The following is a 115343-nucleotide window of genomic DNA, read 5'->3' as shown; positions in this document are numbered from 1 at the left end:
TAAAATTTAATGTGTCAGGTTTAGATTATGGTCGTGATCGGATTAAATCGCTTTATTTGTCATGATTTAAGTAAATCCGTATTAATAACCGATGTTTCTTGTTGTTCGGCATCGCGTTTTTTTCGTTTATCACATTTCTCAACACAGACACACTCTGCATTACCCGCACCTCCACAAGAGCCTTTGATTGCGCGACGACCAAAAATAACCCCAACCGCCATTAAAGCGACAATAATCAGCATAAAGATAAAGGTAACGAGAAAATAAATCATGATTTTTCCTTAAAAAATTCGATAAAAGCAGAGGTGCTTTTTTCTACAAAACCCTCAGCAGTTTTAATAATAAATAATGCAGCAATGTTGTGTTTTTCGGCTAATTTGTAGCCTTCGTTTTCCCCTAAAACCATCATTGCTGTTGCCAGTGAATCCGCTGTCATTGATGAGTCACTTAAAATAGTCACCGATGCTAATTGATGTTTAATCGGTCGCCCTGTGCGCGGGTCAATGGTATGGGAATAACGTACGCCGTCGGATTCAAAAAAGTTACGATAATCCCCCGACGTTGCCATTGCACTGTTCGTTATTGCAATTACTTTTTGAATCATCCGTTTTTCAGGGGTGGGTTTTTCAATCGCAATATGCCACGCACCGCCCGTATTGTTTTGGCCTTTTAAACGAATCTCTCCGCCAATTTCCACCATGTAATCTTGAATGCCTTGGCTTTCTAAGAGTAAAGCAATTTGATCAACCGCATAGCCCTTAGCAATGGCGGATAAATCTAAATAAAGCTCAGGAACTTGTTTTTTTATTTTTAACCCCATGGGGTCTATTGATAAATAATGATACCCTGTTGTGGTTAAAATCTGGTTTAAACGGGTTTCATCAGGCGTTGTAAAGCGCATGGGTTCAACCCCAAATCCCCATAAATTTACAAGCTTCCCAACCGATATATCAAAGGCCCCTGAACTTAATTCGCTAATACGCTGGGCTTCAATGAGTACGGTCAATAACGCGTTAGGTATTGTTTGCCAATTCGTGGTGTCACTTTGATTAAATAAGCTTAAAGCCGATTTTTTTTCATAGGTTGACAGTTGGGAATTCAGTGCATCGAGTTTAGCTTTAATCTGTATTTTTAATGCGTCTGCTTTAATGGTTTCAGGTAAATGGGGGGCTTTGATACTAAAGCTTGTTCCCATAATGCCATCGGAATAATTAAACGCATAAGGGGGGTTAACGGGGGATTCATTACAACCCATTAAGACCCATAATAAAATAAAATAAAAACCGCGAACACGATTAAAGCGAGTAAACATAAAAGCCTTTGTTTAAGAGTGATTTAACCCGTGATATTTGTAGGAATTTTCCAGTTGTTGCGGGCTAGAAATAGAAATATTAAGATCTTTTAAGAGGCCATTTTTAATACTGTAAATCCATCCATGTACGGTAAGATTAACGCCATTACGCCATGACCGCTGGGCGATGGTGGTATGACAAACATTAATTACTTGCTCAATAACATTTTTTTCACATAATAAACGGAAGCGATCATTTTTAATGGGTAAACCATCTATTTCTTCGCGATGCGCCCGATAGACATCTTGAATATGGCGTAACCAGTTATCAATTAATCCATGTTCATGGTTTTCCATCGCCGCCCTGACTCCCCCACAACCATAATGTCCGCAAACAATAATATGTTTAACCTTTAACACTTCAACGGCATATTGAATCACCGATAAACAGTTTAAATCCGTGTGGACAACGACATTGGCGATATTACGATGAACAAAAATTTCACCAGGGTCTAAATCTACAATTTGATTAGCCGATGTACGGCTATCGGAACAGCCAATCCATAAATACTCTGGGGTTTGTTGCTTGTGCAATCGTTTAAAAAAATCTGGATCAGAACGTAGCATTTTTTCAGCCCACATTCTATTTTTTTTAAAAAGTGTATCTCGGATCATTTTTTTCCCTAAAATTTAAGTGTTATTGTGTCGTGGTCTTTGATCCATAATGACTTTCAACATAGCGTTCAACGAGATCATGAAATTCTTCAGCAATTCTATCGCCCTTTAAGGTCACTGTTTTAACGCCATCTTCATAAACAGGCGCAACAGGTGTTTCCCCTGTGCCGGGTAAGCTAATACCAATATTAGCATTTTTACTCTCACCTGGGCCATTAACAACACAGCCCATGACAGCGACATCCATTTCTTCAACGCCTTGGTATTTATTTTTCCAAATAGGCATTTGATCGCGTAAATAGATTTGAATATCTAAAGCAAGCTTTTGAAAGTAATCACTGGTCGTCCGACCGCAACCAGGACAAGCAATGACCATTGGCGTAAAGGCTCTAAACCCCATTGTTTGTAAAATTTCTTGCGCAACAATGACTTCTTTTGTTCGTGTCGCACCAGGTTCAGGTGTTAACGAAATACGAATCGTGTCGCCAATGCCTTGTTGCATCAGTACGGATAAAGCAGCCGATGAGGCAACAATACCTTTTGAACCCATTCCCGCTTCGGTGAGACCTAAATGGAGCGCGTAGTCACAACGTATTGATAGGTCTTGATAAATACGAATAAGATCTTGAACGTTGCTAATTTTGCACGATAAAATAATCTTGTCCTGACCCAAACCGATTTCCTGTGCCTTATCGGCACTTTCTAAGGCGGATAAAACAATCGCTTCACGTGTAATAACCGATAGTTCATCAGGGGTTTGTTTTTGACGATTTTCATCTAATAGGCGAGTTAAAACGGCTTGATCTAAACTCCCGCCATTAACACCGATACGCACAGGTTTATTATAGCGACAGGCAAACTCAATCATTTGTTGAAATTGAGGATCCCGACTTTTCCCGCGCCCTACGTTACCTGGGTTAATACGATACTTATCTAATGCGGCCGCACAATCAGGGTATTTTTCCAATAACTTGTGGCCATTAAAATGAAAATCACCAATAATAGGGACGGAATAACCTTGTTTATCCAGTTGATTGCGAATTTCAGGAATGGCTTTCGCCGCTTCTTCTGAGTTTACGGTGACACGAACGAGTTCAGAACCTGCGGTCGCAAGTTCGATAATTTGTTCAAGCGTAGCCTTTTTATTAACGGTATCTGTATTGGTCATAGACTGCACCACAATAGGGGCATTGCCTCCGACTTTCACATCACCAATTAAGACTTGTTGGGTTTTTTTTCTGATACTTAAGGACATAATAAAATTCTTTGTTGGAAAAAATACGAATATCTGAAAGAATAGCGATACTTAGTGAAATTATACTCCATACAGGATAGGTAATAGAGTTATAAATGGTACGGATAAACTATTTTTCAGATATTCATTTAGAGTTTGGTCGTTTAGAGCGACCTGAAACCGATGCTGATCTTGTCATTGCAGCAGGTGATATAGGTGTAGGAAGACAGGGGGTTAATTGGCTTAAAGGCATTAACAAGCCTGTTATTTATATTGCAGGCAACCATGAATTTTATACCCATGAATACCGAAGAACCCTTAATATGCTGCGGAATAGCTGCACGAATAGTAATGTTCATTTTTTAGAAAAAGATGTACTCATTATGAATGGGGTTCGCTTTTTAGGCTGTACGTTATGGACGGATTTATTAAATCAAGGGGAAAAAAAAGCTAACAAACTAAGCACGCGGCTTAATGATTTTAGAAATATTCGTTTCAAAGATGATTTTTTTAATCCTGCTCTTTTCACTCGACTCCATAGATCCTCACTTTTATGGTTAGAAAATGAACTCGATGAACCTTTTGATGGAAAAACGGTGGTTGTTACGCATCACGCCCCCGTTCCCTTAAGTTGGCATGAAACTAATAATGAATTAAAAAAAATAGCCTATTGCAATTCGTTGCATGAAATTATTAATACTTATGATATTAGTGCTTGGTTTCATGGTCACATTCATAGTCAAAATGATTATCAGGTATTAGGAACGCGTATTTTAAGTAATACACGCGGTTACAAAAATCGCAGTGAAATAAAAGACTTTGATTTAAATAAAGTGGTTGCGATCTAATGACGCCATTTTTTATTCAATGTTTAAGCGTTAATCCTAAAACTTTTTAGTAAATAAATTCAAGGACTCTTCAATTATGGCATTAGTATCCCTGCGGCAACTTTTGGATTATGCGGCCGAACACAGCTTTGCGATTCCCTCCTTTAACGTCAGTAATATGGAGCAGGTTCAAGCGATTATGCAAGCGGCTAATGCGTGTAATAGTCCTGTGATTATTCAAGATTCCGCAGGGGCGAGAACGTATGCAGGCGAGCCTTTTTTACGCCATTTAATTCTTGCGGCCATTGAACAATATCCTCATATTCCCGTGGTGATGCACCGCGATCATGGGCCGTCAGCCGATCTTTGTATACAAGCGATTCAGTCTGGCTTTAGTTCGGTGATGATGGATGGGTCGTTACTTGACGATATGAAAAGGCCGTCCTCCTTTGACTATAATGTCAAGGTGACTCAAACCGTCGTTAAAATGGCTCATGCGTGTGGGGTTTCTGTGGAAGGTGAAATCGGTTGTTTAGGCGCGTTAACCTCGACTACGACAAAAAATAATAAACAGTTATTAACCGATCCAGATGAGGCGGTTGAGTTTGTACAGCAAACCCAAGTGGATGCATTAGCGGTTGCGATAGGTACCAGTCACGGTGCTTATAAATTTAGCAAGCCACCAACGGGGGATGTGTTGGTTATTAGCCTATTAAAAAAATTACAGCAAAAATTACCGAATACCCATTTTGTGATGCACGGTTCAAGCTCTGTTCCTCAAGAGTGGTTAAAAAGCATTAACGATCACGGGGGAAATATTACCCAAACTTATGGGGTGCCTGTATCTGAAATTATTGAGGGAATTAAATACGGAGTTCGCAAAGTAAATATTGATACGGATTTACGAATGGCCTCAACGGGAGCGATTCGTCATTATTTGGCTCAACCTGAAAATGCAGCTGACTTTGATCCGCGTAAAATTTATAATGCCGCGAGAGAAGCCATGCAAGCTATTTGTCAGGCGCGTTATGAAGCCTTTGGAAGCGCGGGACATGCGAGTAAAATTAAAGCGGTTCCTTTAGCTGAAATGAGGCTGCGTTATTAAAATTAGCAATCATTAAAGATTATTTAAACTCACTTTATTACGTTATGACCCATGAATTTTAAATTAATACCTGACTTTTTTTATCCTCTACTTTTGGCAACATTAATAACCCCTAGTATCGGGATTACGGCTGTTTATGCGGATGAGGTTATTCAATCTCCGTTAACATCCCTAGCTCTTCCGCAATTAAAAAATGGATTACGCGGTCAACTGCGTGCAAGACAATTTACGATCATTTCTGCGGGCTTATCAGGAAAACTAATTAGCTTTCCCGTGACTCACGGTCAACGAATCAAAAAAGGTCAAAAAATTGCAACCTTTGATTGTCGCGCCGAAATGGCTGAAAAAGCGGTGATTTTAGCCAGACTGAATGCCGCAGAAAATAAATTAGCCGTCAATACGAAGTTGGCGAGCTATAAAAATATTAGTTTGTTAGAGGTAACCTTAGCAAAATCTGAAGTCGCTATTCAAAAAGCAGAACTCAAAAAAACGGAGGTGATGTTAGCGGATTGTACGATTACCGCGCCCTTTTCAGCGATTATTTCTAATAAAATAGCCCAAGCGCATCAATATATAAAAGAGGGCGACCCCTTATTAGAACTGGTTGATTCGAGTAGTCTTGAAATTGAAATGGTCATTCCATCAAAACGATTGAAAAAAACCCCGAAGGGTACTCAATTTTCAATTCAATTAGATGAAGTAAATACCCCGATTAATGCAAAGATTGATCGCCATGTGGGTATGATTGACCCTGTTAGCCAAACCATCCGTATCATTGGAAAATTAATACGCCCCCCTAAAAATTTATTACCTGGCATGAGTGGCGAAGTAACGTTCACAGCGGTTAAGAGTTCAAGCAATGTCAGCAACAAAGAAAAATAATCTTGTTATAACGGATATTTTACTTCTACAACAGCAGTTGCGAAGTAAACTCACCTTAGCAGAATTAGGTCATTTTTTAGTCAATGATTCTCAAAAAATAGCCCCTTACCAGCTAGCCGTTTTTTATCGTCATTTTCGAGGTCATCGAAACATTGAGGCGATTTCAGGTATTCCCATGCCCGTTAAAGAAGCCCCTTTTTATATTTGGTTAAAACCGATTTGTAAGCAGTTGGTCTCAAAAAACTTAATGGAGCCGTCCATCATCAAAAAAGAAGGTAAGGAATGTTTTTTTTCCGCCGAGGAAATACGTGGTTGGGATGAATTTTTACCCCAAGAAGTCTTATGGTTACCGCTCTTATCCGCTGATGGGGAATGTTTAGGTGGATTATTATTAGCGCGTTCACAAAGCTGGCAAGCGGATGAATTAAGATTACTGCAGTATTGGGGGAATGCCATTGCGTATTCGGTTGAATTATTATCACACAAGAAACACGCGGCCTTTGCCGCTTTAAAAAATGTAAAAACCGTGATTTGGGCTTCTTTAGTGGTCGTTTTAGTGGCTATTTTATTAATACCCATCCCCTTATCGGTATTAGCACAAGCGGAAGTTGTTCCTAAAAATCCCATGGTGGTTCGCGCCCCCCTCAAAGGCGTTATTAAAGAAGTTTTAGCCCTTCCTAACAAAGCAGTGGTAAAAGGTTCACTGTTAGTGCGTTTGGATGATACTGAGTTGCAATCGCGTCTGGATGTTGCCACCCAAGAACTTGAAATTGCAAAGGCCGAATACCGCCGAGCGCAACAAAGTTCGATTTTAGATTCCGAATCATCCGCTGAAATTCCCATGTTGGCGGCTCGTATTGAACAGCGATACACCGAAGTCAATTATGTTAAATCGTTATTAAAGCGAATTAATATTCATGCTGAGCGTTCAGGGGTGGCTATTGTTCCTGATGTTTATGAATTGGAAGGAAAACCTGTTCAACTGGGGGAACGATTATTAACCCTCGCCAATGCCGCATCCGCTGAACTTGAAATGTGGTTAGCGGTAGGGGACAGTATTGAATTACCCAAACAGGCTCAGGTTGAATTGTTTTTAAATGTTTCACCTGAAATTTCACAAGAGGCCCAGTTAAACTATGTTAATTTTCAAGCTGAAATGTCACCCGAAGGTTTATTTGCCTTTAGAGCGCGCGCTGATTTTCCCGTAACGACAACCCCCCCGCGTATTGGATTACGAGGAACCGCAAAAATTTATGGAGCTTCCGTGCCTTTATATTATTATCTCTTTAGACGACCCTTTGCCGCCGCAAGACAATGGCTGGGACTTTAGGAAATAATGTGCCAGAAGCACAAAAATCCCCCCCACCTTGCTTACGTCAAGAACTTAATTTGTATCCTGCTGAGGCGGATTTAGAAGGTGCGCCCTCATGGATGCTGCATGATCCCTTAAGTAATCGCTATTTTCGGATTGGCGAATTAGAAATGAATTTATTACTTTTTTGTGGTCAAGGCGATGAAGAAAAAATTGCTCAGTTAGCGACCTTAAAAATAGGTTATAACGTCACTACGGATGAAGTGGCTCAATTATTTAATTTTTTAAGGGTGAATAATTTAACTCTAGGGGATGACAGCCAAAAAAGTTGGTACGCTCAACAACAGTTAAAAATGCAGAAAAAAGGCTGGCTAACCTATTTAGCGAAAAGCTATTTATTTTTTAGAATTCCCTTTTGGAAATCCGACCGTTTTTTAACAAAAACACTGAATTATGTCGCATGGTTAGGCACGCCGCCCGTCTTTATGGGGTTAGCATTATTAATGTTAATGGGGGGATTTTTAGCCCTTAGACAATTAGACCGTTTTATCAGTACCTTTTTACATTTTTTTAATGCGGAAGGCTTTGGGGTTTATATGTTGACGCTTGGCGTAATTAAGCTTCTTCATGAACTTGGTCATGCTTACACCGCTAAAAAAATGGGCTGTAAAGTCCCCATTATTGGGGTCGCCTTTTTAGTCGCATGGCCCGTGTTATATACCGATACCAGTGATGCGTGGAAACTTAATTCACGTCGTAAACGGATGAATATTGGGATTGCAGGGGTTGCCGTTGAATTAGGGGTGGCCATTATTTGCTTATTTTGTTGGAGTTTAGCCGCTGAAGGAATGCTGAAAAGTGTCTTTTTTTTGTTAGCAACCACAACATGGATCATGAGTATTTTAGTCAATTTTAATCCCTTGATGCGTTTTGATGGCTATTACTTAATGTCGGATTGGTTAAGACTCCCTAATTTAGAATCACGATCCTTTGCAATGGCCAAATGGTGGCTACGTGAAAAAATCTTTAACTTAAATTTTGAGCCACCCGAACCAATACAAAAAAAATTAGTTTATTTTTCCTTCGCGGTTTGGACCTACCGTTTCTTTTTATTTTTGGGTATTGCCACCTTAGTCTATTTATTTTTTTTTAAAGCACTAGGGATCATTTTATTTTTAATTGAAATTGTGTATTTTATTTTGCGTCCTTTATGGAATGAATTAAAACAGTGGCAAACGTTTTGGCCTCAAGTTCACTGGAATTACGCGACTTTACGCAGTAGTTTCTTACTTCTATTTTTAATCGGGTTAGCCTTTATTCCGTGGCGAAGCTCCATTGAAATAGCGGGCTTTGTCAAAGCAAATTATACCGCTGTCTACGCCCCCGTCTCGGGCCAAATTACCAAAATCGCTGTAAAAAATAATGATCTAGTTCAAAAACAGACCGTGTTGATTGAAATGGAAGCCCCTGAATTAGTCCACGAAAAAAATCAAGTGGAACAACGCTATAAAGAATTGAGTTGGCAGCGGGCTTTTTTAGGCTTTAATAAAAAAATGCGTCAAGAAGCCTTAATTGTTAACAGTTCATTAGTGACCCAAAATCAACGGTTACGTAATTTATTAAAAAAATACCAAAAATTAACGGTCACCGCCGTAGAATCAGGAATCGTTGTCGATAAGGCGCAAACTATTAACGCAGGGGATTGGATTGCGGAAGGCACACAACTCTTAGCTATTTTAGATAAAAATGAATATGAAATTGTGGCTTATTTAAAAGAAGCCTATTTATCTCGGGTTCAGCGAGGCTCAAAAGGCTATTTTCACCCAGAACACGGTAACTTTCCCATCACGGCTGTTGAGGTTACTGAAATTGAAAGCATGTCCGTGAGAGCTATGGATGCGTTGTATTCTGCCTCATTATTTGGAGGCGATGTGGCGGTACGCGAAAATAAGGATCACGAATTATTACCCGTAATTAGTGTCTATAAAATCCGTTTAAAATTATTAACGCCGTTGGATAATTTACAGCGCGTAAGACGAGGTACGGTGGTCTTACAAGGCGAACCTGAGAGTTTTATCAAACGGGCTAAAAATAATATTTACAGCCTTTTTAGACGAGAAAGTGGTTTTTAATCGCTAGAAAAAAGCGAGCTTAACGACTATCCTATTTTTAGCCGTTTTTCAAGCACTTTAAGTAAGACTCCGCTTATCCCTTCATTAAGTCTCAATAGCATCATTTAACTAAATTTGCTATAATCATTCAGTTAAACCGTGCTTTATTAGCATTTTTTATCATTCATTAAATATTTCTGGAGAAGCTTACATGGCAATTAAAGTTGCAATCAATGGTTATGGTCGTATTGGACGCAATATCGTTCGCGCCTTATATGAAGCAGGTCGTACCGATGAAATTGAAATTGTAGCCATTAATGACTTAGGTAACCCTGAGACTAATGCACATTTAACAAAATACGATACCGTACACGGTCGTTTCGCAGGTGAAGTTTCTGTTGATGGTGATTACATGATCGTCAATGGTGACAAAATAAAAGTTCTTTCTGAAAGAGATCCTTCAAAATTACCTTGGGCTGAATTAGGGATTGATGTTGTCCATGAGTGTACTGGTTTTTTTGCAAGTAAAGCCAAAGCCTCTGCTCACCTTGAAGCAGGCGCAAAAAAAGTTATTATTTCAGCACCCGGTGGTGCAGATGTTGATGCAACCATCGTTTATGGGGTCAATGACAAAATATTAAAAGCATCGGATACCGTTATTTCTAATGCCTCATGTACCACTAACTGTTTAGCACCTTTAGTTAAACCGTTAATTGATAGTATTGGTGTTGAACATGGTTTGATGACAACGATTCATTCGTATACCAATGATCAAGTATTAACCGATGTTTATCATCCTGATTTATTGCGCGCACGTTCCGCAACTCAATCAATGATTCCTACAAAAACAGGCGCGGCAGTTGCGGTTGGTTTAGTTTTACCTGAAATGGCGGGTAAATTGGACGGCTTTGCCATGCGTGTTCCAACGATTAACGTTTCAATCGTTGATTTATCGTTCCAAGCGTCAAGAAATACCACGAAAGAAGAGATCGACGAAATCTTAACAGCAGCCTCTGAAACTTCATTAAAAGGTATTTTAGAAATTAACAGAGAGCCTTTAGTTTCTATGGATTTTAACCATAACCCAGCCTCGTCTATTTATGAATCTGCGTTAACTAAAGTAACATCAGGCAATTTTGTTAAAGTACTTTCTTGGTACGATAATGAATGGGGTTTCTCTAATCGTATGTTGGATACTACGGTTGCACTTATCAACGCAAAATAAGGTTTACTATGTCATTAAGAAGAACCAAAATTTTAGCGACACTCGGGCCTGCGACAGATAAGCCAGGTGTTTTAGAGGGTTTATTTAATGCCGGTGTTGATGTTGTGCGTTTAAATTTTTCGCATGGCGTTGCCCAAGACCACATTGATCGTGCTAATGCAGTGCGTGCATTGAGTAAAAAAACGGGTCGTCGTGTCGGTATTCTTGCTGACTTACAAGGGCCTAAAATTCGTATTGCACGCTTTACAGAAGGTAAAGTTTTTCTGGAAATGGGGCAAAAGTTCGCACTGGATTTAAATTTAAGTATTCATGACGGCGATAATAGGCAAGTAGGAATTACCTACGAACCGCTAGCAAAAGAAGTTAAACCGGGAAGTCGTTTATTACTGGATGATGGCCGTATTGTTTTAGACGTGGTTAATGTTGATGATGATTTGCGTGTTAACTGTACCGTCATTGTTGGTGGGCCCTTATCGAACAATAAAGGCATTAATCTTTTAGGCGGAGGCTTATCAGCCGCTGCCTTAACAGTGAAAGATAAAGAAGATATTAAACACATCGGAATCATTGATGCTGACTTTGTTGCCGTTTCTTTTCCACGTACAGGGGAAGATCTCCATGAGGCTCGTCGTTTATTAGAAGCGGAAGGGTGTTATGCGGGGATCGTCTCTAAAGTTGAGCGTGCTGAAGCAATGGAAGCGATGGATGAAATTATTCTTGCCTCCGATGTGGTCATGGTAGCGCGAGGGGATTTAGGGGTTGAAATTGGCGATGCGAATTTACCCGCAGCGCAGAAGAAGTTAATTCAACGCTCCAGAGCCTTAAATCGTGCTGTCATTACTGCCACACAAATGATGGAATCAATGATTGAAAGTCCGATTCCAACGCGTGCTGAAGTATTTGATGTCGCGAATGCGGTTTTAGATGGGACGGATGCGATTATGTTATCCGCAGAAACAGCAAGTGGTCAATATCCTGTTCAAGCGATTGAAGCGATGGATCGTGTGTGTCTTGAAACGGAAAAACAACCGACCATTCGTAAATCAGGCCATCGTATTGAATGTCGTTTTGATCGTGTTGATGAAGCTATTGCGATGTCAGCGATGTACATGGCCAATCATTCTGAAATCACAGGCATTGTGTCATTAACAGAATCAGGTTCTACGCCTTTATGGATGTCGCGCATTAGCTCATCCATTCCTATTTATGCGTTTAGTGGTCGTGAAAAAACCTTAGGTAGAATGACTATTTACCGTGGCGTTTTTCCTGTGTTTTATACCCTTGAAAAACAAGATCATGCTCAAGTAAATCGTGAAATTTTGGATGAATTGAAAAAGTTTGGTCAAGCCGCACAGGGTGATAAGTTTATTATTACCAAAGGGGATTTAACAGGACAAGTTGGCGGCACCAATGCGTTAAAAGTGGTTACCGTCGGTGAAGGCTTAACTCCTTAACGAGTGCAATCCTAAAATGCCATGTTTGAACAAAAATAGTCCTTTATTATAATCATTAAAATAGAGACTACGTTATGTTCAGCGACTTAAGCTGTGAGGGTAATTATTTATTCTCACCGCTTTTTTTATGTCTGCCCACTTTTTCTCTGTATCTAACAAAAAATTTTGTAATTTTTCATGGCAAAATCTGTCTTTATTGACCAAAATCAGGATAATCACTGGAAAGATAAATATCTTCTTCAGGCGTATTTTTTCGACCCAATATGTTATTTCGGTGAGGATAGCGACCAAATTTAATAATAATATTCCTGTGAATTTCACTGTATTCCAAGCTTCGTTGAAACTTTGACTTACTTTCTTCGGGTATTTCATCGAATAAGGCTTTGTGACGCGCAACAGAATGATCCTGATCTCTTTTATTCTCAGAGTGTTCTAAGGGAAGATACAAGAAAAGTCGCATGATAAAAGGCAATTTTTTATGTATCTACTTTAAATCTCAGGGTAAAGATAAAATTTCTAAAATAGATTTGACAACATATCATAAAAGAACGAACATTTACATACTTTGAATATCCACGACCGACAGGCTGAAACTAACGCCATTTATCAAGCAATCGCTCAAATGGAAAGTAGCGAAGCGCAGGATATTGTCAAAAAAATATTCAATCTTATTGAACGCTTAGCCAGTGATAAATTGTCTTTAGAAACTGAATTACAGCAACTTCGTGACGAGGTTAATCGCTTGAAAGGTGAGCAGGGAAAGCCTGATATCAAACCCAATAAAAATAATAAGGGTGATGATATTTCATCCGAAGACGAACGTAAAAAAGCACAAGTTGACGCGCAAAAAGAAACTAATAACGACACTGAAAATACGGACTCGGATAAGAAAAACGCCGCCGTAAACCCAAGATCCCACGAGTTAAAATCGACCAAACGCTAAAATGCCTACTCGACAAAACTGGCTTGCCTAGCGACTTAGTATCTAAAGGCTTTTTCGTAGCTTAATTCCCATGCTTAAGTCTCAGGAAAAAGCGAGCTTTATCGCAGCGGTATTCTCAACAGTGATACGGTCATATTGATGATACCAGTGCGCGAGTCAACGGTGATAACCACTATTGTCAGGTGGTCTGCAATGACTTGTTTACCGCTTATTTCACCCCTAAAAACAAAGACCGTTTATCGGTTCTGGACGTGCTGACCGATTATGCGCCACGCCATTATATCTACAATCAACAAGCTCAATCCTTGCTTGACGAGTTCAAGTTAGCTGATAAAGCGCGGGTAAAAGTTGATGCTCAAATACCTGTCAATACAGTGATGAATCAAGAAGACAAGCGCGTGCGCGAGACATAAGCTTCCAGACTCGAAATGAGAAAGGCACGAAAATCAAAGACAGTCTTATGAGTCTTGCTGAAACGGCTAAAAAACTAGCCGTGAGTTTTTATGATTATGTTTATGACCGAGTTAGTGGTGAATTCAAAATGCCGTCTATGGCGAATCTTATCGCTCAAAAAGCGCAAAGTTTGCAGGTCTGATATTTGTTTTACCCTGAAATTTAAAGTAGATACTTTTTTATCATCCCCCAGCTCTAAACCTTTTTTACAAATAAGTTTAGCTTTCTCATCCTGTAAATAGGCGTTAGCTTGGCCACGGTATAGGTTACGGTTTTCTCATAAAAAATAACATTGACATATTTGGTAAAATACAATTATTTAAATTTACCACAACATGCCAATTACAACCTCAAATAATAATGAACCTGAAATTACAATAGAAATAAATGAAAGAAAATTCATTGATGCTTTGAAAGGACTCCCCGATTATCGTGATAATCGCGGCAAGTGGCATTCACTGACCTTTTTTATCGTTACTGTTGTTTTTGCCATGCTGGTTGGACGCTCAAAAGTATTCAGTATTCATCGTTATATGACTCATAAAATTGTCTGGCTGCGTGAAGTAACTGGGATTAAAGATGCCCCTCTGGTTTCTCGCGCGCATTTTCCACGAATGTTGGAAAATTTGGATTGGCAGGACTTAAATCGGTTAATTAATGCCTTTTTTGATGAAAAAACAGTTCATATTATTGCCAATGAATGGGTTGCTATTGATGGCAAAGTCATGCGTGGCACGATTAAGTCAGGTGAAAAACAAGCCATTATTCATGCAGTTTCACACCAAAGCCGTTTTGATGTCGCTCAAGCTCGACAAGTGGGCGATAAGGCAAGCGAAATTCCTGTTACTCGTGAGCTATTAAAGGAAACGAGGTTAAGTTCTAAAAAAATCAGCTTAGATGCGCATCATTGTAACCCTGAAACGATGACCCAAGTTAATCAAGACGGCGGATTTTTTATTATTCAAGTCAAAAAGAATCAACCTAAATTACTTGAAAAATGCCGTGTTTTATCAAAACAAACACCGCTTGCAGAATTTACTCAGCATGATGCAGGACACGGGCGAATCACGAGTCGTCATGCCGTATTACAGCCTTTATCGGTAGCAGAAATTGATGAGCGATGGAAAGCCAGTGGCTTGCAAACATTAGTGGTTATGAATCGAGAAACTTTTGAAAAAGCAACCCAAAAAAAGACCACAGAAACCTCGTATTATTTAAGTAACTGTAAAAATAATAACGCTAAAAATACAGTTAAAACACTTGCTACAGCGATTCGGCAGCATTGGAGCGTAGAATCTAATAATTGGTAATTGGACGTAACTTTAGGCGAAGATAAAGTGCAATCTAAACATGGAAACCAATCTCAAATCATGGGAAAGTTACGCTGTTTTGCGCTAAATTTACTCCGTAACTCAAAAGATAAAGTACATAATTTTCAAGCAAGTATTGAGCAATTTAATGACTCTCCTGAGACATTGATTTTTGCACTTAAGCAAGCTAATTTTTTATGAGAAAGCCGTGTCCTACTCGACAAGCAACAGAAAAATTATCTTTTAATGTTAAATAACTTGCAATTTTTCCTTTTGCTTCATCTCCCCATTGTCCACCGACAATAATGCTCGCACCCATGTGAATACCTCTTTGTTATTATTTATAGTTGATAAGGCGAATAAAATGAAAAATCAGTTGTTTTCTTTAAAGTAAAAGAAGCTAAATTAAATTGATAAATAGTGCCTTCTTTTAATAAACTATCGGTAAGCGTATTATGCGGGGTGCTGGAAAAATAAAAAGTAGTTGAATTTTGGCTTACATAAATAGGGGCCATAACTCTCCATAAATATAAACATTGGGTAGGCTTGTGCCAATACCAACACGCTTGCTGTCCTTCAAAGTGTTCTACGGTTTTTTTAATCGCCGCTGAAACGTCTAAGCCTTCTTTTAAGTAATATTGAACACCACCAATAATTACTTGAGAATCGACTTCAAGATCCGAGTTTATACGCCATGAGGCAAATTGTTTATAATTTAACAGTAAACCATTATGGGCTAGATAGCCATCACGAGTTTTAAAAGGGTGAATTTCTGCAACACTTTTTAATTTTCCAGCCGTCGGCGCGAGAATATGCCCTAGGCTAATTTGAATTTTTTCTTCAGTAAGTAGGTTCTGATCAAAAGCGTGTGGATAACGAAAAACATTGCTTGTTGTCTGATCACTATCAGCACAGACTTTAGCCGTAAAATAGCCAAACGCTAAATTCCCACGTTGTTGGTTACGTTCAGCTAATTGGCAAAATTGCTGACGAATAACACTCGTTTTGGAAATAATGCCAAATATTCCACACATAGTGCTTAGCTCACTTTGGAGTATATACTAAGGGGTCACTGATGTTTAAATCGGCAAAAGCTTTTAAACGTTCTGCGCAGGTAGGACAACGGCCACAAGACAGTTCACCGCCTTTATAACAAGACCACGTTTTACTATAATCGACCTCTAATTCTAATCCTTGTTTTAAAATATCTGTTTTAGAATAATCAATATAAGGGGCTTTAATTTGGATGGGTGTTTTGCGGTTTAAAGCATAAACTTGATTTAAACGCTCCAGAAACTGAGGGGTTGTATCCCAATAACCATAAATATCATGTCGTTGAGCACCATAATAGACATCCGAAACGTCACATGTTTCAGCATAAGCGGCGGCTAACGCTAAAAAAATCATATTGCGATTAGGCACATAAGTGGGCGGCTGCGGATCCCCCATAACCTCAATAGCATCAGGAATATCAATCTCTTCTGCAATCAAGGCTGATTTTGCAAACAACGGTTGTAACAGTAATAAATCCAAGACTAAGTGTTGTGTACATCCTAATAATAATGCCTGCTCTTTCGCATATTCAACTTCTTTATTATGTTTTTGACCGTAAATAAAGGTAATAGGGGCCACGGTTAGTTTTTTATTTTTAACTAAATTATGGAGTAATGTAATACTATCCATCCCCCCACTAATAATAGCAACAGCATCTAAATTCATAGTAATTACCTCATGTCGTTTTTAGTTTTAATTAAAGATAAGTCGCGTTGGAAAACTCAAATTTCATCATTCTATAGTCTATTTTTTAACTCAGCAACACTATCTACAATCCAATTTGGGTTTAAAGCCCGAATTTTTTTGTGAAGCTTTTGACCGTTCCCCGTCATGACCGCTATTGTTTTTAATTTTAGAGCTTGACCCGATTCAATGTCATCAGGTGCATCGCCGACAACTAAAATACTTTCCAACGGAAGGTTAAGATGGTTTATTGCTTGTTTTTGAAGTTGAGTTTTAATAGTGGCACTTCCAGGTTTTTGGTGTGCAAAATGAGATTCCTCCAAATCATCTTGAGTTAAAACACACTCAAAACATTCAAACACACCTAAACGTTTAAGTAATATCTCAGTTGCCTCTGTTCCAACCCGGCCGCTCACAATCGTCATTTTTAAACCCTTGTTATGGAAGTTGTGAATTGTTTGTTCAATGCCTTGATAAAACTTTCCATGTTCAGGTATGTATTTAAGAGGAATCTCATTGAGATGATCACAAACTCTAATCTCACCAATATGTAAATCCTCTGAAATAATTTGATGCCAAAATTCATAACTAAGAATCACCGCATCTGTATCAGGTAAAATATTTTGTTGCGAGTAAATATCATGAATGAAGCACAAAAACATATCTGAAAAATCAACTAAAGTACCATATCTGTCAAAAATAATTGCTTTTATAGCGATGTTTGTTTTTAGCGGTTGATGCTTCATTTTAGGTAAAACCTGAGATTGATAAAATAGGGTAACGGTCAAATAAATTATTTTTAAATAACAAACAGTCCTTCTGCTTCAAGCATTTGAACTAAATGAATTAAAGGCAGCCCTATTAATGTAGTGGGGTCATCGCCTGTCATTTTTTCAAGCAATGCAATGCCTAAACCTTCAGATTTAAGGCTACTTGCACAATCATAAGGTTTTTCTTTAACTAAGTAGTTTTCTATTTGCGATAACGTTAATACGCGATAGTTAACACTAAATTTAACAACATCGACTTGAACCCGCCCTGTTTTTGTATTCAATAGACATAGGGCTGTTAAAGCATTAGCTTGTTGTCCACTTTGAAAGACAAGCTGTTTGATAGCTTCTTCATGGGAATTTGGTTTTCCCAAAACCGTGTTATTAACCACCACCACTTGATCCGAGCCAATAATTAAAGCTTGAGGATAAGCCGCGTGCGCTGTTCGTGCTTTAAGTTCAGCTAAACGAACAACCATTTCTTCAGGTGATTCATTAGCCTTAGCCGTTTCATCAACATTAGGTGCAAAGGTTTCAAAAGGAATGTTTAAACGCGTAAGTATTTTTTTTCGATACGACGACGTTGACGCTAATACTAAAGGGAGTGTCAACGCGGGGACTGAAGACGTTTGTTTCATATTTTTAATTTTTTATGTTCCACGTTTGCTTCCCCATATATTAAGATGCAATCTAGGTGAATAACGATAACCCGCTTCTTTACAAAGTTCTGCCAACCATTTTTGACGTTCATTAACTTCCGCCTCTTCAATGCCTTGTGGCATTAAGACAACCGTTTCTTTTGGAATAGGAACCTGTTCAACCAAATACTGAACTTCTTGAATATCTTCTGAATCCTGAATTACAAATTTAGTTTGGCATTCATAGTTATCTAAGAAGGAATGTATTATTTTTTGTTTAAGTCTATCTCTCTCATGACGTTTTTGCAAACGCTCATCATTTAGGGGGGTTGAGTTGGATAACTTAGGACTCATTGAAATCAAATGAGCCTTTACGGGAACGAAAATAGTTGCATTAGTTTCAATGGTAATATAATGACCTTTAGCAAATAACATCTCACATAACTTGGCCAGTTCTTTTCCTTGAAGAAACGGTTCACCCCCAGTGATAACAACATGTTCTACACCAAACTGAGTTATTTCATCAAATGCTTTGGCGACGGTAATTTCTTTATCTTCGGGAGACCAACTGGTATAAGGGGTATCACACCATGAGCATCTTAGATTACAAGAGCTTGTGCGAAAAAAAACGGAAGGAACGCCAATTAACTTACCTTCCCCTTGCAGTGTATAAAATATTTCGCTATATTTCATAAACTTTTTCCAGCTTTTGTGGCTGATAAGAGGCAAACCCAGTACAGGTTTCTTGAATCGTAACGCAGGTCAACACAACTTCTGGCGGAAGGTCTAAAATACCTGCTTGTTCAAACAGTGTTTTTGCCATGATTTCGGCGGTAGGTTCTTGTGGAAAAGTATAAACTCTCATGCCTTCTGCTCGAAGTGCAGGTAATAAAACATCATTTTCATTGGCTAAATAAGCATGATCCCAATAATCATCTATCCATTGCTTAATCGGTGCTTTAACATCGCCAAAATCCATTACAAAACAATTGCTATTAAGTGAGTTCGATGCTAACTCAATAATAGCTTCCCCACTATGCCCATGTACATGTTGACACTTTCCAGTGTGGTGCAATAAACGATGCGCATATTCGTATTTAATTTTAACTAGGAGTTTATACATTATAAGTTTCAGGCTGTTAATAAATTATAGGGGCAAGTAAGTTATAAATTTTGACAAAACTGTTAAGCTTTATTAATTAGAATGGATTCTCATTCATTCTGAAGTGTCCCGTTTTAAATTGGTAGCCGTAACGAGAATACATACGGGCTACTCGCTGAATTGATGGGACTAGGTAGTTTATAAAGTAGTCGCTGTTATTGCCGTATGAGTCGTAGCTTAATAGGAGGGGGTGTTATGAGTGTTTTATATTGGGGGGAATGGTAGGGAGAGGTTGGCATAACTCACCCTAAGAGGATTAAAAATCCAACTTAGTGTAAGCCAAACAATAGGGGTCTATGTATAGGTTCCATCATTGCTTGGGTGTAGTCAGGGTTATACCCCTACACTGTATAGATTACGATCATTAACACCGCTTTGCACGCTCTATACCCGCTAAATTTTGATGCTGCAAGTTAGGATTTTTTCATCCAAAATACTTACGCTATCCTAAAAAATTAACCACTCATTGCGTCTCGCTTTGCAAAATCCCACAGTAACGAGTTATACTTTACTTATGTTGATTGTGCCTGTCGTCTAACTCCTGCGAAAGAATCTTACCGACACACAATCAACAACATTAACTAAACATTGGTTAATGGGAAAAGCTCCGTTTTGTACACGGGGCTTTTTTTTGCCTTAACATAACATATTTTATAAGATTATGGGGGATTTTTTAGGCGGGTATTAATAAAGCACGGTTGTGCGCGCTCTTAGTTGTTAACGAGGAATTTATTTAACTGAGGTTACGCAGAGGAGTGAAAATCAAGTTTTTCATGTTTACATATAACGACGGAGTCCAATACTTCGATTTTGAAGGTCAGTGAAAAAACTTGTTTTTTCACTCTAAACAACAAAAATGTTTATTGCCTATTCTTTAGCTATTTATAATTTTTTGCGTAACATCCGTTATTTAAAAAGAAATAGGGTAGAAATTACCTACCCTTCTTCTAAGCTGCCTATGCGGCAGTGAACTATGAAGGTAGGCAAGGTAAAAAAGGAGATCACTTCTAAGCTGCCTATGCGGCAGTGAACACAGTTCCCGGAGTCCCATTGACGGGTTCATTCTTCTAAGCTGCCTATGCGGCAGTGAACACGACTAAACTTGCGCCATCGCCCGATAAACTCTTCTAAGCTGCCTATGCGGCAGTGAACTAGAGAGTTATCTTCAAAAAGGTAACTCGAATAATAGTTTAAGCTAATTTTAGCCTTTTTACCAATGTTTTTTTACCTGATTTTAACCATTTGATTATTAACGAGTTTTTAGGAGGCCAAAAAATAAAGGTCAAAAGTAGAAAGTAGCCTGTATGGATTGAAGCGAAATATAGGGTTTCGGTACGATGTTCAATCATACCCATAAATATTATCGTTGACGTGAGGTTTCCCGTATTCCGTAAGCTACATAGGGGCTACTTGCTATTAAACGAATAAACACTCTTCCCGATAAGAAAAAATCGTCTGACCACTATTAGTACTGTAGATTGGAATGAGTTACGAACGCCAAGATTTATTTGCAACCAAACCTAATAAAATCAAGCAAGCACGGATAAGCGATAGTATCATCCATCAAAACACTATCGTTTATACGCGCTAAAAAAATCTAATGTTTAAGAATATGTCATCTCGTTACGGAACAGATAATAAGGTTGATTCTTCTGAAAATCAGCGGCGAGGGATGCGAGTGATAATTTTCGCCGTAATGGGGGTTCTAAAGTTATGGTTGTGGAAAGAGGGAATCGCTAATCAATATGCTCTTTATTTGGGTTTAGCTCTTATTTTTAGTGCCATTATAAGTGGATTAGAATTTTTTAAAATTCGAAAAAATATATAACAAATGACGAGGGGTCAAATGTTAATTTTTAACAGGCTCCAAGTCCCAATGCCACACCAGAGAAACTTTTATTTTCAAATATCGAAATATCATCTTTACGACTGATGTCTATAGGGCCATTTAAAGGAATGGCCAAAGAAACAAAACAACGCTTTTTACCCGCTTTAACTAATGAATGAGCAATATCAAGTAATTCGCTGGATTCATAAAAATATCTAAATTTTTTTTGTCCAAAAATACCTGCTAATATTAATAAGGCACAACACTCAAGAATAGACGTTTTCCCACCTCCATTTTTACTGCCAAAAACTAAAACATCAGTATCACCTTTCATCAGAGGATGCTGAAAATCAATCGCTAATGAATCAATTTTTTTATAATTTTTAATCGTTAATTAATTAAGCCGAATACCTGATCTTTCTTTATTCATAAATATTATTTGTAACGACTCTATTTAATGGAAGTGAGGTATGAATGCCTATATTTATAACAAAATCAAGCAAACCTATCGGCTATTTTTTTGATTCTTCCCTCATGATTAATGGTTTATAAAAAATCGGGAAGATCAATTAACCTAATACGCGACTGCAGACTCGCCTGTTGTTTATCCTCTGCGGTGTTATAGCCCCATGTTGCAAATAATAACGTGACCGCATTAAGCTGAGGATTCGCCAAAACATTCACTAAGGCAGGCAAACGATCTTCGATAAAATGAAATTCATACCGTGGGTAATTCGCCAGTAATTCAGTTAAAATCGCTTCCTTACTCATCTTACGATCTAACCCAAAAATTTTATCAGTCGCTAACTCAACACCCGAAGCTTTTAATATTTGAGCAACAAACCGTTCTTGTTTCGTCGTCACTACAACCCACGGAATCTGTTGTTCATTAAGCGCGTGTAATTTTTTAGCAACATTAGAAAAAAGAGGGTTCATTTGCACCCAATCATCAACATCGTGATGAATCCATTGATCCCGTATTTCACCAAAAAGCTGTTTTAATGCGGCAATATTTTTATTTGATGCCTGATGAGCCTGTTGTATTTTTTCATCATAAGTCAGCAGCAGTGAGTCCACTTCATTGCCTTGATGCAATAAATAAATAATTAATATCGCCTCATAACCTGTTTCCATGAGAGGACGGATGCAACGAAATTGTTCGATGATATTTTCAGAAGGGAGCGGCGTATTAAAGCCATTCCATAGCGTTAACGCCGCTTTCCAGCCTGTAATCGCCGTTTCGACCGCACTGTCACAAATAACCCCGTCAAAATCAAGGGCGTAAAATAGGGGCTGTTTCATAGTTAATCCATTCGATAATTAGGGGCTTCTTTGGTAATCGTGACATCGTGAATATGACTTTCACGCATTCCTGCGCCCGTTACCCGCACAAATTGAGCTTTTTCATGTAACTCTGTAATCGTTCGGTTTCCTGTATAACCCATACTCGAACGAATTCCACCGAGTAATTGATGAATAATCGCATACAAACCGCCTTTGTAAGGAACACGGCCTTCAATTCCTTCGGGGACTAATTTCTCTACGGTATCTGCATCTTGAAAATAACGGTCACTTGATCCTTGTTGTTGTGACATCGCCCCTAAAGAACCCATTCCTCGATACGATTTGTAAGAGCGGCCTTGATAAAGCTCAACTTCCCCAGGCGCTTCTTCTGTTCCTGCAAATAAGCCGCCCAACATGACCGAAGAAGCCCCAGCAGCCAACGCTTTTGCAACATCACCTGAATAACGAATCCCTCCATCGGCTATCAGTGGAATATTTAACGATTTTAACGCATCGGCAACATTACTTACGGCAGTAATTTGAGGAACGCCTACGCCTGCAACAATCCGTGTGGTACAAATTGAACCTGGACCAATACCGACTTTAACGCCATCAGCACCGGCTTCAACCAAAGCCAATGCCGCATCCGCCGTTGCAATATTACCACCAATAACATCTATTTGGGGGTATGTTTGTTTAACCCAGCGAACGCGATCAATGACCCCTTGTGAGTGGCCGTGTGCGGTATCAACAATAATCACATCAACGCCTGCTGCCACTAACGCAGCGACTCTTTTTTCGGTTTCAGCACCCGTTCCTACGGCGGCTCCAACACGTAATCTTTCTTGCTTATCCTTACAAGCTTGGGGATAATCTTTAGCTTTTTGAATATCTTTAACGGTAATCATTCCACGTAAATGAAAATCATCATTAACCACTAAAACCTTTTCAATCCGATGTTTATGTAATAACGTAATGGCATCTGCATAATCTGCGGATTCATGAAGGGTGACCAAATGCTCTTTAGGCGTCATCACTTGGGTAATTAATTCATCAAAACGTGTTTCAAAGCGTAAGTCACGACTGGTCACAATCCCGATTAATGCGCCATTTTCAACTACGGGAACGCCTGAAATTTTTTCAGCGCGGGTTAACTCAATGACTTCACGAACGGTTGCTGTAGGAGAGACCGTAATAGGATCTTTAATAACGCCACTTTCATACTTTTTAACGTGACTTACCTCACGCGCTTGTTGTTCAACGGTCATGTTTTTATGGATAATACCCATACCGCCTTCTTGCGCCATTGCAATGGCTAATCGAGCATCGGTAACCGTATCCATTGCCGCTGAAACCAACGGAATATTAAGGGTAATATTTCGTGTTAATTGTGTTTTTATTTCTACGTCACGCGGTAGCACCACAGAATGCGCGGGGAGTAATAAAACATCATCAAATGTTAGTGCTTCTTGAATAATTTGCATGATTGTCCCAGTAAATAAAAAATAACCGAGTAGTATATCATTAACCGAGTTTTCTTCCCTATAAAATCAGATGAATAAATACGGATTTATTAAGTTAACCTGCGTCTCGCCACAGGTTCATATTGCCAATCCTAAAGCGAATAAAAAAGTCATTCAACACGCGTTGGCCGCGCATTATGATAGCGATATTCTCCTTTTTCCTGAGTTATCGTTAACAGGTTACAGTTGTGCCGATTTATTTAAACATGATGTTTTATTAGATGAGGCGGAATTATCACTCCTTGAACTTGCCGAAAATATTGGCGATCAATTGGTCTTTGTGGGGCTTCCCCTTAGGGTCGATAACGCTCTTTATAATTGTGGGGCGGTTTTGAATCGGGGTAAAGTTATCGGTATTTTTCCCAAACAATTTTTACCCAATTATGGTGAATTTTATGAAGCGCGTTGGTTTAAAGCCGCTAATGGAAATGAGCCGAAAACCATTACGCTGGGGGAACAAACGATTCCATTTGGAATTGATTTATTGTTTAGTTATCAAGGTTCATCAGCCGTTATTGTCAGTGGTTGTTTGTGTGAAGATGATTGGATGCCCGTAACCCCGTCCTCATTTCAAGCCCTTGCAGGCGCAACCATACAATGTAATTTATCGGCGAGCAATGAAACTATTGGTAAACATCATTATCGTCTTAATACCTTAATTATAGGTCAATCTGGACGGCATATTTCAGCCTGTGCTTATGCGAGTGCAGGGGCCAGTGAATCAACAACGGATTTAGTTTTTGGGGGACAATTAGCGATTGCTGAAAATGGGGTTTTACTTGAAAATTCACGCCGAGTCGGTGATGGTTTAGACTATGAAACCAAGGGATATACAATTACGGCGGATATTGATGTTAAAAGTCTAATGACTGAACGTCAACGAATGAATACCTATGCCGATTGCGCGTCTCGTTACTCACAACAGGAAAGCCGTTATTTAACGTTCTCGTTATCTGAGTACAATAATGGACAAAAACTCGCTCATAAAATTAGTGGAACGCCTTTTGTTCCTCAAAATAAAACCGAATTAGAGGCCCGTTGTGCTGAAATTTTTGGCATACAATGCGCAGGACTTAAAAAACGCTTACAACAATTAGGTGATGACCCTCATATATGGATAGGTATTTCAGGGGGACTGGATTCAACACTGGCCGCTTTAGTGGCTTTAAAAACCTTTAAAGCATTGGGTTTGCCGCCGTCAAATATTCATGGGTTAACCATGCCAGGCTTTGGAACATCAACATTAACTAAAAATAATGCGGATGCGTTTATGCGACTCACTTACCTTTCTATTCATGAAGAAGATATTTGTCAATTAGCCTTAGATACCTTTAAAACTCAAAATCATCGTTCATTTGGACTCATTGATCCCGATTGTTCTTTAGCTGAATTTAAACAGGCGTTAACAACATTAACCCCCGAACAATTGGCGAAAGGCGATTTAGTCTTTGAAAATGTTCAGGCACGGCTACGTACCTTTTTGTTAATGTCGCATGGATTTGTTTTAGGGACGGGGGATTTAAGTGAAATGGCTTTGGGATGGTGTACTTATAATGCCGATCACATGAGTATGTATAACGTTAATTGCAGTATTCCTAAAACCTTGGTGTCTTGGTTGGTTCGTCATGTAGCAGAGCATGTTTATCAGGGGCATTTACGTGAAGTCTTAATGTCCATTGCCAACACGCCGATTTCCCCCGAATTATTACCCGTGACGAGTCAGGGTGAAATGTCGCAATTTACCGAAGACAGTCTCGGGGCTTACGAGCTTCATGATTTCTTTTTATATCAGATGATTCGCAAGGGCCATTCGCCTGAAAAGATTTTATATTTAGCCGTACAAGCCGAGTTTAACGAACTGCATAGCCCTAAAAAAATTAAAGAGGCCTTAAAGTTATTTTATCGACGCTTCTTCGCCCAACAATATAAACGTTCGTGTGTTCCTGATGGGCCTAAAGTCGGTTCAGTTTCATTATCGCCGCGAGGGGATTGGCGAATGCCGAGTGATGCTGAAGTTGATTTATGGTTAGAGTTTGATTAAATTCCACCGATTATTTTACACGCCGTTGAACAACCCTATAAAATAAAGTTTATATTCCCTTTTAAAAATTAGTACTTTTTTATATGACCAATAATGATATTTTACGCCGCCTGCGGTACACCTTTGATTTTGATGATGTCAAAATGATTGCCTTATTTGCCTTAGCCGATTATACGGTGACACGCGCCCAAGTTATTAACTGGTTGAAAAAGGATGATGACCCTGATTATAAAAGTTGCCAAGATTTTCAATTGGCCACGTTTTTAAATGGGTTGATTAATGATAAACGGGGCAAACGAGAAGGAAAACAAGCGCCCGCAGAAGATAAATTAACCAATAATATTATTTTCATGAAACTTAAAATTGCGCTTAATTTACAAGCCGATGATGTAGTCGCAACCCTGTTATTAGCGGAATTTAAAATCAGTAAGCCTGAATTAAGTGCTTTTTTTCGGAAGAAAACACATAAGCATTATCGTGAATGTAAAGACCAAATTTTACGAAACTTTCTGAAAGGGGTGCAACTAAAACATCGCCCTGAATCAGCGGCTAAAGAGGACTTTAGCTGGAATTAAACTTTGTAGGAGGGCGATTAACATCTCCCTCCCTACGATTAATCAGGCTGGTTTTAGTGCGCTGGAATCGCTAAGAAAATAGGTTGTTTGATCTTAGCAGGAAACACGCTATAAGGAATCACGGTGGTAAAACTTCCCTCTGCATAAGAGGCGACTTGATAAGGGTCAAAGCTAAACAGTAAGCCTTTAGGGGTTATATTCCAATGGGTAAAGTTTTGAAGATGAGCACTCGCGCCTTCTTCAACCCATTCTGATGAGGCACCGCCCTGTTTTGCTAAAATTTGAGCAATACTTTGTTTGGAAATAATCGGTAAAAAATTCGCGCCCTTCTTGAATAAATCGGGTAACGCCAATACTTTATTATTTTTCAAATCATAGTTTAACGTATAGGTTGAATAGATTCCATGTGCCCCGCCCGTATACGATGAATAATTAAATAACACACTAATTAAGTGCTGATTGATAAATTCAACCTGATAACTAATCGTCAAATAATAAGGGGCTGAGTTTTCGATGATTTCATTTAAAAACATTTTTTTAAAATCCGCCACCGATTCCATCACCTCCTTTTTAGACCGCGCGTTAAACGACTGAGCGGCCTTTTTATTTGAGAACTGAATTTCAGGATAAGCGACATTAATTTCCCACTTATCTTTTTTATTCATCTCCTTATAATCGCGATTAATAACGTTGGGCTTTAAATTATTAGTTTGTGTATACGCTTGAATACTAAAAAATAAAATAACAAATAGACTGCTAAAGAGAGCTAACTTTTTAAGTGACATAACTTTTAATCCAATAAGAGGCTAAATAAACGAATAATAATGGGTGTGTTTTTTAAGAATAGCAGCGATAAATATTTTTTATCTTTCCCATTCCCTAATCTGTCCACGGTATAATAACGTATTTCTTTCACTCTCTCAGTCAATCATTCAGCATGTCAGAACAACTCAGCCAAATGCAGCGGCGTAGAACATTTGCGATTATCTCTCATCCAGATGCAGGTAAAACAACCATCACCGAAAAATTATTATTATTTGGGGGGGCTATTCAATTAGCAGGCTCAGTTAAGGGACGAAAGGCCGCCCGTCATGCCACCTCGGATTGGATGGCGATGGAAAAAGAACGGGGAATTTCAGTCACCACCTCGGTGATGCAATTTGAACACAAATCGTGCATTTTAAATTTATTAGATACTCCAGGTCATGCGGACTTTTCAGAAGATACCTACCGTACGTTAACCGCCGTGGATTCCGCATTGATGGTGATTGATGTTGCGAAAGGAGTGGAACAACGAACCATTAGTTTAATGGAAGTGTGTCGCTTAAGAACCACGCCGATTCTTACCTTTATTAATAAAATGGATCGCGAAGGGCGTGAACCGATTGAATTACTGGATGAAGTCGAAAGTGTTTTAAACATTAAATGCGCTCCGATGACGTGGCCGATTGGAATGGGGAAGCGTTTTAAAGGAGTTTATCATCTCTATAAAGATGAAGTTCAGCTCTTTAGTGCGCAACATGGGGGAAAAATTGCGGAAGCTCAAATAATTAAAGGATTGCATAATCCGCAATTAGATTCATTACTGGGGTTGCAAGCCGATGAATTACGCGATGATATTGAATTAGTCCAAGGCGCGAGTCATGAATTTGATTTAGAGGCTTATTTAACAGGTGAATTAACCCCCGTCTTTTTTGGTTCGGCGATTAATAATTTTGGTATTTCTGAATTATTAGATGCCATTGCCGATTATGCTCCCGCCCCTTTAAAAAGAGCGGCTGATCAACGTGAAGTTTTAGCCACAGAAGCGGATTTCTCAGGATTTGTCTTTAAAATACAGGCCAATATGAACCCCGCTCATCGCGATCGCATCGCATTTTTGAGAGTTTGTTCAGGAAAATTTGATAAAGGCATGAAAATAAATCATGTTCGCTTAGGAAAAAATATTCAAGTCGGTAATGCGATCACCTTTCAAGCCGATAGCCGTAAAAATGTAGAAGAAGCCTTTTCGGGGGATATTATTGGATTACATAATCACGGCACCATTCAAGTGGGCGATACCTTTACCCAAGGCGAAACCCTTAAGTTTGGCGGCATCCCTTATTTTGCCCCTGAATTATTCCGCCGTGTTATTTTAAAAGATCCGTTACGTTCAAAAGCCCTTCAAAAAGGCTTGGTTCAATTAACGGAAGAAGGCGCAACCCAGCTTTTCAGGCCCTTAAAAAATAATGAACTCATTTTAGGCGCGGTAGGGATTTTACAGTTTGATGTCACCGCGTCACGGCTTAAAAGTGAATATAATGTTGAATGTATTTATGATACGGTATCGGTTGCGACGGTTCGCTGGGTTAGTGCGTCTGATTCGGTTATGTTAGAGGAGTTTAAACGGAAAGCGTTTGCCAATTTAGCCGAAGATGGCGGCGGTTATTTAGTTTATCTTGCAGGTACGCGAGTCAACTTACAATTAACCGAAGAACGTTGGCCTGACATTACCTTTAGTGCAACACGCGAACTCTAAATAGATCGAAAAAGCGTCACTGCTTTTTTAACATTTGCCCCTTTCACGGAGTCTGTCATGAAAAAACTACCTTTATTATTGATCTTTTTTTTAACCGCTTGCGTTACGATTAATATCTATTTTCCAGCCGCTGCCGCTGATGAAGCGGCGGATAAATTAATTAAAGACATTCAAAAAGTTACCCCGTCTGCTTCCGAAAAACCGCAAGCGAGTTTGCCTCACTGGAAATTAACGGTTTATCAGTGGGTTGATGAAGGACTTAATATTATTATTAGTCCCGTTCAGGCAGACGAAGCCGATTTGTCCATTGATAGTACAGAAATTAGACGGGTTCAAGCTTCAATGAAAGCCCGTTTTGATACCTTGAAAGACTTTTATGAACAAGGCTATGTTGGAATTACAAAAGAGGGCTTAATTGCGGTCAAAGAAGCCTCATCCATTCCTTTAAAATCACGAAATAAAGTCAGTAAATTAGTCGAGGCCGAAAATACAGACCGTGACACGTTATATCATGCGATTGCCGATGAAAATGGACATCCTGATTGGTATCAACAAATTAAAACAACCTTCGCCAAACGTTGGGTCAGTAATGCTCAAGCAGGATGGTGGTATCAAAATGCTAATGAAAAGTGGACGAAAAAATAAATGGCACGCAGACGTATACGCAAGAAAAAATTATCTGAAACCCCCGTTAAGGTTGTTATTGAGTCCTTAGCCCATGATGGGCGCGGCGTGGCTCATGTCGATGGTAAAGTTGTTTTTATTGATGAAGCCTTACCCGATGAAGAATTAGAATTCATCTACACCGATAGTCGTCGTGATTATGCCGAAGGGAAAGTGGTTAATTTAATCACTCGTTCCGCTATTCGGGTTGAACCTGAATGCCCTCATTTTGGGGTTTGTGGCGGATGTAGTTTTCAACATGTGGCCGCAGAAGAACAAATTCTTCTTAAACAAGCGTTATTAAAAGAACAATTTTCAAGACTGGGTAAGGTTGAAATCGAACACATTTGGGAACCTTTAACAGGTGAACATTGGGGGTATCGGCGTAAAGCGCGTGTGGGGGTCAAATATGTGGCTAAAAAAGGACGGGTTTTAGTCGGATTTCGAGAACGCCGTAATCCATTTTTAGCCGACATGGAAAACTGCAAAGTCATGCACCCTAAAGTGGGAACAAAGCTGGTCGCTTTATCTGAAATGATTGAGAAATTGTCGATTAAAGATAAAATTCCGCAAATTGAAGTCGCGATAGGCGATGAAGACTGTGTGCTTGCGTTTCGAGTTTTAGAGCCTGCTACTGATGAAGATAAGGCGATTATGCGTGAATTTGGCCATCTGCATCAGTTCAGTATGTGTCTACAATCTAAAGGCCCAGATACGATTAAACCGCTAGAAGGCGAGCCTGAGATTTTCCCTGAATATCGCTTACCTGAACAGGATTTAACCTTTAAGTTTAAACCCGCCATGTTTACTCAAGTGAATTATGAAATTAATCGTAAAATGGTCACACGGGCATTAGATGCTTTAGAGCTGACAAAAGACGATATTGTCTTGGATTTATTTTGTGGTTTAGGTAATTTCACTTTACCTTTAGCGACCAAAGCTAAGCATGTGGTTGGTATTGAAGGTGATTTACCTTTAGTGAACCATGCACAAGAAAATGCTCAACTTAATAATATTGAGAATGTTGAATTTCATGTGGCGGATTTAACGAAAGAAATTAATCAATTTCCGTGGGCTAAACAAAAATTCACCAAAGTCTTATTAGACCCCTCACGCGCAGGCGCAAGTGATGTATTACCCCATTTAAAAAAATGGCAGCCCGAATTAATTGTTTATGTCTCGTGTAATCCGTCAACCTTAGCGCGTGATGCAGGCATTTTAGTTAATGACTTAGGCTATCAATTGGTTAAAGCTGGGGTTATGGATATGTTTCCACAAACAGGGCATGTGGAGTCAATCGCCTTATTTAAACGAAAATAAAAAGGCGGTCGCGATGACTATTTATCACCGCGATCTCTTAAATTTTATCGGGATCGCCTTGAATCAATTATGTTAAAAAAATTAGGGCTACTTGCCAGTTTGATCCTGATGATAGGCTGTGTTCATTCCCCGTCTCAATCGGAATCAATCACATATTACCAAGCCAGTACCACCAAGCCTTATGCTGATGTTTTAGCGGAATTAGAAATTGCAATTAGTGAGCATAATTTTAGAATAACAGGGCATAGTCGTGTTGGTAAAGTCATTCGTGATCGGGGGACAAAAAATTTCCCAAATTATGACACCCTTCAATTTTGTAATTTAACCCATGCGAAGACCTTACTTGAAATGTCACCTCATTCCATTCGTCACATGCCTTGTAATATTGTCACTTATGACTATCAGGGGAAAACCATTGTAAATACCGATTTATTACCTGTTGATACCGATAATCAAGCCCTTAATCATTTTTCAGAAAAAATGAATACGAGACTGAAAGCCATTGTTGATTTTGCAGTTGAAGAATAATAAGCGGTATCATGTGTCTCTTTTAATATTTTTACACTTTTTAGCTTACGTTTTATGAAAAAAATATCGACCGCTCTTATGACCCTTGTCGCGATCAGTTTACTTACAAGCTGTGCGGCTATGGATGCAAAAACCGTTAAAAAATCAAGCGTTCAGCCTGTTGAACCGCAAAGTTTCATTAATCAATACCCCACCCGTGATCGTGTTGACTACGTTTTAAAATGTGTGGCACGACATGGCGGGCTTACCTATATTTCTCAATATGCCTGTGGCTGTAAGTTGGATAAAATTGCTGAAAAACTAACGTTTAAAGCCTTTGAAGCGGCGTTAACCTTTGGTTATTTACGCAAAACACCAGGGGAAAAAGGCGCGGCTTTTCGGGATCCTAATCAGTCAAAAAATCTTAAAAAACAGTTACGAGAAGTCGAAACCTATGCTGAAAAAATGTGTTTTGTAAAATAAAAGGTGTAAGAGGCGATAGCCAATATTGGGGAGCGTGACTAAAAAGTCGCGCTCCCTTTTTATTAATTTCTGAATTCAAGTCATTGCGTTATCATTGAAACATATTACCTTCGTTAGCCCCATTCATATCACTCAAGGTCATGGCATCATCGGCATGATTCCCAAACGCATTTAAATTATTAGATGCCAGTTTAATCATCAAACGAACATCATTACGCGAATCCGCTGAATTTAATGCATCCTCATGACTAATTTTACCCGCTTTATAAAGCTGAAATAACGCTTGATCAAAGGTTTGCATTCCATGTTCGCTGCCTTCTTTCATCACTTCTTTCAGACGATGAATTTCACCTTGGCGAATAATATCAGAAACCAACGGCGTATTAATTAAAATTTCGATGGCAGGAAAACGTCCCGTGCCATCCGACCGCTTGATTAATTGCTGCGCGACAATACCGCGTAAATTCAACGATAAATCCATAAATAATTGTTGGTGCATTTCTTCGGGGAAAAAATGTAAAATTCGATCTAAGGCTTGATTGGCATTATTGGCATGTAAGGTGGTTAGACATAAATGCCCAGTTTCTGCAAACGTAATCGCATGTCGCATGGTTTCACGGGTTCGCACTTCACCAATCAAAATAACATCAGGGGCTTGTCGGAGTGTATTTTTTAAGGCCACGTCATACGACTCGGTATCTAACCCGACTTCCCGCTGAGTCACCATACAACCTAAATGGGGATGCTCAAATTCCATTGGATCTTCAATGGTAATGATATGCCCCTTGCTGTTTCGATTTCGATACTGAATTAAGGAGGCTAAGGTGGTTGATTTACCCGTTCCCGTCGCCCCGACAAACACAACCAGTCCCCGTTTTTGCATGATTAAATCTTTTAACGACGGGGGTAAATGTAAATCGTCCATTTCAGGAACTTTATTTTCAATACGACGTAAAACCATTCCAGCGGCATCACGTTGAGTAAACGCACTCACTCGAAAACGCCCTAATTTACCAACACTAATCGCAAATTGACACTCTTTCGTTTGTTTAAATTCTTGTCTTTGCGCATCACTCATAATCCCTAAGACCAACTTAAGTGTTTGCTCTGCGATTAACGGGGTTTTCGTTATTTCAGTCATGACCCCATCTATTTTCATAGAAGGAGGCATTTTAGCGGTAATAAATAAATCAGAGGCTTTTTTTTGAACCATCAAGGCTAATAAGGCCGCAAAATCCATCGCCATCTCCTTTTAAATAAATTTTGCTTTATTAACGGCTTTTCCACGCGCTTCTTCTTTTGAGACTAAGCCTTGTTCCACTTTTTCTTGTAAATCTTGATCTAAGGTTTTCATCCCATCTTTACGTCCTGTTTGAATCGCAGAATACATTTGCGCCACTTTAGCTTCCCTAATTAAGTTTCTAATGGCAGGGGTTCCCACCATAATTTCATGAACCGCGACGCGTCCGCCGCCTATTTTTCGGCATAAATTTTGAGAAACAACTGCTTGTAAGGATTCAGAAAGCATTGAACGAATCATCTCCTTTTCAGCGGCGGGGAATACATCAATAATACGGTCAACTGTTTTAGCCGCAGAGGTGGTATGAAGCGTTCCAAACACTAAATGACCGGTTTCAGCCGCCGACATTGCAAGTTCAATGGTTTCTAAATCTCGCATTTCTCCCACTAAAATAATATCGGGATCTTGTCGAAGTGCGGAACGTAAGGCTTCTTGAAAGCCGAGGGTATCTCGATGCACTTCTCGCTGATTAATTAGTGATTTTTTAGATTTGTGAACAAATTCAATGGGATCTTCAACGGTTAAAATATGTTCATAGCGCGTTCGATTAATATGATCGACCATCGCCGCTAACGTGGTTGATTTTCCTGATCCCGTAGGCCCTGTGACTAAAACCATTCCTCGTTTATGCTGGGTAACATCCCGAAAAAATTGGGGAGCATTCAGTTGATCTAAACTTAAAATTTCAGAAGGGATACAACGAATAACGGCGCCCGCCCCTCTATTTTGATTATACGCATTTACTCGAAATCGGGCTAAACCAGGAAGTTCAAAAGAGAAATCGACCTCTAAAAATTCTTCATACCCCTTGCGTTGCTTATCATTCATAATGTCATAAATGAGCGCGTGAACTTCTTTATGCTCTAAATCGGGAATATTAATACGCCGAATATCACCATCGACACGAATCATTGGGGGAAGTCCCGCGGATAAATGCATATCCGATGATTTGTTTTTAACCATAAACGTTAATAATTCTGTAATATCCATACCATCCCTTTATAAAGTTTTCAGTGTAAAATAGCCGATAATTTAAACGTGATTCCCATTTTTATTCTCGCTATAAGTCATGGTAGCATTATTTTATAAACTCATCTCCTATGAAGACACTTAAACAAAATTTTTATTCGGTACGCTCACAGATACATCAAGCTGAAATGATGGGGGGACGGGCCAATGATTCCGTTAAACTGATCGCAGTCAGTAAGACTAAACCTGCAAAGGATATAGCGACCCTACATCAATTAGGCCAACAGGATTTTGGAGAAAATTACCTTCAAGAAGCCTTGGAAAAACAACAACAATTAGCCACACTGAATCTCATTTGGCATTTTATCGGCCCGATTCAATCCAATAAAACCAAAGCGATTGCCGAAAATTTTAGTTGGGTGCATAGTGTTGAACGTTTAAAAATTGCCCAACGTTTAAGTCATCAACGTCCCGCACACTTACCGCCATTAAATATTTGTTTACAAGTTAATATCAGCAATGAACCGACTAAATCAGGGGTCGATTTACAGGCATTACCGTCATTAATTACCGAGGTTAATGCCTTAGAAAATATTCGTTTACGTGGAGTGATGGCAATTCCTGCCCCAGAAACAGATTATGATTTACAATGCCAACCCTATCGTAAACTTTATCAACAGATCAAAGCCTTAAACTTATCTACATTGGATACGTTTTCATTTGGAATGACAGGTGACTTAAACGCCGCTGTTGCAGAAGGGTCAACGATGATTCGCATTGGAACCGCTTTATTTGGTAAACGGGTTAAACCATAAAAATAAATGAAACAATCTAAATTACATAATAAAAAACCATCAGGCGTGGGTTATTTAATTAATCGCATCCAATCCTTATTTGTAGGGATTTTAAAAATTTGGACAATTCCCATTGTATTAATGTTAAGCCTTGCTTCAGGTTTTACTACCTACTATGGCTTATCACATTTTATTATTAACTGGATTGCCTTAGTTATCACCGTCGCTATTCAATCCATTGTTGTCATTTGCTCACTAGAAATTGCAGGGATTCACTGGAAAGCCAATCGAGTCCGTTATTTTTCAGTGGTCTTATCCTTATTGATTGCCTTATCCGCCTCTATTTCATTTTCATATTTTAAATTTTATGAAATATCGGAACAAGACACCATTCATATTGATCGTTTAAAAGCCATTAGCCAAAATGTCACCACCTATCTTAATGAGGCAATGGCCTTAAAAGCCACCGTATTAAACTTACAACGTCAAGAACTTGAACAGACCTCGAAGGCAGCTTCCAAAGCCTATTTAGGAACGCACCCTGACATGACTAAAAATTATAAAAACCAAGTCGGTGAAGGCCCTATTTGGCAACATTATAATGACCTTTATCAAACTAAAAAACAGCAACAGGTCGCGCTAGTTAAAGAGTTTAAACAACTTGACCAAGCCATTAATCAATTACAACAAAGCTTAGGGGCGTTAGATGTGGCAACGGATGTGGAAGCGGCGTATTACCGCTTTAAAGATAATTTTCAAGGGGTACAACGACAGATCAATCAATTAGCCAGTCAATATGGACAAAGTCTGAGTAACCCACAGTTATTATTAAGTTATAAAGAATTTACTCGTGAGGTCACTCCGACATTAGCCATGTGGCAAAGTTTTTCTTTATTTGCGTTTATTTGTGCGGCAATGGTTGATTTTTTTACCGTCCTCTTATCGTATCGCCTTGAATTTTCAGCCCCTGGGCCTTTGACGGCACAAGAAGAAGAGCTTGTTTTTGAAGGCATTCGACAATTCACTGAATTTCGGATTAATAATAATGACGAGCTGGAAATGGTGATTGAGAAGACTGAACTAGAAAAAGCGCGGCGTTATTCGGATTGGTCACGGATGTTTGTGGTGGGTTTATTATTAAGTCGGGGTTTTTTACGAAAAATAGATCACCGAACCGTTGAGTTTTCCCCTAATATTTACCCTTTAATTGCTGAAAAAATGGCCGATAAAATCCTAAAAATAAAAGAAGCAAGGCAGCGTGATGAAACAAATTGAGGGTGAAAATGAGATTAAAGCGATTTTTTCAGAGGATCTTTTTCAACAAGAAGTCGAGATAGATTCCTCTATTTGGGATGCGGGGTTTGATGTTAACCGACAATTAATTGTGAGTAAATTGGGGTTTTATGAAAAAATATTTTTACGCCCTGAAAAATACGTAAAACGTTTTTATCATAGATGCCATCCTATTTTGATTGAAGATTGGGAAATTAGTGAGCAATTGCAACTGTACGATGGTTTTTGTTCGATGGGGATTAAACTTGAAATACGTTTTCAAGCCACCTTAGATTACATTGAAAAGCACCGTAATTTTATAATTGAAATTAATCAGCAAATTAAAGCCGCGTATGAGGCTCAACTATTAAGCGTTGTCCGCAGTGAATTAAACGCCTTAACCGATGGTTCATGGTTAAAAAATGGACTGGGATCTATTGAGAAAAAAATTGGCCTATTGATTTCTGAAACCTTAATTTTGCATCATATACAAGCCCAAGCCTTGTGTTCATTAAAGCCTCATTTTAAAGAATTTCCACATATTGAACTAACGAAAGAAAATATTAACATTAGTTTGGCTAAAAAAGAATTTGATATGGAGAATCAAAAACAACAGGAAGTGTACCGTCAAGAAATTGAAACAGACACTAAGAAATATCGGCATAATCAACAGCGTTTAAAGCAGTTAGATTATGAGTTAGATATTGAACGACGAAAGTTAGCTTTAGAAGCGGAACATGAGCGATTAATTTTGGTTGAAAAAGAAGGGATGCAGATTGATTATTTTGCCATTGAAGAGCGTTTAAGTACCGATAAAATTGCCCATGAAAATCGGTTAAAAGAAATTATTTTAGAGGCTGATTTTAATCAACAACAAGCTCAACGTAAGGCGGATCATCGAGAGTTAATAGAATCATTAAGCTATCGTCATCAATTAGGTGAAAAACAATTACATGCGGACATTGTTCGTTATGAGCAGCAGCAAAAACAGTGGCTAGAGGCGAAAGAACGGGTTCATTCTAAAAAAATAGAGGCCGTTAAAAAACGTAAAAAATTATAAGGGGGGGTGGGATGATATGCCTGACCCTTTTTTGTTGGTTTTTGTGACAAAATAAAAAGCGTGCTTGGAAAATTTTAAATTTCAACAACCTTTGTAACAGATGCAACTTAAGCATTTAAAAAAGGAGCGTTTTTCCCACTCCCTCTTAAACTGGCTGCCTCCTCTCCATCAAATAACGCTACTTAATTTCATTCAATGAGTGACTGATTTTATAAAGACAATGAATTTAGATTTTATAATAAATAAACAAAAATAACACATGGATTTTTTTGATTTGAAACTAACCTATAAACGTATCTTGTATTATGACCTTAACGATTGAAACCTTAAGAAAACGCGCGACGAAGTTTGTTAAAAATTACGCAAACTCTCATTATGAAATGGGTGAGGCACAAAATTTTATCCGTGATTTATGTGAAATATTTAACTTAAATTATCGCCGTTCGGTTCGTTTTGAAGCACGGGTTAAAAAGTTAAAGGGCAGTGGTCGTATAGATGCTTTTTTTCCTAGCTTATTGTTAGTTGAAATGAAATCAGAGGGGAAAGATTTAGATAAAGCCTACCTTCAAGCAACCGATTATTTTCATGGTTTAAAAAATGAGGAGTTGCCGCGCTGTGTTTTGGTCAGTGATTTTCAAAACCTGCATTTATATAACCAAGAAAATAAAGGCGAAGTCTTAAAAATCAAGTTAGCAGAATTACCGCAATATATTGAGAGTTTTCGTTTTATAACAGGCTATGAAAAGTTATTTAATGAACGTCAAGAGCGGATTAATAAGGATGCGGCGGAAAAAATGGCAGGCTTACATGATGTCATTAAAGCCACAGGTTATAACAGTAAAGATTTAGAAACCTATTTAGTACGTTTGTTATTTTGCTTGTTTGCGGATAATACCAATCTGTTTGGTGAAAACACTGTTTTTTGGATTATTTAAAAAATTATACGCAGGTTGACGGTGAAAATTTACACGAACGCTTACAAACGTTATTTAAGGTACTCAATCAACCGACTAAGAAACGCTTAAAAAACTTGCCCGAACATTTAGCCGCTTTTCCTTATATTAACGGTTCTTTGTTTGAGGGCGCATTGGAGGATTGTTATTTTGATGAGGAAGTGCGGACTATTTTAATTGAGTGTTGTGAACTGGATTGGAGCGAGATTAGCCCCGCGATTTTCGGTTCTTTATTTCAAGCGATTATGCACTTTGATGATGAGAAAGCGGGCGGAAAGACTAAGAAACGTCGTGAATTTGGGGCGCATTACACCAGTGAAGAGAATATTTTAAAAACGATTGATCCTTTATTTATGGATGCTTTACGGGCTGAATTTGAGCATATTAGTCCTAAAGGTAGTCGTGTTGGTAAGGTTAAGACGGCTAAGTTGGCGGTGTTTCATCAAAAGTTAGCGGCTTTGAATTTTTTTGATCCTGCCTGTGGTTGTGGTAACTTTTTGATTGTTGCTTATCGGGAGTTACGGTTATTAGAATTGGACGTTATTCATGCTCAGTTTAGTAAGGCGAAATCGGCACAATTATCGGTTGAAACTTTAATTAAATGTGATGTTGACCAGTTTCATGGGATTGATATTGATGGCAGTGCGGTTAATATTGCGACGGTGGCAATGTGGTTGACAGATCATCAAATGAATTTAAAAGTGCAGGAATTGGGGAATTATTTTAATCGGATCCCGTTGATAAAAAAGGCGAATATTGTTCATGCTAATGCCTTACAGCTTGATTGGGAAACAGTGATTGCACCTGAAAAGTGTAGTTTTATTATGGGGAATCCGCCGTTTGTGGGTTATAGCTATCAAACGAAAGAACAAAAATTAGATTTAGCCTTAGTTTTTAAAGGTATGAAAGGCGCAGGTGTTCTTGATTTGGTCACGGCATGGCATGTTAAAGCGGCGCGTTATATTCAAGAAAATAAAAATATTTCTGTCGCCTTTGTTTCAACGAATAGTTTAACGCAAGGCGAACAAGTAGCAATTTTATGGACAGAATTATTGAGGTTAAATATTCGGCTTTATTTTGCTCATCGTACTTTTCGTTGGAGTAATGAAGGTAAAGGCGTTGCGGCTGTCCATTGTGTGATTATGGGTTTTGGGTTGCAAGAATTAGAGTCTTATCGCTTATTTGATTATGGGGATGATATTAGTGGTGAGCCAATTGAAATAAAAGCACAGCAAATTAACCCTTACTTTGTTGATGCACCTACAGTATTAATTCAAAAACGTCGCAAGCCAATAAAGCACAGTATTCCAGAAATGACAAAAGGAAGTCAACCTACAGATGGAGGTCATTTATTATTGTCAGAGGAAGAGGCAAATATTATTCGAGAGAATGACCTTATTGCTGCTAAATATATTCAGAAAATATTAGGCTCACATGAGTTTATTAATAATATTCCACGTTATTGTTTGTGGTTGGAAAATAGTACTATAAATGATAGAACAAACTCACCTGAAATTAAAACACGTATGGAGCTAGTTAAAAAAATGCGTTTAGCCAGCCCTAAAATACCTACTCAAAAATTAGCAGATACACCTTATCTATTTGGTGAAAATAGGCAGAAAGATAAACCTTATTTACTAATACCAAAGGTTTCCTCTGAAACTCGAAAATTTATACCGATGGGATATGTTAAAGCTTCGACTATTTGTAAGGATTCTGCATTCATGATTCCAGATGCAAGACTTTATGATTTTGGCATCCTAACAAGCCATTTTCATAACGCATGGATGAGAACCGTTTGCGGACGTTTAAAGAGTGATTACAGTTATTCAAATACAGTTGTTTATAATAATTTTCCTTTCCCAGAAAACCTAAAATCGGCACAAATAAAAAAGATAGAAACCGCCGCACAACAAATTTTAGATGCCCGAAAAGCCGAAGAAGATTTATGTGCAAAACAAAATCAAAAATGCTCATTAGCGATGTTATACGCTAAAGAGGGAATGCCCGCCGATTTAGTCAAAGCCCACAACGCTCTAGATAAAGTAGTCGATGCCGCTTATGGATATAAAGGCAAAAAAGACGATGCCGCACGGGTTGCCTTTTTGTTTGAACGTTATCAAGAATTGATTGATGGGTTAGAATGAACAAAACAGATTTTTTTTGTATATTGAGATAAATAAGGATAAAAATGAGTGATTTTTTTAACCAGCAAAGTGAATTAACAGCCGCTAAAATAAAAATATATCGTGAATATAGGCTACCAACTTAAGACGGGACATCCAGTAAAATCAACTACTGCACGATTGTTGATTTTCCTCACTTTGTAAATATTGGGGATTTAAAACTGTCCCGCCTTAAGTTGGTAGCCCTAAAATATTACAAGGTTTTGAAAGTTGTTTAATTGCTGATTTATTTTGTGGTGCAGGAAAAAATGGTAATCAAGACGGCAGTCCACTTGTGTTATTAGACCGAGCTAAATATATTTTAGACAGCCCAATAATTAAACGAACAAATCCAATAATTGAGATATTATTCAATGATAAAGATAAGAAAAACAGTGACAATTTAACATTACAACTTAAAAAATATTCACATCCATCTATAAAAATACACCCCATAAAAAATCTTGATTTTCAATCAATACTTTTCCAAATATTATCTAAATATAAAAATTACAGTACCCCAAAATTCTTTTTTCTTGATCCATTCACCTATTCTGATGTGACTCTTGATAATTTAAGAGATTTAATGTTTTTGCCAAAATCAGAAGTATTTTTATTTATACCTGTTTTTCATAGCTATAGATTTTCGAGTAATAAGGGTTTTCAAAAAGATCATAAAACAAGGCAATTTGTAGAGGAATTTACTACTAAAGGAATGGCAAACTATGATGATATTGATGATTTTATGCAATCTATTAAAGAAAAAATAAAAGAAGAATTAGGTTTAGATTATGTACGTCCTATTTTGTTGGATGATGGAACTTGTAAAAATGCTATTTTTCTTTTAACAAGACATCAAAAAGGGATGTTATTGATGAATCAAATAGCATTAAAAGAATCTAACGATGGAAAGGGAATAAATATTAAATCACAACAAACAAATGATTTATTTGGATACCAAGAAACTCAAGGAACTTTACGATTTGATGTTCTTACCCAAAAACTAGAGCAAGAATTAAAAAATAGAAAAATAATGACTAATAATGAAATAATAGATTTCAGTATCAAGGAAGAATTTTTACCTAAACACGCAAAAAACTCTTTAAAAGATATTTGTAAGAAAAATAAAATAGTTATAGAAGACGAAAATGGAAATAATATTACTGAGAAGCAAGGAAAATGGAATATTGCTGAGAAAATAACCAAAGAAATAAGGTTTACTTATGACAACTAAAAGCCAAATAGAATGGACAGAACAAACGTGGAATCCTACAACAGGTTGCACGAAAGTCTCAGCAGGTTGTAAACATTGCTATGCTGAGATAATGGCAAAACGTTTAAAAGCAATGGGAACAAATGGCTATCAAAATGGGTTTGAGTTAAGTTTGCTACCAGAGCGATTATCACAGCCCATTAAGCGCAAAAAACCGACAACCTATTTTGTTAATTCAATGAGCGACTTATTCCATGAGGACATACCTTTTTCATTTATTGATAAGGTATTTAAGGTAATTAAACAAACGCCACAACACCGTTACCAAATATTAACGAAACGAGAAAATCAGCTTGTAGCCTATTTTAAAGATAGAAATGTTCCTGATAATGTTTGGTTAGGCGTAAGTGTTGAAAATATTAAAGAAGGGTTGCCACGCATAGAAATCCTAAAAAAAATACCTGCAAAAATTCGTTTTTTATCCATTGAACCTTTATTAGAAGACTTAGGAGAAGTTGATTTTTCTAATATTCATTGGGTTATTGTTGGCGGTGAAAGTGGAAGTAAAGCGCGTCCAATGGAAGAACAATGGGTATTAAATATTCAAGAACAATGTGATAGGCAAAATATCGCTTTCTTTTTCAAGCAATGGGGTACTTGGGGTGCTGATGGTGTTAAGCGAAATAAACATAAAAATGGTAAATTACTTAACAATAAAATTTATCATAATTACCCTAAGATTCAACAAGGTAGGCTGGAGAGAGGTATAAATATATGAAAAAACGTGTAGCTATATATATAAGAGTGTCCACCGATGGGCAAACCACCGAAAACCAAAGACGTGAGCTTTTAAACGTTGCTGAACATGCAGGTTGGGAAATTACAGAAATATATGAAAAGGAAATTACAACAAAGCAGGCTTTGACAAAACAAGTTCGTACGCTTTTAAAAATGAACAAAAATGGTTAAAAATTGTTCAAGAAACTTCTACAGACCTTGAAAATCAACGATTGGGAGAAATCTCCCAATCGATGGGGAGAAATCCCCCAACCTATACCAGATAGAAAACACAGATATAAAACCAGATATCATCATCGTTAATGATGATAATTTTGAAAAGATTTTTTCACTTGAAGAACAACCTTCCGCAAAAAAAATTTTATCTCAAATATCAAATCAAAAACAAATCGAAGTATTAGCAGTTTTGCTCGTTAAGATTAAAACTTCAACAATTAAAAATAAAGTCTCTTATTTACGCGCTATGTTGAATAGTGTTAAAAATGATACATTTACCCCACTTTCCCCTAAAAAGCCTAAAGTCAAAGAAATGTGGGACAGACAAGGCTTTAAGTCTCAAAAAGAATATGACGAAGCAATGTTTAAAAAAACATTAGAAAAATACGCTAAAAATACAGGCTTTGACAAAACAAGTTGGTACGCTTTTAAAAATGAACAAAAATGGTTAAAAATTGTTCAAGAAACTTCTACAGACCTTGAAAATCAACGATTGGGAGAAATATCCCAACCTATACCAGATAGAAAACACAGATATAAAACCAGATATCATCATCGTTGATGATGATAATTTTGAAAAGATTTTTTCACTTGAAGAACAACCTTCCGCAAAAAAAATTTTATCTCAAATATAACTAAGCATGGCAGTAGTAGCTCAAAGACAGTTATAGCTTTAGCTGCATTAAATTATAATGGCGAGCATCCTACTGGAATAATTGTTAAGCTTGAGCAATTAGAGGGTTCAGCCAAGGAAAATAAAGAGAGTGCAAAGCGAGCTGTAGAAAGAATGTCAAGAAAAATGTCTACTTAAGCAGGTGAGTATGCTGAAGAATTAACAGATAATTTGGATAGATTTTTAACGAAAATGGAGTATTCATGGTAGTTAATTTATCTGCCGAATCAATTTTTAGGTAGGGTGCAATTTTTTAAAATAACCTAAAAAATAACTAAGTGGATGAGAAAAGGACATAAATATTTTACTTTTTTTATTATGTGCTTATTTTAGAGTTAGGTTTTTACACCTAACTCTAGCTTAGTTTAATTTTTACCAGTTAAGGTGTGATAAAAAAATGTATTATGGTTGAAAAAATAACTGAAAGTAAAATAATGAAAACGCTTGATTGGGCTTATGATAAAGCAATTAATGGTGTTCCTGGATTGGACTCCGCAAGTGAAATGGCTGAAAGCTATTTAAACGCTGAAGGTTCTTTAGGAAAAAAAGTTAATTCTTTAATTCGTTGGCAAAATACTAAAGCAGGGACATCTGGTTTTTTAACTGGTCTAGGTGGGATTATTACAATGCCCATAGCTGTTCCTGCAAATATCACAAGTGTAATGTATGTTCAAATTCGAATGATTGCAACAATTGCACACATGGGCGGTCATGATTTACATGATGATAAAGTTAAGTCTCTTATTTATATATGTTTAACAGGAAATGCAGCTAAAGATATTCTCAAAGATATTGGTATTCATATTGGAAGAAAACTTACTGAAAGTACAGTGAAGAATATTAGCGGGAAAACAATTGTAATAATTAATCAAAAAGTAGGATTTAGGCTATTAACTAAGTTTGGTGAAAAAGGAGCAATTAACCTTGGTAAAGCAGTTCCTTTGTTTGGGGGGATTATTGGAGCAACATTTGATTCTGTGGCTACCAATACAATTGGCAATATAGCGCGAGATACATTTATAGCTTCATCATAAAATATAAAGTGGATAAGGTGGGAGATTTATTATCCCTGAGTTTTTTACGTGTAAATAAAAGAGATTATGGTTTCAGATGAAATAGCTCATAAAATGTTGATAAAATTAGGGTATGTAGTTGAAAAAATCCCAGAATCTGAAAAGGAAGAAGCTGATTTCTTAGTAAAGTATCAAGGTTCTACGGCTTTACTAGAAGCAAAGCTCAAAAAGGATGACCCAAGTATTGTAAAAAAAAGGGAAGCAAGTTTATCTGCTGGAAAAGTATCTGTAGTCGAAGCTAAACTTGGAATAAATAGTAATCTATCTAAAATAATAGACAAAGCAAATAGTCAGCTTCTTTCGTCCTCTGATAAACCGCATGATTTCAAAATAGTTTCATTTATAGCATCTGGGATAAATGAAAAAACAAAAACAGACCAATTTAAAGATACAATTTATGGTAGTACTCTTGTTTCAAATGGAAATAATACAAAAACTTGTTATTTCTTTAGGGATAGTGCATTTTACAAAAGAAATAACATTGATGCTGCAATTGTAGGTTATGTCTTTAATAATGAAATAATTTTGGAGTTATGTCTAAATCCGTACTCTTTAAATTATAACTCTTTAAAAGAATCTGTGTTTTTAGAACCTTTTAAAGGTGCAGTTATTGACCCATTAAAACTTGAAAATAAGGGGCTAGCATACATTCCAGATCATAATATTGATCGTAAGTTAAATGAGTTCCAAAAAAATATTCCATCGCATAATCCTATTCTTATACACCTACAGGAAAAATATAAAACTGGTTTTTTGATTAATATAGACTGGGACTCTCCTGAATTAGCAATTAGAATAAAAACCTAACATATGAAAAACTCTATGAAATTTACAAGGCATAGCTTACAATAACAAATTTTTAAAATGAACTATCAATGAAAAAAATATTAGTAGGTTTTTTCTGTTTATTGTTGAAGTTAAAAGCCACCTTCGCGAAGAAAGCACTTCTCAACTCCAAAAAATAATCAAAAATTTCAGAACGTTTTTCCCAGAACACCGAGATAAAAAAGTCTTTGGAATTATTGCCGCGATTGATATGCCAAAAACCTTAAAAAAACGCGCTCTGGCATTAGGACTTTATACCGCGATCATTCATGAAGAGCTTTTTTCAATTGAAATCCCAAAACAGTTTAAAGCAAAAGCCTATTAATCATGAAAACCCCTGAAAAAGATTTAAATTCCTTAAGAAAAAAAGCCGAATACCAACAATTTTCACCGCTAAAAGAAGCCTGTCTCCTTTTTAAACAACATTTTTCCAGCCCTGCGATTTACCCCCTGTTGGCATTAGCCCATGCTCATCTAGGAGAATTTGAACAAAGCGAGAAAAACCTAGCATTCGCTCTAAAACACCGCGCGGAAATGGATGCCGAGGCTTTAATTGATTTAGCCGCTGTTTATATGCTAAAACAAGATCTTGATTTTACCGTTGAAATTTTACAACACGCCTTAAATCGACAACCCAAACACGCTCTAGGATTAGCGCGGTTAGGGTGGTGTCGGCTTCAACAACAACAGTTAAAAGACGCTCACAAATTATTTAGTCAAGCCGCAGAACTTGCCCCAGAGCGAATTTCTATTTTAACCTACTTGGCACAAACGCATTATCAATTAGCCGATTACCCACAAGCACAGTTAACCATAACCCAAGCGCTGCAAACCTTAGAACACATAAAAAAACAACTTCCCGACGTTCTTTTTCAACGCTATCAGCAACAGATTAATCAACTGCAATTACAGCTCTGGGTCAGTCAACAACACTTTGCTCAGGCAGAACATTGGTTACAACAACAAAAAGAAACGCTTGACGATGAAGACTCCTGTGTTGATGAATATATTCAGTATTCGGTTTTACTGGCAGAACATGATTTACATCAACAAGCCGTTGAAATTTTAAGCGAAGAATTAAAGCATTTTAAGGACAATATCCGCTTATTAACCCAGTTAGCTGAATTATCACAAATACAAGGGCATACCCTGCAAGCGATATGTTTACTTAAACGCGCCATAAGTCAAGATGAAGAAAATAGTGCGCTTTGGGTGCAACTTTCAAGTGTTTGCTTACATAATGCAAGCAATGAGGCGAGACACGCAGCCATAAAAGCGGGTGAATTAACCGATGATTTAAATGTTGATGAAACTCATCCACAACCCTTGATTGATTTATTAAAAAATCAAGCAAAAAATGCTTTGGCAATGGTTGAAAGTCAAGAACAAAACTACAGCATTGCTGAAAATTTATTTAACGAAATCATCCAAGAACAGCCTTATTTTTTACCTGCATTACAAGGTCTAGGGCAACAACAAATGCAGTGCGGCAATATTGATGAAGCGTTAGTATTATTTGAAACCGTTAAAAAAATTGATCCCGTAAAAGGCTATTCATCACTGATTAATGCCCGAAGCTTTCCCGATGATGACAAGGTTTTAGAACAATTAGAAAAAGTGGCTAATTTACCAAGCCTTGAAGGTTCATTGAGAACAGGCATTTTATTTCAATTAATCGCGGTCTGGGAAAAGCGGAAGGATTATAACAAAGCCTTTGAATTTGCAATACAAGCGAATCAAGCAACTAAACGATTACTTTCTTATAATGCTAAAGTGCATCGTCAACAATGCGCTCAAATTCGTAGTAGTTTTTGTAAAGCTCTCTATCAACATCGTCCAAATTATGGGCATAAATCAACCTTGCCTGTTTATATCTTAGGGATGCCACGCTCAGGAACAACACTGGTTGAGCAAATTATTTCAGGGCATAGTAAAATTTTTGGCGCAGGCGAATTAGGCGTTATTCCTAATATTGTTCAAGGATTAAATCGCTGGGAACGTCACGTTGGCTCAGAACGGAGTTACCCTGATTGCATTGACGACCTGACTCAACATGTTAGTCATGAGTTGGCAAATAAGATTCTAAAAGAGCTGCAAGAGTATGACCCCCACGCTCAACATGTTGTGGATAAATTACCGCATAATTTTGAAAATATCGGCCTCATTAAATTTTTATTCCCCAATGCAAAAATTATTTCTGTACGCCGTGATCCCCGTGATATAGCTATTTCTAATTATTTTACCGATTACCAAGCAAAACACGGCGGCATGGGCTTTGCTTATGATTTAACGCATATTGGTGAGCAATTGGCCGATCATAATCAAATGATGCAACACTGGAAAGATGTTTTTCCGAATCAAATTTTAGAAATTAATTATGAAGCGGTGGTGGATGATCTCGAAGGCAGTGCCCATAAACTGTTAGCGCATATTGGGGTTGACTGGGAGCCTGATGTCTTGCGTTTTAATGAGTTAAATCGTCCTGTTAAAACCGCCAGTGTTTGGCAAGTTCGCCAACCTGTTTATAAAAGCTCTAAGGCCCGTTGGTTGCATTATCAAAATTATTTAGAGCCGCTTATTAAAGGGACCAATGCAAAAATATCTTTTGATCCCGTTGAAATGATTACATTGCCAGAAGCGGGTTTTTTAACCCGTGGGGTTGATTTGTTTCGTCAACAAAAATTAGATAAAGCTGAAATAAGCTTTAAAAAAATGTTACACCACAACCCAGAACATGCCGCTTGTCATTATATGTTGGGGTTGGTTTATTTACGCAAAGGCTATTTGAATGAGGGAATTGAAAAGGTTGAGATCGCGTTGGACAAAGTTCCTTGGCAGGATGAATGGCGTGAGACGTTGATAAAAGCTTATGAAATGGCGGGCATGGATGATAAAGTAAAAAAACTCGATGGCACGATTAACCCAGCCAAATAGTCAACATTAAAACGAAAAAATATGTAGGTTACTTTAACCAATACTTCGGACAGTTTTAAAAAAGATAGCGGTCTTAATTCTATAAGGGATTGATTTTAAAGGGTTTTATATTTACGAGATGTGTTGATAAATTCTTTTTTAAATCAATGGGTTACAAAAACTGTCCGAACTATTGTTTAACAAGAGAACAGGTACTTTGTGGGAAGCTCGATACACATCAAGTTTAGTACAATCTGAATATTATTTGTTAGCAGTTTACAGATACATTGAGTTAAACCCTGTACGTGCTACTATGGTTGACGATCCTGCTGATTATAGTTTCTCCAGTTATCAAATTAATGCTTTAGGTAAACGTTCTGATTTATGGATGCCTGTCAATTCTCACCACGTTGTTCCAATTTTTCAAAAGCATTAGCTCTAAACTCATCAGGCGAAATCTTGAATAATTCAGGTTTAGTTTTAAACCAACTTTCCATAGCTTCGTAGGGAGTTCTGACTTTCAACTCTCTTCTTAGGCTTCCGTGTCTTCGTGTAAAAAGATAATATAGCAAAAACTTATTTAAACTTTCTTTGAGTTCTCCTATATTTTGATACTCTTCTACTTTAATTGTAGCATTTTTGATAGTACCATTCACTCTCTCTACCATTCCGTTGGTTGCAGGAGTATGTGGAGCTGTTAGTCTATGGTCTATATTGTCCTCACTGCACTCCTTATCAAATTTATGATTACCACTGACTACTCCTTTTCCTCTTGCCCATTTATCTGTGAACTCTAGTCCATTGTCTGTGAGTATATGAGAGAGATAAAAAGGAAAGAACTCTTTACACTCTGCTAGAAATGATACTGCATTATCAGCTGTCTTATTTTTATATACCTTGTAGTACATAAGCCGTGTAGCCCTATCTATGGCGACAAAGAGGTAATATTTGATTCCTTCTAGCTTTGGCATATAGGTGACATCTATATGGAGATACCCAGGTTCATATTCTTTAAACTTCTTTGCTTTCGCTTTTTTCTCTTCTGGAACTTGACTGATACTTTGTGCTTTTAATGTTCTGCTAACATTACTTCTATTTGCTTTTGGTATCACTGGAACTACAGTATCCACTACATCATCTAAGCTCATCCATGTTGTTGTTCTAACAAGCTCTATAAGCCTTTTTTCCAGTGGGTTAAGGGCATAGTGTATCGTATGAGGTATTGAGCTATCATCATCTGTAAAGTCTCTACCTCTCCACTTTGTAATTGTCTTCTGGCTTACTGAGAATTTTTCTGCTAACTCACTACTCTTTAATGCTGAGTTTTGTATAATAGCTCTTGAATGCTTGTTCAACCTCGCATTCGAGTGATAGACTTGTGACATATAAATCCTTTTTTCTGAAAGATTTCGTATGGTATCAAGCTATTGCTTTATTGGCTACCAACTTAAGACGGGACAAAATAAAGAACTAACTGCGATATTCTTGTATCATAGGTTAATGACTAAAAAAACAGAACAACACAGAAAATACGCGCAGCTAGTCACGCAATTATCGCTGAAATTACAACAACAGGCAAGCAAACTGTTCGTAACTTAGCTTCAATTGTTGGTCGCTCAAAAAGCAGTGTGCATCGTCATCGTCAAGCGCAAACAAAGCGAAATCGACATCCTGAATCATCATTATGGGAAACCGAGGCAGGTAGTTCTTGGCAAAGATTAATGGTGTTTTCCGCCTTGTATGTCTTTGGATTAAAGGCAGGCGTAGGTGCAGAGACTTTATCGCTGTTTTTTAAAATGATACGGATTGACACCCATGTGGGCGTATCACCCGACGCACTGCGGACTCAAATCAATAAAATGGAAGTCTTATTGCCGTAGTTTCAGCAAGAATGCGAAAAAGTGTGAAAAAACAAACACGTAAAGTTGTTGCTGGGCTGGATGAGACTTTTTTCGGCAACTTTATGATTTTAGTTTTAATGGACTTACGTTCTGGCTATCTTTTGTTGGAAGATATTAGCGATGATAGGTGCTACGATACTTGGTATAAAAAGGTTTCGCCACGATTAGAATCATTAGGCATTGAGGTTAATCATGCGATTAGTGATCGCGCTAAGGCGTTGATAAAAATGGCAGTGACGGGGTTTAAGTGCGAATCGGGGGCAGATATTTTTCATGCTCAACAAGATATGAGTCGCTGGTTAGGCGCGAAAATCGGCAGGCGTGCAGCAAGGGCTGAAAAACAGCGGCAAGCAGCGCAAACCGCAGAGTCTACTGTTTCTAAAACGGCAACGATGCAGAAAATTATTGGACTTAAAACAACACGGATAACGGCTGAAAAAGAGCTTGAAGAAGCCAAAAAAATACAAACAGATTATCACGAAAACTTACAAGGGATTGCGGATGAAGTTCATCCTTTTTCACTCAATGATAGTCGTATAAACGATGCGGAACAGGTTGAGAAGTTGCTAGAGTTAAGAGCGCGAGCCTTTGAAAAATAGCGGAAAAACAAGGGATTAACGATCATAAAGGCGTGATGAAAAAGTTTCGTAATCAAATAAAACCGTTAGCGGTATCCATCAGTTTTTGGTGGCTTTGGGTACGCGAAACCTTGCAAAATTTGGGGCTTGATGCGGATACCGAATATTGGTTGACCACAACATTATTACCCGTTGTTTATTGGCATCAGAAAATGGAACAAACTAAAAGCCGCAGGTCAAAGGAAAACTATCGAAAAGCTTGGGAAACCGCGTCTGATAAGCTCAAATCAGACCCATTTAGTGCAAAGTTATCAATCAGTGAAATGCAGCGATGGCTAACATTGGCGGAGCATATGGCAAGGCAGTTTCAACGCAGTTCATCTGCGGTGGAAGGGCGAAATGGCTGTTTATCGCAAATGTATCGCAATGGGCGAGGTTTGAATAAAAAGCGATTAAACGCGTTGACGGTCATTCATAACTACGGAATCAAACGTGAGGATGGCACAACCGCCGCCATGCGTTTATTTGATACCGAGTTTCCAGACTTGTTTTCATGGCTACTGAATGAAATGGGCGAGTTACCGCTTCCTAGAAATAGTCGAAAGCGTGTGTTTTCTAACCCTTTGAAATTGCTGGATGTCCCGTCTTAAATTGGTAGCCAAAATTTTTTCTACCCATAAACCTAATTGATCTTTATCAGCGGAATTGATTTTTAATCCTGCCCATTCAGGAAGCGAACCAAACGTATCTACTTTAAATCTCAGGGTAAAGATAAAATTTCTAAAATAGATTTGACAACATATCATAAAAGAACGAACATTTACATACTTTGAATATCCACGACCTACAGGCTGAAACTAACGCCATTTATCAAGAAATCGCTCAAATTGAAAGTAGCGAAGCGCAGGATATTGTCAAAAAAATATTCAATAGACTTGTTCTTTAAGAAGAAGTTAATATATCATGTTAAAATTCCATAGGATAGCCGCTAAAAAAGAAAATAAATCTTTTACACCTTCTTTTTTATTTCTAAACTTGTCAACTAGGCATCTATATCTTTTCATTCCACCGATTACATGCTCAACAATGACTCTTTCACGACTCATCTCTTTGTTTTCTTTTTTTTGATTTTCAGTTAATGTTGGGTTTGGATTATGCTTAGATTTATTTGGTTTTTTATGAGGAATATTTACCGAATTAGTTTTATATTCATTATTAAACCCCAAATAACCTAAATCAATAAATATATTAAAATTACTAAACCAATTTAATTCTGGATTAAATTCTTTTTAAACATTCCATAATCATGATTTTTACCGGAAAACTAACCCCAATATATAAAATTAAATGACCTAAAGAAGCTATAGTGGTATTTTTAATTGTATGCTGTTTTTTTTACCACTGTAAAATTCATTTTGTTCTTCATAGTCACTAGGGCGTTGTACAGCACGCTCTGTAGCATCTATTATCAATGTTTGAACTCCGCCAAAAGCCTGCTGCATTTCTTCAGGGGTTGAAAAACTTGTTGCAGGTAAAACATTAAATATATCTAACGTCTTTATTAAAATTGGAAATAATTTGTATACATGAGTATGGGCGCATGATTTATTCATATTAAAAGAAAACCCTAAGTGATCGAAAGTAGAATAACACTTCATATAATTTAATATAAATAATAATTTGTCTGCGGGTGTTTTTAATGTGCTATCTAAACCACTACCGTATTTTCTTTCTTTATTTTCATGTTTTTCTTTTTGATCTTCAATAAGGGTCTTTTCAAATAGAGATAATAGTAAAATAAAATGTTCTGTTTTTAATCCTGTTAAAGTTCTTAACTGTCTATCATCATAAATTCTTGGTAAAATTTCTTTTATTTTCATGTTATACTTTGATTTTTATTTTTTATAGAAATTTATTATAAAGCTTATTTATTATTTTTAATAATTTAATTTAAAGTTTATTTATTAGGCTGTATCAACTGATTGTGAGTGTTATCAAGTATATATAAGCAATTGATTTTAATATATTTTATTTAGAAGAACAAGTCTATTTATTAGGCTGTATCAACTGATTGTGAATGTTATCAAGTATATATAAGCAATTGATTTTAATATATTTTATTTAGAAGAACAAGTCTAATGTGGTGAGACCAGACAATTTTTAATATAAATAATAATTTGTCTGCGGGTGTTTTTAATGTGCTATCTAAACCACTACCGTATTTTCTTTCTTTATTTTCATGTTTTTCTTTTTGATCTTCAGTAAGGGTCTTTTCAAATAGAGATAATAGTAAAATAAAATGTTCTGTTTTTAATCCTGTTAAAACTCTTAACTGTCTATCATCATAAATTCTTGGTAAAATTTCTTTTATTTTCATGTTATACTTTGATTTTTATTTTTTATAGAAATTTATTATAAATCTTATTTATTATTTTTAATAATTTAATTTAAAGTTTATTTATTAGGCTGTATCAACTGATTATGAATGTTATTAAATATATGTAAGTAATTGATTTTAATATATTTTATTTAGAAGAATAAGTCTAATACCTGGGGAGGGAGTTACTGGTAAAATACTGACTACTTTAGGTGTCTTGATTAATTTTTTCGGTAATCGTATCATTATATTTATTTGCCTCATAAAAAACGTCTTCTGAAAGGTATATATCATCAATTTTTCTATCCTTGTCATTATTTTTGGCATATTGTGCGTATATTTTAAAGAGCTTAGGATTAACAATAATGCCTGCCATAACAATAAGATCAAAGAAAGCATAAAAAGATTTGCTTCCTATTGAATACCGTGTTGTATCATGAAAACGATGCGCTACGGCAATGTTAGTAGCCGTGGATTCATCATCATTTTCAACTTGATGCCACCAAAAACCAGGATTAACTAAGACATCCGCTTCTTTAAGATGTGCTTTTATTTTTGGAGCTTTATTAAAAAGTTTAAATTCAGAGACGGTATCACTTGTTTCCATATAAGGTATACGGGTACGCATAAGAAAAACACCAGGTGTCATTGTACTCGTTAACGGATAAAAACAAGGCGTATATTTTTGCTCTGAAAGTGTCCATTTTTTTTCACCTTTTAACATGGCAAAAATATTACCTACAGGTTCATAATGAAAACGGGTGCAATTTCGTGCAGTCCCCATAAAAAAATCCATACTCGTAATCTTTAATTTAAGAGCTTTTTCAAAACTTGAAAAGTTTAGTTCTCTAAGTAGGTTTCTATTGTTCGCAAAAATATTAGAAGCGCCTATAATATATTTGTTTGATTTTCCCGTTTTACTGTCATCAATAAACTTTCCTAACTTTTCAGGTGTAAATGTTCCTTGTGTTTTATCCTTTTTTGTGGAGTTTGAAAAAACATTAACCTCACAATCGTAGTAATTTTGTTCAAAATAATCAGCACTCCATTTTTCAAATGCTTCTATATGCTTACAGCCGCCTCTAATAATAAAAGGTTGCTTCTTCTTTAATAACGATAAGTCATTCGTCTTAATTAAGTCTTCCCACTCAATTTCTTCTATCGCTTTAACATTGTGATCAGGGATACCTTCTTTTTCAAGACGATTAAGTAAATTATCCTCAATCTTTGCCTCAAAACCTTTTAATAATTTATCTTTTCGGGTTAAAAACCGTAATGTCCAAATTAATTCATACGATAATTTTTCTTTTAACGTTAAGTTCCAGTCTAAATAGCTATCGGTTGTGTTTGTTGGAATAGCACTCATTATATTACCTTCTTATCTATATTTAATAATCAACACTTCGGATAGTTTTAATGCGAGATAACCCCGAAGCTACAAAGCTCCTCGTATTGAGAAGAGCATTTTATTAAACTCAGGTCTACCCCAGAGTTTAATAAAATACGTTCAATCGATAACTCATTGAAAAATCTAGTCTTCCAGCTACCTATTGAAATTGGTTTTCGTTTAGGACTTAAAAGTCGGTCATGCCATTTAATCAAATTTAGCGCAGTAAAACGTGCCTTAAAATGGCTGTGTAAAGCAGGTTCAGAACGTGCTTGGCAATCACAAAGTCCTGTAAATTGTTTAGCATCACGAAATAGAAATTCAATCTGAAACCGTGCCTTGTAATAATTATAAAGTGTCATTGCATCTATCTCTGTATCTGTTGAGAACAACAAGGCATAACGTGTACCTTGTGACGTTGTTTTAACTAAATAAGCGATGCGAATATTACATTTCAATGAGACAGAATTAACGATTGCTGTATAAATCTTAACACCACCCTGTTTACCTGCTAATTCTAATTTTCTCGTCTCACCCACAATCCATTTACTGTCATAACATTTATGGCGACCTTTTTCTTTTTGCACACCTTCGTAGAGTAAACGTAAATTAGCATCATAACGTAATTTTCCAATTTGATGGTAACCTTTAGCGATCACGCCATGGGTAAACTTTTGTTTAGAATCCCAAAACTTAGCTAAACCGTAAGTTTTTTCACCACTTTTGTTAACAAAGCTACACTCTAAAGCCGCTATTTTTTGTCCCGACGTTGAAAGAATTTCATTATTACCTACCTGATTAAATTTAAGAAAATCTAACTTTTTATTAAACCATCGACGATAGGTTTTTTCTGATAACTCATTGTAACGGCTGAGATTTGTATAGTTAGCCTTACCTCTAAAGCTTATCAAATTACTTAATAGGCTAGATAAAATTTTTTTGTGGTTTAGAACCACTAGACATTTTTTCTAAAATCGTTTCTATTAGTTGCATGGAAATCTTCTTTTCAGGAAATTGTTGCTTTAGAAACTACATTTTCCTATGAATTGAAGATTTCCTCTACTTTTAAAACTGTCCGAAGTATTGGTCCATAGGAATTGGACACTGAAGTAATTTAAATATTGGCTTTGCAACTTTACTCATATAAACTATAAGTACTTGATCAAAAGTTTTCTCACAACTATTGCTTAAATATCAAGTTGTTATAAATATAAAATATATGAAAACTTATGCTCAAGCACTTAGTTCCAATAGAATGATCTTGCAACGATAAGTCAGTTGCTAAAAACTTACAAGGTGAATTTTAGAAAAATATAACAACAGCCTAATAAGCCCTATGTACAATTAAAACATTATTTTTCAACCGTATGTCGTTTTTGCGTCCATGCGGCTATTTCTTGACGAATCATTTCTGTCATAGCGGCACGATCACCTCTATAAAATAAATTAAACGCTTCAAAAGGAATCAGTGTGCCATTCGCTTGTGCTATATGAACACATGATTTTTTTAAAGCACGAATATCAAGATTACGCGCATCCATAAATTGTACAATCAACACTCGAAAGACATGATCGTAATTCATACCCTCCCCTGCAATTTTAGGCAAACAACATAATAATTCAGATACATATTTTGCTTGTTTAAGCGGGGATAAGTTTGTTGAAAAAAGTTTAAACAGTTGTTTTTTTAACGCCTCATCACGCTCAAAAATAATCGTATTCTTATTACCTGCCAGTAAATCAGCAGGCTTTAACCAGCGTGTTAAAGGGAAGGTTTTATTCCCTTGTTTTAAGGCATACGCCATTGCTAAAGTATCAGGATTACAAGGGACGGGCATAATGTCATCAAGATTAAATAAGCCCGATTGTTCCGCTATTTTTCGACGAATTTCAGATACAGTTAATCTATTTTTAGTTTCAAAATCATCTACGCGACCCGCATTTTGTATCGGCTGTAAGGTTACACCACGAACACATGTCCATGTTAGCGCGTGTTGAATAACATCCCCTATTTCATGATCATTGAGTCCTTGCTTAACGGTCATCACCAAGGTCGTCGAAAGATTATAACGTTCCAATTGTTCTAACGCGGCTTGATGCGTTTCAAGTAAGTGCGCTCCCCGTAAATTTTGTAACGCAGGGTTCGCTAAGGAGTCAAATTGTAAATAAATTTCTATCCCTGGTTTATATTGACTTAAACGCTGTACAAATTCAGGGGCATTAGCAATGCGAAGTCCATTGGTATTAATCATTAAATGCCGAATAGGGCGTTCTCGAACCGCATCAAGAATGGCAAAAAAATCGGGATGAATTGTGGGTTCGCCACCTGAAATTTGTACAATATCGGCTTCACCTTCATGCTTTACCACCGTATCTAACATGGCGATGACTTCTGTAAGAAACGCATGTTTTCCATGATTAGGCGCGGATTCTGCGTAACACACAGGGCAACTTAAATTACATTGCTCAGTGACTTCAACGACACTTACGCAGGAATGCTGCATGTGATCGGGACAAAGACCGCAATCAAATGGACAGCCATATTCCATTGAGGTGCTGAACTGTTCAGGCATTTCAGGGGGTTTAACATAAACTTCACGGCATAAGCGATAATAGTTGGCATCATCACTGATGAGTACGCGCTCCGTTTTATGAGCGGGACACCATTTTTCTAAATAAACGTGATTCTCTTTAATTAAAATTTTCGCTTCGACAGGACGCAAACACGTTGTACATACTGAGGTCGTCGTATCGTAAAAAAGATAAGGACGGTTTTTTCGGCTCATAAGTCTTAAAATTGAAAATAGTATCGATATTGCCGTGATGGCGTGAAGGGTGAAAAATAGTTTTCTTAATCCTTATTTTTAGTCGAAAAAGAGAGCTAATCCATCAAAATCGTAAACAAAAGTATTGGCGCTCCCCCTAAAATGATTAAGCCATCTGCGGCTATCGCTAAAGGTGTTAACAGAATTTTTTTAACCACTCCTGACGCTGAAAGGGGCATTTCTTCAATCATGTGCAGCTTATATTTTTTGTTGAGAAATAATGTCTTAGGTAGTTTAAACGAATCGGCTGAATAACGCGTGCCTTCTAAAGAGCCATGATAGTTGAGTATTTTTAACGCCTTATTTTCAGTGAAGCCTTTAGCCATTAACAGAGCGTTGGTTTCTACGGATAAATCAGGGGATTTTTTAACGATCAACGTGTATGTACCTGAAACAGACTGTTCAGTATCAATTTTAAAACTTGAAAAGGAGGCTTTTATACGTTTTTTTTCAGGCCATTGAAGAATAAATTTTAAGGTGTTATCAGGGGCTGCAAAAATATAATGGTGTTTTTTTCCAATCACAACCAATTGGGTACCTTGCTCGGTAATTAAAAAGCTACGCGCTTCTTCAGTATAGGTTCGTGAATTTTTACCGTCATAGAGCAGGGGCGTAAAACACGCATTTCCCAATAATAAGAAAGCAAGTGTCATTACTAATATCAAACTTTTTTTCATTTTACTGGCCTCTAAAAGGAGTAGAGTTCGTTTATTCGCTAACTATTTGGCGTTAAAATCATTTCGATTGCTTCCGCGTTAAACGTATATTTTTGCCCACAGAATTCACAATCAACCGCAACGATTTCTTGCTCCTTAAGTGCAGATTCTAAATCATCACGCCCTAAAGTTTGCAATGTTTCTATAATTTTTTCGCGTGAACAGGAGCATTTAAACGTAACCGTTTGTGGCTCAAAAAGTCTGAGTTTGTCTTCATTAAAGAGGCGATAAAGCACGGTCTCGCAGTCTAAATTTAAGAGTTCATCCGCAGTAATCGTATTCGCAACGGCTGTAATTCGCTCCCAATCCAATTCCTCACGACCTTCCGTCGGAATTTTTTGTAAAAACAACCCTGCTACTTGGGTTTTATCACTAAATAACCATACACGCGTAGGCAGTTGTTCGGATTGTTGAAAGTAATTTTCAATCACTTCGGCTAATCCGTTCGCCTCTAAAGAAACAATGCCTTGATAAGGCTCTCCATTTTCTGCCTTCGTGGTTAACACTAACCGCCCTTCTCCCATCATTGTTTGTAAAGAGCCTTCGGCCATTTTCTTATCGCCTCTAACCAGCCCTCTAATTTCTTGTTGGTCACTGGCTTGGGCGACTAAGGTATGCAATGCGCCATTTCCTTGCGCTTGTAAAACCATGGAGCCTTTAAATTTGATGGTTGCTGAAAGTAAAGTCACCGCCGCTAAAGCCTCTCCTAATTGTGAAGCAACATGATCGGATAGCGATTGATAGTGTTTTGCGGCTTGGAAACTGGTTTGCAAATGCACCCATTCGCCCCGAACGCCTAGGTCGTCAAATAAAAAGCGGCGTAAGCAATCATTTTGGTTCATAAATTTCTCAAGCAAAAAGGATATAATCTAAATTCATTATTCCATAGTACAAGGGTTTGGAAAGGATTGCTTTAAAAATGTTTTTCTTCGCTTAATCCTAGTAAGAAACGCTTGTAAAATGGTACAGTCATACCCATTGATAATGATTACCAACCCTATCTCTTCAGGAAAAATTTTTATGACGATTAAAACACCCGCTATTCAATCCGAAGCCAGTATTTTAGAGACCAATAAAGTCCTTAAAAATACCTATTTGCTTTTATCTGCAACACTTGTTTTTAGTGGCTTTATGGCCGCTTTATCGCTGTATTTAGAATTACCCCATTTTGGAATGTTAATTACGTTCGGTGGTTACTTTGGTCTCTTATTCTTAACCACCAAATTTAGTAATAGCAGTCTAGGTATCTTATTTGTTTTCGCTTTAACAGGCTTTATGGGATTAACGTTAGGGCCTATTTTAAATGTTTATTTAAGTTCGTTCGTCAATGGCGGACAATTAATTATGACCGCGTTAGGCGGCACAGGCGTTATATTTCTTGGTCTATCCGGTTACGCCTTAACCTCTCGTAAAGATTTTAGTTTCATCGGTGGCTTTTTGATGATAGGAATTTTGGTGGCCTTTTTAGCAGGCATTGCCGCCGTCTTTTTACCTATTCCTGGTTTATCATTAGCCGTGTCTGCGATGTTTATTTTATTAATGTCAGGATTAATTTTGTATCAAACCAGCGAGATTATTCATGGTGGAGAAACCAACTATATTTTAGCAACGATTACCTTGTATATTACTATTTATAATATGTTCCTAAGTTTATTGCATATCTTAGGCGTTGTCGGCGGGAATGATTAAACGCTTCGGCTTTTATTATCACCCCCAAAAAAGCCCCGTCATTTTGATTGGGCTTTTTTGTTTGCTGTCCATGATTTCAGGATGCTGGCGAGAAACAGATCCTAGCGATGTCACTATTTTATTCTGGACTGCATTATCTGAAAAAAACTGGGATGAGGCTAAGGAATATAGCGTAGAGGGATCAGAGGCTTTATTTGATAAAACCCAAGGCTATGGTTATTTACAAACAGGGAACGTTGTTATTAATTATGATAACGCTACTGTTGAAACGATGATTAGCCGTAAAACTGCTGCAAAGGGTCACTCTTTTATAACTTATTTAGTGCGGGTTAAACAAAGTGATTTATGGAAGGTTGATTATGCACGAACCAAGGCTGAAATCAAACAAAGAGAGTTTAAAGATGCACTTAAAATTATTCAACAACTCAGTTCGGCAGTAAAAATAACAGTTAAACAAAAAATGTCATTGATTAAAAATAAAGCAATTTCATTATTCGTTACCGTTAAAAAATGGTTTAAAAAACAAACAAAAAAGTGGTTTAAATAAATTTTAGGAACGCTATTTGATCGTAAGTAGGTCGCCCAACTCAACGTATTTATCCCGCAAAATAACTAAAAGCGAGCTAAACTATAAAAATAAATATTCACATTTCAATAAAAAACTAAGAAAAAAGAGTCACTATGAATAAACTTATCATTATTTTAATTGTTATCGGATGTGGATTTTCCATCCTCTCAAAGCCTACGGATGAAGTGTTAGAGAAGCAAATTTTCTCACAAATTTTATCGGAGGTAAAATCACCAAAAACTGATGCAAACAATGGTATTGTAGATAGCTTCATCAATTTTTCTTGCAATCTTTTTCCAAATAAATGCGCTCAACAAATATACGATACAAGCGTAACCATCGAGATAGAAGATAATATCCTGTTTAAAACAGCCAATGTTAAAATAGGCGATAAGAACCAGTCCTGTATCGGGATAATTAATACGTGGAAATGTTAATACGACACAACTTCGCTTAACATTCATCAATAGTGTTTAGCGCATGTTATTTGGATCATAAACCTCGCCTTTCTTTAATTTAAAACGATGATTATAACCGCGATTATTACCCTCTTAATCATGCTGCTATTCGGAATGCCGCTATTCATTATTATCTTAGCCGCAACCTTGCTCGGATTTTATAACGCAGAGATTGATTTAGCGGTTATTAGCATTGAAATTTACCGCATTGCCGATACCCCTCTACTCGTTGCTTTACCCTTATTTACCTTCGCAGGTTATATTCTTTCAGAGAGCAATACCTCAGAACGTCTATTAAAATTAACACGGGTATTTTTTGGCTGGATGCCTTCGGGGTTAGCCATTATATCCTTGCTAAGTTGCGCCCTATTTACCGCGTTTACAGGCGCATCAGGGGTTACCATTGTTGCGTTAGGGGCATTACTATTACCCGCTTTAATCAAAGAGGGTTATCCTGAAAAATTAAGCTTAGGCTTGGTGACCACAACGGGGAGTTTAGGCTTATTGCTCCCACCATCGGTTCCTCTTATTTTGTATGGCATCATTGTTCAACAAATGAATTTGGGCATAAAAATTTCGTTATCCCAATTATTCATTGCAGGACTATTACCTGCGTTAGTCATGATTTTATTACTGGCGGCATGGCTGATTTGGACAACCCGAAAATTAAAATTTTCAAAAACCCCTTTTTCAATCACTGCGGCAAAATCCGCTTTATTCGATACAATATGGTTAATTCCCCTGCCATTTTTTATTTTTATCGGGGTTTTTGGCGGAATTTTTACAATCTCAGAAATAGCCGCTATCACCGTATTTTATATTTTAATTGTCGAAGTTTTTATCCATAAAGAAATAAAATTAGCCCAACTAAATAAGATAAGCTTAGACGCTATTCAAATGATCGGCAGTATTTTATTAATTTTAGCGGTTGCAATGGCCTTCACTAATTATTTAGTCGATGCTGAAATCCCAATGCACCTATTTACTTGGGTTAAAGCGCATGTCGAAACTAAGTTTACCTTTCTAATCTTACTCAACTTATTTTTACTCATTTTAGGGGCAATATTAGATGTATTTTCAGCCTTAATTATTATTGTTCCCTTAATTGTGCCTATTGCATTAGGCTATGATATTCATCCTTTGCATTTAGGGGTTATCTTTTTAGCCAATATGCAGATTGGTTATTTCACACCGCCTGTAGGGATGAATCTATTTATTGCCAGTTACCGTTTTAATAAACCCATCACTGAAATTTACCAAGCTACAATTCCTTTCATGTTAATCCTATTGCTTGCCGTGTTGATTATTACTTATATCCCTTGGCTCAGTACTTGGTTTTTATAACCTAAGGGCCGACTATCCAATTAAGAAAGTAACTCTTGAAATTCAAATATAAAATACGATTTAAAAATATTATTGATAAAACTAGGGGCATTTATATTATCTAGGATTTGTTGCTGTTCTTGTTTTTGGTGATTTTGCCAAACTAATAAATCGTAATAATTACGAATATTTTCAACATAAACAAGAGGCTCATGACCGCGTGCATAGCCATGTTTGGTTTGTTTATGCCAAGAGGGTTGCGATAATTTGGCTAAAAATTTCTTTACGTCTATCCATTTATCAGGACTTCCTCCATACCGTTTCGTGAGTATTCTAGCGTCTTCTACATGACCAAATCCCACATTATAAGAGGCCAGCGCAAACCATGTTCGATCAGGTTCTTGAACACGTTGAGGAATGACCTTTAATCGTTGATAAAAATATAAAGCCCCGCCCTGAATACTTTGTTTTGGGTCGATTCTATTTTTAACCCCCACTTGTTTTGCGGTGTCCTTGGTTAACATCATAATTCCTCGCACCCCTGTCGGCGAAATTGCTGACTCCTCCCAATGTGATTCCTGATAACCTATTGCAGCTAATAAACGCCAATCAATGTTATATTTTTTACCCATTTCAACAAAATACGGTTTGTATTCGGGCAGTCTACTTCGTTGACGTTGATCAAATTTTAATTTATCAAACGCGGTTAATTTTTCAGCATGACCATAGTGACGTTCTAATAGCTGGGCCAGAGTTTTATCTTTTTTGATTCGATCAAAAAAAGCGGTGACTTCGTTATATAAACTGTCATCTTTAGAAAGAGGTAAAGCCCATGCTAATGCTCTCGGTTTTGCAATTTCAAACGCAATATGTAATTTAGGATAAAAACGACGCATAAGAATCATTTGATTAGAATCCGCCACGGTGTAATCAATAAGTCCATCATTAACTAATCCTAACAACTGGTGACTATCTAACGTTTGACTGCTAATCCAGGTTAAATTAGGATGGTCCTTTTTTTGGAGTAACCTAAGGCTTTCAGTATGACTTGTTCCAAGCGTAACCTCCAAAATTCCATTTTCTAAATCCGCAATCGTCTTGGGTCGAGCGACGCGTGAACTATAGATAATTTGTTCACTCACTTTATGATAAAACGGAGAGAACCGTAGCTTTTTTTGACGTTCTTCGGTGACGGTAAGTCCAGCCGCTGCTATATCAACCGTGCCTGCAATCGTTTTTTTAAGAATAGATTCAAATTTTTGGGGAATTTGAAATTTAACCTTAACTCCAAGTTGTTTAGCAAATAACATGACTAAATCATACTCTAAACCACTATATCCTCCTGTAGGAAGCGGGTAATACGTGGTCGGGTCAACTCGGGTCGCCACCTGTAAAACCCCCGCTTGTTTTATTTTTTCTAATTTAGACAGTTTGTTTTTAGCAGGAGGGGTGCTCATATCATCACAAGAAATTAAACTCAGCGATGAAATAAACGCAATCAATAGTAAGCGAACTATTTTCAAGTAATCATTAACGAAGTTGTTTATACGCATTAATTAACCCATTCGTTGAGCTATCGTGACTATCAATAACCGCGTCATTTTTAAGCTCAGGTAAAATAACTTTGGCCAAAACTTTGCCTAATTCAACACCCATTTGGTCAAATGAATGAATATTCCAAATAACCCCTTGTGTAAAAATTTTATGCTCGTAAAAAGCAATTAAAGTGCCTAATGTTTTAGGGGTCAATTTTTTAAATAAAAAACTACTTGATGGTTTATTTCCTAAAAATACTTTAGACGCAATCAGTTTTTTATCTAATTTATCACTCCCCTCTAAATCTTGCTCAACTTCATTTGCATTTTTTCCGTGCATCAACGCTTCAGGCTGGGAAAGAAAATTAGAAATTAAAATATCATGATGTTTAGGTAAATCATAATGACTTTGTGCGGGGGCTAAAAAATCACAAGGAATTAATTTAGTGCCTTGGTGCATTAATTGATAAAACGCATGTTGACCATTAGTCCCAGGTTGTCCCCATATAATAGGGCCTGTGCTGTAGTCTACATGATTGCCGTCTCTATCTGTATTTTTACCATTACTTTCCATATCACCTTGCTGAAAATAATCGGCAAAAAAAGTCAGTGATTGGGCATAGGGTAAAATTACATGCGATTGCGCCCCTAAAAAATTGTTATACCAAACGCCGAGTAACGCCATGATAACAGGAATATTTTCTTCAAAGGGAGCATTATAAAAATGTTGATCGGCTTCAAATGCGCCTTCTAATAACGCTTCAAAGTTATCCATTCCAATATAAAGCGCAACCGATAATCCAATGGATGACCAAATAGAGTAACGTCCACCAACCCAATCCCAGAACGTAAATATATTGACTTCATCTATACCAAAGGCCGTCACATTTTCAGGATGCGTCGAAATAGCTACAAAATGTTTTTTAATCGCCGCTTCATTAGGTGCGGATTCTAAAAACCATTTTTTCGTCGAATGCGCATTAGTCATGGTTTCTTGGGTTGTAAACGATTTAGAGGTGATAATAAACAACGTTGTTTCAGGGTTTAATGGTGTTAAGGTTTCCACTAAATCAGCTTGGTCAACATTGGATATAAAATGAACCTTAAAATTCGCTAACGCATAAGGAACCAATGCGGTGGCAACCATTTTAGGGCCTAAGTCAGACCCCCCAATGCCAATATTAACAATATCCGTTACTGTTTTGCCACTGTAACCTTTCCACTGACCTGAGTGAACTTTTTGACAAAATGCGCGCATTTTTACAAGTTCCGCTCTTATTTGCGGCATAACATCTTTTTTATTAAAAAAAACAGCTTGCTGACTACGGTTTCGCAACGCCGTATGTAACACTGCTCGACGTTCTGTCGTATTAATCATTTCCCCTGAAAACATGGCCTCACGCTTCTTTTTTAGCTGGGTTGCCTTAGCCAAATTAAGTAATAGAGGTAAAGTCTCATCATTAATCAAATTTTTTGAATAATCGAAGAGGATGTCATTAAATGATAACGAAAATTTATCAAATCGCTGAGGGTCTGATAAAAAAATATCTCGCAAAGGAAATGGATGGTTTTTTTTATGGTGGGCTTGGATCGCTTTCCATTCTACCGAGTTTGACAAAGTTGACATTTTTCCCCCAAAAATTACAAAATAGTAAGCAGTCTACGAAAAGGTGACGAGGATAGCAATAACTGTATTATTATGTTCTAATATTGCAAAGCCTAGATAATTCTAAATTTGGCTTTCATTACGCACGGTTACCTTTATTTTTAAAGGGTAATATGCTACAGTCAAGTGTTATTTTTACAGTGACTTAAGTGTCTATTGTATTAGGCATCATGAGTGATTGAAAAAAATAAATAATAAAATGATAATAAAAATTTTGGAAGGTATTTTATGAATAAAACAACAACGTTAAGAAACACTTTCCTAGTTTTACTAGGTTTGTTTTTTTCTTCTGCATTATGGGCTCATGGTGGCGCGGCGGGTACCGATACAGATCAATGTAAATTCGAGTTAGAACCCAATCATTGGATTCATTACACGGCTTATCAACCGAAAGCCTACCCCGCAGAAGAGTTTTGCGGCAATATACCCAATGCTGACACGCTGATTCAATTAGTTTTTGACTATCAGGACATTCGTTACCGTAATATGAAAGTCTCCTTTGAAGTCACTAAAGAGCCAGAAGGCACGAGTATCTTCAAACAAGCACCTAAGAAACATAAATCAGGAACAGTCGTTTTATCCTTACCAGAAGGGGTTCCTGATCCAGGTAAATACTTAATTCATATTACCTTGGAGCCAGACGAAGGCGAAAGATTAGATGCGCATATGGCATTTAGAGCAGGCGCAGGTCAATCAACAACTACGGTTGAAATGTTATTGTATCTATTATTTGCGTGTGCAGGTGTTTATGTTGTGTACTTGTCACATGATGGTTTTAAAACAAAGGTGGATGAAATTTTAGGAAACGTTAAAGATTCATAATGTTTAATTAACACCCTAAAATAAAAACTAAGGTAAAAAAATGCGAAAACATCCCCTGATAATTCTTTTTGGCGTTGCAACGATTGCCGCTCCTATATTAGCCATGGCGACGGCGGGTAATTTACCGCCATCAGTCGAGGTTGATGTGGGTAAGGTTGAAAAAGTTTGTGATAATAAAAACCCTGATTGGCGCAAGGCTCAAACCATTGAAGGAGTCACCATGCAAGAATCATTGCGCTGTGACCCTGATAACCCCTCTGATATTTCAGCACAAGTTAAAGGGACGAATAATATTTCAATGGAAACATTGATGAATTCTGGTTTTGCAGCCGATGCCATTATAAAAAAGAATGATATGGATGGGGATGGGGATCCAGACCTGATTATTATCAAATTAGAAGTGATTGAGCTTAATGGTCATTCCCCTGATTTTAAGGGTTTGGTTCCTACTTTCGACATAGCACCCGGTATTCAACCTGGTATGTGGGTTTTCGCCCCTAAAACACGGGGGATGTCGACCAGTAGTTTTGTAGGCGTTGATGCCAACCCATTACTAAGAGCCCCCTCCCCTGTGATTCGTGTTGAACAAGGTGATGTGGTTTGGATACAACTTGAAAATAGTCATTACTTTCCTCACACCATTCATTTACACGGAGTTGATCATCCTTTTGTCGATAGTTCGGGCGAAGGCAATGATGGTGTCCCTGTGACTAGTGATAAATTTGTCATGCCAGGGCAAAGTAAAACTTACGAAATTCGACCGCGTGCCACAGGTACGTTTGTTTACCATTGTCATGTTCAAACTCATGTTCATTTAGCTATGGGCTTAGTTGGCATGTTTGTCGTTGAAGAAAACCGACCGAATAACTGGGTACAAACATTTAATGTTGGTGCAGGACAAGTAAGACATCCTTCTAAAGCGATTTTAGAAGAGTATGATAGTGAATATGATTTACATTATCATGCGATGGATAAAGAGCTACATAGTGTTATTCAAGATTATAATGATCCACGACTTATTGCTAAAAAAATGAATCGTGAGTATCGAAATGGCGATGCAACCGAAGATTACTTTACTTTAAACGGGCGTTCTTTTCCCTACACCTTACGCGAATCCCTTATCGTTGCTGAGCCAAATAAAAATATTAAACTACGAATGTTTAATAGTACGGGGGAAACCTTAGCCATGCACACGCATGGGCATAAGGCAACGATTACCCATTATGATGGCGTAGAACATAACCCTGCTGCGCAAATTATGCGGGATGTTTATAATATTGCTCCTGCACAACGTAATGATTTAAAAATAAGTACGGTCGATGATGGGTTGCATAGTTACGGTGAAGGCATTTGGATTTTTCATGATCATCGGGAAAAAGGTATTGCAACCGATGGTATGAACCCTGGCGGTAATATAAGTGCGATTGTTTATAAAAAATACCTCAATGAAATGGGCTTACCTAAAACGGTAGGGGAAGGCATAGGCGATGCCTTTACCCAAGCATTTTATCAACGTAAAGTGCCTGTGTGGCAAAATACGGATGCATGGAATAGTTTAGGGGAAGTGGATGCGACTGATTATGAAGCGCCTCTAGCTAGTGAAGTGATGGCTGCGGAAGAAGGACCTAAAGCTTTTTCAGAATTAGTTGATATTGAAACTGAGAATGTATTTATTAATTTCTTGGTCGGATTGCTCGGCGGTATTTTTGTTTATGTGTTAATTCTTAACCGTAAAAAAATACTCAGTCAGTTTTCATCAAAAAAGGATGGGAAATAGAGATGACTAAATTATTATCAGTAGGCGTATTAACATTCATTCTTTTTAGTCCCGTTTCGGCCAAAGAATTTCAAGATCATAACACCCTAATGGATCATGGTGACGGCCACATGATGGATATGGATGGCGGCATGATTATGGGAAATAATACGGAGACTTTACCCGGAGGCTGTACTAAAATAGCGGCCACTGAAGAGATTACCGTTCATGCTGGACATAAATATTCTGAAAAATTTCCTGGACGAATGTTTGCATTTGACCAACAAGAGTATCATTTTAAACCGTGTACCAAATTGACGATTAATTTTGTGAATGATGATGAAATTCGTCATCAATGGATGATGCATGGATTACCCAAGTATCTTTACCCTAAAGGGATGTTTCACTTAGAGCTTACAGGACCTGGTAAAATTTCAGGGACCCTCATTTTACCCTCAACGGATAAAACTTATTTAGTTCATTGTGATATCGCGCAGCACATGGAAAAAGGGATGAAAGCCCAATTGATTGTTGGAAAAGGCAGTGGTACCTTGCCGAGTATTCCAGGAATTAGTGCCTATGTGATTCAAGATGATTATAGTGATAGCATTCCTGTGTTACCCACCGCTGAAGAAAAAGCGTTAGCCAACAAAAAAAATAACCCCGCCGCGACTCAAGTAAATAATGCGGTGGTTTCAGGGGTTACCATTATTGGCTTAGCAATTGGCTTATTATTAACGCCCTTTTTAGTCAAACGATTTAAAGGTAAAACCTTTTCTCAAAGTATTGCTTATACGTTTGAAATAATAGCCGGTGTCCTTAATTTCCTTGTGAAAGGACTTAAAAGTATAATGAGCGTGTTTTCAAAGACGAAAACATTACCAAAAAAATAAGACTCAGTGAATCATAAAAGCCTCTGAAAGTAATTTCAGGGGCTTTTTTATGGATAAAAGATAAGGTTTTGTATGGACTCTATGTCGCTTTGGGGACTTTTTGGAAGTGCCTTTATTTCGTCAACGATAGCCCCTGGCGGCTCTGAAGCTGTTTTAGCCTATATGATTTCAGAGGCTAGTTTTCAAACGGAGTTATTGGTGTTAATTGCAACGATTGGTAATACACTCGGCGCATTAACCACCTGGGGACTGGGTGTATTAGCGGCTAAAAAATACCCCTTAGATTCCGTGTTATCTGAAAAAAAACAGGCGGCTATTAATCAAGTTAAAAAATGGGGCTACTTACCCCTATTTTTTTCTTGGCTCCCTATTGTCGGTGATGGTTTTTGTTTTGCGGGCGGGTGGTTGAAAATGCCGTTAATGATTTCAATCCTGATTATTTTTTTTGGTAAAGCCCTTCGTTATCTCTTTATTGCTTATTTATTCAATTTAGTTTGATAACGAGCCTATTTAAAAAAAATCAAATCAAATCAAAATAGGATAAAATAATAAACCCAGCCATGTCTTCTAGCCACTCTTCTCATAAATTAAATACAAAAAACTTAGATGAATATAAAGCGGATTTACATTGAAGAGGCCCTATATGAACACCCACGGGTTAAAAATATTTGTCAACAATTCCCTAAAGCAACCCTCATACCCTGTGATCGTTATGGTGAAGTATTTAACCCCAAAGCTCAAAATTTTCGTCTACAAAAACAACAGCCTGCTCTCATATTAGCTGAAAAACATAAGAATTTTGCATTACCCGCGCCCCTAGGTTATGGCATTGGCGCGGAAAAAAATTATTATTTTTCTCACATGCTTAATTGTTTATACGATTGTCGCTACTGTTTTTTACAGGGTATGTATCAATCGGCCAATTATGTTTTATTTGTGAATTATGAAGATTACCAGCAGGACATTAAAACGCTCTGCGCATCATCGCCTAATGAGCCGATTCATTTTTTTTCAGGCTATGATTGTGATAGTTTAGCCTTTGAACCCGTCACGGATTTTGTCACCCAATTTTTACCTACATTTATTGAAACGCCGAATGCGTGGTTAGAATTACGAACTAAAAGCACACAAATTAGAAGCTTATTGAATAACGAGGCATTTGAACGTTGCATTGTCGCCTTTAGCCTATCGCCTGATGAAATTGCGACGAAAGTCGAAGATAAAGCCCCGTCACTGGAAAAACGATTGGCCGCAATGGTTAAATTACAGCAACAAGGCTGGCCACTGGGTTTACGTTTTGACCCTTTAATTTATCAAACCGATTATAAAGAACTATATCAACGCTTATTTTCTCAAGTCTTTGCTAAAATAAAACCAGAAAACATACATTCGGTGAGTTTAGGGACCTTTCGATTACCTGAAAAATATTTTAAAAAAATTCATAAGCTTTACCCTGATGAGAAATTATTTAGCAGTCCTTTAAGCTGTAATCAAGGGATGGTTTCTTATAAAACGGAACTGGAACAACAAATGATCGCGGATTGTACCGCCATGCTATTAGACTTTATTCCTGATGATAAATTTTTTCCATGCAGCCTTTAAAGCGCAGCGTTTTAATCACGGGCGCAAGTTCAGGGATTGGACGAAAAATTGCCGAGTCCTTATTAAAGCAAGGCCATAAAGTCATAGGCATTTCACGGGACTGCCAACAATTTACCCATACTCATTCGCAATTTTTTCCCCTAGAAATAGAATTAGCGGATTTAAAAAAATTACCTCAACACGCGACTCAATTAGGAAAAAATCACCCTGATATTGATACCCTCATTTTTGCAGCGGGTTATGGACAATTTGCATCATTAGAAGAATTTTCTTATGCACAAATCGAAACCTTAATGACGGTTAATTTTACCAGTAACGTATTTTTAACCCGAGCCTTATTACCTCGATTAAAACGAAAATCACGCGCGGATTTAATTTATATTGGCTCAGAAGCGGCCTTACAAGGGTCGCGAAAAGGAAGTATTTATTGTGCCAGTAAATTTGCATTACGCGGATTTACACAGGCACTCAGTGACGAATGTGCAAAAAGCTCAATAAAAGTAGGGTTAATTAACCCTGGGATGGTTAAAACTGAATTTTTTAATCCCCTTAATTTTGAACCAGGCGATCAGCGGGAACAGCATTTATTACCTGAAGACATTGCAAAGACGGTCAATTACATGTTGAGTTTAGAACGGGAAAGTGTGATTGATGAGATTAATATCAATCCCTTACATAAGGTCATTCACTTTAAAAAATAAACACCCCCCACTTTCTAATCAACTAGCTCAGACTATTTATACACAACCACAGCTTAACGTTTAAAACCGATCCACTCCAAAAAAACACCCATGAAAAAACATTACGATTCGCTTCAAATAAAATTTAAACCCACCCGAGTGAGTTAATATGCCTCATTTTGATGTCATTATTATTGGCGCAGGAGCATCTGGCTTAATGTGTGCCATAGAAGCGGGAAAACGCGGGCGTAAGGTTTTAATCCTAGATCATGCGAATAAGGTGGGTAAGAAAATTTTAATGTCGGGCGGTGGACGTTGTAACTTTACCAATTATACCGTTGATGCTGACAACTATTTTTCATCTAATCCTCATTTTTGTAAATCGGCTTTAAGTCGCTACACACAGTGGGATTTTATAGCACTAATTAACCGCTATAAAATTCCCTTTCATGAACGTGAATTCGGGCGATTATTTTGTGATGACAGTGCTAAAGACATTGTTAATTTATTATTAACCGAAGCCAATTTGGCGCAGGTAAGCATTCAATTGAATACCGCGATTAAAACCATTTGCCGTTCTGATTCTCAACAGTTTAAATTAACTACGACAAAAAATAACTACAGCTGCGACTCCTTAGTAATCGCAACAGGCGGCTTATCTATTCCAAAAATAGGAGCAACCCCCTTCGGTTATCAAATTGCCCAACAATTTGGAATCAATGTGTTAAAAACACGCGCGGGTTTAGTTCCGTTCACCTTACAACCTAAAGATAAAGCCCTCTTTTCTCAGCTTTCAGGTATCGCCATTCCCTGTGTAGTGAGTAATAGTCGGCAACATTTCAAAGAAAATATCTTGTTTACCCATCGGGGTTTAAGTGGGCCTGCTATTTTACAAGTGTCTTCGTATTGGCACGCGGGTGAATCTATTCATATTAACTTACTTCCCGAGTTAAATTTAGTTCCATTATTAACCGATCAACGCGAACAAAAATCCCAATTAAAAGTTAAAACTTTTTTAAGTGATTATTTACCCAAACGTTTACTTACAACGTTATTAACAACCGCCTTATTAGACTTACCGATCACCGAGTTATCCGATAAAAAAATTGAATCCTTAAGCGAGCAACTCCATCAATGGCAAATAAAACCAAGTGGAACCGAAGGCTATCGAACCGCTGAAGTGACTTTAGGCGGCATTGATTGTAATAGCCTGTCTTCAAAGACCTTAGAAAGTAATCAAGTTAAGGGCTTATTTTTTATTGGAGAAGTCATTGATGTAACAGGCTGGCTAGGCGGATATAACTTTCAATGGGCTTGGTCATCAGGTTGGAGTGCAGGACACTATGTTTAAGATTTCTTCCTTAAACTAAATTTAACTGAATTGTGATATTTTTAATCTAACTGTCACCCAGCCCTGTTACAATCATCATCTAATGAATCGTATTTAAACCAAACGACTTTAATTGAGTCATCGCTAACATGATCCCCCTCCTTTTTAAACTGACTAAAATATTCACTCATATAGGTCTACTATGACTGAAAAGAAAAATCGTTCAACCACCCGCCATCTATTCGTCTTTAATGCCAATAAATTAGCGGGGTTGTTTTCATTTATTTTAGTCCTTTCTCTCATTGGGTTAAGCGTTTTAATTACTTTCAAGCAAACTCCTCTTATCGAAAAGCAAACCGCCATACTAAGAGAATCGCTCATTTACCAAGTTGCTTACACGCTGAAAAACCCATTACTGGCAAGTAATCACCTCGCCGTAAAAAATATTTTAGATAAACTGTATCAACAAGAGTCGATCATCGGAATAACCCTTTACAATAAAGATTATTCTGTCGCTAATACACAAGGCTTTACAACCGAACCAATAAATTTCCCAACGGAGCTTGCGACCTATCAACAGCAAACTGACATCTTAAATAGCACATTCATTAACAGTACAAACGCCACCTCTTATACGATGATGGTTAATTATGATGCTTTAGTTTTTGGTTATATATCCGTCTCTTTTAGATCGCAATTACTTGAAAATACTCAAAAAGAAATTTTACAAAACTTGCTTTGGGTTATTTTAGCCAGTGGGTCAATCTGTCTTTTAGCGCTTATTTACCTAAAAAAATATACTAATAACCCACTTGATGACATGATGAATACCAACTCTATTCTTAATAATGAAAAAAATTACGATGAAATGAGTACCTTTATTCAATCATTTAATGAGATGGATAAAGGGTTATTGCAAAAAGATAAAGTAGAAGCTATTTTTTCACGTTATGTCTCGCCTCAAGTTGCTAAAGAAGTTTTGAATGATTTAGACTCACTGGTAGAAACTGAACTGGGCGGCGAGCATTTAACGGCGAGTGTGTTTTTTGCGGATATTGTAGGATTTACAAGCTTATCTGAATCAATGGATCCACAAGATATTAGCGAGTTACTCAATGTTTACTTTTCTAAAGTGACCGAAGTCGTCAGTTTTTGTGGAGGACATGTTGATAAATTCATTGGAGACTGTGCGATGGTCGTCTTTGGTGTTCCCGTTAAAAAAGAACAGCACGCCTTTGATTGCATTGCCTGTGCTTGGATGGTCTTAGAATTACTGCATCAGTTAAATCATCAACGTGAAGCGGAAGGAAAAATAAGAGTTGAATTTCGTATCGGGGTTAATAGTGGCACCATGCTGGCTGGAAATATGGGGTCAAATGAACGAATGGAGTATACCGTCGTCGGTGATTCCGTTAATTTAGCCTCACGTTTATGTGGCAGTGCTGAACCGGGTGAACTTATCATTACAGAGGATGTATTTGCTGAACAAAACCTGAATGGCTTAATTGACGTGGATGACAAAGATTTCATTAAATTACGGGGCAAAAAGTTACCCATTAAAACCTTAGTGGTGAGTGATATTCTAACCCCCTTTAAGCAACAAATGCTAGCTGAAATTCCTTTGATTATCAAACGCTGTGAGCAGAGCTAATCAACATGAAAACAGAGCCATCCTACAATGACCTTTATAGTGGGCTACCCGATTTTAAGTAACCTTGAAAGTTCACGAAAATCGTTAATAGCAGGATAATGATTAATAATATGGGCCGCTTTTTGGCTATCAGGTTGACTCATAGCAATTAAATAACCGATACCAAATTGTTTAGCCGCCGCTAAGACCGTCAAGCTATCATCAATCATAACGGTATGTGATTTATCAAACCCTTGTTGTTGCTGTAATTTAGTCCAAAATTTTAGATTTTCTTTCGGGTAACCTAAATCATGCGAACAAATAATGCCATCAAAAAATAGATTTAAACAGGTTTTTTCCATCTTTAAATTTAAACTCTCAGGATGGGCGTTGGTCACTAACAATACCCGCTTATCAGTATTTTTTAAGGCCTCTAAAAATTCAACAACATGAGGAAGTACGCTAATTAATGCGGCTATTTCCACCTTAAGACCCACAATATCTAAGGCTAAAACCTGTGTCCAATAATCTAAACAATACCATTCTAACTTTCCTTCCATTTGTTTAAATTTCGGGGCTAAAACTTGCTTCGCGTTGAACAATGAAAGTTTATTTTTTTCAGCATATTTTAATGGAATGAACTCGCGCCAAAAATGGTTATCAAAGTTGAGGTCTAATAACGTACCATCCATATCTAACAAAACGGTATCGTATAAATTCCAATTTATCATCTATTATAGCCTATTATAAAATCGCCCTTTATTAACCCTTATCATAACATTATGCTAAAAAAACCAACTATCTTAAATCGTCAAGATGTTTGCCAGAGTCGTTTATTTGCCATTGAAAGTATGGATATTGTCTTTAGTAATGGGGAACAACGTCAATATGAACGTTTAAAGCGTAATGGAAGCTATGGAGCGGTATTAATTGTCCCCTTATTAGATGATGAAACCGTGTTATTAATTCGAGAATACTCAGCAGGCGTGGATCGTTATGAACTAGGGCTTCCCAAAGGGAAAATAGATGCGAATGAAGCGGTTTTAGAGGCGGCTAACCGTGAACTTAAAGAAGAAGTCGGTTATGGGGCAAAAAACTTACAACAACTCACCTCTTTAACGCTCGCTCCTGGCTATATGGAACATAATATTCATATCATTGTCGCTCAGGATTTATACCCTGAAAAATTAGAAGGCGACGAGCCTGAAGAATTAGAGGTTGTTCCTTGGAAATTATCCGATATTAAGGGACTCATCGCCACACAAGAGTGCAGTGAAGCCCGTTCCATTGCCGCCCTTTATATGACCGCTGATTACCTTCGTTCAATCAAATAAACATGTTCCTGCGTTTGATACTTTCAAATTATAAAAAAATGTACGCTTATAAAATCTTATTCATCTTAATCATCGGGCTGTTATCCGCCTGTGATTTAACCGAGCTTAATAATCCTTACCCAACCGAGGATGATTCGTTAAATAATTTATACGCCTCATTTTCAGAAAGACCCAAACATTTAGACCCAGCGGTTTCTTACAGTGCTAATGAATACACCTTTATTGCCCAAATTTATGAGCCCCCCTTTCAATATCATTATTTAAAACGTCCCTATCAACTGATCCCGTTAACGGCCACTCGACTGCCAACGATTCAGTATTTAAATAAAAAGGGCGAGTTATTAGCGACGGATGCCGATGAAAATGAGATTGCGTTCAGTGATTACATTATTGACATCCAACAAAATATTCACTATCAACCGCATCCTGCCTTTGCCAAAGATAAAGACGGGCATTTTCGCTATCATCAACTCAATGAAACGACCTTAGAATCCATTCATACTTTAAATGATTTTAAAAATACAGGCACTCGTGAATTAATTGCGGAAGATTATGTTTATCAAATAAAACGTCTTGCCCACCCTAAAATTCATTCCCCCATTGCTGAAATTATGAAGCAACATATTGAGGGATTTTCAGCCTTTGCTGAGCCTTTAAAATCATTACCAAAAACTGCCCTAAAAGAATTAACCTTAACAGGTGTCACCGCCTTAAGTCGCTATCAATATAAAATTCGGATCAAGGGAAAATACCCGCAATTTCGATTTTGGTTGGCCATGCCTTTTTTTGCACCGATACCGTGGGAAGCCGATACTTTTTATGCCCAACCCGAACTATTAACCCGAAACATTAGTTTAGATTGGTACCCTATCGGAACAGGTGCGTATTTACTCTCAGAAAACAACCCGAATCGACGCATGGTGTTATCTAAAAACCCTAATTTTCATGGCGAAAACTACCCCCTAGACGGTGAAAAACAAGACCGTCAACACGGGCTATTAAACGATGCGGGTAAAGCCTTACCTTTTATTGATAAAGTCGTCTACACCCTTGAAAAAGAAACCCTGCCTTATTGGAATAAATTTTTACAAGGTTATTATGATGCCTCAGGTATTGCCTCCGATAGCTTCGATCAAGCCGTGCAGTTTACAGGGGATGGCGATGCTCAATTAACCACAGCGATGCAAAATAAAGGTATTCAATTACAAACAACGGTCGCCACCTCTATTTATTATTTAGGCTTTAATATGTTGGATGATGTGGTGGGTGGCAACACGGAAAAAGCACGAAAATTACGCCAAGCTATTTCGATAGCGATTGATTATGAAGAATATATTTCTATTTTTAATAATGGCCGAGGTATTGCCGCTCAAGGAATGATTCCCCCTGAAATTTATGGATTTTTAGCAGGCAAAGAAGGCATTAACCCATATGTCTATCATGATTTAGGCCAACGAAAAACCATTAACGAAGCCAAACAATTATTAAAAGAAGCGGGGTATGACAATGGGATTGATCCAAAAACAGCCGAAGCCCTAACCTTATATTTTGACACCTCATCAGCCAGTGTTGATGAAAGACCTCGAATGAATTGGTATCGAAAACAATTTGAAAAACTGGGTATTAAACTAGTGATTCGTGCCACCGATTACAACCGCTTTCAAGAAAAAATGCGGACAGGACACGCTCAAATTTTTAGTTGGGGCTGGAATGCAGACTACCCTGATCCTGAAAACTTCTTTTTTCTTCTCTACGGTGAAAATGGCAAAGTAAATCATGGCGGGGAAAATGCAGGAAATTATAATAATACTGAGTTTGATGCCTTGTTTGAAAAAATGCGAAACATGGAAAATGGGGCCCCGCGTTATCAACTGATCCAGAAAATGCAAGCGATTGTTCGCCGTGATGCCCCGTGGGTTTTTGGCTTACATCCCAAAAACTTTGTATTAGCCCATCGTTGGTATCAAAATTTAAAACCCAATTTAATGGCGAATAACCGTCTTAAATACACCCGAATTAATCCGAATCTTCGCCAACAAAAACGCAAACAATGGAATAAACCCTTATTTTTTCCATTATTCATCGGTCTTATTGGATTGGTCTTATTACTTCTTCCCGCCATTCATGCTTACCGAAAACGTCTCAATAGGCCCCTAAAAGAACATCGCGACTAGCCGTTAATGCGAGTGTTTAGACGTGCTATTCTTGACATTTAGTGGGTACGTTATCATCAGACCAGTCTTTAAGCTTAATTTTTTGTGCGTTAATCTTAAACGCTTTATTATTTCTCAATCCTTTACCTGTGAAAAGATTAAGATCACAAGCAAATGAATGATCAGGCGCTAAGGTATCACGGCTATTATAAGTATAGCCACCGAGTGTAAACGCCTTTTCCCGATAGGCAATGGTTAAGGCTTGAGACCAGCGATTTCTACCAATGGAATCATTTCCAGACATAATAATAAAGGACCCTTTTTTTCCTTTTGATTCCAGATAGGGAACGGTCCCCTCCATTGATCCCATCCAGATAAAATCGCTTTTATAAAGTACCTGTTTTAAGGTATTATTTTGTTGCCCTAAAAAAATATAAATTTCAACAAGGTCATCATTTTTCATCAACACAGCCGCATCCGTTTTTTTATCTTGATTCCAATCACCTGTCACTACACTTAAAACATTGGACTCATCGGCGGCATAAGCGGGCGTGTTTATAGAGGTTAAAATAAGGGCCAGAGCGGTCAATAATTTATAGCTAGATTGAGTGGATGTTTTCATTTTAAAACCTTGTCTGTGATTAGGATACGAAAGGGTTAATCAATAATAAAAGTGTTTGATATTTTTTAACAGAGAAAGAATGCTAATAACCCTATACTATACCTTTTTATGCTCTCTTTAGCGTAGTAAAAATTAAATCTTATGAATAAAGCTCCCTATGTTGGCTTACGTCCCTTTCAAGCTAATGAACATGAATTATTTTTTGGTCGTGAAAATTGTATCAATGATCTATTAGGTTTATTAGAAACAACCCCTTTTTTTGCCGTTGTTGGAGAAGCCTATTGTGGAAAAACGTCTTTAATTCGCTGTGGACTTGAAGCACGATTAGTGCAAAACAATAAAAATGACAACCTAGTTCAATGGCATATTGCTAATTTTCGCCCTTACTCCACCCCTTTTTTACAAATGACGGAGGCCTTATTAAAAGAAGAAGCGTTAGGCGAATCCCTTTTAGAAGGCTTTGAAAGTAAAACTCAAGCTCAACGTTTTTTAAGACAAAATTTAATGCAAAGTTTAAGTTTACATTCGCTATTAGATCAAAAACCGTTAGCAAAAGGGCATAAACTATTATTAGTTTGCGACCAATTTGAAGATATTTTTCATCTTTGGAAGCACGATGAAAAAAAAGCCCATACCTTTGTTGATTTTTTAATTGATAGCAGTCGTCCACATCCCATAAAAGCGATTACCCCGAATAATATTCATGTTGTTCTCACCTTTCGTTCACGTTACTTAAATAAAATTCCGCTTTTCTCCAAATTAGAAGCCGCCCTAAAACAGAATCTCTATTTAACCCCTCATTTAACTAAGGATGAATTAAGACAGGTCATGATTGAGCCGATTCAAGTGATTAAGCGTCAACGGGCAAAGGAGGCATTCTTAAAAGAATCACAAGTCAATCAAAAACCTAAAGCCAAGAGTGACGATAAAAAAGTGGATACGACCGAAGAAATCAATCAGTTTTATAAAAATTTAGTGGCGGAATCAAATGAAAAATCACTCGAAAATATCATTGCGAATGAAAAGAAAAATAACAACTCTATAAAAAAAGAAATTATCCTTCCTTTCTCCCCTAAGTTAGCCGAGCATTTGCTTGAAAATATCAAGAATACCGCCGAGCAGCTACCGCTATTACAATATTTATTAATGCGAATTTGGGACGTTGGCTGTGTTGTAAAGACGCATCATTTAACTCTGGATGTTTATAAAAAACAGCGTATTCATAGTTTTGAGACCGCGCTTCCTCGGCATTTAGATGAAACCTATTACTCATTAAAAGAAGACCAGCTTAAAATAGCCGAACTCTTATTTCGCCAATTAACCACCGTAAAAGAATCAAGTATTCCCAAATTACTGCATTCGCCGATACGATTAAACGACATCGCCCAGCTAACCGAACGTTCTATTGATGAGGTTATTGAGGTTATTGAGGTTTTTAGACAGCCTGAGCGGGGCTTTTTAATTCCTCTACATCCTCAAAAATTAGAAGCGGATACATTAATCGAAATTAGCCATGATGTTATTGTTTATCATTGGCCTCGCTTAAAAGACTGGATAAAAAAAGAAAAAAAGGTTAAGCAAAATTATCAACAATTAGATCATTTAACCCATGAACATAATGAAAAGGGGGGAAGTTTACTTAAATCCTCACAATTAGATACCTTATGGCACTGGTCTAAAAATGAAGAGTTTAATGAAATTTGGGCCTCGCATTATGGGTGTAACTTTAAAAATAGTCAGCATTATTTATTAAAAAGTAAGTTACATGCCTCCCTTCTTAAATACGTCGCCCTTTTATTGATTGCAGGGGTGAGTATCGGGATTATTTTTGGATTAATTATCTTAAATAATAAAAATCAACAAAAAGAAAAGGTTTTAGACGTTCTTTATGTCATGAAAAAGGAGTTAGTGACTAAAAATAATAGCCCAAAACTTGAACAGTTATTTAAAAAATTTACCGATAATTCCCCTAATAATGCGAAAGGGTGGCTTTACTATGGCTTATCGTTAAGCTACCAAGAAAAAAGGGAAGAAGCAGAAATAGCTTTTCGTAAGGCCCGAGAAATTTCACCTAATGATAGTGAAGTATTATTGCATTTAGCCAAACAACTCATCCCCAAAAAAGAATGGGAGGAGGCATTATTTTTGTTAAATACGGCTCGAGTGATTGCACCTGCTAATATTGAAATCCTAGAAATGATAGGCGATGTTCTTATTCATAATGATCTCGTCAATAATAACAGCACTCAAAAAATAAACTTAGAAACGGCGGTGATTCATTATCGTGAGGCGTTAATCATTTCACCTATAAACGATCAGATTCTAACAAAATTAGGGCAAGCGTTAAGTTTATTAAATAAACATGTCGAAGCACTGACGTATTTAAATCAAGCGGTCGCCATAAATAAAGAGCGGGCTGAAAATTGGCGATTATTAGGCTTTGAGTTAATGCATAACGGGGAAAATCATAAAGCCTCTCAAGCTTTTGTAAAAGCGTTAGGGATCGAACCCAATAAGGATGAAAATTGGCGTAATGCAGGGTTAGCGTTAGCAGAGAGTGGTGATTTAAAAAAAGCGGCCGAAGCCTTTGAGAAGGCGGTCATGCTCAATAAACGGTATGATGGCAATTATCGAAATTTAGGAAATATTTACAGTCGTCTTAATCAATTAAGTGCGGCATTGAAAGCCTATAATAATGCCCAACTAATTAATCCCAGTAAAATTAATTTAATTCAAAAAGCAAAACTGTTAACTAAATTAAAAAAAATTAAAGAGGCTAACGCACTTTATCAAAAAGCATCTGCTATTAAGGACGCTAACTGGGACTAAGGAACAAGCACGAATTAAGTCATGCAACTTAAATTTATAAGCCTTGAGTTATCAACGTTTTTGAATCAAGTTGCCGAAGCTATTTCATGCACGTTCCTAACCTCATCGTGTGATATTTTATGGCGACCAACTTAAGACAAGGCAAGTTGAGGTTAAGCCATTCGTGCTGAGCTTGTCGAAGTATGAGCGACTTAAGTGGTTAATCAGTGATTTAAGACGGGTTTCAAACAAACTTAAAATTTTTAAACAATAGGTTCTTAAAACGTATGAAAAAAATCATTTTATCTTTTTTATTCTTCGTCAGTATTCAGGTTCACGCGGTTGATACCTTAAAAATGTCAACGACAACGAGTACTGAAAACTCAGGCTTGCTGGCGGTATTGCATCCCGTTTTTGAAAAAAAATATCAAGCGCGGATTGATGTTATTGCGGTTGGAACAGGAAAAGCTTTAAAATTGGCTGAAAATGGCGATGTGGATCTTGTTTTTGTCCATGCGCCTGCGGCTGAAATAGCCTTTGTTGAAGCAGGCTATGGGATTGATAGGCAGGCGGTGATGCACAATGACTTTGTTATTTTAGGCGCGAAAACCGATAGCGCAACGCTTAAATCATCGAAAACGGCGGGGGAGGCATTACGAAAAATTGCTGAAAGTAAATCTACTTTTATATCACGAGGAGATGACTCAGGAACCCATAAAAAAGAAAATTCATTATGGAAGATTGCTAACGTATCACCGAAAGGCGACTGGTATTTAGCGGTGGGTCAAGGCATGGGGGCTGTTTTAAAAATAGCGGATGAAAAACAAGCCTATACCCTAACCGACCGAGGAACCTATCTGGCGTATCAGGATAAAATTGATTTAAACATTGTTTTTGAAGGCGATAAATTTTTATTTAACCCCTATCATGTTATCGCAGTAAACCCTGCCCTTCATAAAACAGCTAATTATTCATTGGCGAAAAAATATATCGCATTTATCACCTCTGAAGAAGGGCAAAATATGATTGCTCGTTATAAAAAGAAAGAGCAGCAATTATTTACGCCCGATGCTTTAAGCACTAAGAAATAAGCGGGAAGCCTTACAACGCTATAAAATTAACCTTAACGAGCGTCCTCGTTGCTAAGAGACCAACACATGAAAAAATTTATTAATAGCCCAGAAACATTATTAGATGAAAGTTTAGCCGGCTTTGCAAAAGCTCATGCAAATCTCATTGATTATGATGTTCAAGAGAAACTTATTAAGCGGGCGGCCGTTAACAAACATCCCAAAGTTGCCTTAATTTCAGGCGGCGGAACGGGACATGAACCCTTACATTCAGGGTTTGTGGGCGAAGGAATGTTGGATGCCGCTTGCCCTGGTGAGATATTTACCTCGCCAACCCCCCTACAAATGATTGCAGCGGCAAATGCGGTAGAAAATGGCGCGGGAGTCTTATTTATTGTTAAAAATTATGCAGGCGACGTGATGAATTTTGAAATGGCCGCCGAAATGATTGATTATGACAATGCGCGTGTTTTGGTCTGTGATGATGTTTCACTTCCTAAAGATCATAGTACAGGACGACGGGGAGTGGCTGGCACGTTAATTGTGGAGAAAATAGTGGGCGCAGCGGCGGAACAAGGAGCGGATTTAGCCACCTGTAAAGCGTTGGGTGATAAAGTCAATCAGGCAACGGCTTCAATGGGGGTTGCGTTAAGCAGTTGCACGGTGCCTGCATTAGGGATGCCCACCTTTGATTTAGCGGATGATGAAATGGAAATGGGGGTCGGTATTCATGGTGAGCATGGGCGTGAAACCAAGGTATTGACGAATGCCAGTGAAATTGTAGATCAGCTGATGAAAGCAATTGATGAGGATTTAAACTTATCGTCAGGACAGCAAGTATTGCTACATATCAATGGTTTTGGAGCAACTCCACTGATGGAGTTATATTTAATCTATGAACTAGCCGCTCAATTTTTAGCTGCCCATGAGGTTAAAATAATTCGCTCCTTAGTTGGAAACCATACGACTTCATTAGACATGGCGGGGTGTTCCATTACATTAACAATTATGGATGACGCGTTAATCGCATTATGGGACGCGCCTGTGAGAACCGCTAATTTACATTGGGGATAAGTTTAATACCCCCGTCATTTCCTGTGTCGAATAAGCACTCTTATTTGCGTATTGATAACTCTTTAAAATACACTATTAATTTTATGAAAAATACACACTCTAATTTAGAAAGTTTCACGAATATTCGGGGTCTGATTATTGATATGGACGGGGTCTTATGGCATGGAAACCAACCGCTAGCAGGCTTAAATGAATTTTTTGACCTGCTTCGAGAAAAGAAAATTCCTTTTATCCTTGCCACCAATAATTCAACACTCACACAAACCGAATACGTCACTAAATTGCGTAAAATGAAGGTTGAAGTGAAAAATAATGAGGTGTTAACATCCAGCATGGTCACGGCACTTTATTTGGCTAAACATTATCCCCCGCAAGAAAATAAATTATTTATGATCGGGGAAGCGGGCTTAAAAGAAGCCTTACTCGCTCAAGGCTATTATTTGAAAGGCGTTGATGAAACAGCGGATGCAGACGTTGTTGTTTGTGGATTAGACCGACAGCTTGAATGGAAACAATTGGCAACAGCAACGTTAACGATACGCGCAGGCGCAAAATTTATTGCTACCAATGGCGATACCACATTACCCACTGAAAAAGGACTTGTCCCTGGAAATGGCTCTATTATTGAAGCCTTAAAAACGGCAACGGGTGGAATTAGTGCGCAAACACTGGGGAAACCTGAGCCGTTAATGTATCAAGATGCCCTAAGTTTATTAAAAACAGAAGCCGCTGAAACAATCACTATTGGCGATCGTTTAGATACCGATATCTTAGGCAGTGTGCGGGCAGGGATTCGTAGTGTCATGGTCTTAACAGGAATTTCATCTGAAAACGACATACAACATGTCGGTTATCAACCCACGTGGATAATGGATGATATTAAAGTTTTGACGCAAGCACTCGCTAATTTAACCTCTCATAATCCATAATAAGCGATGAATCATCGAATGCGATAAATTTTATAACGATTCAAAAAAAAGGGAGCCGAGGCTCCCTTTTTTATTCAAATCAATCTTAAAATGAATTAAGGCTGACTTTGATTTGCTTTTGCAATTTCAGCAATGGCCGCAAATGCGTCCATATCACGGACGGCAAGATCCGCTAAAACTTTACGATCAATAGCGACATTTGCTCTCGTTAAGCCATTAATTAATCGGCTGTACGAAATACCACACAAACGAGAGGCCGCATTAATACGTACAATCCATAACGCACGGAATTGACGTTTTCTTTGTTTACGGTCACGGTAAGCATACTGTCCCGCTTTAATGACCGCTTGTTTAGCAACACGATAGACGCGACTACGCGCACCATAATACCCTTTCGCTTGCTTTAAAATCTTTTTATGTCTTGCTCTGGCTGTTACACCACGTTTTACTCTAGCCATACTGTTCTCCTGTTAATTAACTGTAAGGTAACATCCGCGCAATCATGGGCGCGTCGTTAGGGTGAACAGTAGCCGCTGCGCGTAACTGTCTTTTACGCTTCGTGCTTTTTTTGGTCAAAATATGGCGACGATGTGATTGCCCACATTTAAAATTGCCTTTACCGTTTTTCTTAAAACGCTTGGCAGCACCACTATGGCTTTTCATTTTTGGCATTTGTTTTGCTCCTATTAATTAAAAACATCCCTGATAAAATAACGTATCAAGGCAAAATGCGTGGCTCTTGATTCGTTTACTTATAACCTTTTCCTAAAGGCCTTAAACAAGAAAACCCGACTGATTAACAATCAGTTGGGTTTGCCTACCTTATTTATTTTTTCTTTTTTGCGGCCATTACCATAACCATTTGTCGTCCTTCCATTTTAGGAAATTGTTCGACAATGGCCAATTCCTTCAAATCGCCTTCAATTCGTTTCAGTAACTCCATACCAATTTCTCGATGGGCCATTTCTCGGCCTCGAAAACGGACAGTAATTTTAGTTTTATTACCTTCATTTAAGAATTTAGTCAAATTTCGCAACTTAACTCGGTAGTCTCCTTCGTCAGTTCCAGGTCGAAATTTAATTTCTTTTACCTGAATCTGTTTTTGTTTTTTCTTGGCCGCTTGTAATTTTTTATTTTGTTCAAAAATAAATTTACCGTGATCCATGATTTTGCAAACAGGTGGATCTGCATTGGGTGATATCTCAACCAAATCCATATTTGCTTCATAAGCTCTTTGTTTGGCATCTATCAACGATACAATGCCAGCCTGTTCACCCTCTACACCAATTAACCTTACCCGTCTTGCAGTAATAGTATTGTTCATCCGTGTAGTTTCTTTTTTAGAAGCGATACCCTAATCCTCCGAAATAATAATTATTGTCGGCTTTCAATTTGTTGTTTTAACTTTAAAACCAGTTCATCAATTGAGAAGCTGCCCAAATCGTCACCTTTTTGTGAGCGCAACGTGATAGTGTCATTTTCTAGTTCTTTATCACCAATAATTCCCAAGTAAGGAATTCGTTGCATCGAATGTTCACGGATTTTAAAGCCTATTTTCTCATTTCTCAAGTCTATTTTCACTCTAATACCTTGTTTTTCTAATTTGGCATAGATTTTTTCCATATATTCTTGATGACGTGCGGCAATATTTAAGATAACTATTTGCACAGGAGAAAGCCATAATGGGAACATTCCAGCATGTTCTTCAATTAAGATTCCGATAAACCGCTCTAACGATCCTAATATAGCACGATGTAGCATAACAGGGGTTTTACGATGACTTTCTTCGTCAATATAAGTCGCATCTAATCGTTCTGGCATGGAAAAATCCACTTGAATTGTGCCACATTGCCAAACACGTCCAATACAATCTTTTAATGAAAATTCTATTTTAGGACCGTAAAATGCGCCTTCACCTGGTTGTAGCTCCCAGTTTAAATCTTTGTTATTTAATGCCAATTCTAGGGCAGTTTCTGCTTTATCCCAAACACTGTCATCACCCACTCGTTTTTCGGGGCGCGTTGATAGCTTAATAATGATATTATCAAAGCCAAAATCGTTGTAAACTTCAAATAATAAATCAATAAAGGTCGAAACCTCACCTTGAATTTGTGCTTCGGTACAAAAAATATGCGCATCATCTTGAACAAAATTACGCACACGCATTAAGCCATGTAATGTTCCTGACGGTTCGTTGCGATGACATGAGCCAAACTCAGCCAGTCGAACGGGTAAATCACGATAACTCTTTAAGCCTTGGTTATAAACCTGAACATGACAAGGGCAGTTCATTGGCTTAATGGCATAATCACGATGTTCTGAATGGGTGGTGAAAATCATTTCCCCAAATTTATCCCAATGTCCCGATTTTTCCCAGAGTGTCCGATCAACCACTTGAGGTGTTTTTATTTCACCATAGCCATTGACGCGTAATTTTTCGCGGATATATTGTTCAACTTGTTGATAAATAAACCAACCTTTTTCATGCCAAAAAACCATACCTGGGGCTTCTTCTTGCATGTGGAATAGGTTAAGCGTTTTGCCCAGTTTTCGATGATCGCGTTTTTCAGCTTCCTCTAAACGGTGCAAGTAATCTTTCAAATCTTTTTTACTCGCCCATGCGGTGCCATAAATACGTTGTAGCATTTCATTGTCCGAGTTTCCACGCCAATAAGCTCCTGCAATTTTCATCAGCTTAAAGACTTTTAATTTACTTGTACTTGGAACATGAGGCCCCCGACATAAGTCGATAAAGTTACCTTGTTTATACAAAGATAAGGCTTCATTCGCAGGAATAGAGGCAATTATTTCAGCTTTATAAGTTTCACCCTGATCTTCGAAGAAAGCAACCGCCTCATCGCGTGATAATAAAGAACGTGAAATTTCAATATTTTCAGAGACTAATTGTTGCATCTTTTTTTCAATGACTTTTAAATCATCGGGTGTAAAGGCACGTTTATAAGCAAAGTCATAAAAGAAACCATTCTCAATGATAGGGCCGATCGTAACTTGAGCTTCTGGAAATAATTGTTTAACCGCTTGGGCAAGTAGATGTGCGCTTGAATGACGAATGACTTTAAGCCCATCCTCATCTTTAGCGGTAATAATTTGTAAGGTCGCGTCGGTTTCAATTAACGTACTAGCATCAACTAAGGTATCATTAACTCGCCCCGCTAAAGTAGCCTTAGCAAGACCTGAACCAATAGACTGAGCAACTTCCATAACGGAAACTGCGTGTTGATATTCGCGTTGGGAACCATCGGGCAGCGTAATGACAGGCATGTTATTTTTTTAGTAGACTAGGGGACAAATAAAAAAGCACCGCCGAAGCAGTGCTTTAAGTGTTTGGTAGGCACGAGTGGATTCGAACCACCGACCCCCACCATGTCAAGGTGGTGCTCTAACCAACTGAGCTACGCGCCTTCAATTGCCAATCATTAAACAAACTTGGTCAAGTGATCGGGTCATTATAGTGGATTAGTTAGTTTGTTAGCAAGTAGTTATTTTATTAAAATCTTAACTTTTTTATGAAAAACAAATGAAACATATTATTGGTTTAGGTGAAATTTTGTGGGATTTACTACCAACAGGCAGGCAATTAGGCGGTGCCCCTGCTAATTTTGCTTATCATATTCAATCTATTGGCTTAAATACGATTCAAACCTATATTGCCTCTTGTGTTGGTAATGATAAAGAGGGACATGCGATTAGACGTGATTTAACCTCTTTAGGTATTAATCATGATTACCTTAAAATAGACCTCCAACATAAAACGGGGTCTGTTCGTGTTTACCTTGATGACCACGGCGCACCTGATTATGAAATTACGGGTAACGTTGCTTGGGATTTTATTCCCACCATTTCTCCACATTTCATGAACTCTATTGATGCCGTTTGTTTTGGAACATTGGCACAACGGTCGCCATTATCAGCACAAAGTATTATTACTTTTTTAGATACGGTTCCTAAAACAGCATTACGTTTATTTGATATTAATTTACGCCAACAATTTTATACCCCTGATATTATTCATCAGTCATTAAAACGAGCCACTATTTTTAAAGTTAATAGCGACGAATTGCACTGTATTGGATCATTATTTAATCTTTTAGGGAGCGAAAACCAAATGTTAGCCACGTTAAGTGAACGCTACTCTTTACAGTTGTGTATTTTAACGAAAGGGGCACAGGGAAGCCTGCTGTATACCAAATCACAAAAGTCAGTTCATAACGGTCTTAATGTTGAGATTAAAGACAGCGTAGGCGCAGGGGATGCTTTTACCGCTGCGATTGCTTTCGGGGTTTTAAATAATTTTGAATTAGATTATATCCACGCGTGTGCAAACCAATTAGCAGCCTTTGTTTGTAGTCAACAAGGGGCAACCCCTAAATTACCCCCTGAAATTATTAATTTATTTAACTAAGGCTACGCAAGAAAGTACACCCGCAAAACTTGCCTGTCACGCTGCGGTGTACTTTCCGTTGTTTATCTTAAATAGGACAAACTATTAGCCATTAAAATAACCACTTATTTTTTTGTATTTTTTTGTTTTTCTTTCTGGTTTTCTAATTTAGTAAAGACTTTTAATATATCTGTTGACGTTAAAATACCCACTAACTTTTCATTTTCAACAACGGGTAATGCTCCAATTCGATGCTCTGTCATCAAAGCCGCCGCTTCTGATGCAGGCGTTTTTGGCAAAACGGTAATAACGCCTCGTTTCATAATATGTCTTACTTTTTTAGCAACGACATGAAGTTCCGTATTTTCAGGGTTTGTTTCAATAATTTTAGAATTACTTTTAGGCCCTAAAGCTTTGTACATATCCCTATCAGAAATAATGCCCACCACTTTACCTTTTTCAACCACAGGTAAATGACGTAACTTTTCATAATGAATTAGAAAAAAGACTCTATCAAATCATTGGGGGTGACAGTGTACACTTTAGCGGTCATAAGGTCTTTTACTTGCATAGGTTATCTCCTGATAATATTAATCGGTTAAGAATAAGGAATTTTAAGAATTTTTACAAGAGATTACTCATTTAAAGCTTTTTAGGCTAAAATGAAAAGTTTTGTGGTTATTGCTTAATTTTTCATTAAAGCGATAACATTTAAATTTTAAATTTTTTTGGAGTCATTTATGCGTATTATCCTTTTAGGTAGCCCTGGTTCGGGCAAGGGAACTCAAGCTCAGTTTATTACTGAGAAATACGGGATTCCACAAATTTCTACAGGGGATATGTTGCGTGCGGCTGTGAGAGCTGGAACGGCTTTAGGATTAGAAGCTAAAAAAGTCATGGATGAGGGAGGCCTGGTCTCGGATGATATTATTTTAGGACTTATTAAAGAACGAATTACAGAAACAGATTGTAAAGACGGCTTTTTATTAGATGGTTTCCCACGTACCATTGCTCAAGCAGAAGGTTTGATTGAATTGGGCATGGTGATTGATGAGGTTTTAGAAATTGCTGTTGAGGATGAAGAAATTATTAAACGCATGGCAGGACGACGGGTACATTTAGCCTCTGGGCGAACTTATCATATTAAATTTAATCCACCTAAGAATGAAGGGTTTGATGATGTCACGGGAGAGGAATTGATTCAACGTGATGATGATAAGGAAGAAACGGTACGTAAACGTTTAGATGTTTATCATCAACAAACAAAACCGTTAGTTGATTTTTATGCAGCTGACTCACAAACTGCCAATTTTAATTCCATTGCAGGTGTCGGCTCAGTCAGTGAAATTACTCAAAAAGTCTTTTCAGCGCTTACAAATTAAAAAATACTTTAATCGCTAACTTAACGAATAAAAAAATTATGTCCGCACAAACTTTATACGACAAATTATGGCAAGATCATGTGGTTTCAACTTACGATGATGGCTCATGTTTAATTTATATTGATCGACAACTGATTCATGAAGTGACTTCGGCGCAAGCCTTTGAAGGGTTACGGCTAACGAATAGGAGTGTATGGCGATCTTCACGCAATTTGGCAGTCACCGATCACAATGTTCCAACTATTGATAGAGATAAAGGGATTACCGATCCTGTCGCAAAACTACAAGTTGAAACGTTAGATAAAAACTGTACTGAGTTTAATATTATAGAATATGGGATGAGTGATCCACGTCAAGGCGTAGTGCATATCATAGGACCTGAACAAGGGGTAACCTTACCAGGGATGACGATTGTTTGTGGGGATTCACATACGTCAACACATGGAGCATCAGGTGCTTTAGCCTTTGGGATTGGTACATCTGAAGTTGAACATGCACTAGCCACACAATGCTTGGTTCAGAAAAAATCTAAAAATATGTTGATTAAAATCAACGGTGAAGTTAATGCAGGGATTACCGCTAAAGATATTGTCCTTGCTGTGATTGGTGAAATTGGTACAGCAGGCGGTAATGGCTATGCGATTGAATTTGCAGGCGATGCGATTAGTGCCTTGTCAATGGAAGGGCGTTTTACTATCTGTAATATGGCGATAGAAGCGGGTGCGAGAACAGGCTTAATTGCGGTTGATGAGGTGACGCTTGATTATTATCGTGGTAAACCTTCAGTCCCTAAAGATGGCGATTGGTTTGCGGCGGAACGTGCGTGGAATAATTTGCATTCAGACAACAATGCTGTGTTTGATAAAGTGTTAAATTTTGATGCCTCAGAGATTAAACCGCAAGTGAGCTGGGGGACATCGCCAGAACTTGTGATTGCGATTGATGAATTTATTCCAGATCCTGCGAATGAAACCGATACGGTTAAAAAGCAAGGGATTGAGAATGCGTTAAAATATATGGGATTAAAAGCAGGGCAAGCGATCACTGATATTCAATTAGACAAAATATTTATTGGTTCTTGTACCAATGGGCGTATTGAAGATTTTAGAGCAGCGGCGGCTGTGGTTAAAGGTAAACATATTGCAGATACGATTAAGTTAGGGTTAATTGTTCCAGGGTCTGGTTTGGTTAAAGCGCAAGCGGAAGAAGAAGGCTTAGATAAAATTTTTATTGACGCAGGCTTTGAATGGCGTGATCCAGGTTGTTCGATGTGTTTAGCGATGAATGCCGATAAATTAGAAGCGGGTGAGCGGTGTGCCTCGACTTCTAATCGTAATTTTGAAGGACGACAAGGTTATGGCGGACGAACACATTTAGTGAGTCCTGCGATGGCGGCAGCGGCGGCGATTGCTGGGCATTTTGTCGATGTAAGAGCCTTGTAAATATTCTTAATAATGAGAGAAGAAGCTTAAGGGTATTTTTTAAGCTTCTCATAAAAATTAAATATTAGCATGATTGAATCTATTGAAATTAAAAACTTCCGTTGTTTTAAAGACACTAAAATAACCCAATTTGGAGGGGTGAATCTTTTGGGTGGGTTGAATAATTCTGGAAAAACTGCTTTATTGGAAGCGCTTTTTCTTACTGAAACTGCAGATGCCTTTAGTATTTTATTTTTACAAAAACAGATAAGAAAAGCATCTTATGAATTTAATAAACAAATGCCCGAGAGAACTTGGGATACTTTATTTTTTCAGCAAATTAAAGATCATGAAATTGAATTAAAAAGCATTGATAATAAATTGAATGAAAATACAATTACATTAAGTTGCGATGAAAATAAGAAGGAATTACTTAATTTTTCTGATAAAGAAGAAGTTAGCTCAAACTTCCCCAATAAGGAAACCTCAAAATCAATTTTGAATGTAAAGACAAAAGAATTGGGACAAGATTTTTCTTTAGTTTCTAGTCGAGAAGGTATTGTTGGACGTAGCGATAAGACCAACTTAAAACTTAATAAAGCACATTTCATAACCACGTTTTCTTCTTTGTCTCCATCTGAATTAGCGAAAACATATGATGCTGTTCGTTATGATAACGATATGAATGAAGAGATTCTTTTAGACGCTTTTCAAATAATAGATAAAACGATTGAAAAAATTGATGTTTTTTCAATAGGAGAACCTTGTTTATATCTTCAACGGAGAAATGAAAAAAAAATGCCGATTAGTTTATTTGGTGATGCGATTAATAAAGTAGCCGAGATTATTTTGCGTATTATTAATAACGAAAATTCTATTGTTTTAATAGACGAAATTGAAAATGGCATTCATTTTACTAATCAAGAAAAAATATGGGAAATGTTGTTTAACTTGGCGATTGAATACAAGGTACAAATTTTTTCGACAACGCATAGCTTAGAAATGATTAAGGCATTTACTTCTGTTGCTCAAAAGTTCCCTGAAGATGCCGCTTATTTTGAAATGGTTAGAAGCCAAAAGACACAGAAGATAAAAGCGATAAAACATAATTTAGACACACTAAATTTTGAACTTGAACGAAATATTGGAATTAGGGGGGATTCATAATAATGAAGAACCTTTTACTTGTAGAAAGTGAAAATGATAAATTATTTTTTGAAGCAATCATTAAAAATTTAGGGAATGAATATCGGATAGATGACTGGATAAATATAGATTATGAATGTTTAGGCGGCGAGGGAAATCTTAAAGAATAGACTTGTTCTTCTAAATAAAATATATTAAAATCAATTACTTACATATACTTGATAACACTCACAATCAGTTGATACAGCCTAATAAATAAACTTTAAATTAAATTATTAAAAATAATAAATAAGCTTTATAATAAATTTCTATAAAAAATAAAAATCAAAGTATAACATGAAAATAAAAGAAATTTTACCAAGAATTTATGATGATAGACAGTTAAGAGCTTTAACAGGATTAAAAACAGAACATTTTATTTTACTATTATCTCTATTTGAAAAGACCCTTATTGAAGATCAAAAAGAAAAACATGAAAATAAAGAAAGAAAATACGGTAGTGGTTTAGATAGCACATTAAAAACACCCGCAGACAAATTATTATTTATATTAAATTATATGAAGTGTTATTCTACTTTCGATCACTTAGGGTTTTCTTTTAATATGAATAAATCATGCGCCCATACTCATGTATACAAATTATTTCCAATTTTAATAAAGACGTTAGATATATTTAATGTTTTACCTGCAACAAGTTTTTCAACCCCTGAAGAAATGCAGCAGGCTTTTGGCGGAGTTCAAACATTGATAATAGATGCTACAGAGCGTGCTGTACAACGCCCTAGTGACTATGAAGAACAAAATGAATTTTACAGTGGTAAAAAAACAGCATACAATTAAAAATACCACTATAGCTTCTTTAGGTCATTTAATTTTATATATTGGGGTTAGTTTTCCGGTAAAAATCATGATTATGGAATGTTTAAAAAGAATTTAATCCAGAATTAAATTGGTTTAGTAATTTTAATATATTTATTGATTTAGGTTATTTGGGGTTTAATAATGAATATAAAACTAATTCGGTAAATATTCCTCATAAAAAACCAAATAAATCTAAGCATAATCCAAACCCAACATTAACTGAAAATCAAAAAAAGAAAACAAAGAGATGAGTCGTGAAAGAGTCATTGTTGAGCATGTAATCGGTGGAATGAAAAGATATAGATGCCTAGTTGACAAGTTTAGAAATAAAAAATAAGGTGTAAAAGATTTATTTTCTTTTTTAGCGGCTATCCTATGGAATTTTAACATGATATATTAACTTCTTCTGAAAGAACAAGTCTAATCATTAAACGTACTTAAAAATACAGCCATTAAAAATGACGACATAAAAAAAGTTGGAATAATTCTTGATCAAGATAAAAAAACACAAGCAGAGCGGCTAACAATAATTAATGGTTTTATTCAGGATATTTTTCAAAATAACTCAAAAACTATGGCTACCAACTTAAGACGGGACAAAATAAAGAACTAACTGCGATATTCTTGTATCATAGGTTAATGACTAAAAAAACAGAACAACACAGAAAATACGCGCAGCTAGTCACGCAATTATCGCTGAAATTACAACAACAGGCAAGCAAACTGTTCGTAACTTAGCTTCAATTGTTGGTCGCTCAAAAAGCAGTGTGCATCGTCATCGTCAAGCGCAAACAAAGCGAAATCGACATCCTGAATCATCATTATGGGAAACCGAGGCAGGTAGTTCTTGGCAAAGATTAATGGTGTTTTCCGCCTTGTATGTCTTTGGATTAAAGGCAGGCGTAGGTGCAGAGACTTTATCGCTGTTTTTTAAAATGATACGGATTGACACCCATGTGGGCGTATCACCCGACGCACTGCGGACTCAAATCAATAAAATGGAAGTCTTATTGCCGCAGTTTCAGCAAGAATGCGAAAAAGTGTGAAAAAACAAACACGTAAAGTTGTTGCTGGGCTGGATGAGACTTTTTCGGCAACTTTATGATTTTAGTTTTAATGGACTTACGTTCTGGCTATCTTTTGTTGGAAGATATTAGCGATGATAGGTGCTACGATACTTGGTATAAAAAGGTTTCGCCACGATTAGAATCATTAGGCATTGAGGTTAATCATGCGATTAGTGATCGCGCTAAGGCGTTGATAAAAATGGCAGTGACGGGGTTTAAGTGCGAATCGGGGGCAGATATTTTTCATGCTCAACAAGATATGAGTCGCTGGTTAGGCGCGAAAATCGGCAGGCGTGCAGCAAGGGCTGAAAAACAGCGGCAAGCAGCGCAAACCGCAGAGTCTACTGTTTCTAAAACGGCAACGATGCAGAAAATTATTGGACTTAAAACAACACGGATAACGGCTGAAAAAGAGCTTGAAGAAGCCAAAAAAATACAAACAGATTATCACGAAAACTTACAAGGGATTGCGGATGAAGTTCATCCTTTTTCACTCAATGATAGTCGTAGAAACGATGCGGAACAGGTTGAGAAGTTGCTAGAGTTAAGAGCGCGAGCCTTTGAAAAAATAGCGGAAAAACAAGGGATTAACGATCATAAAGGCGTGATGAAAAAGTTTCGTAATCAAATAAAACCGTTAGCGGTATCCATCAGTTTTTGGTGGCTTTGGGTACGCGAAACCTTGCAAAATTTGGGGCTTGATGCGGATACCGAATATTGGTTGACCACAACATTATTACCCGTTGTTTATTGGCATCAGAAAATGGAACAAACTAAAAGCCGCAGGTCAAAGGAAAACTATCGAAAAGCTTGGGAAACCGCGTCTGATAAGCTCAAATCAGACCCATTTAGTGCAAAGTTATCAATCAGTGAAATGCAGCGATGGCTAACATTGGCGGAGCATATGGCAAGGCAGTTTCAACGCAGTTCATCTGCGGTGGAAGGGCGAAATGGCTGTTTATCGCAAATGTATCGCAATGGGCGAGGTTTGAATAAAAAGCGATTAAACGCGTTGACGGTCATTCATAACTACGGAATCAAACGTGAGGATGGCACAACCGCCGCCATGCGTTTATTTGATACCGAGTTTCCAGACTTGTTTTCATGGCTACTGAATGAAATGGGCGAGTTACCGCTTCCTAGAAATAGTCGAAAGCGTGTGTTTTCTAACCCTTTGAAATTGCTGGATGTCCCGTCTTAAATTGGTAGCCAAAACTATCAGTGATACACATGAGTTTATTACGCTTGTAGCAGATGAAGATACAGAATTTGAATTGGCTTGTTATTTTGTTAATTTAAATGGACAAGGTGAATTAGAAAATATTTTAAAGGAAATAAAATCTAAGGACTCACCTCATGCAGATTGTTTGGATAAATGGGTTAATTGTTTAAAAAATAAAAATGAAATTTTTAAGGAAAAGGATTTATTAAAAGAATGGGTTAGGTTTTATATTCGCTATGATACTTGTCAAGGGCGTGATAGAAATCAAGCACATCGAAAATGTGATATGAAAGCAGCATTAGGAAAATCTATTTGGGATTTTGAGCATAAATGTTTAAATGAATTAAAACGTTTTTTAAAATCATTTAAAAAAGAACCCCATATTTTGGAGTAATTTTTAGTGTCCTATAAAAAATTCACCCTAGAAAAACTTAAAATCCAGTTTGAAATTGAAATCCAAAAACAGTCTTTATTTACGAATATTGAAAGTTTAGAGCAAAGCGCGTGGTTAATCGAAAGTTTAAATATAGCTAACTTAATTCCGCTTACGAGTGAAAAGGCTAAATCTGAATTAGTTATTATGCCGATTTTAGCTGAAATTTTAAAAAAAAATCAGCATAAAATTTCACTTTATTCAGGTATTTTATTAAATGCAGATAACAAACAAGGCTTAAATGGTGAATGTGATTTTATTTTTAGTAATAACCCACATTCTTATTTCTTAGAAAGTCCCATTTTTGCTTTGGTTGAAGCTAAAAATGACAACATTGATTATGGTATGGCGCAATGTATTGCTCAAATGATAGGGGCTGACCTCTTTAATCAAAAACATGATATTTCTATTCCTTGCATTTACGGTTGCATTAGTAATAGCGATGCGTGGCAATTTCTTAAACTGGAAAATAAGCAAATTATTATTGATAATAAACGCCATTATTTAGATAATGTCGGTGGTTTATTAGGTATTTTTCAACATATTATTAACACTTATTCTTAAAATAAAGACATAAAAATGCGAGCATTTACAACATTAACTTCAATCGTAATGCCATTGGACAGAGCAAATATTGACACCGATGCCATTATCCCTAAACAATTTTTAAAATCCATTCATCGTACTGGTTTTGGTGTTTTTTTATTTGATGAGTGGCGTTATTTAGATCGTGGCGAGCCTGATATGGATTGCACAAACCGCCCTTTAAATACGGATTTCGTGATGAATCAGCCTCAATATAAAGAGGCGCACATTTTATTAACACGCGAAAATTTTGGCTGTGGCTCATCCAGAGAACACGCGCCTTGGGCATTAGATGATCATGGATTTCGGGTAATTATTGCCCCAAGTTTTGCAGATATTTTCTATAATAACTGCTTTAAAAATGGGATTTTGCCGATTGTTTTACCTTCAGAACAGGTTGAACGTTTATTCAACGAAGAAAAAAAAGGTTATCAACTCAGTGTTGATCTAGAAAACCAAACCCTTATAAACCCTGATAATCAAGTCATTACCTTTGAGATTGACCCCAGTCGCAAAGAACGTTTATTACAAGGTTTGGATGATATTGCCTTAACCTTACAACAAGCCGATGACATTAAAGCCTACGAAATCCAACGTGCAAAGCGCGCACCTTGGCTATTTGCATAAAAATTAAGGAATCAAAAAGAATGACAAAAAAAATAGCAGTCTTAGCAGGCGATGGCATTGGCACAGAAATTATCGCAGAAGCCCTTAAGGTTTTAGATGTCCTCAATGTAGATATGGATTTAGGGTTCACCTTTGAAGACGGTTTGATTGGCGGCGCGGCCTATGATGTTCATAAAACCCCTTTTCCTCAAGAAACGATTGATTTAGTTAAAGTGGCGGATGCGGTTTTATTAGGGGCTGTGGGCGGTAAAAAGTGGGAATCTTTGGAAATTGCTTTACGTCCTGAAAAAGGCTTATTAGGCTTACGTTCAGAATTAGAATTATTTTCTAATTTACGCCCTGCATTGTTGTACCCACAGTTAGCCGATGCCTCAACCTTAAAACCAGAAGTGATTTCTGGCTTAGATTTAATGATTGTGCGTGAATTAACAGGCGGCATTTATTTTGGTCAACCACGCGGAGTTAGAGTCTTAGAAAATGGCGAAAAACAAGGCTTTAATACCTTAGTTTATACCGAATCTGAAATTCGTCGCATTGGACATTCTGCCTTTAAAATTGCTCAAAAAAGAGATAAACGCTTATGTTCCGTTGATAAAGCCAACGTATTAGAATGTACAGAGTTATGGCGTGAAGTTATGGAAGACGTTGCGAAAGACTATCCTGATGTTGAATTAAGTCATCTTTATGTTGATAATGCCTCCATGCAGTTAGTTCGCGCCCCTAAACAATTTGATGTTATGGTAACGACTAATATGTTTGGCGACATCTTATCTGATACGGCAGCCATGCTCACAGGGTCATTGGGAATGCTTCCTTCGGCTTCCTTAGATGTGAATGGAAAAGGCATGTATGAACCCATTCACGGTTCTGCCCCTGATATTGCAGGACAAGGGATTGCGAATCCTTTAGCTACTATTTTATCGGTTGCCTTAATGTTGCGTTATACCTTTAATAATGAAACAGTGGCAGGTAGAATTGAAAAAGCGGTGAATGACGCGTTAGATGGTAATATTCGTACAGCTGATATTTATTCAGAAGGCATGACAAAAGTGAGTACCTCAGAAATGGGTGATGCGGTTGTTGCGGCTTTAAAATAACAAAAATTAAGCGATTAAGACTTAGTAAGTTTAATACCGACTAAGTCTATCGTATTTATGCTAAAAAGTGGAGATGTAAAAACGTGAGTAAAACTTATAATGTTGCTATTGTTGGCGCAACAGGAGCGGTTGGCGAAGCAATGCTGGCTATATTAGAACAACGTAATTTTCCTGTTGGCGAAGTTTATGCTTTAGCCAGTAGTCGTTCAGTCGGTAAACGCATCCCTTTTAAAGGGGGTTCATTAAAGGTTGAAGATTTAGCAGAATTTGATTTTTCCAAAGCTCAAATTGGATTATTTTCACCAGGGGCATCCGTCTCTGCTGAGTACGCCCCTAAAGCGGCAGCGGCTGGCTGTATTGTCATCGATAATACCTCACAGTTTCGTTATGACGATGATATTCCGTTGGTTATTCCTGAAGTGAATCCTGAAAAAGTCGCTGATTATAAAAATCGTGGCATTATTGCTAACCCTAATTGTTCAACGATTCAAATGTTAGTGGCTTTAAAACCCATTTATGATGCAGTAGGTATTGAGCGAATTAATGTAGCAACTTATCAAGCGGTTTCAGGTACAGGTAAAGAAGCGATTAAAGAACTCGTTCAGCAATGTGGTCAATTATTAAATGGAAAATCCATTACAACCGAAGTTTATCCTAAGCAAATTGCTTTTAATGTCTTACCTCAAATTGATGTTTTTATGGATAATGGTTATACCAAAGAAGAAATGAAAATGGTTTGGGAAACTCAAAAAATATTAGGGGATTCGACTGTAAAAGTAAATGCAACTGCCGTTAGAGTGCCTGTTTTTTATGGACATTCTGAAGCCATTCATATTGAAACCAAAACTAAAATTGATGCTAAAACAGTCACAAAATTGTTAAAAAATTCAGCAAATATTACGGTTATAGATGAACATAAAGACGGCATTTACCCTACTGCAGTCACCGAATCATCAGGTGAGGATGATGTTTTTGTAGGTCGCATACGAGAAGATATTTCCCATCCTAAAGGCATTAACTTATGGGTTGTCGCTGACAATATAAGAAAAGGGGCCGCACTAAATAGCGTGCAAATAGCAGAAGAGCTGGTAAAAAACTACATCTAGTCTAAGCTTAGAAGGTGTATATTTTGACTGTTCGCGGAAAAAAACTGTGGTAAATACTTGGAAGGAGAGCAAACGTGCGTAATTTGACTAAAGCCTTTGCGGCTATATCATTACTAGCACCCGCAACTAGTTATTCATTAGGCGTAGGTAATATTAAATTACACTCATCGCTTAATCAAAAATTAAGGGCTGAAATTGCTTTGGTGGTTTCTGCATCGGCAGGTGAAGATATTGATGATATTAAAGTTCGTCTTGCTCCTCCCGAAAAATTTGATGCCGCTGGGGTAAAGTGGAGTTATTTTCTTTCAAAAATAAAATTTGCAACCAAAAAAAAATCGAATGGCGCCGTTGTTATTCAATTAACATCCACTGAAGCGTTAAGAGAACCCTTTCTTGATTTTTTGATTGAAGTTAATTGGTCAGCAGGCAGTCTTTATCGCGAATTTACCGTTTTAGTTGATCCTCCCACAGCTTACGCCCAACCGATTGCCGTTGCAGAAGCCCCCAAGCCGCAATCCGTTAGTGTAAACAAAGTATCGCCAACCAATACAATCGCTCAAACAACCCCTTTCACAGATGAAACAACATCAACCCCCGCTAATTTAAATGGGATTATTATTGAAGATTTGAGCAAAAAAAATACCGCTCAAAAATTTGATAAAGATGGGTCAATTCAAAAAGCCCCTATTATTGCAAAAACGAGAAAAACGAGAACAGCGAGAAAAAAGAATAACGCTAAAAAATCCCGCCCTCGTATTACTCAAACGTATAATCTTAAAAAGCCTCTAAAATACAGAGGTAAAAAAACAAAAAAGTATAACCCAAAAAGTAGCCCTAAATATAAGGCTAAAAGAACACCGAAAAAGAACGTTAAAAGAACACCCAAATACGTGCCTAAATCGGCTAAAGCAACTGGTAATAAGTATGGACCAACCGCTAAAAACACATCACTATCGCTTATTGCTACCAAAATAAATAGAGGGGCGGGTATTTCAAATGAGCAGAAGATGCTCGCTATTTATGAAGCGAATCCTCATGCTTTTTATCAGCAAAACATTAATGCACTTAATGCGGGAACACTATTAACCATCCCAAGTCGTCAAGTAATTTTAAAAATTTCTCGTCAACAAGCCCTTGCTGAATTTAAACGACATACGAATGAATGGAACGGGGTTGTTTCGAGGGAAACAACAAAAATAACCCCTAAAACAAAAAGTAAACGTCCAGAGATTACTTTAATTGCCCCTGATGAAGAAAAAATATCAAGTAAAAATAAGGACGCTTTAAAATCTAGTACACCAAACAATGAAGAGGCCAAAAAGCTTGCGGATGCCAATCAAAACTTAGTTGTTCGTTTAGAAAAATTACAAGAACAATTAACCAATGTTCGCAAGATGATTGCATTAAAAGATCAACAACTAGCGTTGTTAGAAAAAAGGTTATCCGCAAAATCAGCAAAAGAAAGTGATGCCGAAAAAGCAAAGCGGCAAAAAATTGAAGCTGAACTAGAAAAAACAAAAGCAGAAGCAATTAAAGCAACCAAAGCTCAAGAAAAATCAGTGGCTGAAGCTAAAGCAGCTAAAGCTAAACTAGATGCAGAAACTAAGGCTAGAGAAGCTAAAGAAAAAGCAGCGTCTGAAGCTAAAGCGGCGAAGGCAAAACTGGATACAGAAACTAAGTCTCAGGAAGCAAAAGAAAAAGTAGCTGCTGAAACTAAAGCGGCTAAAGCTAAACTAGAGGTAGAAACTAAGGCTAAGAATGCAAAAGAAAAAGCAGCTGCTGAAACTAAAGCGGCCAAAGCTAAACTAGAGGTAGAAACTAAGGCTAAGAATGCAAAAGAAAAAGCAGCTGCCGAGACAAAAGCTAAAGCAGAGGCTGAAACGGCCAAAGCTAAACTAGAGGTAGAAACTAAAGCTAAGAATGCAAAAGAAAAAGCAGCTGCCAAGACCAAAGCTAAAGCAGAGGCTGAAACGGCCAAAGCTAAACTAGAGGTAGAAACTAAATCTAAGAATGCAAAAGAAAAAGCAGCTGCCGAGACCAAAGCTAAAGCAGAGGCTGAAACGGCCAAAGCTAAACTAGAGGTAGAAACTAAATCTAAGAATGCAAAAGAAAAAGCCGATGCTGAAATCAAAGCCAATGCAAACATAGAGAATACGCTCGCAAATAATGAGGGAACGCCTTCTGACGCGACTAATGAAGCATTAGATCAAACAACAGTGAGTTCTGACGTTTTAGATCCTGAAACCGCTAAAAATAAATTAGTGGCGTTAGAAGCCGCTGTTGAACTGAATGAAGTCACTGAAGCAGAAGAAAATTTAGCCGCAACAACCCGCGCTGAAGAAAAAAATGATAAATTAAGCGAACTTGAAATAAAAACGTCCAAATCAGATGCTGATAAAGAAGCCATCAATTCATTAAAGGCCGAAATCAAAGCCGATGAAGAGGCTCGAGATTACGCTGAATTTGAAGCGATGGAAAAATCAGATGCGAATGCAAAAGAAATAGAAAGACTGAAACAAATTATTGCATCTGGTTCTGTAAATGATAACGCCCCTGAAAAAGATGAAACCTCAAATGATGAGTCTAGTATTTTTTCAGATCCTTATTATTTAGGTGTTGCCGGTGGGTCTACCTTATTTTTAATTTTACTCGGCTGGCTCTTTTGGCAGAAACGAAAAATACAAGACTCAACCGAAGTTGAAAGCATGTTCACCGAGTCAAGTGAAATCAATTTGCCCAGTGATGATGATGATGATGAATTTGGAGTAGAAAGTTTAGATGATAACTCCTTATTTATGTTTGGCGGTGAAAGCTCTTTCTTAAGTGATGATAATGATTTTGATGCTTTTGAAGTTGAACAGGACGATGTTGATCCTATTTCAGAAGCCGATGTTTATTTAGCCTATGGTCGTTATCAACAAGCCGAAGAATTAATGCGTCAAGCCATTGATGATCAACCTAATAGAGATGAATGTAAACTTAAATTATTAGAAATTTTAGCCGCTAATGAAGATAAAGAAGGCTTTGAAAAATATGTTCAGGAATTATCAGATAGTGGTAAAAATTCAGAGGGTATTTTTTGGATAAAAGTGGCTGAAATGGGTCATGAGATTATTCCTGATTCCCCCTTGTTAACCTTAACAGAAAGCTCTAATACTGAGTTAGCAGATGATACGGCTGAAGAAACAGAAGAGACACTATCAGCAGACGATGATCTTGACTTTTCTACATTCGATGACAACACGGAGTCCCTAGAAACTGATTCTGATAATTTAACGGATACCTCTCTAACGGAAACATCAAGTTCAGAAGAAGATGACTTGTCTTTGTTTGATGACCCTAGTTCAGATAACGCCACTGTTAGTTTGGATAAAACAGACACCTTAGACGATGATTTATCAAGTTTTGATGATGGTATTGTAGAGCCTGAGTCGGTAGAAAATAATGTTGATTTTGACTTATCAGCGTTTGATGATGAGACAACAGAGCCTGCTCCTGTGGATGAACCCATAGAAAATAATGTTGATTTTGACTTATCAACGTTTGATGATGAGACAACAGAGCCTGCTCCTGTGGATGAACCCATAGAAAATAATGTTGATTTTGACTTATCAACGTTTGATGATGAGACAACAGAGCCTGCTCCTGTGGATGAACCCATAGAAAATAATGTTGATTTTGACTTATCAACGTTTGATGATGAGACAACAGAGCCTGCTCCTGTGGATGAACCCATAGAAAATAATGTTGATTTTGACTTATCAACGTTTGATGATGAGACAACAGAGCCTGCTCCTGTGGATGAACCCATAGAAAATAATGTTGATTTTGACTTATCAACGTTTGATGATGAGACAACAGAGCCTGCTCCTGTGGATGAACCCATAGAAAATAATGTTGATTTTGACTTATCAGCGTTTGATGATGAGACAACAGAGCCTGCTCCTGTGGACGAACCCATAGAAAATAATGTTGATTTTGACTTATCAACGTTTGATGATGAGACAACAGAGCCTGCTCCTGTGGATGAACCCATAGAAAATAATGTTGATTTTGACTTATCAGCGTTTGATGATGAGACAACAGAGCCTGCTCCTGTGGACGAACCCATAGAAAATAATGTTGATTTTGACTTATCAACGTTTGATGATGAGACAACAGAGCCTGCTCCTGTGGATGAACCCATAGAAAATAATGTTGATTTTGACTTATCAACGTTTGATGATGAGACAACAGAGCCTGCTCCTGTGGATGAACCCATAGAAAATAATGTTGATTTTGACTTATCAACGTTTGATGATGAGACAACAGAGCCTGCTCCTGTGGACGAACCGATAGAAAATAATGTTGATTTTAATGATTTGTCAGAATTTGAAGACGGGTCTATAACAGACATTGGATTAGATGATGAAAGCCCAATAGAGGATGGTTTTGATGATTTATCAGAGTTTGAGGATGGCTCAATTACTGAAATTGGATTAGATAATGAAAATTCAATCGAGGATAATGACGATTTATCAGAATTTGAAGATGGTTCGATAACTAAAATTGGATTAAATAATGATGATACCGTAGACGATAATTTTGATGATTTATCGGAATTTGAGGATGGATCAATAACAAAGATAATACCTAGCAATGAAATGCCATTAGATGATGACTTTGATCTATCGAGTTTTGATGCTGAACCTGTTGACTCAGCGGTTACCGATGAACAAGGCACTGTAGAAGATAACTTTGACCTATCAAGCTTTGATAGTGACCCTACTGATTCAGCCGTGACTGATGAACAAGAATTAACAGAAACTAAATTTGATTTATCTAGCTTTGAAGAAGACGCGGTTGCTGGAATACTTTCTAACGATCAAAACTCATTAGAGGATAGCTTTGATCTCTCTGGTTTTAATGATGAGGCCATCGCAACAACGTTTACTGACGAACACGATACCGTAGATGATGAGGTTGATTTTGATTTATCAGGGTTTGAAGAAGAGTCTGAATTAACCTCTACGGATAGTCCTAATTTAGGCATAGAAAGTTCAGTTTCCCCTGAATTTAATGAAGCGAATGCTGATATTATTGATTTATCAAATGTAGCTCCCCTAGATGATGTTAGCTTGTTGAGTGATAATACCGCGCCCTTGGGTCTTAATAACGCACTCTCACTTAATGATGAAAATGAAGATTTCAGTGGTTTAGAAAAAATGAATACTGAAGATACCAAACTTGATTTAGCGCGGGCCTATATTGATATGGGTGATTTAAATGCAGCAGAAACCATTGTTAATGAAGTGTTAGCCGAAGGAACGGATGAGCAAAAGGTACTCGCTAAAGAATTAATGAGTCGTTTATAACCTGATTCACTCAACAAGGACGCTTTAAAATCCTTTTTTAAGATGAAAATTCTTGTTTTTGAATATGTTTGTGGCGGCGGGTTATGTGCTGAGGATTTACCGACAGGACTAGCCAAGGAAGGTCTGTTGATGCTTAGTGCAATGATAAAAGATTTATCCGCTCTACCCGAACATTCCTTTTCTGTTTTAATAGATTGCCGGTTTACTCATCATTTTAAGGCCGATTTTGAAATGATTTCTATTCAGAAAGAATCGGATATTTTAACAATTTTCAAGCAGGCTTTAGTTAAGGTTGATTCGGTATGGTTAGTTGCCCCTGAAAGTGAAGGGATTTTATTTAAATTTACTCGGCTTGTTGAATTAGCCGATAAGCAACTCCTTTCACCTCCCAGTGATAGTCTTGTTAAAATGACCGATAAATGGCAAACGTTTCAAGCGTTATCTTCCCATCATATTCCAACCGTCACCACCGCTATTTTAACTAAAAATATGCCGCCATTCACAGGTAAAGTCATTATAAAAAAACGAGATGGTGTAGGTTGTGAAGACTGTTTTATAATGGATTCTCCTCTCGATTTAAGTCAGCAATTAGAATACTTAACCCCGCCTGAAAAATATATTATTCAACCTTTTATTCACGGTGAAAATTTAAGTCTTTCTGCCATTTTTAAACACGGCAATGCCGAATTACTTTGTGTTAATCGTCAACACATTCAGATAAAAAATAAACACATTAAATTACAGGCTTGCGAGGTCAATTATGCAATTGAACCCACTGAATTTAAGCTCCTGTTAAATAAAATCGCCCTCGCTTTTCCGCGTCTTTGGGGCTATGTGGGTATTGATCTAATTAGTCATCAGCAGCAATGGCTTGTTTTAGAAATCAACCCACGCTTGACCAGCTCCTATGCAGGCATAAGCCAGGCATTACACATCAATGTTGCCGCTGCTATTTTAAAATTATCGTATTCTGAACTCGAACCTTTTCCTATTTCTAAACACTCAATCCGTATTAATTTACATTGAATAAAAGCTAGAGACCTCTCGCGTTTAAAATTCACTCAACGTGAGCGTCTCCTTCTCTAAAATTGAACTGACCTTACTTCTTATGAATAATAAAAATTCTGCCACCATCTACTTAAAAGACTATCAAGTCCCTGACTATTTAATTCACACGGTAGCGTTAAGTATTACTCTTGATGAACAACGAACACGAGTCGTCTCAACCTTAACAATGCAGCGTAATCCTGCCAGTGATAATCCGTCACCGCCACTGGAACTTTTAGGCGAGCAGCTTGACTTAGTGAGTCTTACTTTAGATGGGCAACCCTTAACCGAGGATAATTATAAAGTCACGGATGAATCATTAACCCTTGCATTCGTTCCCCTGACGGATTCGTTTACATTAGTGGTTGAAACTATAATTAACCCAAAAACGAATACCGCCTTAGAAGGGCTGTATTTATCCAATGAAATGTTATGTACACAATGTGAAGCCGAAGGTTTTAGGAAAATAACCTATTATTTAGATCGCCCTGATGTGATGGCCAAATTTACCACCACTTTAATTGCTGATAAACGACGTTACCCCGTTTTACTCTCAAATGGAAATAAAATTGCAACGGGTGAATTAGATAATCACCGTCATTGGGTCAAATGGGAAGACCCTTTTGCTAAACCGTGTTATTTATTTGCCCTCGTTGCAGGCACGTTAGAGCCGATTGAAGATCATTTTACCACGATGACAGGGCGTAAAATAACCCTACAAATTTTTGTCGAAGCCCATGATAAAGCAAAATGTCTTCATGCGATGGCCTCGTTAAAAGAGGCGATGACATGGGATGAAAAGGTTTACGGTCGCGAATATGATTTAGACTTATATATGATTGTTGCGGTGAGTCATTTTAATATGGGCGCAATGGAAAACAAGGGCTTAAATATTTTTAATACCAAGTTTGTACTGGCGAGTCCTGATACGGCAACCGATACCGACTACGAACATATTGCGGCCGTCATTGCTCATGAATATTTTCATAATTGGTCGGGTAATCGCATTACCTGCCGAGATTGGTTTCAATTAAGTTTAAAAGAAGGGTTTACTGTTTTTAGAGATCAGTCTTTTACCGCCGATCATACTTCTCAAGGGGTCAAACGTATTGAAGATGTTAATTTATTACGAATGCGTCAATTTGTAGAAGATGCAGGGCCTTTAGCCCACCCTATTCGTCCTGAAGCTTATATTGAAATTAATAATTTTTACACCTTAACCGTTTATGAAAAAGGGGCGGAAGTGGTGCGAATGTTGCAAACGTTATTAGGGAAAGCAGGTTTTCGGGCGGGAAGTGATTTATATTTTGAACGGCATGATGGTCAAGCGGTAACCTGTGATGATTTTATTCAAGCAATGGAAGCGGCGAATACGATTGACTTAAGTCAATTCAAACGCTGGTATTCACAAGCGGGAACCCCTGAAATTGATGTTTCTCAACAGTATGATGAAACGGCTAACACATTAACCTTAACGCTTGAACAACACAGCCAATCTCATGAACCCTTACTCATTCCTTTAAAAATGGGGTTATTAAATCATCGCGGGGAGCCTGAAAAAATTAAGTATCAAGGGACGGAAACCGTTACAGATGAAATAACATTACAACTGACTGACACTAAACAGCAATTTGTTTTTGAAGGGTTATCTGAAAAACCTGTCTTATCATTACTGCGTGATTTTTCTGCACCGATAAAATTAAATCTAGCTCAACCACTGGATGAACTCGCTTTTTTATTACGCTATGATAGCGACCCTTTTAATCGCTGGGAAGCGGGACAAAAATTGGCCGCGTCGCTCATTTTTTCATTAATAGAGGCTATTCAACAAGGACAAGAGCTAACGTTAAAGCCGATCCTTATAGAAACCTTTACGCATTTATTAGCTCAAGAGTGGACGGATTTATCCTACTTATCATTACTCTTAACCTTACCCGCTGAACTTTATTTAGCCGAACAAATGGTTGTTATTGATGTGGATGCCATTCATCAAGCACGTGAATTTGTTCGTACTCAATTGGCTGAAAAATTACACCCGCAATTTTATCAGTTGTATCAAACGCATCATCAACCTAATTCTGACATTATTGATGCCATCGCTATTGGGAAACGTCGTATTAAAAACAGTTGTTTGAGTTACTTGACTCAACTTGAGACTGAAAAAAGCCAACACTGTATTGGCCAGCAATTTAAAACCGCGACTACAATGACCGATCAAATTACAGCGTTGGGATTAATGGTTAATAGCCAACATCCCGAAAAAACAGAACATCTTGAGGCGTTTTATCAGCAGTGGCAACACGAAGCACTCGTCATTGATAAATGGTTTTCTCTACAAGCGAGTTCCCCCTTAGCTGAAAGTTTTACCCAAATTCAGAATTTAATGACGCATCCCGCGTTTGATTTGAAAAACCCGAATCGAACTCGTTCGTTAATTGGGGCTTTTTCTCAAGGAAATCCTGTTTGTTATCATGCTAAAAATGGAGAGGGCTATCAATTTTTAGCCGATAATGTGATTGCGTTAAATGCAATCAATCCCCAAGTTGCTTCAAGAATGGTCACAGGACTCACGCAATGGCGACGTTTTGATAAAGAACGTCAACAATTAATGAAAATACAGTTAGAGCGGATTGTAAAAACAGCGGGGATTTCTAAAGATGTCTATGAATTGGCCAGTAAAAGCCTGTCTTAGCGCATAAATAACCTAAAGAGCCGTGTTGAAAACGGCTCTTTATCAAAAAATATTATCCAACTAAACTCAATAAAACCCCAGCGGCAACCGCTGAACCAATCACGCCTGCAACATTAGGCCCCATAGCGTGCATCAATAAAAAATTATGCGGATTACTTTCAAGTCCTATTTTATTCGCAACGCGTGCTGCCATAGGAACGGCTGAAACTCCAGCGGCCCCAATTAAAGGATTAATCGGGGTGTCACTAAATTTATTCATAATTTTAGCCATCATGACCCCGCAAGCCGTACCGATACAAAAAGCAATTGCTCCTAACGCTAAAATACCTAACGTTTCTACCTTTAAAAAGGCTTCTGCACTTAATTTAGACCCGACCGCTAATCCTAAGAAAATCGTCACGATATTAATGAGTTCATTTTGAGCCGTTTTGCTTAACCGCCCAACGACACCACAACTATTCATTAAATTACCCAGACAAAACATACCGACTAAAGGGGCCGATGAGGGGAGTAATAAGGCACATAACGCTAATAGCATTAAAGGAAAAATAATTTTTTCAGATCGACCGACATGCCTTAACTGCGTCATTTCAATTTTACGCTCATCCTCACTGGTTAATGCACGCATAATCGGTGGTTGAATTAAAGGAACTAAGGCCATGTAAGAATACGCAGCCACCGCAATCGCCCCTAATAAATCGGGGGCAAGTTTTGAGGCGACATAAATAGCCGTAGGCCCATCTGCTCCGCCAATAATAGCAATGGCTGCTGCATCTTTAAGGGTGAAATCTAAACCGGGAATCGCATTTAAAGCCAAAGCCCCTAACAGTGTTGCAAAGATTCCAAATTGTGCCGCCGCGCCTAAAAATAAAGTTTTGGGATTGGCCAGCATCGGCCCAAAATCCGTCATTGCGCCCACCCCCATAAAGATCAATAAGGGAAAAACGCCTGTCTTGATACCCAAATAAAGGTAATGAAGGATTCCCCCTTCATCCGCAATGCCTGCAATCGGAATATTACTTAAAATTGCACCAAAACCAATCGGTAATAATAATAAAGGTTCAAAGCCTTTTCTTATGGCCAGAAAGAGTAATAAAAAGCCAATAAGCATCATGAAGGCTTGAGCAGCACTAAAGTTATATAACCCCGTACTGTGCCAAAGTGTAATGATATTTTCCATCAAATATCCCTTAAAGTTTAAATTATTTTTTTAACGAAAAAAAACACGCTAGCATAGATGATAACCATCCTAACGTGTCTTTAAAAGGTCGATTGTGTCGTGTCTTAGAGGTTAATTAAACGTTCATTAACGCTTACCGCATCCCCTTCTTTTATATTAATAGCCGTCACAGTGCCAGAAAATTTTGAGCGTACCTCAGTCTCCATTTTCATCGCTTCCATCATTAAGACAATATCCCCTTCATTAACCTGACTTCCAACCGTCACATTAATTTTAAGGATATTGCCCGCCATAGGCGATTGAATGGCGATGTCACTACTTGATGCAGGGGCCGCTATTGTTGCAGGTGATGATGCCGCTTGAATAGTCAATTCAGTATTTCCAGCCCCCACGGCCACATTAAAGTTTTGACCATTCACGTTAACCGTATAAGTTTCGGTTGGAGATACTTTATTTTCTATTTTAGCGTCAATAACCGCATGAGGATTAGGCGCGGGTTCAAATGCACTTGCATTCCCTCGATTGGCAATAAACTTCCAACCTACTTGAGAAAACAACCCCTTAATAAGGGCATCTTCCTCAACATGCTCAGATAAGGTGACCCCTTCTTTTTTGGCTCTATCAACAACGTCACTAATTAAAGTATCCATTTCCGCCTCAATTAAATCGGCGGGGCGACAAGTAATTGCAGTCGCGCCATCTAAAACACGCTGTTGCAGCTCCTTATTAACCGCAGCAGGCGTTGCGCCATATTCGCCTTTTAAAACGCCAGCGGTTTCTTTAGTAATTGTTTTATAGCGTTCCCCTGCAATAACATTTAAGACCGCTTGAGTCCCCACAATTTGAGATGTCGGGGTGACTAACGGTAAATAGCCTAAATCTTGACGGACACGAGGGATTTCTTTTAAAACCTCATCAAACTTATCAGAGGCTCCTTGTTCTTTTAGTTGGCTTTCCATGTTGGTCAACATACCCCCTGGAACTTGCGAAACTAAGATACGCCCATCAACCCCTTTTAAGCTGCCTTCAAATTGAGCATATTTTTTACGAACCCCTCTAAAATAATGGGCCACTTCTTCGAGTTTAATTAAATCCAGTCCCGTATCACGCGTTTGATCCTTAAAGCTAGCCACAATCGTTTCCGTTGGGCTATGCCCATAAGTCATACTCAAAGATGAAATAGCCGTATCGACATTATCAACCCCAGCTTCAATGGCTTTAATATAGGTTCCTACACTTAATCCCGTGGTTGCATGACAATGCAAGTGAATAGGAATATCCACGATGTTTTTTAACTCGCTGATTAACTCATACGCATCATACGGGGTTAATAAGCCCGCCATATCTTTGATACAAATAGAATGCGCGCCTAAATCTTCAATTTTACGTCCTTGCTCGACCCATTTAGGAAGGGTATGAAAAGGACTGGTGGTATAAGAAATTGTTCCTTGTGCATGAGCATCCGTATTTAAAACTGCTTTTACCGCACGTTCAATATTTCGCATATCATTCATCGCATCAAAAATACGAAAAACATCCACCCCATTAATGGCACAACGCTCTACAAATTTATCGACAACATCATCCGCGTAATGACGATAGCCTAAAATATTCTGTCCTCGAAATAACATCTGCTGCGGCGTATTCGGCATCGCTTTTTTAAGCAGACGTAATCTTTCCCAAGGGTCTTCACCTAAGTAACGGATACACGCATCAAAGGTAGCCCCTCCCCAAGACTCAATTGACCAATAACCTATATTGTCTAATTTTTCACAAATAGGCAACATATCTTCAATGCGTAGACGTGTTGCAAGAATGGATTGATGGGCATCCCGTAAAACGAGTTCGGTAATACCTAGAGGTTGATTAGCCTTTACCATTATTGTTTCTCCTGTAACCTTTATAGGGTTGTGATGGTTTACCTTTGTAAGGTAAAGAAGTCATTCTATAATTTATATTTAGAGCGTTTGTCATGGGTTACAATCAAACGCTGTGTTTTTTTCTATATTGATGGACGGCGGTACTAATTGCGGCAACAACTTGAGGGTTAACGCCTTTTACTGCGGTCGTTTCGGTTGTTTCGGTCGTTTCTTCAACGACAAAACGTTCAATCAATTTTGACATTCCATTGACCGTAACAATTAACATGGCTAGAAATAAAAACACCGTTCCCATTCCTACCAACATTATTTCTACCCCTACTGACATCATTTCATTCATAATAAAACCAACTCATTTCAAATACCAAGACATTATGCCATTGTAATAATACAATGGCTAATAATACCACATTGTCCATTTGCTTTAGTCAGGAATTCTATGTTATTTAATAGCTTAAAAGCTATTTTTTGGTGTACAGTAACCTCCTAAATTTTACAAAATTTAGCCTCCTTTAAAACCCAATTATCTCTCTATTAGCAAGGTTATTTATGTTAATTAATATCGGTATAGCTGCTTTATTTATGATTGCTCTTGGCATTGTGCTAGCGATTATTTTAGCGGTTGCCAATAAAAAACTTTTTGTTTATGAAGACCCTCGAATTGAAGCGGTTGATGACATGCTTCCACAAGCACAATGCGGTGCCTGTGGAACACCTGGTTGCCGTCCCTTTGCAGAAGCTGTGGTTTCAGGGGTTAAAAATCCAGCGGCCTGTACCGTTAATAGCCCCGAAGGAAATGCTGAAATTGCCGATTTTATTGGTGTGAACATGGGCAATCATGAAAAGGTAGTCGCCCGTCTAGCCTGTGCGGGAGGAACTCATGTTGCTCGAACACGGGCAAAATATGAAGGGATGCAATCCTGTCAGGCAGCGGCTGCGGTTGCAGGGGGCGGTAAAGGCTGTAACTGGGGCTGTTTAGGGCTAGCGGATTGTGCCGAAGTCTGTGATTTTAATGCCATTTTCATGGATGAACATGGATTACCGATTGTTATTGAAGATAAATGTACCGCCTGTAACGATTGTATTGTCGTGTGTCCTAAAGATTTATTTTCACTGCAACCCGTCAGTGAACAACTGTTTGTTGCCTGTAAAAGTCTTGCCGAAGGTGATGTTGCCGAAAAAGAATGCGATGTTGCGTGTACGGCTTGTGAACGCTGTGTGAAAGATGCCCCTGAAGGCTTAATTGAAATTAAAAACAATCTTGCCGTGATTAATTATGAAAAATACGCTGATTTTGAAGTCAATAGAACCCCTATCGAACGTTGCCCAACAGGCGCTATTGTCTGGATAGATAGCCCGCTAGGGACAACACGCTCCAGTACAGGAAAAGAATCTAAGAAAATTTTACGGACCGAATCGCTCCCTCTAGGTTAGTTATACTTTAAATTCGAGAATAATAATGACTCCAATTACCCACTTATCCCAACTTGATTTAACAAAAAGTTATTCGTATGCCGATTATTTAACAGGGCAGCTTGATGACGCGGTTGAATTAATTAAAAGCAAGATTATGTTAATGTTACCTGCGCCAGATTGGATCATTGAAATTTTATCTAAAGGAAACTCTAAAAAAGAAATGCAGCTTAAATATGACTTATATGAAGAAAGCGGCGTTTTGGAGTATTGGCTCGTTTACCCTTATGAAAAAGCCCTTCATCAATTTATTCTCAATACCAAATCAAAAAAATACGAATGGCTTGCCATGTTTTCGGAGAATGATAACGTAACACCGCATACGTTTCCAAATTTAAAAATTGATTTAAATGATGTTTTTAATACTTAATGAATGTTGATATTTCGATTGTTTCGGCCCTATTAGTTATTACATTAGCTTTTCTTGCAAGTAACCGCTATTCAGCCGACATCATCTTGGTGTCAGCCCTAAGTTTTTTATTGGTTTCAGGTATTTTATTACCGAGTGAAGCGCTTGTTGGCTTCTCTAATCCTGGTATGTTTACCATTGCCGTACTTTATATCGTCGTTGCAGGCCTGCGTGAAACAGGCACGGTTGCGTGGTTAAGTCGCTTATTATTAGGAAAACCCCGCAGTCAATCCATGGCTTTAATACGGCTATTAATTCCTGCGGCAACCATGAGTGCCGTAATTAATAATAGCCCTGTGGTTGCGATGTTTATTACAGCAGTACAAATTTGGTGTAAACGTTCAGGCTTTAAAGCATCACGCTTTTTACTCCCCTTAAGTTATATCTCAATTTTAGGAGGCACCTGTAGCTTAATTGGAACCAGTACGAATTTAGTTATTGATGGCTTAATGCGTCAATCAGGCTTTCCAGGCTTTAGTTTATTTGAATTATCCGCCGTAGGCATTCCTATTACACTGGTTGGCGGACTTTATTTATTAACCGTAGGACAAAAAATACTCCCTGATAACCCAGGTACCATTGAACAATTTCAAAATACGCGTGAATATCTACTCGAAATGTATGTTGAAGACGGCTGTGAGTTAGCAGGACAAAGTATTGCTGACGCGGGTTTACGAAATTTATCCAGTCTCTATTTAGTTGAAATTATTCGTGGTGAACAATTATTTCCCGTTATTTCACCTCACACTATGATCGAAGTTGACGATCACCTTGTTTTTGCAGGAGCGGTTGAATCCGTAGTTGAATTACGTCGCATTCGAGGCTTAACCGTCGCCACCAAACAACTGTTTAAATTAGATGGGCAACAACATGAGCGACGTTTATTTGAAGCCGTTGTTTCAGCAGAATCTCCCATTGTTAATATTAATATTCGTGAAGCCCGTTTTAGACACCGCTATAATGCGGTCGTTTTATCCGTTTCCAGAAACGGACAACGTATCAAAGGTAAAGTGGGGAATATTTGCCTACAAGCGGGTGATACCTTATTAATTGAAGCGGAAAAAGGCTTTTTATTTAAATACCGCAATAACCGTGATTTTTTATTAATTAGTAAGCTTGAAAATTCAGCGCATGTTCGTCATACGCACGCCTTAAGAGCCATTATCATCCTATTTTTAATGCTCACGTTAACAGTCACAGGATTAATGAGCATCTTACAATCCGCCCTATTAGCAACAGGGGCAATGTTATTAACAGGCTGTTTAACCCTAGAAAATGCTCAAAAAGACATTAACTATTCCGTACTCATCGTTATCGCCTGTGCCTTTGGTGTCGGCGCAGCGGTACAAAAAGTAGGCCTTGCAAGTTTACTTGCAAGTCAGGCATTACACTTAGCGGATAATAATCCTTGGATTTTATTAATTCTGATTTACCTTGTCACCAGTATTTTAACCGAAATGATTACCAATAATGCCGCCGCCATTATTATGTTTCCCATCGCAATGAGTGGGGCAGAAACGTTAGCGGTTAACGAAACGCCTTTTGCCGTCGCAGTGATGATCGCCGCCTCAGCAAGCTTTTTAACCCCGATTGGCTATCAAACTAATTTAATGGTTTATGGGCCAGGCGGTTATCAATTTAGTGATTATATAAAATTAGGTCTTCCACTGAGCCTAATCACCGCAATAACCGCATTATGGTTAATTCCCCAACTATGGGCTTTTTAAACTAATTAGGATCAATAAAATGACAGTAACTGCACAGGGTGGTCAATTAATTAATTTATATATTGATGATAAAACACAGCTTGCCCTTGAAAAAGAAAAGACTAAAAATAGCCCCTCATGGACGCTAACAAAACGTCAGCTTTGCGATGTTGAATTATTACTTAATGGCGCGTTTTCACCGTTGCAGGGATTTTTAACCGAAGCGGATTATAATTCGGTTTTAAGTACAATGCGTCTAAACGATGGCACGCTATGGCCGATGCCGATTACATTAGATGTCACCGCTGATTTTGTAGCCCTTATTAGCAACGAAAAGACCCTTGCTTTAAGAGATCCAGAAGGGGTATTAATTGCCACTATGGAGGTTACGGACTGTTGGAAAGCCAATAAAACCTACGAAGCAGACGCTTT

At 37.6% G+C, this 115343-nt stretch carries 114 protein-coding genes, 1 tRNA gene and 1 CRISPR repeat array (1 of these 116 only partly in view); of the genes, 75 read left to right on the top strand and 40 right to left on the bottom strand.

What is annotated here, in order from left to right; all coding sequences use genetic code 11:
* Positions 1–59: 59 nt before the first annotated feature.
* Genes nqrM through ispG form a run of 4 tightly spaced genes read right to left on the bottom strand, consistent with a single transcriptional unit; the run spans position 60 to position 3221 of the window.
* Positions 60–272 carry a (Na+)-NQR maturation NqrM gene (gene nqrM, locus Q9M50_03935; GenBank protein ID MDQ7089780.1) on the bottom strand — a complete coding sequence of 71 codons (213 nt, stop codon included), beginning with the start codon at positions 270–272 and terminating at the stop codon, positions 60–62.
* The gene (locus Q9M50_03930; GenBank protein ID MDQ7089779.1) at positions 269–1312 is read right to left on the bottom strand and encodes an FAD:protein FMN transferase; all 1044 of its coding nucleotides are present in this window, start codon (positions 1310–1312) and stop codon (positions 269–271) included. Before Q9M50_03930 ends, nqrM begins: the two co-directional genes overlap by 4 nt.
* Positions 1313–1324: 12 nt before the next feature.
* Positions 1325–1966, bottom strand: a complete 642-nt coding sequence (can, locus tag Q9M50_03925; protein ID MDQ7089778.1) for a carbonate dehydratase — start codon at positions 1964–1966, stop codon at positions 1325–1327.
* A 22-nt stretch (positions 1967–1988) separates the two neighbouring features.
* The gene (gene ispG, locus Q9M50_03920) at positions 1989–3221 is read right to left on the bottom strand and encodes a flavodoxin-dependent (E)-4-hydroxy-3-methylbut-2-enyl-diphosphate synthase (protein ID MDQ7089777.1); all 1233 of its coding nucleotides are present in this window, start codon (positions 3219–3221) and stop codon (positions 1989–1991) included.
* 95 nt (positions 3222–3316) lie between these two features.
* Between ispG and Q9M50_03915 the strand changes: the two genes are divergently transcribed.
* The 7 genes from Q9M50_03915 to pyk all read left to right on the top strand — a co-directional run bounded on the left by Q9M50_03915 (position 3317) and on the right by pyk (position 12116).
* Positions 3317–4048: a metallophosphoesterase gene (locus Q9M50_03915; GenBank protein MDQ7089776.1), complete on the top strand. Its 732-nt coding sequence runs from the start codon at positions 3317–3319 to the stop codon at positions 4046–4048.
* A gap of 76 nt (positions 4049–4124) precedes the next feature.
* Complete coding sequence (fba, locus tag Q9M50_03910; protein ID MDQ7089775.1) at positions 4125–5132, top strand: class II fructose-bisphosphate aldolase; 1008 nt, start codon at positions 4125–4127, stop codon at positions 5130–5132.
* Between the two features lie 93 nt (positions 5133–5225).
* Positions 5226–6014, top strand: coding sequence for an efflux RND transporter periplasmic adaptor subunit (locus tag Q9M50_03905; protein ID MDQ7089774.1), 789 nt, complete (start codon positions 5226–5228; stop codon positions 6012–6014).
* Positions 5992–7344 carry a hypothetical protein gene (locus Q9M50_03900; GenBank protein MDQ7089773.1) on the top strand — a complete coding sequence of 451 codons (1353 nt, stop codon included), beginning with the start codon at positions 5992–5994 and terminating at the stop codon, positions 7342–7344. Before Q9M50_03905 ends, Q9M50_03900 begins: the two co-directional genes overlap by 23 nt.
* A gap of 8 nt (positions 7345–7352) precedes the next feature.
* Positions 7353–9458 carry an HlyD family efflux transporter periplasmic adaptor subunit gene (locus Q9M50_03895; GenBank protein ID MDQ7089772.1) on the top strand — a complete coding sequence of 702 codons (2106 nt, stop codon included), beginning with the start codon at positions 7353–7355 and terminating at the stop codon, positions 9456–9458.
* A gap of 190 nt (positions 9459–9648) precedes the next feature.
* Complete coding sequence (gene gap / locus Q9M50_03890) at positions 9649–10662, top strand: type I glyceraldehyde-3-phosphate dehydrogenase (protein ID MDQ7089771.1); 1014 nt, start codon at positions 9649–9651, stop codon at positions 10660–10662.
* Positions 10663–10670: 8 nt separating this feature from the next.
* Positions 10671–12116 carry a pyruvate kinase gene (pyk, locus tag Q9M50_03885; protein ID MDQ7089770.1) on the top strand — a complete coding sequence of 482 codons (1446 nt, stop codon included), beginning with the start codon at positions 10671–10673 and terminating at the stop codon, positions 12114–12116.
* 193 nt (positions 12117–12309) lie between these two features.
* Here the strand turns inward: pyk and Q9M50_03880 are convergent, their stop codons facing one another.
* Entirely contained in the window at positions 12310–12588 is a 279-nt protein-coding gene (locus tag Q9M50_03880; protein MDQ7089769.1) for a DUF924 family protein, read from the bottom strand.
* 93 nt (positions 12589–12681) lie between these two features.
* Here Q9M50_03880 and Q9M50_03875 point away from each other — a divergent pair, with 93 nt between their 5' ends.
* The 5 genes from Q9M50_03875 to Q9M50_03855 all read left to right on the top strand — a co-directional run bounded on the left by Q9M50_03875 (position 12682) and on the right by Q9M50_03855 (position 15023).
* Entirely contained in the window at positions 12682–13059 is a 378-nt protein-coding gene (locus tag Q9M50_03875; GenBank protein MDQ7089768.1) for a hypothetical protein, read from the top strand.
* Positions 13060–13241: 182 nt separating this feature from the next.
* The gene (locus Q9M50_03870; GenBank protein MDQ7089767.1) at positions 13242–13472 is read left to right on the top strand and encodes a hypothetical protein; all 231 of its coding nucleotides are present in this window, start codon (positions 13242–13244) and stop codon (positions 13470–13472) included.
* A 47-nt stretch (positions 13473–13519) separates the two neighbouring features.
* Entirely contained in the window at positions 13520–13654 is a 135-nt protein-coding gene (locus Q9M50_03865) for a hypothetical protein (protein MDQ7089766.1), read from the top strand.
* 193 nt (positions 13655–13847) lie between these two features.
* Positions 13848–14822, top strand: coding sequence for an ISAs1 family transposase (locus Q9M50_03860; GenBank protein ID MDQ7089765.1), 975 nt, complete (start codon positions 13848–13850; stop codon positions 14820–14822).
* Positions 14823–14849: 27 nt separating this feature from the next.
* Entirely contained in the window at positions 14850–15023 is a 174-nt protein-coding gene (locus Q9M50_03855; protein ID MDQ7089764.1) for a hypothetical protein, read from the top strand.
* Here the strand turns inward: Q9M50_03855 and Q9M50_03850 are convergent.
* The 7 genes from Q9M50_03850 to Q9M50_03820 form a co-directional block, all read right to left on the bottom strand.
* Positions 15010–15141, bottom strand: a complete 132-nt coding sequence (locus Q9M50_03850) for an adenylosuccinate synthetase (GenBank protein ID MDQ7089763.1) — start codon at positions 15139–15141, stop codon at positions 15010–15012. The genes Q9M50_03855 and Q9M50_03850 overlap by 14 nt on opposite strands.
* 22 nt (positions 15142–15163) lie before the next feature.
* Positions 15164–15856 (bottom strand): hypothetical protein, encoded by a 693-nt coding sequence (locus Q9M50_03845; GenBank protein ID MDQ7089762.1) that lies wholly within the window; start codon positions 15854–15856, stop codon positions 15164–15166.
* 10 nt (positions 15857–15866) lie between these two features.
* Positions 15867–16541 carry a 7-cyano-7-deazaguanine synthase QueC gene (gene queC / locus Q9M50_03840; GenBank protein MDQ7089761.1) on the bottom strand — a complete coding sequence of 225 codons (675 nt, stop codon included), beginning with the start codon at positions 16539–16541 and terminating at the stop codon, positions 15867–15869.
* A 71-nt stretch (positions 16542–16612) separates the two neighbouring features.
* Positions 16613–17305, bottom strand: a complete 693-nt coding sequence (locus tag Q9M50_03835) for an HAD hydrolase-like protein (protein ID MDQ7089760.1) — start codon at positions 17303–17305, stop codon at positions 16613–16615.
* A gap of 53 nt (positions 17306–17358) precedes the next feature.
* Positions 17359–17967, bottom strand: a complete 609-nt coding sequence (locus Q9M50_03830; protein ID MDQ7089759.1) for a Maf family nucleotide pyrophosphatase — start codon at positions 17965–17967, stop codon at positions 17359–17361.
* Positions 17968–17979: 12 nt separating this feature from the next.
* Positions 17980–18660: a 7-carboxy-7-deazaguanine synthase QueE gene (locus Q9M50_03825; GenBank protein MDQ7089758.1), complete on the bottom strand. Its 681-nt coding sequence runs from the start codon at positions 18658–18660 to the stop codon at positions 17980–17982.
* Positions 18650–19090 (bottom strand): 6-carboxytetrahydropterin synthase, encoded by a 441-nt coding sequence (locus Q9M50_03820; protein ID MDQ7089757.1) that lies wholly within the window; start codon positions 19088–19090, stop codon positions 18650–18652. Before Q9M50_03820 ends, Q9M50_03825 begins: the two co-directional genes overlap by 11 nt.
* 982 nt (positions 19091–20072) lie before the next feature.
* A CRISPR array of direct repeats spans positions 20073–20281; the repeat unit is 29 nt; unit sequence TCTTCTAAGCTGCCTATGCGGCAGTGAAC.
* Positions 20282–20729: 448 nt separating this feature from the next.
* Between Q9M50_03820 and Q9M50_03815 the strand changes: the two genes are divergently transcribed.
* Positions 20730–20957 carry a hypothetical protein gene (locus Q9M50_03815; protein ID MDQ7089756.1) on the top strand — a complete coding sequence of 76 codons (228 nt, stop codon included), beginning with the start codon at positions 20730–20732 and terminating at the stop codon, positions 20955–20957.
* A gap of 28 nt (positions 20958–20985) precedes the next feature.
* On the opposite strand, the gene Q9M50_03810 is transcribed toward Q9M50_03815, so the two are convergent.
* The 3 genes from Q9M50_03810 to guaB all read right to left on the bottom strand — a co-directional run bounded on the left by Q9M50_03810 (position 20986) and on the right by guaB (position 23728).
* Positions 20986–21345 (bottom strand): hypothetical protein, encoded by a 360-nt coding sequence (locus tag Q9M50_03810; GenBank protein ID MDQ7089755.1) that lies wholly within the window; start codon positions 21343–21345, stop codon positions 20986–20988.
* A 158-nt stretch (positions 21346–21503) separates the two neighbouring features.
* Positions 21504–22259: an HAD family hydrolase gene (locus Q9M50_03805; GenBank protein ID MDQ7089754.1), complete on the bottom strand. Its 756-nt coding sequence runs from the start codon at positions 22257–22259 to the stop codon at positions 21504–21506.
* A 2-nt stretch (positions 22260–22261) separates the two neighbouring features.
* On the bottom strand, positions 22262–23728 hold the full coding sequence (guaB, locus tag Q9M50_03800) for an IMP dehydrogenase (protein MDQ7089753.1): 1467 nt from the start codon (positions 23726–23728) through the stop codon (positions 22262–22264).
* A gap of 67 nt (positions 23729–23795) precedes the next feature.
* On the opposite strand from guaB, the gene Q9M50_03795 reads away from it, so the two are divergent.
* Both Q9M50_03795 and Q9M50_03790 read left to right on the top strand, forming a co-directional pair.
* The gene (locus Q9M50_03795) at positions 23796–25805 is read left to right on the top strand and encodes an NAD(+) synthase (GenBank protein ID MDQ7089752.1); all 2010 of its coding nucleotides are present in this window, start codon (positions 23796–23798) and stop codon (positions 25803–25805) included.
* A gap of 83 nt (positions 25806–25888) precedes the next feature.
* The gene (locus tag Q9M50_03790) at positions 25889–26380 is read left to right on the top strand and encodes a DUF1456 family protein (GenBank protein ID MDQ7089751.1); all 492 of its coding nucleotides are present in this window, start codon (positions 25889–25891) and stop codon (positions 26378–26380) included.
* 53 nt (positions 26381–26433) lie between these two features.
* Here Q9M50_03790 and Q9M50_03785 read toward each other — a convergent pair whose 3' ends face one another.
* Entirely contained in the window at positions 26434–27165 is a 732-nt protein-coding gene (locus tag Q9M50_03785; GenBank protein MDQ7089750.1) for a DUF3298 and DUF4163 domain-containing protein, read from the bottom strand.
* A gap of 152 nt (positions 27166–27317) precedes the next feature.
* Between Q9M50_03785 and Q9M50_03780 the strand changes: the two genes are divergently transcribed.
* From Q9M50_03780 to Q9M50_03760, 5 genes are all read left to right on the top strand, one after another.
* Positions 27318–28898, top strand: coding sequence for a peptide chain release factor 3 (locus tag Q9M50_03780; GenBank protein ID MDQ7089749.1), 1581 nt, complete (start codon positions 27318–27320; stop codon positions 28896–28898).
* Positions 28899–28955: 57 nt separating this feature from the next.
* Positions 28956–29543 carry a YdbL family protein gene (locus Q9M50_03775; protein ID MDQ7089748.1) on the top strand — a complete coding sequence of 196 codons (588 nt, stop codon included), beginning with the start codon at positions 28956–28958 and terminating at the stop codon, positions 29541–29543.
* Positions 29544–30881, top strand: coding sequence for a 23S rRNA (uracil(1939)-C(5))-methyltransferase RlmD (rlmD, locus tag Q9M50_03770; protein MDQ7089747.1), 1338 nt, complete (start codon positions 29544–29546; stop codon positions 30879–30881).
* Positions 30882–30950: 69 nt separating this feature from the next.
* Positions 30951–31409 carry a DUF302 domain-containing protein gene (locus tag Q9M50_03765; protein MDQ7089746.1) on the top strand — a complete coding sequence of 153 codons (459 nt, stop codon included), beginning with the start codon at positions 30951–30953 and terminating at the stop codon, positions 31407–31409.
* Between the two features lie 54 nt (positions 31410–31463).
* Positions 31464–31871: a hypothetical protein gene (locus Q9M50_03760; GenBank protein MDQ7089745.1), complete on the top strand. Its 408-nt coding sequence runs from the start codon at positions 31464–31466 to the stop codon at positions 31869–31871.
* Positions 31872–31962: 91 nt separating this feature from the next.
* Here the strand turns inward: Q9M50_03760 and Q9M50_03755 are convergent, their stop codons facing one another.
* Both Q9M50_03755 and Q9M50_03750 read right to left on the bottom strand, forming a co-directional pair.
* Positions 31963–33111: a PilT/PilU family type 4a pilus ATPase gene (locus tag Q9M50_03755; protein MDQ7089744.1), complete on the bottom strand. Its 1149-nt coding sequence runs from the start codon at positions 33109–33111 to the stop codon at positions 31963–31965.
* Positions 33112–33123: 12 nt separating this feature from the next.
* Positions 33124–34161, bottom strand: coding sequence for a type IV pilus twitching motility protein PilT (locus Q9M50_03750; protein ID MDQ7089743.1), 1038 nt, complete (start codon positions 34159–34161; stop codon positions 33124–33126).
* Positions 34162–34271: 110 nt separating this feature from the next.
* Here Q9M50_03750 and Q9M50_03745 point away from each other — a divergent pair, with 110 nt between their 5' ends.
* The 12 genes from Q9M50_03745 to Q9M50_03690 all read left to right on the top strand — a co-directional run bounded on the left by Q9M50_03745 (position 34272) and on the right by Q9M50_03690 (position 48116).
* The gene (locus tag Q9M50_03745; protein ID MDQ7089742.1) at positions 34272–34955 is read left to right on the top strand and encodes a YggS family pyridoxal phosphate-dependent enzyme; all 684 of its coding nucleotides are present in this window, start codon (positions 34272–34274) and stop codon (positions 34953–34955) included.
* Between the two features lie 6 nt (positions 34956–34961).
* On the top strand, positions 34962–36209 hold the full coding sequence (locus Q9M50_03740) for a hypothetical protein (protein ID MDQ7089741.1): 1248 nt from the start codon (positions 34962–34964) through the stop codon (positions 36207–36209).
* On the top strand, positions 36196–37266 hold the full coding sequence (locus Q9M50_03735; protein ID MDQ7089740.1) for a hypothetical protein: 1071 nt from the start codon (positions 36196–36198) through the stop codon (positions 37264–37266). Before Q9M50_03740 ends, Q9M50_03735 begins: the two co-directional genes overlap by 14 nt.
* 305 nt (positions 37267–37571) lie before the next feature.
* Positions 37572–38201 (top strand): hypothetical protein, encoded by a 630-nt coding sequence (locus tag Q9M50_03730; GenBank protein ID MDQ7089739.1) that lies wholly within the window; start codon positions 37572–37574, stop codon positions 38199–38201.
* Positions 38189–40366, top strand: coding sequence for a hypothetical protein (locus Q9M50_03725; GenBank protein ID MDQ7089738.1), 2178 nt, complete (start codon positions 38189–38191; stop codon positions 40364–40366). The genes Q9M50_03730 and Q9M50_03725 overlap by 13 nt, the downstream gene beginning before the upstream one ends.
* Positions 40367–40622: 256 nt before the next feature.
* Positions 40623–41618 (top strand): three-Cys-motif partner protein TcmP, encoded by a 996-nt coding sequence (tcmP, locus tag Q9M50_03720; protein ID MDQ7089737.1) that lies wholly within the window; start codon positions 40623–40625, stop codon positions 41616–41618.
* Positions 41608–42375, top strand: coding sequence for a phage Gp37/Gp68 family protein (locus Q9M50_03715; GenBank protein MDQ7089736.1), 768 nt, complete (start codon positions 41608–41610; stop codon positions 42373–42375). The genes tcmP and Q9M50_03715 overlap by 11 nt, the downstream gene beginning before the upstream one ends.
* Positions 42372–42566: a recombinase family protein gene (locus Q9M50_03710; protein ID MDQ7089735.1), complete on the top strand. Its 195-nt coding sequence runs from the start codon at positions 42372–42374 to the stop codon at positions 42564–42566. Before Q9M50_03715 ends, Q9M50_03710 begins: the two co-directional genes overlap by 4 nt.
* A 235-nt stretch (positions 42567–42801) precedes the next feature.
* Complete coding sequence (locus Q9M50_03705; GenBank protein MDQ7089734.1) at positions 42802–43173, top strand: hypothetical protein; 372 nt, start codon at positions 42802–42804, stop codon at positions 43171–43173.
* A gap of 515 nt (positions 43174–43688) precedes the next feature.
* Positions 43689–44318, top strand: coding sequence for an EcsC family protein (locus Q9M50_03700; GenBank protein ID MDQ7089733.1), 630 nt, complete (start codon positions 43689–43691; stop codon positions 44316–44318).
* A 66-nt stretch (positions 44319–44384) separates the two neighbouring features.
* Positions 44385–45164, top strand: a complete 780-nt coding sequence (locus Q9M50_03695) for a hypothetical protein (GenBank protein MDQ7089732.1) — start codon at positions 44385–44387, stop codon at positions 45162–45164.
* A 345-nt stretch (positions 45165–45509) separates the two neighbouring features.
* Positions 45510–48116, top strand: a complete 2607-nt coding sequence (locus Q9M50_03690; protein ID MDQ7089731.1) for a sulfotransferase — start codon at positions 45510–45512, stop codon at positions 48114–48116.
* A gap of 374 nt (positions 48117–48490) precedes the next feature.
* On the opposite strand, the gene Q9M50_03685 is transcribed toward Q9M50_03690, so the two are convergent.
* Positions 48491–49480, bottom strand: a complete 990-nt coding sequence (locus tag Q9M50_03685) for a DDE-type integrase/transposase/recombinase (GenBank protein ID MDQ7089730.1) — start codon at positions 49478–49480, stop codon at positions 48491–48493.
* Positions 49481–49723: 243 nt separating this feature from the next.
* Between Q9M50_03685 and Q9M50_03680 the strand changes: the two genes are divergently transcribed.
* The 3 genes from Q9M50_03680 to Q9M50_03670 are packed head-to-tail and all read left to right on the top strand — an operon-like array spanning position 49724 to position 51224.
* A complete protein-coding gene (locus tag Q9M50_03680) occupies positions 49724–49975 on the top strand; it encodes a hypothetical protein (protein MDQ7089729.1) in 252 nt (83 codons plus the stop codon).
* Between the two features lie 23 nt (positions 49976–49998).
* Positions 49999–50595 (top strand): hypothetical protein, encoded by a 597-nt coding sequence (locus tag Q9M50_03675; GenBank protein ID MDQ7089728.1) that lies wholly within the window; start codon positions 49999–50001, stop codon positions 50593–50595.
* A gap of 35 nt (positions 50596–50630) precedes the next feature.
* On the top strand, positions 50631–51224 hold the full coding sequence (locus Q9M50_03670) for a DUF6399 domain-containing protein (protein MDQ7089727.1): 594 nt from the start codon (positions 50631–50633) through the stop codon (positions 51222–51224).
* Positions 51225–51527: 303 nt separating this feature from the next.
* Here Q9M50_03670 and Q9M50_03665 read toward each other — a convergent pair whose 3' ends face one another.
* The 8 genes from Q9M50_03665 to hslO form a co-directional block, all read right to left on the bottom strand.
* The gene (locus Q9M50_03665; GenBank protein ID MDQ7089726.1) at positions 51528–51800 is read right to left on the bottom strand and encodes a transposase family protein; all 273 of its coding nucleotides are present in this window, start codon (positions 51798–51800) and stop codon (positions 51528–51530) included.
* A gap of 135 nt (positions 51801–51935) precedes the next feature.
* The gene (locus tag Q9M50_03660; GenBank protein ID MDQ7089725.1) at positions 51936–52454 is read right to left on the bottom strand and encodes a transposase family protein; all 519 of its coding nucleotides are present in this window, start codon (positions 52452–52454) and stop codon (positions 51936–51938) included.
* A gap of 227 nt (positions 52455–52681) precedes the next feature.
* The gene (locus tag Q9M50_03655) at positions 52682–52951 is read right to left on the bottom strand and encodes a hypothetical protein (GenBank protein ID MDQ7089724.1); all 270 of its coding nucleotides are present in this window, start codon (positions 52949–52951) and stop codon (positions 52682–52684) included.
* A gap of 208 nt (positions 52952–53159) precedes the next feature.
* Positions 53160–54317, bottom strand: a complete 1158-nt coding sequence (locus Q9M50_03650) for a cupin-like domain-containing protein (protein MDQ7089723.1) — start codon at positions 54315–54317, stop codon at positions 53160–53162.
* A gap of 47 nt (positions 54318–54364) precedes the next feature.
* Positions 54365–55249, bottom strand: coding sequence for a transposase (locus Q9M50_03645; GenBank protein ID MDQ7089722.1), 885 nt, complete (start codon positions 55247–55249; stop codon positions 54365–54367).
* A 441-nt stretch (positions 55250–55690) separates the two neighbouring features.
* On the bottom strand, positions 55691–57124 hold the full coding sequence (locus Q9M50_03640; GenBank protein ID MDQ7089721.1) for a radical SAM protein: 1434 nt from the start codon (positions 57122–57124) through the stop codon (positions 55691–55693).
* 95 nt (positions 57125–57219) lie between these two features.
* Positions 57220–57840 (bottom strand): hypothetical protein, encoded by a 621-nt coding sequence (locus Q9M50_03635; protein ID MDQ7089720.1) that lies wholly within the window; start codon positions 57838–57840, stop codon positions 57220–57222.
* 38 nt (positions 57841–57878) lie between these two features.
* Positions 57879–58721 carry an Hsp33 family molecular chaperone HslO gene (hslO, locus tag Q9M50_03630; protein MDQ7089719.1) on the bottom strand — a complete coding sequence of 281 codons (843 nt, stop codon included), beginning with the start codon at positions 58719–58721 and terminating at the stop codon, positions 57879–57881.
* A gap of 178 nt (positions 58722–58899) precedes the next feature.
* Between hslO and Q9M50_03625 the strand changes: the two genes are divergently transcribed.
* The 4 genes from Q9M50_03625 (at position 58900) to Q9M50_03610 (ending at position 61938) form a co-directional block, all read left to right on the top strand.
* Positions 58900–59568, top strand: a complete 669-nt coding sequence (locus Q9M50_03625; protein ID MDQ7089718.1) for a Bax inhibitor-1/YccA family protein — start codon at positions 58900–58902, stop codon at positions 59566–59568.
* The gene (locus tag Q9M50_03620) at positions 59561–60115 is read left to right on the top strand and encodes a hypothetical protein (protein ID MDQ7089717.1); all 555 of its coding nucleotides are present in this window, start codon (positions 59561–59563) and stop codon (positions 60113–60115) included. Before Q9M50_03625 ends, Q9M50_03620 begins: the two co-directional genes overlap by 8 nt.
* A gap of 134 nt (positions 60116–60249) precedes the next feature.
* Complete coding sequence (locus Q9M50_03615; protein MDQ7089716.1) at positions 60250–60573, top strand: hypothetical protein; 324 nt, start codon at positions 60250–60252, stop codon at positions 60571–60573.
* A gap of 87 nt (positions 60574–60660) precedes the next feature.
* On the top strand, positions 60661–61938 hold the full coding sequence (locus Q9M50_03610; protein ID MDQ7089715.1) for a TRAP transporter large permease subunit: 1278 nt from the start codon (positions 60661–60663) through the stop codon (positions 61936–61938).
* 20 nt (positions 61939–61958) lie between these two features.
* On the opposite strand, the gene mltF is transcribed toward Q9M50_03610, so the two are convergent.
* Both mltF and pgi read right to left on the bottom strand, forming a co-directional pair.
* Entirely contained in the window at positions 61959–63470 is a 1512-nt protein-coding gene (gene mltF / locus Q9M50_03605) for a membrane-bound lytic murein transglycosylase MltF (protein MDQ7089714.1), read from the bottom strand.
* Positions 63448–65079, bottom strand: a complete 1632-nt coding sequence (gene pgi / locus Q9M50_03600; GenBank protein MDQ7089713.1) for a glucose-6-phosphate isomerase — start codon at positions 65077–65079, stop codon at positions 63448–63450. The genes mltF and pgi overlap by 23 nt, the downstream gene beginning before the upstream one ends.
* A gap of 267 nt (positions 65080–65346) precedes the next feature.
* On the opposite strand from pgi, the gene Q9M50_03595 reads away from it, so the two are divergent.
* The 8 genes from Q9M50_03595 (at position 65347) to Q9M50_03560 (ending at position 73852) form a co-directional block, all read left to right on the top strand.
* The gene (locus tag Q9M50_03595) at positions 65347–65940 is read left to right on the top strand and encodes a hypothetical protein (protein MDQ7089712.1); all 594 of its coding nucleotides are present in this window, start codon (positions 65347–65349) and stop codon (positions 65938–65940) included.
* A gap of 40 nt (positions 65941–65980) precedes the next feature.
* Entirely contained in the window at positions 65981–67717 is a 1737-nt protein-coding gene (locus Q9M50_03590) for a multicopper oxidase domain-containing protein (protein ID MDQ7089711.1), read from the top strand.
* Positions 67718–67719: 2 nt separating this feature from the next.
* A complete protein-coding gene (locus Q9M50_03585; GenBank protein ID MDQ7089710.1) occupies positions 67720–68589 on the top strand; it encodes a copper oxidase in 870 nt (289 codons plus the stop codon).
* Between the two features lie 72 nt (positions 68590–68661).
* Complete coding sequence (locus Q9M50_03580) at positions 68662–69087, top strand: YqaA family protein (protein MDQ7089709.1); 426 nt, start codon at positions 68662–68664, stop codon at positions 69085–69087.
* 108 nt (positions 69088–69195) lie between these two features.
* Positions 69196–70191: a DNA photolyase gene (locus tag Q9M50_03575; GenBank protein MDQ7089708.1), complete on the top strand. Its 996-nt coding sequence runs from the start codon at positions 69196–69198 to the stop codon at positions 70189–70191.
* Positions 70179–70892: an SDR family oxidoreductase gene (locus tag Q9M50_03570; GenBank protein MDQ7089707.1), complete on the top strand. Its 714-nt coding sequence runs from the start codon at positions 70179–70181 to the stop codon at positions 70890–70892. The genes Q9M50_03575 and Q9M50_03570 overlap by 13 nt, the downstream gene beginning before the upstream one ends.
* 148 nt (positions 70893–71040) lie before the next feature.
* Complete coding sequence (locus tag Q9M50_03565) at positions 71041–72222, top strand: NAD(P)/FAD-dependent oxidoreductase (GenBank protein ID MDQ7089706.1); 1182 nt, start codon at positions 71041–71043, stop codon at positions 72220–72222.
* A 181-nt stretch (positions 72223–72403) separates the two neighbouring features.
* Positions 72404–73852 (top strand): adenylate/guanylate cyclase domain-containing protein, encoded by a 1449-nt coding sequence (locus Q9M50_03560; GenBank protein ID MDQ7089705.1) that lies wholly within the window; start codon positions 72404–72406, stop codon positions 73850–73852.
* 44 nt (positions 73853–73896) lie between these two features.
* On the opposite strand, the gene yrfG is transcribed toward Q9M50_03560, so the two are convergent.
* Positions 73897–74562, bottom strand: coding sequence for a GMP/IMP nucleotidase (gene yrfG / locus Q9M50_03555; GenBank protein MDQ7089704.1), 666 nt, complete (start codon positions 74560–74562; stop codon positions 73897–73899).
* Positions 74563–74613: 51 nt separating this feature from the next.
* Here yrfG and nudE point away from each other — a divergent pair, with 51 nt between their 5' ends.
* A complete protein-coding gene (gene nudE / locus Q9M50_03550) occupies positions 74614–75165 on the top strand; it encodes an ADP compounds hydrolase NudE (GenBank protein ID MDQ7089703.1) in 552 nt (183 codons plus the stop codon).
* Between the two features lie 38 nt (positions 75166–75203).
* Positions 75204–77339 carry an ABC transporter substrate-binding protein gene (locus Q9M50_03545; protein ID MDQ7089702.1) on the top strand — a complete coding sequence of 712 codons (2136 nt, stop codon included), beginning with the start codon at positions 75204–75206 and terminating at the stop codon, positions 77337–77339.
* 25 nt (positions 77340–77364) lie between these two features.
* Here Q9M50_03545 and Q9M50_03540 read toward each other — a convergent pair whose 3' ends face one another.
* Positions 77365–77940: a hypothetical protein gene (locus Q9M50_03540; GenBank protein ID MDQ7089701.1), complete on the bottom strand. Its 576-nt coding sequence runs from the start codon at positions 77938–77940 to the stop codon at positions 77365–77367.
* A 141-nt stretch (positions 77941–78081) separates the two neighbouring features.
* Here Q9M50_03540 and Q9M50_03535 point away from each other — a divergent pair, with 141 nt between their 5' ends.
* The 4 genes from Q9M50_03535 (at position 78082) to Q9M50_03520 (ending at position 83821) form a co-directional block, all read left to right on the top strand.
* Positions 78082–80769, top strand: a complete 2688-nt coding sequence (locus Q9M50_03535) for a hypothetical protein (GenBank protein ID MDQ7089700.1) — start codon at positions 78082–78084, stop codon at positions 80767–80769.
* Positions 80770–81035: 266 nt separating this feature from the next.
* Positions 81036–81839: a substrate-binding domain-containing protein gene (locus Q9M50_03530; GenBank protein ID MDQ7089699.1), complete on the top strand. Its 804-nt coding sequence runs from the start codon at positions 81036–81038 to the stop codon at positions 81837–81839.
* Between the two features lie 66 nt (positions 81840–81905).
* A complete protein-coding gene (dhaK, locus tag Q9M50_03525) occupies positions 81906–82892 on the top strand; it encodes a dihydroxyacetone kinase subunit DhaK (protein MDQ7089698.1) in 987 nt (328 codons plus the stop codon).
* 83 nt (positions 82893–82975) lie between these two features.
* Positions 82976–83821: an HAD-IIA family hydrolase gene (locus tag Q9M50_03520; protein MDQ7089697.1), complete on the top strand. Its 846-nt coding sequence runs from the start codon at positions 82976–82978 to the stop codon at positions 83819–83821.
* A gap of 95 nt (positions 83822–83916) precedes the next feature.
* Here the strand turns inward: Q9M50_03520 and rplT are convergent, their stop codons facing one another.
* From rplT to Q9M50_03495, 5 genes are all read right to left on the bottom strand, one after another.
* Positions 83917–84279, bottom strand: a complete 363-nt coding sequence (rplT, locus tag Q9M50_03515; GenBank protein ID MDQ7089696.1) for a 50S ribosomal protein L20 — start codon at positions 84277–84279, stop codon at positions 83917–83919.
* A gap of 16 nt (positions 84280–84295) precedes the next feature.
* A complete protein-coding gene (gene rpmI, locus Q9M50_03510; GenBank protein MDQ7089695.1) occupies positions 84296–84493 on the bottom strand; it encodes a 50S ribosomal protein L35 in 198 nt (65 codons plus the stop codon).
* A 154-nt stretch (positions 84494–84647) separates the two neighbouring features.
* A complete protein-coding gene (infC, locus tag Q9M50_03505) occupies positions 84648–85172 on the bottom strand; it encodes a translation initiation factor IF-3 (GenBank protein MDQ7089694.1) in 525 nt (174 codons plus the stop codon).
* A gap of 23 nt (positions 85173–85195) precedes the next feature.
* Positions 85196–87103, bottom strand: coding sequence for a threonine--tRNA ligase (gene thrS, locus Q9M50_03500; GenBank protein MDQ7089693.1), 1908 nt, complete (start codon positions 87101–87103; stop codon positions 85196–85198).
* A 64-nt stretch (positions 87104–87167) separates the two neighbouring features.
* Positions 87168–87244, bottom strand: a tRNA-Val gene (locus Q9M50_03495).
* 115 nt (positions 87245–87359) lie between these two features.
* Between Q9M50_03495 and Q9M50_03490 the strand changes: the two genes are divergently transcribed.
* Positions 87360–88244: a carbohydrate kinase gene (locus Q9M50_03490; protein MDQ7089692.1), complete on the top strand. Its 885-nt coding sequence runs from the start codon at positions 87360–87362 to the stop codon at positions 88242–88244.
* Positions 88245–88348: 104 nt separating this feature from the next.
* Here the strand turns inward: Q9M50_03490 and Q9M50_03485 are convergent, their stop codons facing one another.
* Entirely contained in the window at positions 88349–88645 is a 297-nt protein-coding gene (locus tag Q9M50_03485) for a CBS domain-containing protein (protein ID MDQ7089691.1), read from the bottom strand.
* 318 nt (positions 88646–88963) lie between these two features.
* Between Q9M50_03485 and adk the strand changes: the two genes are divergently transcribed.
* The 17 genes from adk (at position 88964) to pepN (ending at position 108263) form a co-directional block, all read left to right on the top strand.
* On the top strand, positions 88964–89605 hold the full coding sequence (gene adk, locus Q9M50_03480) for an adenylate kinase (protein ID MDQ7089690.1): 642 nt from the start codon (positions 88964–88966) through the stop codon (positions 89603–89605).
* A 38-nt stretch (positions 89606–89643) separates the two neighbouring features.
* Positions 89644–91047, top strand: a complete 1404-nt coding sequence (leuC, locus tag Q9M50_03475) for a 3-isopropylmalate dehydratase large subunit (GenBank protein ID MDQ7089689.1) — start codon at positions 89644–89646, stop codon at positions 91045–91047.
* Positions 91048–91116: 69 nt separating this feature from the next.
* Positions 91117–92193, top strand: coding sequence for an AAA family ATPase (locus tag Q9M50_03470; protein ID MDQ7089688.1), 1077 nt, complete (start codon positions 91117–91119; stop codon positions 92191–92193).
* 2 nt (positions 92194–92195) lie between these two features.
* Positions 92196–92342, top strand: a complete 147-nt coding sequence (locus tag Q9M50_03465) for a hypothetical protein (GenBank protein MDQ7089687.1) — start codon at positions 92196–92198, stop codon at positions 92340–92342.
* 166 nt (positions 92343–92508) lie between these two features.
* Positions 92509–93012 carry a transposase family protein gene (locus Q9M50_03460; GenBank protein ID MDQ7089686.1) on the top strand — a complete coding sequence of 168 codons (504 nt, stop codon included), beginning with the start codon at positions 92509–92511 and terminating at the stop codon, positions 93010–93012.
* 149 nt (positions 93013–93161) lie between these two features.
* Positions 93162–93284: a hypothetical protein gene (locus Q9M50_03455; protein ID MDQ7089685.1), complete on the top strand. Its 123-nt coding sequence runs from the start codon at positions 93162–93164 to the stop codon at positions 93282–93284.
* Positions 93281–93370 carry a hypothetical protein gene (locus Q9M50_03450; protein ID MDQ7089684.1) on the top strand — a complete coding sequence of 30 codons (90 nt, stop codon included), beginning with the start codon at positions 93281–93283 and terminating at the stop codon, positions 93368–93370. The genes Q9M50_03455 and Q9M50_03450 overlap by 4 nt, the downstream gene beginning before the upstream one ends.
* A 430-nt stretch (positions 93371–93800) precedes the next feature.
* Entirely contained in the window at positions 93801–94079 is a 279-nt protein-coding gene (locus tag Q9M50_03445) for a hypothetical protein (GenBank protein MDQ7089683.1), read from the top strand.
* A 55-nt stretch (positions 94080–94134) separates the two neighbouring features.
* Complete coding sequence (locus Q9M50_03440; GenBank protein MDQ7089682.1) at positions 94135–95301, top strand: DUF6399 domain-containing protein; 1167 nt, start codon at positions 94135–94137, stop codon at positions 95299–95301.
* Positions 95288–95716: a hypothetical protein gene (locus Q9M50_03435; GenBank protein ID MDQ7089681.1), complete on the top strand. Its 429-nt coding sequence runs from the start codon at positions 95288–95290 to the stop codon at positions 95714–95716. Before Q9M50_03440 ends, Q9M50_03435 begins: the two co-directional genes overlap by 14 nt.
* 6 nt (positions 95717–95722) lie before the next feature.
* Positions 95723–96319, top strand: coding sequence for a hypothetical protein (locus Q9M50_03430; GenBank protein ID MDQ7089680.1), 597 nt, complete (start codon positions 95723–95725; stop codon positions 96317–96319).
* Positions 96320–96334: 15 nt separating this feature from the next.
* Complete coding sequence (gene leuD / locus Q9M50_03425) at positions 96335–96967, top strand: 3-isopropylmalate dehydratase small subunit (GenBank protein MDQ7089679.1); 633 nt, start codon at positions 96335–96337, stop codon at positions 96965–96967.
* Between the two features lie 20 nt (positions 96968–96987).
* Entirely contained in the window at positions 96988–98064 is a 1077-nt protein-coding gene (gene leuB, locus Q9M50_03420) for a 3-isopropylmalate dehydrogenase (protein ID MDQ7089678.1), read from the top strand.
* A gap of 83 nt (positions 98065–98147) precedes the next feature.
* Complete coding sequence (locus tag Q9M50_03415) at positions 98148–99170, top strand: aspartate-semialdehyde dehydrogenase (GenBank protein MDQ7089677.1); 1023 nt, start codon at positions 98148–98150, stop codon at positions 99168–99170.
* Positions 99171–99244: 74 nt separating this feature from the next.
* Complete coding sequence (locus tag Q9M50_03410; protein ID MDQ7089676.1) at positions 99245–104524, top strand: FimV/HubP family polar landmark protein; 5280 nt, start codon at positions 99245–99247, stop codon at positions 104522–104524.
* Between the two features lie 42 nt (positions 104525–104566).
* On the top strand, positions 104567–105550 hold the full coding sequence (locus tag Q9M50_03405; protein ID MDQ7089675.1) for an ATP-grasp domain-containing protein: 984 nt from the start codon (positions 104567–104569) through the stop codon (positions 105548–105550).
* Positions 105551–105632: 82 nt separating this feature from the next.
* A complete protein-coding gene (gene pepN / locus Q9M50_03400; protein ID MDQ7089674.1) occupies positions 105633–108263 on the top strand; it encodes an aminopeptidase N in 2631 nt (876 codons plus the stop codon).
* Positions 108264–108315: 52 nt separating this feature from the next.
* Here pepN and Q9M50_03395 read toward each other — a convergent pair whose 3' ends face one another.
* The 3 genes from Q9M50_03395 to Q9M50_03385 form a co-directional block, all read right to left on the bottom strand.
* Positions 108316–109443 (bottom strand): sodium ion-translocating decarboxylase subunit beta, encoded by a 1128-nt coding sequence (locus Q9M50_03395; GenBank protein MDQ7089673.1) that lies wholly within the window; start codon positions 109441–109443, stop codon positions 108316–108318.
* 104 nt (positions 109444–109547) lie between these two features.
* Positions 109548–111323 carry a sodium-extruding oxaloacetate decarboxylase subunit alpha gene (gene oadA / locus Q9M50_03390; GenBank protein ID MDQ7089672.1) on the bottom strand — a complete coding sequence of 592 codons (1776 nt, stop codon included), beginning with the start codon at positions 111321–111323 and terminating at the stop codon, positions 109548–109550.
* Positions 111324–111426: 103 nt separating this feature from the next.
* On the bottom strand, positions 111427–111663 hold the full coding sequence (locus Q9M50_03385) for an OadG family transporter subunit (GenBank protein MDQ7089671.1): 237 nt from the start codon (positions 111661–111663) through the stop codon (positions 111427–111429).
* A gap of 209 nt (positions 111664–111872) precedes the next feature.
* Here Q9M50_03385 and Q9M50_03380 point away from each other — a divergent pair, with 209 nt between their 5' ends.
* The 4 genes in view from Q9M50_03380 to Q9M50_03365 are tightly spaced (at most 25 nt apart) and all read left to right on the top strand, a layout consistent with a single transcriptional unit that may run on beyond the window.
* The gene (locus Q9M50_03380) at positions 111873–112757 is read left to right on the top strand and encodes an RnfABCDGE type electron transport complex subunit B (GenBank protein MDQ7089670.1); all 885 of its coding nucleotides are present in this window, start codon (positions 111873–111875) and stop codon (positions 112755–112757) included.
* Positions 112758–112782: 25 nt separating this feature from the next.
* Positions 112783–113166, top strand: a complete 384-nt coding sequence (locus tag Q9M50_03375) for a Uma2 family endonuclease (protein ID MDQ7089669.1) — start codon at positions 112783–112785, stop codon at positions 113164–113166.
* Entirely contained in the window at positions 113166–114932 is a 1767-nt protein-coding gene (locus Q9M50_03370) for an SLC13 family permease (protein MDQ7089668.1), read from the top strand. Before Q9M50_03375 ends, Q9M50_03370 begins: the two co-directional genes overlap by 1 nt.
* Before the next feature lie 19 nt (positions 114933–114951).
* Positions 114952–115343 carry the 5' portion of a bifunctional sulfate adenylyltransferase/adenylylsulfate kinase gene (locus Q9M50_03365; GenBank protein ID MDQ7089667.1) on the top strand. It continues 1321 nt past the right edge of the window, so the window shows 392 of its 1713 coding nt (coding positions 1–392); it begins with the start codon at positions 114952–114954; the stop codon falls past the right edge of the window.

Source organism: Methylococcales bacterium (assembly GCA_030949405.1).
Lineage (GTDB): Bacteria > Pseudomonadota > Gammaproteobacteria > Methylococcales > Methylomonadaceae > WTBX01.
This window is presented reverse-complemented; position numbering and strand designations above follow the sequence as displayed.

Excerpts from the sequence above, each read along its gene's own strand:
- nqrM (MDQ7089780.1), bottom strand. The coding sequence starts at position 272 with ATGATTTATTTTCTCGTTACCTTTATCTTTATGCTGATTATTGTCGCT.
- Q9M50_03930 (MDQ7089779.1), bottom strand. The coding sequence starts at position 1,312 with ATGTTTACTCGCTTTAATCGTGTTCGCGGTTTTTATTTTATTTTATTA.
- can (MDQ7089778.1), bottom strand. The coding sequence starts at position 1,966 with ATGATCCGAGATACACTTTTTAAAAAAAATAGAATGTGGGCTGAAAAA.
- ispG (MDQ7089777.1), bottom strand. The coding sequence starts at position 3,221 with ATGTCCTTAAGTATCAGAAAAAAAACCCAACAAGTCTTAATTGGTGAT.
- Q9M50_03915 (MDQ7089776.1), top strand. The coding sequence starts at position 3,317 with ATGGTACGGATAAACTATTTTTCAGATATTCATTTAGAGTTTGGTCGT.
- fba (MDQ7089775.1), top strand. The coding sequence starts at position 4,125 with ATGGCATTAGTATCCCTGCGGCAACTTTTGGATTATGCGGCCGAACAC.
- Q9M50_03900 (MDQ7089773.1), top strand. The coding sequence starts at position 5,992 with ATGTCAGCAACAAAGAAAAATAATCTTGTTATAACGGATATTTTACTT.
- gap (MDQ7089771.1), top strand. The coding sequence starts at position 9,649 with ATGGCAATTAAAGTTGCAATCAATGGTTATGGTCGTATTGGACGCAAT.
- pyk (MDQ7089770.1), top strand. The coding sequence starts at position 10,671 with ATGTCATTAAGAAGAACCAAAATTTTAGCGACACTCGGGCCTGCGACA.
- Q9M50_03865 (MDQ7089766.1), top strand. The coding sequence starts at position 13,520 with ATGAGTCTTGCTGAAACGGCTAAAAAACTAGCCGTGAGTTTTTATGAT.
- Q9M50_03860 (MDQ7089765.1), top strand. The coding sequence starts at position 13,848 with ATGCCAATTACAACCTCAAATAATAATGAACCTGAAATTACAATAGAA.
- Q9M50_03850 (MDQ7089763.1), bottom strand. The coding sequence starts at position 15,141 with ATGGGTGCGAGCATTATTGTCGGTGGACAATGGGGAGATGAAGCAAAA.
- Q9M50_03845 (MDQ7089762.1), bottom strand. The coding sequence starts at position 15,856 with ATGTGTGGAATATTTGGCATTATTTCCAAAACGAGTGTTATTCGTCAG.
- queC (MDQ7089761.1), bottom strand. The coding sequence starts at position 16,541 with ATGAATTTAGATGCTGTTGCTATTATTAGTGGGGGGATGGATAGTATT.
- Q9M50_03835 (MDQ7089760.1), bottom strand. The coding sequence starts at position 17,305 with ATGAAGCATCAACCGCTAAAAACAAACATCGCTATAAAAGCAATTATT.
- Q9M50_03830 (MDQ7089759.1), bottom strand. The coding sequence starts at position 17,967 with ATGAAACAAACGTCTTCAGTCCCCGCGTTGACACTCCCTTTAGTATTA.
- Q9M50_03825 (MDQ7089758.1), bottom strand. The coding sequence starts at position 18,660 with ATGAAATATAGCGAAATATTTTATACACTGCAAGGGGAAGGTAAGTTA.
- Q9M50_03820 (MDQ7089757.1), bottom strand. The coding sequence starts at position 19,090 with ATGTATAAACTCCTAGTTAAAATTAAATACGAATATGCGCATCGTTTA.
- Q9M50_03815 (MDQ7089756.1), top strand. The coding sequence starts at position 20,730 with ATGTTTAAGAATATGTCATCTCGTTACGGAACAGATAATAAGGTTGAT.
- Q9M50_03805 (MDQ7089754.1), bottom strand. The coding sequence starts at position 22,259 with ATGAAACAGCCCCTATTTTACGCCCTTGATTTTGACGGGGTTATTTGT.
- Q9M50_03795 (MDQ7089752.1), top strand. The coding sequence starts at position 23,796 with ATGAATAAATACGGATTTATTAAGTTAACCTGCGTCTCGCCACAGGTT.
- Q9M50_03790 (MDQ7089751.1), top strand. The coding sequence starts at position 25,889 with ATGACCAATAATGATATTTTACGCCGCCTGCGGTACACCTTTGATTTT.
- Q9M50_03785 (MDQ7089750.1), bottom strand. The coding sequence starts at position 27,165 with ATGTCACTTAAAAAGTTAGCTCTCTTTAGCAGTCTATTTGTTATTTTA.
- Q9M50_03780 (MDQ7089749.1), top strand. The coding sequence starts at position 27,318 with ATGTCAGAACAACTCAGCCAAATGCAGCGGCGTAGAACATTTGCGATT.
- Q9M50_03775 (MDQ7089748.1), top strand. The coding sequence starts at position 28,956 with ATGAAAAAACTACCTTTATTATTGATCTTTTTTTTAACCGCTTGCGTT.
- rlmD (MDQ7089747.1), top strand. The coding sequence starts at position 29,544 with ATGGCACGCAGACGTATACGCAAGAAAAAATTATCTGAAACCCCCGTT.
- Q9M50_03765 (MDQ7089746.1), top strand. The coding sequence starts at position 30,951 with ATGTTAAAAAAATTAGGGCTACTTGCCAGTTTGATCCTGATGATAGGC.
- Q9M50_03760 (MDQ7089745.1), top strand. The coding sequence starts at position 31,464 with ATGAAAAAAATATCGACCGCTCTTATGACCCTTGTCGCGATCAGTTTA.
- Q9M50_03755 (MDQ7089744.1), bottom strand. The coding sequence starts at position 33,111 with ATGGATTTTGCGGCCTTATTAGCCTTGATGGTTCAAAAAAAAGCCTCT.
- Q9M50_03750 (MDQ7089743.1), bottom strand. The coding sequence starts at position 34,161 with ATGGATATTACAGAATTATTAACGTTTATGGTTAAAAACAAATCATCG.
- Q9M50_03745 (MDQ7089742.1), top strand. The coding sequence starts at position 34,272 with ATGAAGACACTTAAACAAAATTTTTATTCGGTACGCTCACAGATACAT.
- Q9M50_03740 (MDQ7089741.1), top strand. The coding sequence starts at position 34,962 with ATGAAACAATCTAAATTACATAATAAAAAACCATCAGGCGTGGGTTAT.
- Q9M50_03735 (MDQ7089740.1), top strand. The coding sequence starts at position 36,196 with ATGAAACAAATTGAGGGTGAAAATGAGATTAAAGCGATTTTTTCAGAG.
- Q9M50_03730 (MDQ7089739.1), top strand. The coding sequence starts at position 37,572 with ATGACCTTAACGATTGAAACCTTAAGAAAACGCGCGACGAAGTTTGTT.
- Q9M50_03715 (MDQ7089736.1), top strand. The coding sequence starts at position 41,608 with ATGACAACTAAAAGCCAAATAGAATGGACAGAACAAACGTGGAATCCT.
- Q9M50_03710 (MDQ7089735.1), top strand. The coding sequence starts at position 42,372 with ATGAAAAAACGTGTAGCTATATATATAAGAGTGTCCACCGATGGGCAA.
- Q9M50_03700 (MDQ7089733.1), top strand. The coding sequence starts at position 43,689 with ATGGTTGAAAAAATAACTGAAAGTAAAATAATGAAAACGCTTGATTGG.
- Q9M50_03695 (MDQ7089732.1), top strand. The coding sequence starts at position 44,385 with ATGGTTTCAGATGAAATAGCTCATAAAATGTTGATAAAATTAGGGTAT.
- Q9M50_03690 (MDQ7089731.1), top strand. The coding sequence starts at position 45,510 with ATGAAAACCCCTGAAAAAGATTTAAATTCCTTAAGAAAAAAAGCCGAA.
- Q9M50_03685 (MDQ7089730.1), bottom strand. The coding sequence starts at position 49,480 with ATGTCACAAGTCTATCACTCGAATGCGAGGTTGAACAAGCATTCAAGA.
- Q9M50_03670 (MDQ7089727.1), top strand. The coding sequence starts at position 50,631 with ATGAAAAAGTTTCGTAATCAAATAAAACCGTTAGCGGTATCCATCAGT.
- Q9M50_03660 (MDQ7089725.1), bottom strand. The coding sequence starts at position 52,454 with ATGAAAATAAAAGAAATTTTACCAAGAATTTATGATGATAGACAGTTA.
- Q9M50_03655 (MDQ7089724.1), bottom strand. The coding sequence starts at position 52,951 with ATGAAAATAAAAGAAATTTTACCAAGAATTTATGATGATAGACAGTTA.
- Q9M50_03650 (MDQ7089723.1), bottom strand. The coding sequence starts at position 54,317 with ATGAGTGCTATTCCAACAAACACAACCGATAGCTATTTAGACTGGAAC.
- Q9M50_03640 (MDQ7089721.1), bottom strand. The coding sequence starts at position 57,124 with ATGAGCCGAAAAAACCGTCCTTATCTTTTTTACGATACGACGACCTCA.
- Q9M50_03635 (MDQ7089720.1), bottom strand. The coding sequence starts at position 57,840 with ATGAAAAAAAGTTTGATATTAGTAATGACACTTGCTTTCTTATTATTG.
- hslO (MDQ7089719.1), bottom strand. The coding sequence starts at position 58,721 with ATGAACCAAAATGATTGCTTACGCCGCTTTTTATTTGACGACCTAGGC.
- Q9M50_03625 (MDQ7089718.1), top strand. The coding sequence starts at position 58,900 with ATGACGATTAAAACACCCGCTATTCAATCCGAAGCCAGTATTTTAGAG.
- Q9M50_03620 (MDQ7089717.1), top strand. The coding sequence starts at position 59,561 with ATGATTAAACGCTTCGGCTTTTATTATCACCCCCAAAAAAGCCCCGTC.
- Q9M50_03615 (MDQ7089716.1), top strand. The coding sequence starts at position 60,250 with ATGAATAAACTTATCATTATTTTAATTGTTATCGGATGTGGATTTTCC.
- Q9M50_03610 (MDQ7089715.1), top strand. The coding sequence starts at position 60,661 with ATGATTATAACCGCGATTATTACCCTCTTAATCATGCTGCTATTCGGA.
- mltF (MDQ7089714.1), bottom strand. The coding sequence starts at position 63,470 with ATGCGTATAAACAACTTCGTTAATGATTACTTGAAAATAGTTCGCTTA.
- pgi (MDQ7089713.1), bottom strand. The coding sequence starts at position 65,079 with ATGTCAACTTTGTCAAACTCGGTAGAATGGAAAGCGATCCAAGCCCAC.
- Q9M50_03595 (MDQ7089712.1), top strand. The coding sequence starts at position 65,347 with ATGAATAAAACAACAACGTTAAGAAACACTTTCCTAGTTTTACTAGGT.
- Q9M50_03590 (MDQ7089711.1), top strand. The coding sequence starts at position 65,981 with ATGCGAAAACATCCCCTGATAATTCTTTTTGGCGTTGCAACGATTGCC.
- Q9M50_03585 (MDQ7089710.1), top strand. The coding sequence starts at position 67,720 with ATGACTAAATTATTATCAGTAGGCGTATTAACATTCATTCTTTTTAGT.
- Q9M50_03580 (MDQ7089709.1), top strand. The coding sequence starts at position 68,662 with ATGGACTCTATGTCGCTTTGGGGACTTTTTGGAAGTGCCTTTATTTCG.
- Q9M50_03575 (MDQ7089708.1), top strand. The coding sequence starts at position 69,196 with ATGAATATAAAGCGGATTTACATTGAAGAGGCCCTATATGAACACCCA.
- Q9M50_03570 (MDQ7089707.1), top strand. The coding sequence starts at position 70,179 with ATGCAGCCTTTAAAGCGCAGCGTTTTAATCACGGGCGCAAGTTCAGGG.
- Q9M50_03565 (MDQ7089706.1), top strand. The coding sequence starts at position 71,041 with ATGCCTCATTTTGATGTCATTATTATTGGCGCAGGAGCATCTGGCTTA.
- Q9M50_03560 (MDQ7089705.1), top strand. The coding sequence starts at position 72,404 with ATGACTGAAAAGAAAAATCGTTCAACCACCCGCCATCTATTCGTCTTT.
- yrfG (MDQ7089704.1), bottom strand. The coding sequence starts at position 74,562 with ATGATAAATTGGAATTTATACGATACCGTTTTGTTAGATATGGATGGT.
- nudE (MDQ7089703.1), top strand. The coding sequence starts at position 74,614 with ATGCTAAAAAAACCAACTATCTTAAATCGTCAAGATGTTTGCCAGAGT.
- Q9M50_03545 (MDQ7089702.1), top strand. The coding sequence starts at position 75,204 with ATGTACGCTTATAAAATCTTATTCATCTTAATCATCGGGCTGTTATCC.
- Q9M50_03540 (MDQ7089701.1), bottom strand. The coding sequence starts at position 77,940 with ATGAAAACATCCACTCAATCTAGCTATAAATTATTGACCGCTCTGGCC.
- Q9M50_03535 (MDQ7089700.1), top strand. The coding sequence starts at position 78,082 with ATGAATAAAGCTCCCTATGTTGGCTTACGTCCCTTTCAAGCTAATGAA.
- Q9M50_03530 (MDQ7089699.1), top strand. The coding sequence starts at position 81,036 with ATGAAAAAAATCATTTTATCTTTTTTATTCTTCGTCAGTATTCAGGTT.
- dhaK (MDQ7089698.1), top strand. The coding sequence starts at position 81,906 with ATGAAAAAATTTATTAATAGCCCAGAAACATTATTAGATGAAAGTTTA.
- Q9M50_03520 (MDQ7089697.1), top strand. The coding sequence starts at position 82,976 with ATGAAAAATACACACTCTAATTTAGAAAGTTTCACGAATATTCGGGGT.
- rplT (MDQ7089696.1), bottom strand. The coding sequence starts at position 84,279 with ATGGCTAGAGTAAAACGTGGTGTAACAGCCAGAGCAAGACATAAAAAG.
- rpmI (MDQ7089695.1), bottom strand. The coding sequence starts at position 84,493 with ATGCCAAAAATGAAAAGCCATAGTGGTGCTGCCAAGCGTTTTAAGAAA.
- thrS (MDQ7089693.1), bottom strand. The coding sequence starts at position 87,103 with ATGCCTGTCATTACGCTGCCCGATGGTTCCCAACGCGAATATCAACAC.
- Q9M50_03490 (MDQ7089692.1), top strand. The coding sequence starts at position 87,360 with ATGAAACATATTATTGGTTTAGGTGAAATTTTGTGGGATTTACTACCA.
- Q9M50_03485 (MDQ7089691.1), bottom strand. The coding sequence starts at position 88,645 with ATGTACAAAGCTTTAGGGCCTAAAAGTAATTCTAAAATTATTGAAACA.
- adk (MDQ7089690.1), top strand. The coding sequence starts at position 88,964 with ATGCGTATTATCCTTTTAGGTAGCCCTGGTTCGGGCAAGGGAACTCAA.
- leuC (MDQ7089689.1), top strand. The coding sequence starts at position 89,644 with ATGTCCGCACAAACTTTATACGACAAATTATGGCAAGATCATGTGGTT.
- Q9M50_03470 (MDQ7089688.1), top strand. The coding sequence starts at position 91,117 with ATGATTGAATCTATTGAAATTAAAAACTTCCGTTGTTTTAAAGACACT.
- Q9M50_03465 (MDQ7089687.1), top strand. The coding sequence starts at position 92,196 with ATGAAGAACCTTTTACTTGTAGAAAGTGAAAATGATAAATTATTTTTT.
- Q9M50_03460 (MDQ7089686.1), top strand. The coding sequence starts at position 92,509 with ATGAAAATAAAAGAAATTTTACCAAGAATTTATGATGATAGACAGTTA.
- Q9M50_03450 (MDQ7089684.1), top strand. The coding sequence starts at position 93,281 with ATGAGTCGTGAAAGAGTCATTGTTGAGCATGTAATCGGTGGAATGAAA.
- Q9M50_03440 (MDQ7089682.1), top strand. The coding sequence starts at position 94,135 with ATGATTTTAGTTTTAATGGACTTACGTTCTGGCTATCTTTTGTTGGAA.
- Q9M50_03435 (MDQ7089681.1), top strand. The coding sequence starts at position 95,288 with ATGTCCCGTCTTAAATTGGTAGCCAAAACTATCAGTGATACACATGAG.
- leuD (MDQ7089679.1), top strand. The coding sequence starts at position 96,335 with ATGCGAGCATTTACAACATTAACTTCAATCGTAATGCCATTGGACAGA.
- leuB (MDQ7089678.1), top strand. The coding sequence starts at position 96,988 with ATGACAAAAAAAATAGCAGTCTTAGCAGGCGATGGCATTGGCACAGAA.
- Q9M50_03405 (MDQ7089675.1), top strand. The coding sequence starts at position 104,567 with ATGAAAATTCTTGTTTTTGAATATGTTTGTGGCGGCGGGTTATGTGCT.
- pepN (MDQ7089674.1), top strand. The coding sequence starts at position 105,633 with ATGAATAATAAAAATTCTGCCACCATCTACTTAAAAGACTATCAAGTC.
- Q9M50_03395 (MDQ7089673.1), bottom strand. The coding sequence starts at position 109,443 with ATGGAAAATATCATTACACTTTGGCACAGTACGGGGTTATATAACTTT.
- oadA (MDQ7089672.1), bottom strand. The coding sequence starts at position 111,323 with ATGGTAAAGGCTAATCAACCTCTAGGTATTACCGAACTCGTTTTACGG.
- Q9M50_03385 (MDQ7089671.1), bottom strand. The coding sequence starts at position 111,663 with ATGAATGAAATGATGTCAGTAGGGGTAGAAATAATGTTGGTAGGAATG.
- Q9M50_03380 (MDQ7089670.1), top strand. The coding sequence starts at position 111,873 with ATGTTAATTAATATCGGTATAGCTGCTTTATTTATGATTGCTCTTGGC.
- Q9M50_03375 (MDQ7089669.1), top strand. The coding sequence starts at position 112,783 with ATGACTCCAATTACCCACTTATCCCAACTTGATTTAACAAAAAGTTAT.
- Q9M50_03370 (MDQ7089668.1), top strand. The coding sequence starts at position 113,166 with ATGAATGTTGATATTTCGATTGTTTCGGCCCTATTAGTTATTACATTA.